The following is a 112,971-nucleotide window of genomic DNA, read 5'->3' as shown; positions in this document are numbered from 1 at the left end:
CTTCATCACCGTCAACATGCCGCCCATCTCGATCGGGCCGAACTGGCCGGTGCCGGTCATCATCGGCAGCGTGTTGTCGGGCGCGGGCATCTCCATGTTGCCCATCGCCATGCCGGTCGAGCCCATCGCCATGCCGTCAGGCGCGAGCTTGCCGACGGCCTTGGCGAGATCCTTGCGCGATACGCCGATGAGATTGCGCACCTCGTGCCCCATCGCATTCATGGTGTGGTGCGACTTGTGGCAGTGGAACGCCCAGTCGCCGGGATTGTCGGCGAGCACGTCGAACACCCTGACGGCGCCGACCGGAACGTCGGTCGTCGTCTCCGGATATTGCGCGCTCTCCGGCACCCAGCCGCCGTCGGTGCAGGTCACCGCGAAGCTGTGGCCGTGCAGATGGATCGGATGGTTGGTCATGCTGAGATTGCCGATGCGCACGCGCACCTTGTCGCCGAGCCGCACCGGCAGCGGATCGATGCCCGGAAACACCCGCGCATTCCAGGTCCACATGTTGAAGTCGGTCATCTCGTTGACCTGCGGCAGATAGGTGCCGGGATCGACGCGATAGGTGCTCATCACGAAGACGAAGTCGCGATCCACGGGCCGGAAACTCTGATCGCGCGGATGCACGACGACCATGCCCATCATGCCCATCGCCATCTGCACCATCTCGTCGGAATGCGGGTGGTACATGAAGGTCCCGCTCTTCTTCATCTCGAACTCGTAGACGAAGGTCTTGCCGGGATTGATGTGCGGCTGGGTCAATCCGCCGACGCCGTCCATGCCGCTCGGGATGATCATGCCGTGCCAGTGCACGGTGGTGTATTCGGGCAGCTTGTTGGTGACGAAGATGCGGACCTTGTCGCCCTCGACCGCCTCGATGGTCGGGCCGGGCGACTGACCGTTGTAGCCCCACAGATTCACCTTCATGCCCTCGGCGAATTCGCGCACCACGGGCTCGGCGACGAGATGGAATTCCTTCCAGTCGCCGTTCATGCGGAACGGCAGCGACCAGCCGTTCAATGTGACCACGGGGCGGTAGTCCGGCCCGCCAATGGGATGCAGCGGCGGCTGCATCACCACCTTGTCCATGGTGGGCGCTTCCGGAATCGACGCGGCCTGGACGCGGCCGCTGACGGCCGACGCGCCGGCAAGGGCTGCGGTGCCCAAAAATCCTCGGCGGGAAAACATGCTGGCCTCCATCTCAGTGGTCGCCGTCGGCAGGCGCTGCCGCGGCGATGGTGGTTGAATTTTCGCCGCCGGACGCAGGCGCGCCGCCGCCATTGACGGCGGTCTGCAGGTCGGACTGGGCGAGGAAGAATTTTTGCTTGGCGTCGATGGCGCCGCGCAACGACGCCAGGCGCTGCCGCGCCTCCGTGAGTAGCGCGAAGATATCGACCTGCATGCTGGAGAAGCGGAGCTGCATCTCCTCGGTGATGATCTTGCGCAACGGGATGATCTCGCGCTGGTAGTGGCTCGCGATGTCGTAGCTGGAGCGATAGACACGATAAGCATCGCGCGCTTCCGAGCGGACATTCACGGCGCGCTCGGTCAGGCGGTTGAAGGCGAGGTTGTAGGTCTCCGCCGCCTGCCGTACCCGCACCTCGCCGCCGTCGAAGATCGGAATCTGGAACTGCACGTCGAAGCCGCGCTCGCGGAACGGCGGGCCCTCGGGGTCCTGGGTGCGGCGGGAGATGCCGGCGAGATCGAGCAGCGTCACGAAGCGCGTTGCCTCGGTGAGGTTCAGCGACTTCGCCAGCGCGGTCAGTTCCAGCCGTGCGATCTGCAGGTCGACGCGATGCGCCACCGCGTCGGCTTCGATTCCAGGCAGGCTCTGCGGCCGGCGCGGCAGCGGCGGCAACTGGTTGGGCAGACGGAAGTCGAGGCCGTCGTCCCACAGCCCCATCAGCCGTGCGAGTTTTTCGCGCGCGCTTGTCGCGCTCTGCCGCGCGGTGGCGAGATCGGCTGTCGTCTCGGCATAGAACACCTGCTCGCGGGCCTGGTCGAGCTTGTTGAGCGAGCCGGTCTCGCCGAGCTTGACGGCAAGCTGTGCGGTCGATTCCGCCGTCGCCTTCGCGTCGGTCAGCAGCGCCACCATCTCGTTGCCGGCGACGGTGCGGACATAGGCGCGGCGCACGTCGGCCGCGAGCCGCAAGGTCGCCAGCGCGGCGCGCAATTGCGCCTGACGGAAGCGGTCGCGGGCGATCTCGGAGCGGAACGGCAGGGTGGCGAGCGCGAGGATGTCGCCGACCACCTGGCGCTCGATCTCGCTCGCGCCATTGCCCGTGATCCGCGAGATCGAGAACACCGGATTGGGCGGCAGGCTCTGCTCCACCAATTCGGTCTCGGCCAGCGCAAGCTCGTTATAGGTGGCCTGCAGCCCCTTGTTGTTGAGCAGCGCGATCTGCACCGCCGCGTCTGCGCCGAGTGTTCGCGCCAGCAACTGGCGAACGCGCGCCTCGACTACAGCGGCTCCCTCGGCCGATCGGACGAAGGCGACGTCCTTGTTGATGGTCCGGCTGGCGAGGTCCGAAACCGTCGTCATGCCAGCGTCCGGCGAGAACGCCATGCAGCCGGAGAGCCCGAATGCTGCGAACACGAGCAGGCCGCGCGCAAGATAATGTGTCATGGCGCACTCCTACCGGTCTTGCTTCGGCTGCGGCGTGACCGCGTCGTTGCGGTCGCGCCATGGCGCCGGCGTCGCGGGCCTGAGGCTGGAGTAGGGCGCAATGGTCGAGCGATAGCCGACGCGCGCCGTCTTCGCCGCGGGATCGGCAGGATCAGCGCCCGCGACCTGCGTGGTCGCCGGCATGCAGCCGGACAGCGCGAGCGCAATCACGGCCAGCAGCGGCCAATTAAATAGAGTATGTCGTCCACGCGCCGCAGATGCGGCGGCGAACTTCGCCCCGGAAAGCGCAAGCATGAGTCATCCTTGATCTGTCGTGAGACCACAGGTGCACGCGCGCGGACGCGCGCCGGACCTGACGTCGTCGAATCAGATCAGGCGATGGGGGGGCGATAGTGCCGGGACGGTGCCGCGCTGTGCAGGCTGGCCACGATCTCGGGCGCGCAGGTCGACATCGGCTGGACCGGTGTGGCGACGCTGGGCAGATCGGCCGGCAGGGCACTGACGCACATCATCGCGCAGCAAGGACCAACTGTTCCCTTGCCGTCATGATGATGCGACGCCGATGTGTCCTGTGCCGCGGTCTGGTGATGCGCGTGCGCGCCGGCGTGGTCGTGCCAGGCGCCGTCATGCGTGTGGCCGGCCTGCATCTGGTGATGCGCCGGCACGAGATCGGCGAGAAGCGCGTCGTCAAGGCACGGCGCCGGGCCAGTGCCCCAGGCCAGTGCCATGGCGGGTGCGAGCACGCAGAACAGATAGGCGAGAGCGATGATCCGCCCCACCCTGATCCGCACCGATCGCGTCAACCGCAACAACATTTCGCCGATATGCTCCTCGCGCGGCAATGTTGCACACGCTGATTGCAAACTAGTGGCAAAACGCGCATCCGCCAAGCTCCTTCTTACCGCAGTGCACCGCGCATGCCCAATATATCGCCACGTTGGTTGACCGTGTGGTGATCCGCGGGTCATGTTCCGCTCCGTGCACGCGCCAATTCATCCCGGACAAACACCAGATTCATTCAGCCCTGATTCCCGTCAGGCCTGGATGCGGCTTGTCATTGCGCTGGTGATCGGCTCGATCGGCGGCGTCGGCATGTGGGCGATCGTCGTGATGATTCCCGCGGTGCAGACCGAGTTCGCCGCCACGCGCGGCGCGGTGTCGCTGGCCTTTACCCTCATGATGTTCGGCTTCGGGCTCGGCGGCGTCATCGCCGGCAAGATCACGGACCGGTTCGGCATCGTGCGGGCCATGGCGATCAGCATCGTCTTCCTCGGCATCGCCAACACGCTGGCCGGGCTGTCGACGCAGCTCTGGCAGTTCATTGCGGCCTATTTCCTGATCGGGCTCGGCACATCCGCGACCTTCGCGCCGCTGATGGCGGAGGCCTCGCACTGGTTCGAGCGCTATCGCGGGCTTGCCGTGACCATTGTCGCCAGCGGCAATTATGTCGCCGGCACGATGTGGCCGCCGATCGTGAACTTCGGCATGCAGTCGATCGGCTGGCGCCACACCCATATCGGCATCGGCATCGTCTGCGTGGTGCTGATGACGGTTCTGGTTCTGGTCCTGCGCGCGCAGATCGGCAATGACACGGTGCACGACCATGCCAAGGCGCCGCCGCCGCGGGTCGATCTCAAGCTCTCGACCAACACGCTGACCGTGCTGCTCTCGATCGCCAGCATCTCCTGCTGCGTCGCCATGGCGATGCCGCAGGTGCATATCGTCGCCTATTGCGGCGACCTCGGCTATGGCGTGGCGCGCGGCGCCGAGATGCTGTCGCTGATGATGGCCTGCGGTATCGTCAGCCGGATCGGTTCGGGTTATCTCGCCGACAAGATCGGCGGCATCCCCACGCTGCTGGTCGGATCGCTGGCGCAAGGGTTTGCACTGGTGTTCTACCTGTTCTTCGACAGCCTCGCCTCGCTCTACATCATCTCGGCGATGTTCGGCCTGTTCCAGGGTGGCATCGTGCCGAGCTACGCAATCATCGTGCGCGAGGCGATGCCGGCTCGCGAGGCCGCAACCCGCGTCGGCATCGTGATCTTCGCCTCTGTGTTCGGCATGTCGTTCGGCGGCTGGGTCTCGGGCGTCATCTTCGACGCCACCGGCTCCTACGGCGCGGCCTTCGCCAACGGCGTGGCGTGGAATGCGCTCAATATCAGCATCGTCGTTCTGCTGCTGATCCGCTCGCGGATGGGCTCGGTCAGAGCCGGGCCGGGTTTTGCGACTTAGACCGCCTGTCCGGCCTTCAGCAGCGTGCAGCCGGTGATCTTGTAGCTGCCGTCGGCCTGCTGCTCGAGCGTGTAGAGCGCCTCCCAGGCTTCGCCATTGGCATCGACGATGTGGACGCGCTGGGCGATCCGGCTGCCTTCGACCTTGCTCTCGCCGAATTCAAAGCTCTTGTGGCGATAGACCGGTGCGTAGCCGTTCTGCACCATCGACATGAAGATCTCAGGCGCGGGAAAGATCTCCTTGATCGCGGGGGCGGCGTAGGAATAGGCGGCGCTCGCATCGTCGCGCACGAAGGCCTGCTCCTGGGCGCGGATGACGCCTTGCGCAGTCGCGATGTCGTCGGCGCGTGCTGAAAGGCCGATGAGAGCGACACTGAGGGCGACGAGCAGGGCGGCAATGCGCATGGCAGGCTCCGCGTTGAGATCCCGGCGGGGCCGATCCTAGCACGCCCCATCGGACATACGGGCGGGCTATCGCTTCCGTTTCACCGCAGGCTTGGCGGGCTTCGCCGCGGGGCGAGCTTTGGGCTTGCCCGCCGGCTGCACCCGCAAACCGTCGACGAACACGTCGAGCATCCGCAGCACGGACGACTGCCAGCCGGGCTGATCGTGCATGTAGCACATGCCGATCAAGGCCCTGAGCAGGTCCTCCGGGCTGATATCGCCGCGCATCTCGCCGGCTGCAACCGCACGCTCGAGCAGCGAGCCGATCGCCTTGGTCAGCCGGTCCATAGAGAAGGCGGCGAGCTCCGACGTGCTCTGGAACGTCAGCGCCAGCGCGGCCGACATGCCTTTCTTGGTGGCCACGAACTCGACCGTGGAATTCAGCCAGCGCCTGAGCGCGTCGACCGGATCCTTCGCGTTCTTCAATTGCTCGGCGAGCTCGCTGAGCTGCTCGACCTCGCGCCGGTACACCGCCTCGAACAGATCCTCGCGCGTCGGGAAGTGCCGGTAGAGCGTGCCGATGCCGACGCCGGCGCGTTTCGCCACGGCCTCCAGGCTCGCCTCGGGCCCGCCGGCGCTGAACACGGCCTTGGCCGCCTCCAGCACGCGCTCGCGATTGCGCACGGCATCGGCGCGAGGCTTTCGGCTATGGTCAGTGTGGTCGTCCATCTCCGCAATGTAGATCACGAATTGGTTAGATTGAACCCTCGCGAGAACCTTTGCAGGGCTGCATCGCGTTGTATGCCCACGGGCTTTTGACGAATTCCAAATATTTCCGGGCGGCCCTTGTTAAGCGGAGGGTGCCTCCGTATCTTGTTCAATGCGCCGGCCCGGATCACGTCAGGGCGGCGCGATATCGACGGCGGCCACGGAGGTGGCGCGCCGAACGATGAGCCATGTCCATATCTGATCGGAGCCTTGTATGAACCACTCCATCAGCCTCACGGTGAACGGTGCACGGCGCGAGTTCGTCCTCGACGATCCCCGCGTCACGCTGCTCGATCTCCTGCGTGAGCGCCTCCATCTCACCGGAACCAAGAAGGGATGCGATCGCGGCCAGTGCGGCGCCTGCACTATTCTCGTCGACGGCAAGCGCATCAATTCGTGCCTTGCGCTCGCCATCAGCCATGACGGCGCCGACATCCTCACCATCGAAGGCGTTGCGCGCGGCGACCAGCTTCATCCGGTGCAGGCGGCGTTCATCGCCCATGACGGTTTCCAGTGCGGTTTCTGCACGCCCGGCCAGATCATGAGCGCGATCGGCATGATGCAGGAAGCCCAGGCCGGCAACGATCCCGAACGCATCCGCGAATGCATGAGCGGCAATCTGTGCCGCTGCGGCGCCTATGCCGGCATCGTCGATGCCGTGCAGGAAGCGCAAGGACGCATGGATGAGACCAACCAGAGGCGCTCCGCATGAAACAGTTCGATTATGTCAGGCCCGCCACGGTCGCGGAGGCGGTTAGCGCCGCCGCGCAGCCGGGCGCCGTCTATCTTGCCGCCGGTACCAATTTGCTCGATCTGATGAAGGGCGGCGTCAGCCGTCCGGATCGCCTGGTCGACGTCACGCATCTTCACGGGCTCGATCAGATCGAGACCCTCGCCGACGGATCGTTGCGCATTGGCGCGCTGGTCAGCAATGCCGATCTCGCGCATGACGCAAACTTCGCCAAGTCCTATCCGGCCGTGGCCGAAGCGCTGCTCTCCGGTGCGTCCGCGCAACTGCGCAACGCCGCGACCGTCGGCGGCAATCTGCTGCAGCGGACGCGCTGCGCGTACTTCTACGACACCGCCAGCCGCTGTAACAAGCGCGAGCCCGGCAGCGGCTGCGATGCCCGCGATGGCGAGAACCGCGGCCATGCCGTGCTCGGCTGGAGCGAGAGCTGCATCGCCACGCACCCCTCCGATTTCTGCGTGCCGCTGGTCGCGCTCGATGCCGTCGTCGAGATCGAGGGCAGGAGCGGCCGCCGCGAGATCGCGCTGGAGGAGCTGCATCGCCTGCCCGGCCAGACGCCCGAGCGTGAATCGGCGCTCGAGCCCGGCGACCTCATCGTCGCCGTGCGCCTGCTGGCCGCAGCGCGTGGCTTTGCGACGCATGCGCGCTACCTCAAGGTCCGCGAGCGCACGTCCTATGCCTTTGCGGTCGTCTCGGCCGCGGCTGCGTTGCGGATCGAGAACGGCAAGATCGCCGAGGCCCGGCTTGCGCTCGGCGGCGTTGCCGCAAAGCCCTGGCGCGCCCGCGCCGCGGAGGACGTTCTCAGGAACGTCGCGCCCACGGCCGACGCATTCCAGGAGGCCGCCTGGCGCGCGCTCACCGACGCAAAACCGTCCGGCGACAACGCCTTCAAGATCGAGCTGGCGCGCCGCATCGTCGTGCGCGCGCTGACCCTTGCCGCTGCCGGCACGCCCGCGCGCATCCCCGCGCTGCCGGCCTCTCCCTTTGCCTCGACGTCTGGAGCCATTCATGCCTGAGCTCAACCTGACCAGCGCGCCCGCCCATCTGCGGCACGGCTCGAACATCGGCCAGCCGCTGACCCGCCGTGACGGCGTTCTCAAGGTCACGGGGCGTGCGACCTATGCCGCCGACAATCATCCGCCCGGCATGCTGTTTGCCGTGATGGCCGTCGCCAGCATCGCGCGCGGCCGCGTGACCTCGCTCGATGTCGCGGCCGCCAAGCGTCATCCAGGCGTGGTGGAGGTCATGACGCCCGACCACAAGCCGAAGCTCGCGATCGATCCGGAGATCAAGACCAATCCGTTCGTGTTCCGGATGGAGGTGCTGCAGAGCCATGAGGTCCGCTATGCCAACCAGCCGATCGCGGTGGTGATTGCCGAGACGCTGGAGGCGGCGACGGAAGGCGCCACGCTGCTGGCGCCGCGATATGACGTGCAAACTGCGCTCGTCGGGCTCGACGCCGGCGAGAGCTACGTGCCGCCGGTCGTCGGCGTCGGCAATCCCACTGAAAACACCCATGGCGATGTCGAGGCGGGCCTCGCCGCGGCCGAGAAGCAGATCGACGCGACCTACGAGACACCGCCGCAATATCACAATGCGATGGAGCCGCACGCCATCGTGGCTCATTGGAACGGTGACAATCTGCAGATCGACATGCCGACCCAGGGCCTGATGCTGTCGCTCGGCCGCATCGCCGAGCTGTTCGGCATTGCGCCCGACAAGATCCACATCCGCAGTCCGTTCCTCGGTGGCGGTTTCGGCTCGAAGGGGCTGATGTCCGGCCCGCCGACCCTCGGCATCATGGCCGCTAAGCTTGTCGGCAAGCCGGTCAAGCTCGTGCTGCGGCGTGAGCAGATGTACGGCCCGGTCGGCCATCGCGCGCCGACGCGTCAGCGGCTGCGCATCGGCACCGACGGCGAGGGGCGCCTGACCGCGCTCGATCATCACGCCAGGACCGTGTCGAGCACGTTCGACGATTTCTACGAGCCTGCGGCCGACGCCTCGCACACGCTCTATGCGGCGCCGGCGATCCGCACCTCGCACGATGCCGTGCGCGTCAACACCGGCACGCCGCTGTTCATGCGCGCGCCGGGCGAGGCGACGGGCTCGATCGCGCTGGAGAGCGCGATCGACGAGATGGCCTGGGCCTGCGGCATCGACCCGCTCGCCTTCCGCCTGAAGAACTATGCCGAGGTCGAGCCGATGACGGGACGACCGTTCTCCTCGAAAGCGCTGCGTGCCTGCTACGATCAGGGCGCAGCGCGTTTCGGCTGGGCGAAACGCTCGCTCCAGCCCCGACAGATGCGCGACGATGCCGGACTTCTGGTCGGCTGGGGGATGGGCACCGCGACGTTCCCCGCGCTGATGTTCCAGGCCGAGGCGCGCGCTGTGCTCCGCCGCGACGGCTCGGGCGCGATGGAGATCGGCGCGCACGACATGGGGCAGGGCGCCTGGACGGCGCTTGCCCAGATCGCGGCCGATGCCGTCGGTCTCGATATCGACCGCGTGGACTTCAAGGCCGGCACATCCGACCTGCCTGATGCCGGCATCGCCGGCGGCTCGGCGCATACGGCGACTGCAGGCGCCGCGATCCACAGTGCCGGCGCGGCCGTGATCGCAAAGCTCGCCGATCTCGCAACCAATGACGAGCGCTCGCCGCTGTTCGGTGCCGGCAATGCGGGCGTGATCGCGCGGGACGGCAGGCTGATCCGTCGCGACGACGAGAGCCGCAGCGAGAGCTATGCCGAGATCCTCGCGCGCGCAGGCGTCGCCGAGGTCGAGGCCCGCGGCACCGGTGCGCCGAACCCGGCGGCGATGGAAGAGTATGCGATGCACGCCCACGGCGCGGTGTTCGCGGAAGTGAAGGTCGATCCCGAGCTCGGCCAGGTCCGCGTCAGCCGCATGGTCGGCGCCTTTGCCGCGGGACGCATCGTCAACCCGCATCTGGTGAAGAGCCAGCTGTTCGGCGGCATGATCTGGGGCATGTCCTTCGCGCTGCACGAGGAGGCCGTCACCGATCGCCGCAGCGGCAGGATCATGAATGCCAATCTCGGCGAGTACCACATTCCGGTGAATGCCGACGTGCCGCCGCTCGACGTGATCACGGTCGAGGAGCACGACCCGCATGTGAATGCGCTCGGCATCAAGGGCGTCGGCGAGATTGGCATCACCGGCAGCGCCGGCGCGGTCGCCAACGCGGTGTGGCATGCGACCGGTGTGCGCGTGCGCCGCTTCCCGATCAAGATCGAGGAGTTGCTGACGCAGCGCTGAGTGGAGCAAGGCGGGGCGAGCTCGTCTCGCTCCGCCGCGTTCTGCTAGTGCAATTTCTTGCGGATCGCCTTCAGCGCCTCGCGCTGTGTCTCGATGTACTCGGCGATGACCTTGCGCAGCTCGCGCGAATGGAGCTTGTCGGCATCGCGCTGCACTTCGTCGAGCGCAGCCTCGGCATTGGCGAGCGTGATCTTCATCTGCGGGCCCTGTTAAGAAGCGGCGCCGGAATGTCTCTCGGCTACGGCTCGCATCATATAGAGGACCGGCGCGCGGAAATTGAGATGCCTCAAGCTCCGTAAGACACCGGGGCACTCCGTAGGATCCCGGATGAGGCGAATTACCGCGTCAGAATGTCGGCGGCGTGCATGCCGAGATCACCTCGCAAGCCTTGCCGCCGACACAGCGGAAACGATGCGGACGGCGGCTCTCGAAATAATAGGCGTCGCCGGGATTGAGGATGCGGCGCTCGTCCTCGACGGTAACTTCGAGCTTGCCGGAGATCACGATACCGCCTTCCTCGCCGTCATGGACGAGATGCACGCGCCCGGTGTCGCTGCCTGGCTCGTAACGCTCTTTCAGGATCTGCAGGCTGCGTCCGAACAGATTGTCGCCGATCTGCCGATAGGAGATCGGTTTCTTGCCGACCTCGGTCAGTTCCTCCGCGCGGTAGAAGATCTTGCGCCTGGACTCCGGCTCCAGCGCGAAGAACTCGGCGAGCCCCATCGGGATGCCGTCGAGGATGCGCTTGAGCGCGCCGACCGACGGGTTCATCTGGTTGGATTCGATCAACGAGATCGTCGAATTGGTGACGCCGGCGCGTTTTGCCAGCTCGCGCTGCGACAGCTTGTGACGCGCCCGGATGAATCGCAGCCGTCCACCGATGTCGACGCTCATAGCCTGGGGTCCCGTGTTGCAGGTGTTGCGGATCGCGCAAATATGGACCGGCTGCCCTAGCGAAATCAATGGCTTGCAGGTCACCAGAAAAGGACTTGTTGCGGTTTCCAAGCCGTGGCTCTGCTAGCGGGTCAGCAAAGGAGCGCGGCCGTGACCCTTCATCAGATTCCGAACACTATCAAGACCGACTCGTTCTGGATGCCGTTCACGGCCAATCGGCAGTTCAAGAAGGCGCCGCGCCTGTTCTCCTCGGCCGAGGGCATGCACTACACCACCGTCGACGGCCGCAAGGTGATCGACGGCTCCGCCGGCCTCTGGTGCGTCAATGCCGGCCACGGCCGCAAGCAGATCGCTGCCGCGGTCGAACGCCAGCTCATGACGCTGGACTTCGCACCGACCTTCCAGATGGGTCATCCGCTGGCCTTCGACTTCGCCGAGCGCCTTGCCGAGATCGCGCCGAAAGGCCTCGATCGCATCTTCTTCACCAACTCCGGCTCTGAATCGGTCGACACCGCGCTGAAGATCGCCCTCGCCTATCATCGCGCCAACGGCCAGTCGAGCCGCACCCGCCTGATCGGCCGCGAGCGCGGCTATCACGGCGTCGGCTTCGGCGGCACCTCGGTCGGCGGCATGGTCGCCAACCGCCGCGCCTTTGCGACCCTGCTGCCGGGCGTCGACCACATCCGCCACACCCACGATCTCTCCCGCAACGCCTTTGCCAAGGACCAGCCCGAGCATGGCGCCGAGCTCGCCGACGATCTCGAGCGTCTGGTCGGCCTGCACGGCGCCGAGACCATCGCCGCCGTCATCGTCGAGCCGGTGCCGGGTTCGACCGCGGTGCTGCCGCCGCCGAAGGGCTATCTGCAGCGCCTGCGCGAGATCTGCGACAAGCACGGCATCCTGCTGATCTTCGACGAGGTCATCACCGGCTTCGGCCGTCTCGGCACGCCGTTCGCCGCCAACTTCTTCGGCGTCACGCCGGACCTGATGACGACGGCCAAGGGCATCACCAACGGCACCATCCCCTGCGGCGCGGTGTTCGCGAGCCGCAAGGTGCATGACGGCATGATGGTCGGCCCGGAGAACGCGATGGAGCTGTTCCACGGCTACACTTACTCGGCGCATCCGACCGCCTGCGCCGCGGGCATCGCGACGCTCGACATCTACAAGGACGAGGGCCTGCTGACGCGCGGTGCGTCGATGGCCGAATACTGGCGCGATGCGCTGCATCAGCTCAAGGGCCTGCCGAACGTCGTCGATATCCGCAATTGCGGCCTGATGGGCGCGGTCGAGCTGGCGCCGCGCGACGGCATCGTCGGCGCGCGCGGCTACGACGTGATGGTCGACTGCTTCAACACCGGCCTTTACCTGCGCATGAGCGGCGACAGCTTCGCGATGTCGCCTCCGCTCATCGTCGAGAAGAGCCATATCGACCAGATGGTCTCGATCCTCGGCGACGCCATCAAGAAGGTGGCCTGATAATTGCTCTCGCCGTTGCGAGTTGTTTCCTTGCAGCGGCGAGCGTGATGCCGCGGGAGTTTGACCAAGCGTGAAAGTTCTGATCCTCGGCAGCGGTGTCATCGGTGTCACCTCTGCCTACTACCTCGCACGTGCCGGCCATGAGGTGACGGTCGTCGACCGTCAGCCCGAACCGGCGCTTGAGACCTCCTTTGCCAATGCCGGCGAAGTGTCGCCCGGCTATTCCTCGCCCTGGGCCGGTCCCGGCGTGCCGGTGAAGGCGGTCAAGTGGCTGTTGATGAAGCACGGCCCGCTGGTGATCCGGCCGAAGCTCGATCCCGTCATGTGGGTCTGGCTGCTCAAGATGCTGCGCAACTGCACCAGCGAGCGCTACGCGGTCAACAAGAGCCGGATGATCCCGATCGCGGAATACAGCCGCGATTGCCTGCGTGATCTGCGCCGCGACATCGGCATTCAATATGACGAGCGCTCGCAGGGCACGCTGCAGCTGTTCCGCTACCAGTCCCAGCTCGACGGCACCGGCGAAGACATCGCCGTGCTCAAGCAATATGGCGTGCCCTTCGAGGTGCTGAGCCGCGAGGGCTGCATTGCGGTCGAGCCGGCGCTAGCAGGCGTGAAGGAGAAGTTCGCCGGCGGGCTTCGCTTGCCGCAGGACGAGACCGGCGACTGCCACATGTTCACGCAGGCGCTGGCCAAGCATGCCCAGGCGCTCGGTGTGCGCTTCATGTTCAACACCGGCATCGACCGCATCGTCACCGACGGCGCGCGCGTCAGTGGTGTCGTGACCAGCGCCGGCACGTTGCAGGCGGACGCCTACGTGCTCGCGCTCGGAAGCTGGTCGTCGCGTCTCGCCGCGCCGCTCGACATCTCGCTGCCGGTCTATCCGGTGAAGGGCTATTCGATCACGGTGCCGATCAAGGACGCCTCCGGCGCGCCGGAATCGACCGTGATGGACGAGAGCTACAAGGTCGCGATCACCCGCCTCGGCAATCGCATCCGCGTCGGTGGCACCGCCGAGATCTCCGGCTATTCGAGCAAGCTGTACGATGCCCGCCGCGCCACGCTGGATCACTCGCTGACCGATCTCTTCCCGCGCGGCGGCGATCTCTCCAAGGCGACGTTCTGGAGCGGCCTGCGCCCGATGACGCCGGACGGCCCGCCCGTGATCGGCCCGACGCAATACGCCAACCTCCACCTCAACACCGGCCACGGCACGCTCGGCTGGACCATGTCCTGCGGTTCGGGCCGCGTGCTCGCCGACATGCTGTCCGGCAAGAAGCCGGACATTGATGTCAGTGCGCTGTCGGTGGATAGGTATAACTATCGGTTTGGGTAAGACTCTATCCCCTCGTCATTGCGAGGAGCGGAGCGACGAAGCAATCCAGACTTTTTCCGCAGCGGGATTCTGGATTGCTTCGCTGCGCTCGCAATGACCATGTAGAGGCAGAGCGCCCGTATCAATCAACCGTCACCCTGAGGCGGCCGCGTAGCGGCCCTCGAAGGGCGACGGCCCGGCTCTATCGGGGCCGTGCATCCTTCGAGGCTCGCTGCGCGAGCACTTCAGGATGACGAGGCTGGGAGTGTGCGCGTGGACGGAAAGTGCCTACGCCCCCGTCACGCAGTTCACCCACAGCACCACGGCCTTCGCATCGTTCGCCGGATTTGAAAACCGGTGCGGCCGTCGGCTCGCAAATCTAAAGCTGTCGCCGGTCTTCAGCGACCATGTCTCGCTGTCCACCGTCAGCATCATCTCGCCTTCGAGCACGAGGCCGGCTTCCTCGCCGTCATGGGTGTAGAGCTCGTCGCCGGTGGAGCCGCCGGGCTCCAGATGCACCAGGAACAGATTGAGCTTGTTGTCGGTGCCGGCCGGGCTGAGCAGTTGCTTCGACACGCCGGTGCGCCAGAGTTTCAGTTCGGGCCGCTGCAGCCCGCGCGTCACGACCTGGTCCGAGGCGCCGTCGGCGCTCGGGCTCGCGCCGAACAGCGCCGCGATGCCGACGCCGAGCACGTCGGCGAGCGTTGCCAGCACGCGCAGCGACGGTGACGACAGGCCGCGCTCGATCTGGCTGAGGAAGCCGATCGAAAGGTCCGTGCGCGAAGCGACCGTCTCTAGCGAGAATTGCCTGACGCGCCGGAGGTCCCTGATGCGGCGGCCGACCGCGACGTCCATTGCTGGCTCCGTCGGCTTCACGGTAGCCTTCTTGCCGTTCCTGTTACCGCTCTTGTTGCCGTTCTCGGCCTTCCTGACCGGCTTTGCGGCGGCCGGTTTGCGTATTCTTTTGCCACCGCTCACGTCAAACCGCTTCCTTCATGTGCATGAAAACCGCTTGCATCGGCCGCGAAAGTGTGACCAAATTTTCATATTGGTGAAAATAGGCCGAAACGGCTTGGCCCGCAACGTCTGATCACGACTTTGCCCGAGCGCCGCCATCGGCCAAGCCCAAAGGGGGATGCGATGAAGCGTTTTGGTCTGGCCGCGGTCGCGGCACTCGCAATTGCAGCAATGGCGCCGGCGTCGGCGCAGCAGGTGCTGAAGGTCGGCTCGACGCCGACGGGCATTCCCTTCACCTTCCTCGACACCAAGACCAACAGCATCCAGGGCATCATGGTCGACCTCGTCACTGAAGTCGGCAAGGATGCCGGCTTCAACGTGCAGATCGAGCCGATGCAGTTCTCGGCGCTGATCCCCTCGCTGACCTCGAGCAAGATCGACATCATCGCCGCCGCGATGTTCATCACCGCGCCGCGCAAGGAGGTCGTCGATTTCTCCGATCCCATCTACACTTATGGCGAAGGTCTCGTCGTGCCGAAGAGCGACACCAAGGCCTATGCCACGCAGGACGATCTGAAGGGTGAGACCGTGGGCGCGCAAGTCGGCACCGCCTTCGTCGACGCGCTGAAGAAGACCGGCCTGTTCGCCGACGTGAAGGCCTACGACACCATTCCCGACATCCTGCGCGACGTGAACACCGGCCGCCTCAAGGCCGGCTACGCCGACTATCCGATCCTGGCCTACAATCTGAAGCAGGGCGGCTTCCCAGAGGTTCGCCTCGTGGACGGCTACAAGCCCGTGACCGTGGGCTCGGTCGGCATCGGCGTGCGCAAGGGCGAGACGGCGCTGCTCGGCAAGATCAATGCGTCGCTCGCCAAGCTGAAGGCCAACGGCACCATCGACAAGATCCTCGATAAATGGGGCCTGAAGGCCCAGGGCTGATAACGGTTCGTCGCAGGCTGTCCGATGAAAGGCTTCTGGCACGACGCCGTCGAGTTCTTCCCGATCCTGATGAACGGCGTCGCGCTGACGATCGTCGTCACGATCGGCTCGCTGCTGCTCTCGACGGTGCTCGGCCTGATCTGGGCGATGATGCGGGTCTCCGGCATCAAGGCGCTGTCGATGCTCAGCGCCAGCCTGATCAACGTCATCCGCGGCATCCCGATCATCGTGCTGCTGTTCTACCTCTACTTCGTGATGCCTGATCTCGGCGTCACGCTGTCGGCCCTGCAGGCCGCGATCCTCGGGCTCGGCATCGCCTATTCGGCCTATCAGGCCGAAAACTTCCGCGCTGGCATCGAGGCCATCGACAAGGGGCAGATCGAGGCCGCGCAGTCGATCGGCATGGGCTGGTGGCTCACCATGCGGCGGGTGGTGCTGCCGCAGGCGGTGCGCATCGTGCTGCCGCCCTACGGCAACGTCATGATCATGATGCTGAAGGATTCCTCGCAAGCCTCTACCATCACGGTCGCGGAGCTTGCCCTGCAGGGCAAGCTGATCGCGTCCTCGACCTTCAAGAACACCAGCGTGTTCACGCTGGTGGCGCTGATGTATCTCACCATGAGCATCCCGCTGATCCTGCTGGTCCGTCATTTCGAGAAGCGGGCCGGCAAGAAATGATCGAGCTCACCGACGTCCACAAGAGTTTTGGCCAGAACGAGGTGCTCAAGGGCATCTCGGCGTCCGTCCAGAAGGGCGAAGTGGTCTGCATCATCGGGCCGTCGGGCTCGGGCAAGTCGACCATCCTGCGCTGCATCAACGGGCTCGAGAGCTATGATCGCGGCGAGATCAGCGTCGAGGGCCTGAAGGTCGACCGCGACGCGCCGTCGATCGTGAACATCCGCACCCAGGTCTCGATGGTGTTCCAGCGCTTCAATCTATTCCCGCACCGGACGGTGCTGGAGAACGTGGTCGAAGGTCCGCTGTTCGTGAAGAAGGAGCCGCGTGCCCAGGTGCTGGAACGCGGCCGCGCGCTGCTCGCCCAGGTCGGGCTCGCCGAGAAGGCCGATGCGCATCCGCCGCAGCTCTCCGGCGGCCAGCAGCAGCGCGTCGCGATCGCGCGGGCGCTGGCGATGCAGCCCAAGGCGATCCTGTTCGACGAGCCGACCTCGGCGCTCGATCCCGAGCTCGTCGGCGACGTGCTCGGCGTGATGCGCAAGCTCGCCGACGACGGCATGACCATGGTCGTCGTCACCCACGAGATGGGCTTTGCCCGCGACGTCGCCGATCGCGTGCTGTTCATCGACGGCGGCGTGATCGTCGAGCAGGGGCCGGCCAAGGCGCTGCTCAACCAACCCCAGCATCCGCGCACGCAGGATTTCCTGCGCCGCGTGCTGCATCCGCTCTGACCGGATCTTGCAATGACGCGCCTGCCGCTGCCGCCTTCGCTCTATGCCGACACCGCCGTCGCGCCGGTGGCGACGCCACCGCTTGATACCGACAAGACTGTCTCCGTCGCGATCGTCGGCGGCGGCTATACTGGGCTCTCCACCGCATTGCATCTGGCCGAGCAGGGCGTCGAGGCGCTGGTGCTGGAGGCGCAGGAGCCGGGCTGGGGCGCGTCCGGCAACAATGGCGGCCACACCAATCCCGGGCTGAAGCACGACCCTGACCAGATCGAGGCGGATTTCGGCCCCGAGCTCGGTCGCCGCATGATCGAATTCTCCTACGGCACCACGAACTTCACCCACGATCTGATCCGCCGCTACCAGATCCCCTGCGAAGCGCGGCAGGGCGGCACGCTCCGCGCGGCCTATAACGAGGCCAGCGCCGCCGCGATCGAAAAGACGGCGCAGCAATGCATCCGCCGCGGCATGCCGGTGTCGTACCTCAACCGTGAGCAGCTGCGCGAGATGACCGGCACCGGCCGCTACATCGGCGCCATGTTCGATACGCGTGGCGGCGATCTGCATCCCCTGAGCTACGCCCGTGGTCTCGCGCGCGCCGCGATCTCGGCCGGCGCGAAAGTCCATGGCGAGACGCCGGCGCTGTCATTGCGCCGCGACGGCGGCCGCTGGCGCATCGAGACGCCGCGTGCGGTCGTCCACGCAGACAAGGTGCTGCTCGCCACCAACGGCTTTACCGACGATCTCTGGCCCGCGCTTCGCAGAACCATCGTCCCGGTGTTCTCCTCGATCGCCGCCACTGCGCCGCTGTCGGACGAGATCGCGCGTTCGATCATGCCGACGCGGCCGGTGCTCTACGAGAGCGGCCATATCACCGTCTATTACCGCATCGACCAGCAGAACCGCCTCTTGATGGGCGGCCGCGGCCCGATGCGCTGGATCAACTCGCCGAACGACGTCGCCTATCTCATGCGTTATGCGGAGAGGCTTTGGCCCCAGCTCAAGGGCGTGTCGTGGACCCATGGCTGGAACAGCCGCCTCGCCATCACCAAGGACCACTATCCGCATGTGCACGAGCCCGCGGAGAGCGTCCTGATCTCGCTCGGCTGCAACGGCCGCGGCGTTGCGCTTTCGACTGCGATGGGCGCGCAGCTCGCGCGCCGGCTGATCGGCGGCGCCAAGGCCGAAATCGACATGCCGATCACGGGCATCAACCCGATCCCGATGCACGCGTTCTGGCCGGTCGGCGTCACGACGGCCGTGATCGCGGGCCGCGTGCGCGACCGGCTGGGCATTTAAAAAGGCGCCGCCTTGTGATGGGCGGCGCCTCGTCAAGATGGCTGCTTCGCGTCAGCAGCGGCCTTGTTTCCACAGGCCGGGCGGGCACCCGTGACCACGCCAGCCGACCTTGCGTCCATGATGCCATCCCGGCGGGGTGCCGTGGCGATGGCCGTGGTATCCGCCGTGATGGCCATGACCACCACCATGGCCGTGACCATGGCCGCCTTTGGCGAGGGCCACGCCGGGCATCGTCAGGCCGGCGGCGACGATCACCGTTGCGGCGAGCGCGAGCTTCTTCATCGAAAATCCTCTCTTGTTAGGCACGCATCTGTCCGTTCGACGAACCGACATCGATTGCGGTGTCGCGCGCAAATAAGGAGGAGTCGTGGCGCTCAGGATTCGGCCACTGCATCGGCCCAGGGCTGGAAGATCTCGACCGCGCCGGAATTTATGTCGCCCTCGCGCATCACCACGCTCGGGCACGCGAATTTCTGCGGCAGCGCCTGCACGCGGCTTTCCTCATAGTCGAAGCGCGCGCCCAGCGTCTTGCGCACCCCCTCGGGTAGACGAGCATCGCCGATCACCACCGCGCCTTCGCTGGCATCGATGCGCGGCTGATGGATCGCAGTATCGAGGTCCATGCCGTAATCCATCGCGAACGACACCAGTTGCATAACCGACGGTAGGATGCGGCGGCCTCCGGAGGCGCCGACGGCGAGGCGCTTGCCGTCCTTCGTCTCCGCGATGACGGGCGTGTAGTTGCAGAGGCAGCGCTTGCCGGGCGCGAGCGAATTGGTGGTTCCCGGCGTCGGATCGAACCACATGATGCCGTTGTTCATGGCGATGCCGGTATGCGGCGTCACATATTTCGAGCCGAACGACGACAGCAGCGTCTGCGTCACCGCCGCGATGTTGCCGTGGCGGTCGACCACGGAGAAATGCGTGGTGCAGGCCGGCGCCAGATATTCGGCGCCGAGCGAGCGCTTGCCGTCGGCATCGCCCATGTCCTTGAGCCGCTCGCGGAAGGCCGCTTGCAGGGCGAGCGCATATTCGACATAGGCGGCCGCATCCGGCGCGCTCCCCGGCTTCCATGCCTGCTGCAACAGGCGCAGCGCGTGCGCCATGGTGGGCCCGGCCGTGAGCTCGGGCGTCGCATAGACCTTGCCGTCGCGATAGGGGATCGCCAGCGGCTCGCGCGAATGTGCGCGGAACGCGGCGAGGTCCTCGACCGACAGCGAGCCGCCATCGGCCTTGACGTCGGAGGCGATGCTCCTGGCGAGATCACCCTGGTAGAAATCGCGCGGTCCGGCCTCGGCGAGATGCGACAGCGTCGCCTTCAGCGTGTCCTGCGGCAGCCGCGTCTCGGCCTTGACGCCCCAGGGCGCGCTGGGCGGCAGCCCGTCCTTCAGGAACGCCGCGGCACTCGCGGGATAGCGCCTGAGATCGGCGGCCGAGCCCGAGATCGTCACCGTGGTCCACCAATCGACCAGCAGGCCTTCGCCGGCGAGCGCGACGGCCGGCGCGACCAGATCCTTCCACGGCATTTTGGCGTAGCGGCGATGCGCCTCCTCCATCCCGGCGACGACACCGGGCACGGCGATCGAGCCGGGGCCGTGAATGTTGCGATCGCCCTTCACCCGCGGCCAGGGGAAGAGATCGGAGGCGGCGCCTTCGCCGCTGAGCGGATAATCGGCGACGCGCAGGCTTTGCGGCGCACACATCCCGTAGTCGATCACCTCGGTGCGATTTTCCTTGGCGCGGTAGAGCACCATCGCTCCGCCGCCGCCGATGCCGCTGTTCCAGGGCTCCAGCACGTTCAGCGCCATGGTGGTTGCGACGATCGCGTCCACGCAGTCGCCGCCCGCCGCCAGCACTTGCGCGCCCACCTCGGCCGCCCGCCGCGATTGCGAGGCGACGATGCCGCCCTTGGACGTAACGGCGGGTTTGCGGACGGTTTGGTTGAGGCTGAACTGATGAGGCATGATGTCGCTTGATGTTCTGTGTGGATGTCTGTGTTGGCTGCGCTGCGCGCCGGCGCAATTGGCGGGGAGCGTGAAGAATGGCACATTGCCGCCAACGAGAACAAAGGGAGGCGCGACATGGCAGGTGTGAAACAGGCGCGGGATGGGGCGGTCGGAATCCTGACGCTCGATGAGCCCGCAAGCCTGAACGCGATGACGCCGGACCTGCTCGGCGCGCTCGCCGGCGGCATCGCCGGGATGACCGCCGACGAGAGCGTCCGCGCGCTGATCCTGACGGGCGAGGGGCGTGGATTTTGCTCAGGACAGAATTTGAAGGCGTCCGAGGCGCTCGGCGAGGACATCGCCGCCGGCGTGATGCGGTTTTACTGGCCGGCCTTCAGGGCGCTCCGCGAATGCCGTGTGCCCGTGGTCGTCGCCGTCAACGGGGTGGCGGCCGGCGGCGGCTTCAGCCTGGCGATGGCCGGCGACATGATTGTCGCAGCGCGCTCGGCGAGCTTCATCCAGGTGTTCAGCCGCATCGCGCTGGTGCCCGATCTCGGCTCGACCTGGTTGCTGCCGCGCCTGGTCGGCCGGCAGCGCGCGCTCGAGCTGATGCTGCTCAACGAGCCGCTGACGGCCGAGCACGCCCAGGAGATCGGCCTGGTGCGGCAGGTCGTCGACGATGCCAGGCTGATGGACGAGGCCCTGGTGCTGGCGCGCCGTCTGGCCGAGGGCCCGACGCGCGCTTTGGTCGCAACCCGCCTGCTGGTCGAGGAGAGCGAGCACGCGACCTATGAGGCCCAGTTCCGCCGCGAGATCGAGCTTCAGGCCACGATCCGGAAAAGCTCAGACGCCGTCGAAGGCCGCACCGCCTTCGTCGAGAAGCGCAAGGCGAGGTTTACGGGGAGGTGAGGTGGGGTCCGCTCCGCGACGTCATGGCCGGGCACAGCCGTCCGAAGGACGGCGTCGCTTCCGCTCGCCTATGTCCCGGCCATCCACGTTCTTCTTGGTGCCAAAAACGTGGATGCCCGGGACAAGCCCGGGCATGACGAACGAGAGACCGCTAGCGGAATTTCTAAGAGGCGCCGCTCAGAGCGAGCGGTCGAGCCGGCTGGCCTGATATTTGGCGCGCCATTTCGGGCCGGGCCCGCGCATGTAGTGCAGCTCGGGGCGGTAGGGGTTGCCGGCGACCCGCACCAGCGTCTGCCATTTGCTGGCAACGAAGGTCAGGGGCTGGCGGAACAGGCTGAGCGAAGCAAGCAGCATGACATCGACCTCAGTGGGGCTTGCCGAGCATGGCGGTGAAGGGGAGATCGAAGATCTCCTCGCCGTCGTCATCGCTGACATGGATCACCCAGTCGCGCCAATCTTCGGCACCGGGCGTATGGATCATCGAGTGCATGATCTGGGTGGCGCGGTCGCGTGCCTCGGTCAGATTGGCGACAGCGGCGCCGTAGCGGTCGATCAGCGTGCCCTCGGGGTTCGAGCAGTGAAAATAGACCTGGACCATTAGCGCCTCCTGTAGAAAGCGATTGGGACGGCAAACCGATACCACCCCAAGCATTCGCGAAACATTCGGGTCGAGCCCGGTAAGGGAATCTACGGAGATTGGTCGCCTCCAAAGTCGTTACAGGTTTAATCACAGGCAGGTGATGACTGGACGGCGCTGCGGCGCCGTGGAACAAGCGTCGCCGGAAGTTCGGGGGGCCACCGTGAACCAGTTCACATTCCGGAGCGAACGCCGAAATCTGCACGTGCTTGCAGCCTTCCTGATCGGCGCGCTGCTCAGCCCCGCCCCGTCATCGTCCGAGCCGGTCAGGAAGAGCGGCTACGCGATCGGCGCCGAGACCTGCGGCAGCGGCGATCTCGCTTTCCCCAGGATCCAGATCGACATGAAGGCGGGGTTCTGTGCCGGCCTCGTCGCCAGCGAAGAGGATCGCCTCAAGTTTCCGCGTTCGATCGTCCAGGTGCCAGGCCGCGACCTGTTCGTGGTGGCAGACATGGGCGGCTGGGGCCACACCGACGGACGGCTGCTGCTGCTCGATCCGCGCGCGCCGCAGGGACAGCGATTCAAGGAGCTGCTGACGGGACTCGAATACCCGTTCGGCCTGGTCATCGGCCCTGACAAGAAGCTCTATGCCTCGACCGCCGAAGCGATCTTCCGGTTCGATCCGCTCGCGGACAATCCGCGGGGCACGGTCGAGACCATCATCCGTCACATGCCGGGCCGCAGGATCACGTTGCCTGACGGCACCAGGCTCGACGAGAGCGCGCATCCGCTGAAGCAATTCGTGTTCGACAAGTCCGGGCGCCTGTTCGTCAATGTCGGCTCGCACAGCGACGACTGCATCACGCCGGCGCCGATCACGAAACCCTGCGCCGCGGCCGAAGGTGCCTCCGCGCTGGCATCGATCTGGCTGTTCACGCCGCCGGCGAGCGGTGTATTCCCGACGTTGACGCCGAAAGACCCCGATCCGCCGCACACCGTCTACGCGCGCGGCTTGCGCAATTCGCTGGCGCTGGCGCTGCATCCGATGTTTCCGGATACCGGCTACGCCTTCCTGCAAGGCGAGAACGGCCGCGACCTGCCTGACATCTTCAAGCCGAACGAGGAGATCAACGCGATCGAGCAGGGCCGGCATTATGGCTGGCCCTATTGCTACGACCTGTCGACGCCGAGCTCCGAATTCAGGCTCGTGCTGCAATCGGGCGCGTACAAGTCGTTCTGCTCGGCCAGTGCGCTCTACAAGCCGCCGCTGTCGCTGATGCCGCCGCACGGCGCGCCGCTCGCGATGCTCTATTATCACGGCGCCAAATTCCCGGAGCTGGACGGCAAGCTGCTGGTCGGCCTGCACGGCTATCGCCCGACCGGCAGCCGCGTCCTCGTCTACGACGTCGACGACCACGGTTTTCCCAAGCCCAGCCCCCCGCCGGTGCAATATCACGTCAGCTGCGCCGCCGATCCGACCCACAGCTTCCAGACCGACGCCGGCGAGGTCGCCGCAGCGCCGTTCGAGGAGCTGATCGCCGGCTGGCACCGCGTCAACGGCGCGCGGCCGCTCGGAGCCCCCGTCGGCATGACCGTCGCGGAGGACGGCGCGATCTGGCTGGTCGAGGACAAGAACCAGACCGTGATCCGGATCGATCGCGCCGCGGGCGAAGCGCCTCGGCCGCTGCCCTGCGACACGCGCAGCCAGGCCTTGATCGATCAGCTCGCGGCCTTCGTGGCCAGGGATGCGCAGAACAGCGTTCGCCTCACAACCTTGCGCAAAGGGCTCGTCGAGAAGCATTGCGTCGGCTGCCATTCGGATTTCGGACTGAACGCCGGGCAATCGGACGCGGAGAAGGACAGGGCGGTGCTGCGATTCATGCTGTCGCAGGACGGCTGGATCTATCCCGGTGATCCCGACGCCGGCAGGCTGCGCACGCGCCTGCGCGGTCTCGGTGCCGAGAAGCTGATGCCGCCGGGCGGCGAGAGCCTGCCGAAGACCGAGCCCGGCTACACGCGCCTGCTCGACACCGCGGACCTGCTCGTCGCCAAAATGGTCCCGGGCACGCGGATGCGGATCAAGCCCGGCCCGCCGCAACGCAAGTTTTTCGGCAAAACCAACAAGGAATGCGGCGAAATACCGGCCGGAAAGGTCGTCGTCGTGACACAAAGGAGCGCTGTAGACAAACCCGGCTTCAGCCGATTCTTCCGGCCGGCCGATCCCTATTTGAATGGCGAGTGCACCGACGACGATGGCTATTACATCCGGCAGGAATTTCTGGTGCCTGTGCAGTAGCATCCTGCTTGTCGCGACGCCGCTAGCCGCTGCCGACACAAAGCTGTTCGACAGCGTGCAGGTGACGCCCGCCAGCGAGTACACGTTCGGCATCGAAGGGCCGGCCGCCGATCTCGACGGCAATCTGTTCGTCGTCAATCTCGGCAAGCCCGGCACCATCGGCAGATTGCCCGCGGGCGGTGTGGCCTCGGAGCTGTTCACGACGCTCCCCGAAGGCAGCGTCGGCAACGCGATCCGCTTCGATCGCAGCGGCACCATGTTCGTCGCCGACTACAAGAAGCACAACATCTTCGCGATCCCGAAGGGCGCCAGCGAAGCCGCCGTCTGGTTTCACTCCGACGAGATGAACCAGCCCAACGACATCACCGTCGCCCGCGACGGCACCATCTATGCGAGCGATCCAAACTGGAAGGGGCGCGAGGGCCACATCTGGCGCATCGCGAAGGCCGCCGACGGAACGGTGCAGGGCCAGGTGATGTCGGCGCCGCGTGCGATGGGCACCACCAACGGCATCGATCTTAGCCCTGACGGCAAGACGCTCTATGTCGGGGAATCCTCCAGCGGCCAGATCTGGTCCTATGCGATCAACGGCAACGAGCTCACTGCGGCAAAGATGGTCAAGGCGTTTCAGCCCGACACCGTCGACGGCCTGCGCACCGACGTCGCCGGCCGTCTCTATGTCGCGCGCATTCTCAAGGGCACGATCGCGCTGATGAAGCCCAATGGCGCGGTCGAGCGCGAAATCACGCTCAAGGCGAAGGAGCCGACCAATCTCGCCTTCGGCGGCAGCGACGGCAAGACCGTCTTCGTCACCCAGCGCCAGGGCGGCTTCATCGAATCCTTCCGCACCGACCAGCCGGGCCGCGAGCACTGCCTCCAGCGCGGGCGCTGCTAGGGCATGATCCGGAAAAGTGTGCAGCGGTTTTCCGAAAAGATCATGCCCAACTAAAAGAGCATCGCGGGCGGTCTGCTTCTGGCGCAGGACGGTGCGGCGGAGGCGGCATTCTTCTTGCTTGCATCTGGCCGCCGCAGCGATCAAGACTCTGTGGCACCGCCAAAGCGTTTTCGAGCGAAGTGGGTACCGGTTCGCGTGAAGAAAACGCGTCCAGAGAGCACGCGACCACGGAGTGTTGAGTGAAAGCCGTCCATACCGAACTGCACCGCAGCCACGATCCGCAATTCTTCCTGGTTCGCGGCGTCGTCAAGCGCACCACCGAACAGCCCGAGCGCGCCGACCGCCTGCTCAAGGGATTGAAGGACGGCAAGCATCAGCTGGTCGAGCCGACCGCATTCGGGCAGGGGCCGCGGGCGCGCATTCACAGCCCGGAATATCTGACGTTCCTGAGCGAAGCCTGGGACGCCTGGACCGCGCTCGGCGATTCCGGTCCGGAGATGATCGGCAACATCCACCCCGTGCGGCACGCCGCGACCTATCCGACCCACATCGTCGGCAAGCTCGGCTGGCACACCGCCGACACGGCGGCGCCGATCGGCCCGGGCACCTGGGCCGCGGCCTGTGCGGCAACCGATGTCGCGACCACGGCGGCGCAGATGGTGATGGACGGTGAAGACGCGGTCTACGCGCTCTGCCGTCCACCCGGCCATCACGCCTATCGCGACATGGCCGGCGGCTTCTGCTTCCTCAACAACAGCGCGATCGCGGCGGCGCATCTGCGGCTCAAGCACGAGCGCGTCGTGATCCTCGACGTCGACGTCCATCACGGCAACGGCACGCAAGGGATCTTCTACGCGCGGCCCGACGTCTACACGGTGTCGATCCATGCCGACCCCATCGCGTACTATCCCTATGTGTGGGGCTATGCGCATGAGCGCGGCGAAGGTCCGGGCCTCGGCACCAATCTCAACATCCCCCTGCCGATCGGCACCGGCGATGACGGCTACATGCAGGCGATGGAGCTCGCGCGCAAGGCCATCGAGTCGTTCGCGCCCGGCGCGCTTGTCATCGCGCTCGGCCTCGATGCGTCCGAGCATGATCCGCTCAAGGGACTGTCAGTCACCACGCCCGGTTTCCGCCGCATCGGCCAGGCCATCGCGAAGATGGGCCTGCCGACCGTGTTCGTGCAGGAGGGCGGCTATCTCTCCGATATCCTGGGCGCGAATTTGACCTCGGTGCTGGCGGGGTTTGAAGAGGCAAGGTGAGGTGTTCTTAACCTCTCCCCGCTTGCGGGGAGAGGTCGGAATTTGCGGAGGCAAATTCCGGGTGAGGGGGTACAGGTCCCACGGTTATCTCACGCGTGGAGAGATGCCCCTCACCCCAACCCTCTCAGTGCGAGCGAAGCTCGTCGCGACCCCGTAAGAACGGGGAGAGGGAGCAGAGGCACCTTCAAAACATCCCGCTCGCCGCGAGCGCCTTGCAAACGTGTTGCATCTCGGACTCGTCCGCGACCATGTCCAGCATGATCGTGGTCAGCCCCTTCGCCGCAAACGCCTTCAGCTTCGCGCCGATCTCCTCGTAGCTGCCCACGAGGTAGGGGCAGTCGGCCTGGAAGGTCAGGAACGGCAGCAGCCAGTAGCCGTTGTCCAGGAGTTCGCCGCTCTGCCCCTCATAGAGACGCCGCTTCCACACGGAGTCGCTGTTCTCCACGGTGAGCGCGAGCAGCTCGCGATCGTCGGGGCTGTCGCGAAAGCGCGCCTTGGCCGCCTCCCGCGCATCGTCACTTTTCTCGCGGGCGAAAATTCCAAAGTTCATGCCGGGTGCGTCGAGCCCGCGATCGAGATCGGGCGGCAGCATCTGCATCTTGATGCAGCCGGTCTCCCGGGCCACGCGCTGCGCGGCCTCGGACTGGCCGGCGATCAGGAATTCCGGCATCAGCTCGGCCGGCAGACGCGGGCGAAGTTGCAGATTGCCGGCGCGGTAGAACCGGCCCTCGACCGTCACCGGCCGCGGGCTCGATAGCAATTGGCGCATCAGCGCGACGTACTCGCCGAGCCGGACATAACGGTCGGCATGGCTCTGCTCGTCGCCGAGGCCCTGCAGGTCGCTGACCGCGGTCCCCGTGATCATGTTGAGATAGACCTTGCGGCCGTAGAGCTGCGCGAATGACGAGACGAATTTCGCGGCCGTGAACGGGTGCATGTAGACCGGGTTGACCGCGATCAGCGGCGAGGATCGGGTCGTCCCCGCCATGATGTGCTGGGCCATGGCCCAAGGCTCGACGAACACGTCGTTGCCTTCGAACAGCAGAATGCCTTCGAAGCCGTTGCGGTCGGCAAACTCGGCCACCCGCATCAGCTCGGCGACATATTTCCTGGGATCGCGGTTGCGCGAGATTGCGGGAAAGACGCGCAGCCGCGGGGGCGTCATTCAGCCGCTTCCTGGAGCGGCCAGTCATTGCGGGAGATGGGGAGGCCGCCGTCGGCACGGGAGCCGTCGGCGATCGCGAGGCGGTGCGACGGGGAGGGCGAGCACAGCGAGAAGCGCCAGCCTTCCGGATCGTCGGCGATGTCGGGCTTGAAGCTGATCTCGATGGCCTCGCGCGACACCTGCATCGCGAAGGCATCGAGCGGCAGATTGAGCCCAAAGCCCCTCGCCTTCAGATAGGCCTCCTTGAGCGTCCAGTAGTCGAAGAAGCGGTCGATCGCGGCGGGCTCCGGCAGGCCGCGCAAGGTTTCGACCTCCTCCGGCGCAAAGAAGCGATGCGCGGTCGACAGCGGTGCGACGCGCCGCGACACGGTTTCGACATCGACCCCGACGGTCTCATGCCGCGAGACGACGCAGGCAACGCAGCCATCGGCATGCGAGAGGCTGAAATGCAGAGGGGTCGAGGTCTTGGGCGCTGCAACAAACGGACGCCCGTAGCGGCCGGCCCCAAAGGACCAGTCCGAGGGCGCGACGTTGGGCGCAACCTTCGACAGCGCGAGCCGCAGCATGGCATGCGCAAAAATATATTGTCGCCGATGCCGCTCGAACATGAAGCGGTCCGCGCGGATCCGTTCGTCGACCGAGAGCAGGCGCCGGCACGCATCGGCCGCGCCCGGCGCATCAATGGTCTCGATCAGTCCGACAAACAATTCAATCGTGTCGTCTGCCATCAATTGGGCCTTTGGCGTCAGGCAGAGGCCAAATCCCCGGCCCTGACGGAAGAATCAACTGAGCAAGAATCAACCAGTGGACCGTTGCTAACGGTCCACCCGGGCAATTTCTTGTCGATTTGCAGGCCGGTTTACAGACGCAAGCTTGTGCGAGACCCCAACTCGACGAGCGAGCGGCCAAATTCGAACCGGAGGCCGAAAATAAGCCTGAAGATTCCTGCGGCGTCTCCGCCGACTAGTCTTACTTTTTCTTCTTGGCCTTCTTCGACCCGCCCAGCATCGAAAGGCTGGCGTCGACGTCCTTCATTGCGGACTGGAGCTTCTTCTTCTCGTTGGTCAGCAGCTTCTGCAGGGCCTTACGGTCCTTGTCGCTCAACGAGGTACCCTTGGTAAACTTGATGAAACCCATAATGCACTCCCCCGGTTGAAAATAATCGTCCAAATCAAAACGCGAGAATAATCTTGCGCGCTGGCGCCAAATAATCAAGATGCAACTTGCTCATTCACAGCTTTGACGAGTGAACTCCTATTCGCTTGTCCTGGACGGCCGGTCATGCCGCCTTGCGAGCGAGCAGCTGGCCCAGCGGCGTGTTGGGCTGGGTGACGGCGGCGCCGAGCAGCGCGGCAAGATCCTCCATCCATCCGCCGACCGTATCGCCGCCGAGCAGCTCGCGCTTGTAATTGCATGAACCGGTGATTCCGTCCGGGCGCTCCTTGAGCATCAGCGACAGCCAGGTCTGGTCGATCGGCAGCACCGGCTGGCCCTCGCGCGCGACGTTTCCGATCGATTGCACCGCAATGTCCGGCAAATCGAGCGGCTGGCGCAGCGGATTTTGCAGTGTGAAATAGACCTGGAGCAGCGCGGCCGGATCGATCCCCTCCTGCTCGAGACGGTCGGCCAGCATGTTGAACGGCAGCTCCTGCCGCGCATGCGCATCGAGCACGCTCTGGCGCACGCGGGCGAGGGCCTGCGCGAACGACAGATCCGGCGTGATCGTCGTGCGGACGATTACCGTGTTCTCGAACGGGCCGATGATTCGGTCGGTGTCCGGCTGGGCGCGATTGGCCATGGCGGTGGCGACCGAAATGTCGGTGCGGCCGGTCTGCGCCAGCAGCAGCGCCTTCAACGCGGTGAGGAGGCACATGAACAGAGTGCCGTTGTGCTGACCGGCGAATGTCGTGAGTCGCGCGATCAGATCGGGCTCGAACCTCAGCGGATGGTGCCCCGTGGATGCGCCGGGGGACGCCTCGCCCTCGAAGATCGGAACGGCGCCGCGCAGATTCTCCGTCCATTCGGCGGCCTGGCGACGGGCGGCGTCGGTGCCGCACCACCAGCGCTGCCAGCGTGCGACGTCGGAGAAGGCCGGCGGCGGCTTCGGCAGCGGCGCCGCAGCGCGCCCGGCCAGCGCCGCATAGCGGCTCGACAATTCCTCGAACAGCACGCCGATCGACCAGCCGTCGGCCACGGCGTGATGCAGCGTCAGCAGCAGCACATGTTCCTCGGCATGCAGCCGCAGCAGCCGCGCCCGCAGCAGCGGCGGCCGCGCGGTGTCGAACGGAGCATAGGTTTCCTGCTCGATCAGGAGCTCGATCTTCCTGAGCTCGAGCGCCTTGCGCCGCTTGTTGTTGTGCAGCCGTCCGTCGCCAATGGCCTCGACGGTGAGGACGGGACCGAGTTCGCTCGGGGTGGCGATGCGGCTGACGGGCTCGTCGCCGTTCCAGCCGAACCCGGTCCGCAGCGATTCGTGACGGCGCACGATGTCGCCGAACGCTTGCGCGAGGATGGCCGGATCGAGCGCGCCATCGAGCCGGAAGGCGAAGGGCAGGTTGAACAGCGGCAGGCCCGGCAGGTTCTGCTCGATGCGAATCATCTGGTCCTGCGCGACCGAGAGCGTCGGCGGTCCGTTTGCGACCAGCCGCGACAGGCTCGCGGCGGGCACGGGTGCCTTCGCGGCCGTGGCCTCGTCGACCCAGCGCGCGAGCTCCTCGACCGTCGGCGCCTCGAAGATGGTCTTGATCGGCAGCGACACGCCGAGCGCCCGGGCGATGCGCGCCATCACCCGGCCCGCCAGCAGCGAGTGGCCGCCGAGATCGAAGAAATTGTCGGTGATGCCGATGCTCTCGACCTTCAGCAGGTCGATCCAGATGTCGGAGAGCACCTTTTCGGTGAAACGCCGCGCCGGCACGGCCGCATCCGGGCCGGAACTTTCCTGTTGTGCGGGCGCCAGCAACGCGGACCGGTCGATCTTGCCATGGGCGTTGAGCGGAACCTGATCCAGGAACAGGAAGGCGGAGGGGATGGCATGGCCGGGCAGCCGGCTCTTCAGGAAGTCGCGCAATTCGCTGGCGCTGATCCGGCTGCCGGGCTTGGCGACGATATGGGCGATCAGCCTGACATCGCCGCCGGATTCGCGGCGCGGCTCGACGATGCCGGCGCGCACGCCCGGATGGCCGGCGAGCGCATTCTCGATCTCCTTGAGCTCGATGCGGTAGCCGCGGATCTTGACCTGATGGTCGGCGCGGCCGAGGCATTCGATCGTGCCGTCCGTGCGGCGGCGGGCGAGATCGCCGGTGCGGTACAGCCGGGAGCCTGCCTGACGCGAGAACGGATCGGGCAGGAAGCGCTGCCGACTTTGCGCGGGATCGTTGACGTAGAAGCGGCCGACGCCGGCGCCGCCGATGCAGAGCTCGCCGGTCACGCCGGCCGGCTGCGGCTGGAGATTTGCGTCGAGCACATAGAGCTGCGTGTTCGGCAGCGGCGCGCCGACCGGAACGTTGCCGGTCGCGCTTCCCGGCGCCTTGGTCAGGCGATGCAGCGACACGTCGTCGGAACATTCCGACGCACCATAGGCATTGATCAGCGGCACTTTCGGGCAGCGCGCGAACCAGGCCCGGCAGAGATCGACCGGCAGCGGCTCACCGGTCGAGATCAGCAGCCGCAGCTTTGCGAAGGCGCGCCGGATCGGCGCCTCGTCCATCCGGTCGAGGATCACGCGCAGCAGCGACGGCACGATCTCCAGCACGGTGATGTCTTCGCGCTCGATCTCACGGGCAAGCAGGATCGGGTCCTGGACGATCGCGTTGGCGCAGACATGCACGCGCGCGCCCACCATCGGCCCGGCGAGGAACTGCCAGACCGAGATGACAAAACTCTGCGGCGCGGTCTGCGCGACCACGTCCTTCGCCGACAGTTTCAGCTCGGAAATCAGGGAGGCCAGATGGTTCGACAATCCGCGCTGTTCGATCATGACGCCCTTCGGCGCGCCGGAGGAGCCGGACGTGTAGATGAGATAGGCAAGGCTCGCGGCCGTGCGCCGCGCGGCACGGGCGGGCCTCGCCGCCGTCGGCGCGGCCGTGTCGTCGAGCTCGGCGACCAGGATACGCCCGACCAGCGGTTCGAGCAGCGAGCCGACCATGGATGACTGCGCGCGCCCGGTCAGCAGCATGCTTGCGCAGCTCGATCCGAGGATGGTTGCGAGCCGCGCCGGCGGTTGCTCGGGATCGAGATTGAGGAAGGCCGCGCCCACGCGCTGCACCGCGATCATCGCGGCGAGCAGGTCGGGGCCACGCTCCGCGAGCAAGGCGACCACGGTCTCGGGCCCCGCGCCTTCGCGGGCCAGCCAGCGCGCGATCGCCTGGCTGCGGCGCGCCAGCTCGCGATAGCTCATGGAGATGCGGCCGTCCGACACCGCAATTGCGTTCGGCGTCTTCTTGGCGTGGCGATCGAAGCGTTCGCTCAGATTGCCGCGGGCGGTGAAGTTGGCCGGCACGCCCCGGCCTTCCGCCAGCAATTGCCGGCGCTCGGCCTCGGTCAGCAGCGGCAGACGCGAGATGCGCTGCTCCGGATTGGCGATGACCGCCTTCAGCAGCGTCCTGTACTGCGCGGCCATGCTTTCGATCGTCACCGCGTCGAACAGATCGGTGGCGTATTCGAAGAAGCCGGTGAAGCATCCCTCGGCCTCGACCAGTTCGAGCGTGATGTCGAAGCGCGCCACCTTGGGATCGACCTCCAGCCGCCGCGTCGACAGGCCGGGGAAGCGCGCCGCCTCGATCGAGGCGTTCTGCAGGATGAACATGATCCGGAACAGCGGATTGCCGTCCGTCCTTCGCGCGATCTGCAGCGCGCGCAGCACCTCCTCGATCGCAAGGTCCTGGTTGCGGTAGGCATCGAGCGTGACCTGGCGCACCCGCCGCAACATCTCGCCAAAGCCGGGGTCGCCGCCAAAGTCGTTGCGCAGGATCAGGGTGTTGGCGAACAGCCCGATCAGGCGCTCGCTCTCGATCTGGTTGCGGTTGGCGATCAGCGATCCAGTCGCGACGTCCTCGTGCGAGGTGTGACGGAACAGCAGGCACTGGAAGGCGGCGAGCAGCGTCATGAACGGCGTGACGCCCTGCTCTTGGCTCAGCGCGCGGATATCGCCCGAGAGGGTTTTGGAGAACTCGAAATAGTGACGGGCGCCGAGGCCGGTCCAGACCTCGGGCCTCGGCCGGTCCGTCCGCAGCGGCAGCGTGGTGACCCCGTCGAGCTGGGCCTTCCAGAAGTCGAGCTGCTCCCTGGCCGCCGGCGTCTGCGCCCAGCTCTGTTGCCAGAGCGCGAAGTCGCGATACTGGAAGGTGGGCGAGGGCAGCGCCGCCACGCTGGTCTTGCGGGCGGCGGCGTAATGCGCGGCCAGCTCTTCCCAGAACAGCCGCTGCGACCAGCCGTCGGTGACGAGGTGATGGATGTTGACCACCAGCGCGTGGTTGGTCTTGTCGAACGACAGCAGCGTGACCTTCAGCGGCGCCTCGCGCGCGAGGTCGAACTCGTATTGCGCGAGCTTGAGCGCCTCCCGCCTGACGACGGCGGCCTGCTTGCTCGCGGGGCAGGGCTTGAGCTTGACCCGCTCGAACCGCGGCGGAGCTGGCAGCACGCGCTGCGCCGGTTCGCCCTGCCGTTCGACGAAGACCGAACGCAAGGCCTCGTGGCGTGCGCAGATCGCGGTGAGGCCCGCGGACAGCGCGGCGACGTCGACCGCGCCCTTGAGCACGGCGACCTCGACGACATTGTAATTGTAGCGCGTCGGGTCGAGCCGCGAGAGCACGTACATCCGCTGCTGCTGGAACGACAGCGGCGCGTCCGCTGCCGCAGCATTGGCCTGGCGCCAGGCCGGCAGTGCTTCGCGACGCGTTGCTGCGGTCTCCAGTCGGGCCGCAAGCGCGGTGACCGTGGCGCAATCGAAGATGTCCTCGAACGAGAAGTCGACGTTGAAGCGTTCGCGCAGGCGAGAGCGCATCTGCGTCACCGCCAGCGAATCCGCGCCGAGCGCGAACACGTCCTGATCGACGCCGACCTGCGGCAGCTCGAGGAGGCCGGCCCAAATGTCCGCAAGCTGGGTCTCCAGCGTATTGCGCGGAAGCTGCGCGTCATGGCTGTCGCCCGGCGCTGCGATCAGATCTGCCAGCGCGTTGCGCTTGACCTTGCCGCTGGCGCCCTTCGGAAGCGCCGCGACACTGCGGATCAGGCTCGGCACCTTGTAGGCCGCGAGACGTTTGCGCGCGAACTGGCGCAGCTGGTCCGAACTCGCCTCCGAATTCGGCCGCAGCACCACGACGGCAGCGACGTTCTCGCCGAGCTTTTGGTGCGGGACGGCGAACACGCCGGCCTCCAGCACCGCCGGATGGCTCAACAGGACGTCTTCCACCTCCAGCGGCGAGACCTTCTGGCCGCCGCGGTTGATGACGTCCTTGATGCGGCCGACGATGAACAGGTAACCGTCGGAATCGAGATAGCCGAGATCGCCGGTCCTGAACCAGCCATCACGGAAGGCCACCTCAGTCGCCGCATCGTCATTATAGTAGCCACGCGACATGTTGGCGCCGCGCAGCACGATCTCGCCGTGCTGGCCGCTCGCGCGCGCACGGCCGGTCTCGTCCATGATCGCGATCTCGGGTCCCGCGGCGCGCCCCACAGATCCGACCTTGCGCAGCTCGAACGGATTGGCCGCGATCTGCGACGCCGCCTCCGTCATGCCGTAGGTCTCGAGCACGGGGACGCCGAACGTCGCCTCCAGTCCGGCAAGGATCGCGGGCGCCAGCGAGGCCGAGGCGGAGCGGATCACGCGCAAGGACGAGGCCCGGGCGCGGTCCGGATCAGATTCCGCCGCGGTCAGCAGCGCACGATGAATGGTCGGCACTGCCGTGTACCAGGTCGGCTGCAGCTCACGCATCCAGCCGAAGAAGGATGCGGCGTCGAACCCCTCGGTGCAGATCACGCTGGAGCCGGCGGCGAGCGCGGTCAGCAGGCCCGAGATCAAGCCATGGGCGTGAAACAGCGGCAGGACGTTGAGCAGGCGATCATGGGGCGTGAGCGAGAGCACGAGCCCGGCATTCTGGGCGGAGAGGCACACATTGCGATGCGTCAACGGCACCATTTTCGGCCGCGCCGCCGTCCCCGACGTCAGCAGGATGAAGGCATCGTCGTCCTCACGCGAGACGCCGCGCGTGCTCGCCGGCCCGACGGACGGGCCGGTGAACGTGCCGCCGCCGAGATCGTCCTTCGGCCCCGGCACGAAATCGATCACTGCGATATCGAGCATCCTGGCGACGTCGCGGCTGGCGGAGTTCATGTCGGCGCGGGTGACGAGCGCGGTCAGCTTCAATTCGCTGAAATAGCGTTGCAGCTCGTCGGCCGTCAGGTCCGGATTGACGGGCACGCAGGCGCAGCTCGACGCGACCGAGATCAGCGCCAGCGCGCTGTCCGCGCCGCGCGGCAGCGCGACGGCAACCCGGTCGGCGGGCGCAATGCCGAGACCGCGCAGCGTGCGCACCATGTCCCCGATCCGCTCGCCAAGTGCGCCATAGAGGAGGGCCGGCCGGCCAGGGGCGAGAAGGGCGGGCGCCGCAGGCATTCTGCGCGCGTAGAAGTCGAGGAGGGCGCCGATATGGGAAAAGGCCTTCGCTTCGAGGCTCGCGCCGGCCGATCCCGCTGTGGATGCAATGTCCGACAATGCCATTCCCTTTTGATCTGATTGGGCTATTCTTCCCAAGAGTTAGGGAACGCGTCCAGTCTGAGGTGAAGTTCGGGCCCCAAAATCTGTGGTTGAGGCCCTAAAGCCCTTCGACGGAGTGAAGTCGGGCAGAATCACCATGCTGGAGAACGAGCCGGGCACGGAGACGGAAGGCGGGCTGAAGCGCTGGCTCGAAGGCATTGGCCTTGGCCACTACGCCGATCTCTTCGCCCAGCACCGCCTCGATCTCGATGTCATGGGAGACCTGACCGAAGCCGATCTGGTCGAGCTCGGACTGCCGCTCGGCGACCGCAAGCGGCTCCAGCGTGCCATGACCGCCCTGTTTCAGGCTGAAACGGCAGCCGCGCCGGCCACGACGGGGCGCCCGCAACCGCGGACCGAGGTCGGGGCGGAGCGGCGCCAGCTCACCACCATGTTCTGCGACATGGTGGATTCCACCTCGCTCTCCGTGCAGTTCGATCCGGAAGACGTGCGCGACATGATCGCGAGCTTCCGCGAAACCTGCGTCCGCGTGGTCAAGCACTATGAGGGCTTCGCCGCCCGCTTCGTCGGCGACGGCATCCTGGTCTATTTCGGCTATCCGACCGCGCATGAGGACGATGCCGAGCGTGCGGTGCGTGCCGGGCTCGAGATCGTGCGGGTGCTGTCGACCGCGCGCGCGATCGAGCCGCGCGGCGCGCTCAGCCATTCGCCCGCGGTGCGCATCGGGATCGCGACCGGCCTCGTCGTGGTCGGCGACCTCGTCGGGCAGGGCACCGAGGAGCGCGACTCTGCGGTCGGCGAGACCGTCAATCTCGCCGCGCGTCTGCAGGCCCTGGCGCCGCCCAACGGCGTCGTGATCTCCGCCTCGACACAGTCGCTGCTGAAGGGGAAGTTCGACTACCGCAGTCTCGGCGTCCATGCCCTGAAGGGCATCTCGGAGAAGGCGCAGGCCTGGCACGTGGTGCGGGCCTCGCGGGTGGAGACCCGCTTCGCCGCCGCGATGGGCGCGCGGCTGACGCCGCTCGTCAACCGCGAGGAGGAGATCGCGCTGCTGATGGGCCGCTGGCAGCAGGCCAAGGACGGCGACGGCCAGGTCGTGGTCAAGTTCGGCGAGCCCGGCATCGGCAAGTCCCGCATCATCCAGGAGATCTTCGAGCGGATATCGGGCGACCGGCACGGGCAGGTCTCGTTCCAGTGCTCGCCCTATTACACCTCCACCGCATTCTATCCGTTCGCCGAGCAGCTCAAATTCTCGCTCGGGCTCGACCGCGAGGATGCTTCCGCGATGTCGCTGGCGAGCCTGGAGACCGCAATCGCCGCCGCGCATGGCGACATCGAGCAGGTCACGCCGCTGTTTGCCGCGCTGCTGTCGATTCCCACCGGTGACCGCTATCCGCCGCTCGAGCTGTCGCCGCAGCAGCAGAAGGACGCGACCGTGGCGGCGCTGGTCAGCCATTTCCTGGGTCTTGCCCGCGACATGCCGATCGTGATCGCGTTCGAGGATCTGCACTGGATCGACCCGACCTCGCGCGAGGTGATCGACCTCCTTGTCGACCGGGTGCAGAACCGGCCGATCCTCGTCATCATCACCGCGCGTTCCGAATTCCAGCCGAGCTGGAACGCGCATTCGCATATCACCACGCTGGTGCTGAACCGTCTAAGCCGGCAGCTCCGCACGACGCTGGTTGAGCGCGTCGCAGGCCGCGAGCTTCCCAAGGAGGTGGTCGAGGAGATCATCGTCAAGACCGACGGCGTGCCGCTGTTCCTGGAAGAGCTCACCAAGACCGTTCTTGAATCCAACCTCCTGACCGAGCGGCATGGGCGCTACGTGCTCTCCGGCCCGTGGCGGCAGCTCGCGATCCCGGCAACGCTGACGGATTCGCTGATGGCGCGGCTCGACCGGATGGGCCCGTTCAAGCGGATCGCGCAGATCGGCGCCACCATCGGCCGCGAGTTCTCCTACGAGACGCTTCAGACCGTCGCCAATACGCCGGCGGAGCAGATCGTGGCCGCGCTCAACCATCTGGAGGAGGCCGGGCTGATCATGCGCCGCGGTCATCCGCCGGATGCGCTCTACTCGTTCAAGCACGTGATGATCCAGAACGCCGCGCATGCGAGCCTGTTGCACAGCGAGCGTCGCAAGCTGCATGCGCGCATCGCGCAGGTGCTCGCCGAGATGTATCCGGAGAAGACCGATCGCGAGCCGGAGCTATTGGCCCATCACCTCACCGAATCCGGCCAGAGCGAGGGCGCCGCGAGCTTCTGGCTCAAGGCCGGCAAGCAGGCGGCCAGGAGCGGCGCCAACCTGGAGGCGATCGGCCATCTGCGCCGGGGCTTAAGCGTCGTGCAGGCCAATGCGCGGATGCAGGGCGCCGACGAGATGGAGCTTGAGCTGCGCATCGCGCTCGGCAACGCGCTGATCGCGGCCAAGGGCTATGCCGTGCAGGAGGTCGAGGAGAACTACATCCGCGCGCTCGAGCTCGGGCAGCAGCTCGACGATGACGAGAAGGCCTTTGCCGCGACGCGTGGCCTGTGGGTGTGCCACTTCATCCGCGCCGATCTGACCCGCGCGCACGATCTCAGCGTCGAGCTCCTGAAATTCGCCAAGCGCGAGCGGCTCAACGAGCGGTCGCAGCCGGCGCAGCAGACCGGCTATCTGATCGAGGCGCATCGTTCGATCGCGATGACCATGCTCTATCGCGGCCGCTTTGCCGCCTCGCAGCATCACCTGCATCGCTGCATCAATCTCTACAGCCCCGACCTGCATTCCGATCTGATGGAGCGGCACGGCACCGATCCCGGCGTGGTCTCGCTGTCCTATCTCGGCTATCTGCTCTGGTTCCTCGGCCGGCCCGATGCGGCGCGCCAGCACAGCGAGCAGGCGATCGCCAATGCCGAGAAGATCCGCCATCCTTTCACGCTCGCCTTCGCGCTCGTGTTCGGCGCCTATCTCTGCCAGCATTTGCGCGACGTCGAGGGCACGCGCGACCACGCCAACCGCGCCATGATCATCGCGACCGAGCACAACTTCCTGCACTGGAAGCAGCAGGCCACGATCCTGCGCGGCTGGGCGCTGGCCCAGTTAGGGGAGGCCGACGAAGGCCTCAGCCAGATGCGCTTCGGCCTCGACGAATACGAGGCGATGGATTCCTGGCTCGCAGGCTGCTGGTTCCGCTGCCTGCTTGCTGAGGCCTACGCCAAGGTCGGCATGCGCGAGGCCGCCTTGCGCGCACTCGACGGCGCGCTCGCGACCGCGCGGCGGACCGGCGATCATTCCTATCTCGCCGAGGTCTATCGCCTGCAAGGCGAGATCACGCTGTCGGACGGCGACCCGGCGTCGGTGCAGGAGGCCGAGGATCTGTTCGCTCTCTCGCTGGACACCGCGCGCAAGCAAGGCGCGCTGTCGTGGGAGCTTCGTACCGCGGTCAGCCTCGCGCGGCTGTCGCATCAATCGGGCAGGCGTGAGCACGCGCGGCTCCTGCTCGTGCCGATCGTCGGCAGGTTCAGCGAAGGCTTCTACACGCCGGACTTGAAGCAGGCGATGCAACTGGTCAACGAGCTCGATGCGGACGTTCCGGTTCGCGAACAGGCCAGCGCGGTGAAATGAGCGATCTTTCTGCCGCGCGTGCGCGTTACGTCGCGATGATTGCGAAGCGCGAGCGGATTTCCTCACCCCGCCTGCTCGACGCGCTCGCCGCCGTTCCGCGCGAGGATTTTCTGGCGAAGGGCCCCTGGCGCATCAAGAGCGAGGCGGCGCGCAGCTATCGGCTGACGCCGGATGCCGATCCCGTTCATCTCTACGACAATGTGCTGGTCGCGATCGATGCCCGCCGCAAGCTCGACACCGGCCTGCCGAGCCTGTGGGCGCATTTCATCGATGTGCTCGACGTCGAGCGGGGGAACCGCGTCGTGCAGATCGGCGCCGGCCTCGGCTATTTCTCCGCGGTGCTGTCGATGATGGTCGGCCCCAAGGGCAGCGTGCATGCGATCGAATGCGACGAACGGCTTGCGGCTCGCGCAGCGACCTATCTGCGCGGCTATGGCAACGTCACGGTCGTCAACGGCGACGGGTGCAAGGACGTCGGCGAGGCCGCCGACGTGATCATCGTGCATGCCGGCTTTCCGCATCCGCATCCGCTCTGGCTCCGGTCGCTCCGTCCGCGCGGACGCCTGCTGGTGCCGCTGACCCAGCGGGATCGCGAGGGAGCCGCCCTCATGATCATGCGGCGCGGCAGGGGCTTCCAGGCCGAAGCCTTGCAGCAGATCCGGATCTTCCCCGGCCAGGGCCGCGGCGTGACAGCGCTCGACGACCGCGTCGCCGATTGGTGGCAGCGGGCTTCAAGCCTCGCGCCGCTGCGCTTCCGCGGCATCGAGCAAGGCCTGCCGTCGGACGGCTAACGCTTCGTTTCATTTTACCTTGATTCCGTTTGTGAGTTTGCAGCGCGTCCCGCCGCCGCTATGAGTGCGGCCTGATCGCCATGCGAGCGCCCCATGCATTCCGTTGCCCTGCTGACCGCCAGCTACGCCAAGGATATCGAGCGCTTTTCGCTGCTCAGCGAAAGCATCGACACCTGGCTGACGGGATACACGCGGCATTATGTTCTCGTTAACGATGAGGACGTGCCGCTGTTCGAGCGCTTTGCGTCGGACAAGCGCGTCATCGTTCCGGCTTCGCGTTACTTGCCGAAATGGCTGTTCGCGCTGCCGCCGGCGCTCCAGTTCATCAGCAAGCGGCGGGTCTGGCTGTCGCTGCTGTCCTCGCCCGTGCATGGCTGGCACATCCAGCAGATCCTGAAGATCGCCGGCGTCCTCAATGCGCCCGAGCAGCGCGTGTGCATCCTGGACTCGGACAATCTGTTCTTCCGCGAATTCGACGTCGGCCAATATGCCGGCGGCGAGAAGACGCCGCTCTTCGTCACGCCCAGGGGGATCGACGCCGGCCACCCCTTGCATGTGCTGTGGCTGCGCACCGTCGATCAGCTTCTCGGGATCAAGGAGCGCGCGTTCCCGGCCGAGGACTATGTCGGCAATGCGCTGGTGTGGGACAAGGACGCCGCGCGCGCGATGACCGACGCCATCAAATCGGCGACGGGCCTGAACTGGGCGCTGGCACTGTGCCGGAAGAAGAAGTTCTCCGAATATCTGCTGTACGGCAACTTCGTCGCCAATTCGCCGGAATATCTGGCGAGGCATCGGGTCACTGAAGACAGCATCGCCGTCTCGCACTGGGACGACACCCCCCTCGACCGTCCGGCGATCGAAGCACTGATGCATGCGGCCTCGCCCGAGCAGGTCGCGCTCTGCATCCAGTCCTATTCGTCGACCTCGATCGACGACATCCGTGACGTCTTCCGCCTCAGCTCGCGCGATCGCCGCAGCCCGAGCCTGTCCCCGGACCACATGGGGGACGCACCCGCGTTCGAGACGCCGAAGACGCGCTAGACTCAGGCGTCCCTGGTGAACTTGCTGATGACGTCCATGAACGGCTTCGGCTTGAACTCGCCGTCGAGCGGCAAGGGACGGTTCGGCTGCTTGTCCTTGCGGGCGAAGGTGCCGTTGATCCAGCTGTAGCGGTCCGAGAGGCCCCAGGTCAGGATCGAGCGCACCGGTCCGCTGGCCGAGATCGCGGTCAGCAGATCGTCGACCCGCTTGGCGACGACGGCGTCGCGCTCGGCGGGACTGCCCGTCAGCTTCTGATCGTCGACGTCGAGCTCGGTGACGAGAACCTCGAGTCCCCAGGAGCGCAGCTCGGTGACGAACTCGGCAAGGCCATGCGTGTCGATCTCGAGCTCGGCATGCAGATGCGATTGCAGCCCGACGGCATGCAAGGGAATGCCCTGGTCGAGCAGCTCCATGATCAGGTTGCGATAGGCCGCGCGCTTGGCGATGAAGGAGTCCTTCACCGACTCGATGTCGTACTCGTTGATGGCGAGCTTGACGGAGGGATCGGCCGCGGCCGCGGTGCGAAATGCCAGCGGGATCCAGTTTTTTCCGAGATGTTGAGTCCAGAACGTATCGCGCCGGTCGCTGATCCTCTTTGGATTGTCCGGGATCGGCTCGTTGACGACGTCCCACGACGTCAGCTTGTCCTTGTAATAGGACACGACAGTGCCGATGTGATCGAGATAGGCGCGCTCGACCCCCTTGCTATCCTTGATCTGCTTGGTCCAGTCCGGAATGTCGTGATACCAGGCGAGCGTGTGCCCGCGCATCGTCAGATCGTTCGCCCGCGCAAAATCCAGGATCGCATCGGCACGCTCGAAGGCGAAGGTGTGCGCGTCCGGCCGCAGCATCGGCCATTTCAGCTCGAGCACCGGCACCACCTGCGTGCAATAGGTGCCGATGGCTTCGCCGAGCCTGGGATCCGCTTGCAGGTCCCAGAGCGTGGCTGCCGCACCAAAGCCCTGACGGCGCTGAGCGAGTTTCGAGGCCGGGAGGGCCGACGCGGAGGCGCCGGCCGCGAGCGTCGCGGCGCTGCCGAGAAGAAACTGGCGCCGGTCGAGCCGCGTCACGCGTGACGCTGCATCGCAGCTTCCGCGATCTCGTAATAATGCAGCGCGCCCTTCTCGAGTGTCAGGTTCTCGACCACGTAGTCGCGCGGCGCGAAGTCGCCCGCGCTCACATGCGACCAGAATTTGCTCCAGCCGGAGGTGAAGCTGGCCGCATCGGTGAAGGTCATGCCGCAGCGCGCGTCGAAATACGGCACCGAGGACACGCCGCCTTCGTACTGCACCTTGTGCGGAAAATACTTCGGGTCCTGCCACGGCCCGCCGCGGTCCCACGCGAAGACGGGAACGCCGCTCGACAGCGCCTGCTGGCATGCGATGCCCTGGCTTTCGTGCTCGCACAGGAAGATCATGCTGCGGCAGCGCGCCAGCGCCGCCTTGTAATCGGCTTCCTTGTAGTGACCGTAGCGGATCACCTCGACCGTGCGGCCGCTGGCCTCGAGATGCCGACGGATCGGCTCGATCAGATCGGGCTCATATCGTTCGTAGTCCCAGCGGACCTTGTCGTAGAGCAGCACATCGACGCTCTTGCGGTCGGCCGGCGTCGGCGTCCACAAATCGGTGTCGATGCCGACGGGCCAGGCCTCGACATGGGGCCAGTGCGGACGGAACATGTCGGCATACCAGGCGCACGGCACCAGCACGCGTTTCACCTGCAGCTCGTTCAGCCGCTCCGGCGCATCGACCGGGTGGTCATACATGGCGACGCCGAGCAGGAGCGGGTTCTTCCACTTGAACCAGTCGAGCACGAAAGGCCGCCCGATGATGCAGGCGAGTTCCTCCGGGTGCTTCTGGATGTAGCGATAGTCGTTGACGCGATAGCGGATGCCGAGCCGGTCCAGGCCGGCGCACAGATTGAGGAGCACGCGCCGCTGCCCGCTGATGAAGGACTCGCCCTTGACGAGGCGCCGCAGCAGCGGCCGGATGTGGCGGTCACCGGGAAACCAGCGATCGTCCCGCTCTTCGAAGAAGAGGTTGAGGACCATTCTCTCGCGCCTTTGCGTGCCGAAATCCGCGGGAACCAGCGGAGCGTCGGTGCCGCCATGCGGCCGGGAGGTCGGGTGCGCCCGCGTTCGTTCGGCAACGTCCATGTCAGTCACGTCCACGCATCGGAGGGGTCGGGCGACCTTCTGATATTATTGCTTCTTTTCTGTGATCCCGACGGTCGCTTCAAGGACAGGGCAAATTTAACGCTAACGCGCGATAACCGCCGGCACGTTTCATTCGCAATCCGATTTGCAAGGCTATGCGACTATCTTGGCCGGCGCTGGCGGTGAGTTGCGGATGCCGCAGCAAAGGCCAATTGCTTTAACGTTCCGTTAATCATCACGTCGCCGCCGGTCCCGGGCTCGCATGCTGAACCGCCATTTCTCGATCTATCTGGTGGCCTACATCCTGCCTGCGGCGGTGGGCTTCTTCGCGGTCACCGCCTACACGCGGCTGCTCAGCCCGGCGGAGTACGGCGTCTATGTCGTCGGCATCAGCCTTGCCGGCATTCTCGGCGCGATCTTCTTTGCCTGGATCAAGCTGTCGGTGTCGCGCTATCAGGCGATGTCGGCGGAGGTGGACTTCCGCGGCACGGCGATGGTCGCCTTCGGCCTGACGGTTGCGGTGCTCTGCGCCACCACGCCGCTGGTGTTCCTGTTCCGCAGCGATGTCAGCGTCGAGCTGCTGCTCGCCAGCATGTTCGTCGCGATCATGGCCAATGCGGTCGATGTCGGCCAGGAGTTCGAGCGTGCCAAGCTGCGGCCCTATCGCTTCGCGGCGATCTCGATCGTGCGCAGCGTGTCGAGCGTGGGCTTCGGCCTCGCCGGCATCTGGCTCGGCTGGGGCGGCATCGGCCTGCTCGCCGCGTTTGGCCTCGGCTCGCTCGCCGGCATCATTCTCAATCTGGTCGGTGACCGCAGCAGGATCGCGCGCTTCGAGCGCAGCCAGTTCATGCAGCTGGCGCGCTATGGCCTGCCGCTGACGCTGGCCGGCCTCTCGGTCGCGCTGTACTCGAGCTGCGACCGCCTCATCGTCGCGTATCTCCTCGGCAAGGATGCCGCCGGCATCTTCGGCGTCGCCGCCGACCTGCCGCGCCAGTTCATGGTGATGATCGCCTCCAGCGTTGCGGCTGCGACCGTGCCCCTGGTGTTCCGGTCGCTGTCGGAGAAGAACAACGAGGTCACGCGCGAGCGGCTGAGCGAGAGTCTCGAGCTGCTGCTCGTGGTCGTCGCGCCGGTCGCGATCTGGCTGTCGCTCGCAACCGACCAGGTCGCGGGCACGCTCGTCGGCGTCGACTTCCGTGCCGGCGTGTCGGCGCTGTTGCCGACCCTGGTGCTCGCCCGCTTCTTCGGCATCGCCAACCAGTTCTACGTCCAGATCAGTTTCCAGCTTGCCGAGCGGCCCTTCATGCTGGCGGCGCAGTCGTTCCTGACCCTGGTGGTGAGCGTCGCCCTGATGTTCGCGCTGGTGGCGGGCTACGGGCTCTATGGCGCCGCACTCGCAACGCTCGCGACCGAGGCGATCGGCCTCGTCGTCGCAATCACCCTGATGCACCGGGCCCATCCCGTGCCGTTCGACGCGAGCCGGCTCGCCGGCGTCGCCGGTTCCGCCGCGGTGATGGCGGCGGCGATTCTGCTCGTGCGATCGCATGTCGACGGTACCGGCTTCATTGCGTTGACCGTGGTGAGTCTCGCCGGCGGGCTCGCCTATGCGGCAACGGCCTGGCTGCTCAACGTCGCCAATGTCCGCACCCTGTCGCTCCGCTTCCTGAGCCGCTTCAACCGGAAGCCGCTCGGCGCGTAGCTGCCGCCGTCGGGCAGGGGGGCTTCCTGCACCGCTCCGCCACCGGTCCCCGGACATTGTGCCGCAGCGGAAGATCGCCAGCCCAGGGCCAGCCACCGGCCCAGCCGCCCTTCCGCCCGTGCGGGCGGTCGTATATGAGAGATTGGCCGCCGGAACGGGCCGAATCTCGCCACAGACGGAACGTATGGCGGCTGTGATTTCTTAATTTAGAGGTCGCAAGCTGACATTGGACCGGACGCGCGGACTGGCATTTCGACCGAGGATGGCATGAAAAACCTGAAGACAACGGCGCGATCCACCGTGGCGATGCGGCGTTGGGGGCCTCCCGGAATTGTGACATTTGCCGCAATGGTCGCATTCGCGGCACTGGGCCCGGCGAACGCGGCCAAGCAGACGCGGCAGGTGGCCGAACAGGTGGCGCAGCGCGAGGCCGGCGAGCCGATCATGGCGATCGTGTCGATCAAGAGCCAGCAGGTCACCTTCTACGACGCCGAGGGCTGGATCCTGCGCGCGCCGGTCTCGACCGGCACCACCGGGCGCGAGACGCCCGCCGGCGTCTTCGCCATCGTCGAGAAGGACCGGGATCACCGTTCGACCATGTATGACGATGCCTGGATGCCGCACATGCAGCGCATCACCTGGAACGGCATCGCGCTGCATGGCGGCCCGCTGCCCGGCTATGCCGCCTCGCACGGTTGCGTGCGTATGCCGTTCGGCTTTGCCGAGAATTTGTTCGACAAGACCAACATCGGCATGCGCGTGATCATCTCGCCGAACGACGCCGCGCCGGCCGATTTCTCGCATCCTTCGCTGTTCGTGCCGAAGCGGGAGGCCATCGCGGCGGTGCCGAGCCGGGCCGACAAGCTCTCGTACGAAGCCGACGAAGCCACGCGGGCCTCCGACGAGGCCAAGAAGGCGGCGGCTGCGGCCGCGAAGGAGGCGGCCTCGCTTCCGGCCTCGCTGCGCAAGCTGGAACAGCAGAAGACCCGCGCCGATGCCGAGCTCGCCTTCGCCGAAAAGACGCTCGCGAACGCGAAGACCGATCAGGCCCGTGCCAAGGCCGAGGAGCTGAAGCAGAAGGCGGCCGCGAAGGCCGCAGATGCGACGACGCAGCTCGATGCCGCCAAGGCCGCCGCGCAGCCGAAGCGCGACGCCGTCGCCGCGACGAAAGAGGCGGCGAAGGTGGCCGCGACGAAGAAGGCCGACGCGGTGAAGGCCGCGACCGACGCCAAGCTCGCGCTCGAGCCGGTGTCGGTCTATATCAGCCGCGCGACGCAGAAGCTTTACGTGCGGCGGAACACCCACAAGCCGGCGCCGGATGGCGGCGGCGAGGTGTTCGACACCAGCATCGAGGTGCCCGTCACCATCCGAAATCCCGACCAGCCGCTCGGCACGCATATCTTCACGGCGATGGCCAGGAACGACACGGGCCTGCGCTGGAGCGTGGTCACGATCGACAGCGGCGACGACGCCAAGAACGCGCTCGACCGCATCACCATCCCGCAGGACGTCTGGGATCGCATCGGACCGACCGCGCTGCCGCGTTCGTCGATCATCATCTCCGACGAGCCGCTGAGCGCCGAGACCAACTACCGCACTGAGTTCGTCGCGGTGCTGAGCCACCAACCCCAGGGCGGCTTCATCACGCGCAAGCCGACCGCGCCTCCGATGGACGTTGCCAGCGACGACGGCTGGGACAATGGCGGCAACGGCTTCGGCTTCTTCTACCAGCAGCGCGATCCATACGTGCAGCCCGCCAATCCGCGCCGCCAGCGCGGTCAGTACCAGTACTTCCAGTCGACGCAGCCGATGCAGCGGAGCTGGTGGTAGCGCGCGTGCCGGGCTGATGCCCGGCGCTAGCGGCGCGCCTCGATCACGATCGCCTGGATCTTGCCCTCGACCGGTCCGGACCCGTGGCGCGCCCGGATCGCCTCGGCGACGTTATCGGTTGCGGCCTGCAGCCTGCTTGCATCCCGCGCCTCGATCTCGCTGCGCAACGGCGTGCCCTGGCAGAGCGCGATCGCGACGTATTCGGCCGACGGCGCGCGGCTGATCTCGGTTCGCGTTTCGATGCTGATGTCGCGGAAGCCGGCGCGTTCGAGATCGGATCGGATGACGGCCTTGTCGTGATAGCCGTGCGGCGTCCGGATCATGAAACGGGGCGGGTCGTCTGGAAACATCCTGCCGAGCGCTGCCGTTGCCTCGGCCGTGACCTCGTTGTCCTCGATGCGGTCCCAGACGTTGAATACGAACGTGCCGTCCGGCTTGAGGACGCGCCTCATCTCGCCGTAGGCCTTGACGCGGTCCGGAAAGAACATCGCGCCAAACTGGCAGCACACCACGTCGAACTCGGCCTCGCCAAAGGGCAGAGCCATTCCGTCCGCCTGGCGCCAGGTGATGCGGTCATCGTCGGCCTGACGCTGCGCGGCGACCGCCAGCATCGGCTCGTTCAGGTCGGTCGCGACGTAACGAACCCCGCGCGGCAGCACCGCCGCGACCGCGCGCGTCACAGCGCCGGTTCCCGCCGCGATCTCGAGCAGCACGGAAGGCGAGCGGGCCGCAATGCGCCTTGCGAGGTCCTCCGCATAGACGGCGAAGATCATCGGAACCAGATATTCGTCGTAGAGCTTTGGGATCGAGCCGGCGAAAACCTTGTCAGTGCTGGACATGCTTGCCTCGCTGCAGGTTCGGACACGAGGTCGCAAATTAGCATGGTTTCCCGCTCGCGCCAGCGACGGCAAGTCATCCCGACCACCGGCGCTATTGTCGCGAGCCGCCGACCTCGCGGATCGGCCGCGTGCCGTCCCAGCTCAACGCCGCCTGCCGGACCTTCTCGAAGAACGGTCCCTTGGTGCCGCTGATGTCGGAGATCTCGATGATCGTGCCCGGATGCGCCTGCGTATCGAAATAGGCAAAGCGTCCCTTGTCGCCGCCGATCTGGCCCTCGTGGCCGATCCTGTAGCCGAGCCCGATCGCCTTGTCGTAAAGCGACTGATAGTCGTGGCTCCAATACGACATGTGCTGCAGGCCTTCGTGACCGGCGTCCAGGAATTCCCTGTACAGCGACGGCGCGTCGTTGCGCTGCTGGATCAGTTCGATCTGGAGATCGCCGGAATTGGCCAGCGCGATGCTCATCTCGACGGCGGAATCCTCGCCACGATGGCGGAACCAGTCGGTCTTGACCCGGTCCATGTAGTACCAGGGGCCGACGCCCATCACCTCGATCCAGTGCTTCATCGCGGCGTGGATGTCCCGCACCACATATCCGTTCTGGCGCACCGCGCCGAAGATGCGGCTCATGCCCGGGCTCCCATTGTTTGCTTGCTCATTTCACCTCGATGCCGGCGTCCTTGGCAACCTGCTTCCAGGCCGCGATGTCGCGCGCGTTGATGTCGCGCTGCTCCTCGCCCGGGACGAATTGCGGCGTGATGCCGAGCTTCAGCAGCTTCTCCTTGACCTCGGCATCGCCGAGCGCGTCCTTCAGTGCGGCCGACAGCTTTTGCGCGACCGGCGGCGCCAGGCCCGCGGGCGCATACATCGCCCAGGACAGGCTGCGGTCGAACTGCACGCCCTGCTCCTTGTAGCTGGCGACATCGGGCAGGCTCGGCGAGCGCTCGCCGCAGGCGGCCAGCGCCTTGATCGAGCCGTCCTTCACCAGCGGCGTTGCGGTCGCAACGTCCAGCGTCGCGAGCGAGATGTGGCCGCCGAGCAGGTCGCCGGCCAGCTTGGCGATGCCGTTGAACGGCACGTGCTCCATCTTGATGCCGGTCTGCTGCATCAGGATCTCCGCGCAGAACTGCCCGGTCGAGCCGACGCCCCAGCTGCCGTACTGGATCGGCTCGCCCTTCCTGGCGAGCGCGATCAGGCCCTTGATGTCGTTGGCGGCGAAATCCTTGGTCGCCACCAGGATGATCGAGGAGACGCCGACGCGGCCGATGGTCGTGAAGTCCTTGATCGAATCGTAGGGCAGCTTTGGATAGATCGCGGGCGCCAGCACATGCGTGGTCATGCCGCCGACGGTGATGGTGTAGCCGTCATTCGGCGATGTCGCGACCATCTGCGTGCCGAGCGTGCCGGCCGCTCCCGTGTGGTTCTCGATATAGATGCTCTGTCCGAGCGTCTTGCCCATCCTGTCCGCCAGCAGGCGGCCGACCACGTCGCCGCCGCCGCCGGCCGCGTAGGGCAGCAGCATCTTGATCTTGTGCGTGGGATAGGCGGCAGGATCCTCCGCGCGCGACGGCAGCGTGGCCGACAGCAAGGCGAGAAGCGAAAGCGTGACGGTGCGCAGCATCATGTTGGCATTCCCTAATCTTCAAAACGAAATCTGTAGGCGTCGCCGTGCCTGACGACGCGGCCCGCGGTCGGCGCCGGAAAATGGCCGGTCAGCAGATAGCTCGACGTGTCCGCAAGCTCTTCCAGCAGCGCCATGCGCGTCGCGACCGCGGCGGCCGGATCGACATCGGCGGCATTGGACAGCCACGGCGCGGCACACTGGATCGGATGATGGATGACGTCGCCGGACATGACAGCGTGATCGTGGCCGCCATTGAGATGGATCTGCATGTTGCCGGCGGTGTGGCCCGGCGCCGGCGCAAAGCGCAGGGCGGCGTCGCGATCGTCAAACAGGCGATGGTCGGTTTCGATGAATTCGGAGAGGCCCGCCGCGACCACCGGCAGCACGGAATCCTCGAACGAGCCGTGGTTGACCGGGCTCTTCGGCGCGGCATTGTGGGATACCTCGAAATGCCGGTATTCCTCGCGCCCCATCAGGTAGCGCGCGTTGGGAAAGGTCGGCACCCAGCGGCCGTCGAGGAGACGCGTGTTCCAGCCGACGTGATCGACGTGCAGATGCGTGCACATCACGAAGTCGACCTCTTCGGGCGCAACGCCCAGCGCGCGCATGTTTTCCAGATAGGGCTGGTTGAGATCGTTCCACGCCGGCACGCGCGGCCGCTTCTTGTGGTTGCCGCAGCAGGTGTCGACGATGGCGGTCCACCGCGGCGTGCGCACGAGATAGGAGTGATGGCTGAGGATGAAGCGGCCGGTCTCCGGCTCGATATAGCGGTGATCGAGCCAGCTCCGGTTCTCCGCGATCACCGCATCGGTGACGTTGGCGAACAGCCAGGTCTTGTCGAACGAAAGCGAAGGGATCTCGCTGACGAGATCGACCCGCATGCTGCCGATCTTGACCTGCCGCATGCGTCAGTTCTTCAGGAGGTCGCCGAACGGCACCCAGCGTGTGCCGTCGAACCGGATCAGCTGCAGGCTGGTCATCGGTGTATAGCGCTCCGGCGAATTGTTCACCGCGGTGCCGTTGATCAGCATCGGCAGGCGCACGTCCTTCATCGTCGTCGCCTGCTTCATCACGTTGGCGCGGGTGAGGTCGTTGCCGGAGGCTTTGAGCACCGTCACCAGCGTTTGCGCGATGGTGTAGCCATAGACGTTCAGCCAGTCGCTCTTGTTGGCGTCCGGCAGGTACTTGTCCATGAACGCCAGCCATTCCTTGTACCCAGCATCGTCCTTATTCCCAGGGTCGGTTGCGTCCTTCAGGTACTGGCTGGAGATGACGCTGGTGGAATTGTCCTTGCCGGCGGGCTCCAACACGCCGCTGATCGAGGCCGAGACGTTGGAGATGATGGTCACCGGCTTCCAGCCGATCTCGCCGATCTTGCGGATCGCCTGCGCCGCGAATTTCGGTGTCGCCGCCACCAGCACGACGTCGGCGCCCGCGGTCTTCAGCTGCAGGATCTGCGTGTCCACCGTTGGCGCGGAGGTCTCGTAAGCGGCGCGCGCGACGATCGCCTCGCCGCTGCCGAGGCCTTCCTCCAACGCCTTCAGATAGTCCTTGCCGAGATCGTCGTTCTGGTAGAGCACGCCGATCTTCGCATTGGCGTGGCTGGTCTTGATGAACTTGGCATAGGCGATCGCCTCGTCGCGATAGGTCGGCTGCCAACCGACAGTCCACGGGAAGTTCTTCGGATCGTCCCACTTCGCGGCGCCCGAGCCGAGGAAGAGCTGCGGCACCTTGCGGTCGTTGAGATATTTGTGCACGGCGCTGTTGGTCGGCGTGCCGACGCCGCCGAAGATCAGCAGCACCTCGTCGCTCTCGACCAGCTTGCGCGTCTGCTCCACCGTCTTCGGCGGGCTGTAGGCATCGTCCGCGATGATCATCTGGATGCGGCGGCCGTTGACGCCGCCGTCGTCGTTCACCTTGCGGAAATAGGCCTCCGCGGATTTCGCGATCTGCGCAAAGGCGGAGACCGGGCCGCTCAGCGGCGCGGTGGTGCCGATCTTGATGGTCTTGTCGTCGGCACCGGGATCGTATTTCGCGGTTTGGGCGGAGGCGGCGCCGGCTGCGAGCAGCAGGATGCAGGCCGCGCGAAGGCGAAGGCGGGCAAAGCGCGCCATGACGTCGTCTCCCCAAAATTGCTCTCCGCCTCTCTGAGGGCGGAGTTGAAACGCGAGAACAGCGCCCGAAGCAGGCTTGCGGGCAGCGACCGTTGCCGCCAGTCTGGCGAGACGAACGATCGTTCGTACGGTTGACTAGCGAACGATCGTTCGTTAGTCAAGTCGCCATGGCTGTCCACACCTCCAGCGCGGCGGAAGCGGCTGCGCCCACGACGCGCGAGCGCATCCTGACCGAGGCGCTCGATCTGTTCGCGCAGAGCGGCTATGGCGGCGCCTCGATGCGCGAGCTGGCACGCCGCGTCGGCATTCGCGAAAGCAGCCTCTACAACCATTTCTCCGGCAAGGCCGCGATCCTGGAAGCGATCGTGAGCGAGCACGGCCCCGCAAGCTCGGCGAGCCGTCTGGAAGAAGCGCGCTACAAGCAGCTCGCGCGCCAGCCCGCCGCGTTCTGCCGGCAGTTTGCATTGGACCTCGTCGAGCAATGGTCCGATCCGCGCGAGCATCAGTTCCAGAAGGTCATCACCGCCGAGCGTAACCGCGTGCCCGGCATCCGCGCCAAGTTCGCCGACCATTTCTACGCGCGCGAGCAGAGCATGATGACGGATTATTTCCGCGGCTTCGCGCTCGCCGGCCTGATCTCGACGCCGGATCCGCGCGAGACCGCGCGGCTGTTCGCGGCTGGTCTCATCTATATCCGCCTCGAGCATTACGTGATGGGCGCGGCGCCCTCGCCACGGCCGAAGGTGATCGAGGCGATCGACCGCTATCTCGCCTTTTTCCTGTCGCTGATCGCGGCAGGCAACGACACCGACAACAAGAAACGAAAGCCCAAGGGAGAAACGCGTGGCAAGGCTGCCCCTGATTGATCCGGAGACGACGAGCGGCGACATCCGCGCCTCGTTCGACCGCATGCCGGTCAAGCTCAACATCTTCCGCATGATGGCCCATGCCGAGGCCAATATGATCCCGGCGATGCGGCTCGGCAATTCGATCCTGCACAAGCAGAAGCTTTCCGCGGTCAACCGCGAGCTGCTGATCCTGCAGGCCGCGCAGCTCGAGGGCGGCGCCTATGAATGGCGCCAGCACGTGCCGATCGCGCTCGGCGTCGGCTGCACGCAAGGCCAGATCGATGCGGTCGAACGCGCGGACTACGATGCCGCCGCGCTGAACGAGGCCGAGCGTGCCTTGCTGAAGTTCGGCCGCGAGGTCGTCGAGAATGTCCGCGTTCCCGAGGCGACCTTTGCCGCTGCGCGACAACATTTCAGCGAGCAGGAGATGGTCGAATCCATCGTCGCGCTCGGTTTCTACATGATGATGGCGCGCCTCACCGAGGCGACCGAGACCGATCTCGATCCCGCGGCCGGCATGAAGGTCTATGACGGCGGCAAGAAGTCGGGCGGCTGAGATGAGCAACACCGAGAGCAAGCCGGAGCGTTACGTTCGTCCGCCCAGCGCGGAGTCGCTGGGCGAAGCGCCGGGCAGGGGGCGCCTGAAGGGCCGCCGCATCCTGATCGTCGGCGGCGGCCAGCGCGTGTTCGACGTGGCCACCGATCCCATCGGCAACGGCCGCGCCATGAGCATCCTTTGCGCACGCGAAGGTGCGAAGGTTGCGGTGGCCGATCTCAACCACGCCTCCGCGCAGCAGACCGTCAAGCACATCACCGATGACGGCGGTGAGGGCTTTGCGATCACGGCCGATGTCACGTCGGAGGCTGACGTGCAGCGCATGATCGACGAGGCGCATCGCGCCATGGGCGGCCTCGACGGCATGGTGCTGAACATCGGCACTTTTGGAAAGACCGGGCTCGACAATGTCAGCCCCGAAGAGTGGAACAAGATCTACGACGTCAACGTTCGCGGCCCCATGCTGTGCTGCCGCGCTGCAATGCCAAAGTTCGACAATGGCGGCTCGGTCGTCTTCATCTCCTCGATCGCCGCGCTGAAGGCGGGCTCGCAGATGGCGGTCTACGATTCATCCAAGGCCGCGCTCGGCGGCCTGATGCGCAACATCGCCCATCTCGGATCGCGCCGCGGCATCCGCGCCAACCTCGTCTATCCCGGCCTCGTCGACACCCCCAACGGCCGCGAAGCCGGCGCCGGCCGCCCCAACCGCGGCAAGGGCCACGTCCCCTTCGGCCGGCAGGCGACAGCGTGGGAGATCGCCTACGCCGTGCTGTTCTTCCTGTCGGACGAAAGCGTCTACGTCACTGCACAGACCCTCGCGGTCGATAGCGGCCTGAGCGGGATGTAAGCCGAACGTCGTTCGCCAGCTTCGTAGCCCGGATGAAGCGAAAGCGTAATCCGGGACCGCTGCGTCCTCGCGAGAGCCGCCCCGGATTTCGCTTCGCTCCATCCGGGCTACGGACAACGAGGCATGATGCCTCCCCAACGTCGTCCTGGCGAAGGCCAGGACCCATAGCCACCGTCCAACATTGTCGGAAGACGGTGTGGCCATAGCTCGCCCTGTTCACAACCATTCGGGGTAATGGGTCCTGGCTTTCGCCAGGACGACGGCGATTTGTGGCCCTCCGACACGGCTTTACTCCGCGCAGCCACCCCCAGATTCACATTGCACCTTCTAGGCATTCCCTCTAATTATCTTGGACAAATGACCAAATAAAATGGTCGCGTGACAAGGACGGGAAGCGCAGCATGTCGCAGGCGGACGGATTTGGCTTGGCGGGCGTCATCGGCATGCCCGTGGCGCATTCGCGATCGCCGGTCATCCATAATTACTGGCTGAAGGCGCACGGCATCCGCGGTTCCTATGTGCCGCTCGCGGTCAAGCCGGAGCGGCTCGAGGATGCGCTTCATGGGCTGATTGCGCTCGGCTTCCGCGGCTGCAACGTCACCATGCCGCACAAGCAGACGGCGATGCCGCTGCTCGACCGCGTCAACGAAACGGCCAAGCGCATCGGCGCGGTCAACACCATCGTTGTCGAGACGGACGGCTCGCTCTCCGGCTTTAACAACGACGGCAACGGCTTCGTGCAGAGCCTGCGCGACGCCAAGGCCGACTGGCGCGGCGATGCCGGGCCGATCCTGCTGCTGGGGGCAGGGGGCGCCTCGCGCGCGGTGGTGGTCGCGCTGCTCGAAAACGGCGCGCGCGAGATCCGCATCGCCAACCGCACCGCCGAGAAGGCCGAGGCGATCGCCAGGGAATTCGGCTCCGCCGTGAGCACGGTCGCGTGGAACGATCGCGGCGCGGCGCTCGGCGATGTCGCGCTGCTCGTCAACTGCACCGATCGCGGCATGGTCGGCAAGGATGCGCTGGAGATCGACCTGTCGCGCCTGCGGCCGGAAACGCTCGTCGCCGATCTGATCTACACGCCGCTGGAAACGCCCTTCCTCGCCGCGGCCCGCGCGCGCGGCTGCGTGACGGTGAACGGGCTCGGCCTTCTGCTCAATCAGGCCCGGCTCGCCTTCAAGGCCTGGTTCGGCGTCATGCCCGAGGTGACGCCCGAACTGATCAAGGCGATCGAAGCGACGTTCTGACCAACCGGGGAGCTTTGCGCCATGACGCTGCCGGTGTCCCCCAGGATCGACTGCCACATTCACGCCATCGATCCCGTCCGCTTTCCCTATTCCGACGACACGCCGTATCGGCCGAGCGGCCAGGAGATCGCGCCCGCGGCGCAGCTTCTCCGTGTGTTCGACGCCTTCGATGTCCGCCACGCGCTGGTCGTCGCCACCAACACCGGTTACGGCAGCGACAGCCGCATCCTGCTCGACACGCTCGCGCAAGGCGGCGGCCGCTTTCGCGGCGTCGCCGTCGTCGAGAATGACGTCGACATCGGGGAGCTCGAGCGGCTGAAAGCCGCCGGCGTGATCGGCGTTGCCTTCAACGTGCCGTTCCACGGCGCCGCCTATTATCTCGAGGCCGCGCCGCTGCTGGAGAAGCTCAAAAGCCTCGACCTGTTCCTCCAGATCCAGGTCGAGCAGGACCAGTTGCTCGACCTGCTGCCGCTGATCGAGAAATCAGATGTGCGCCTGGTGTTCGACCATTGCGGCCGTCCCTCGGTCGCGCAGGGCTTGCAGGGCAAGGCTTTCCAGGCACTGCTCGCCATCGGCCGCGAGCGCGACGCGCACGTCAAGCTGTCAGGCTATTACAAGTTCTCGCAAGCGCCGCATCCCTATGAGGATACCTGGCCGTTCATCGCAGCGTTGGTCGAGGCCTTCACGCTCGACCGCTGCGTCTGGGGCTCGGACTATCCGTTCCTGCGCGCGCCTGAAAGGCTTGATTACGGGCCGCTGCTCGCGGTGCTGACCAGGCTGTTTCCGGATCCGGGCGATCAGCATCGCCTCTTGTGGCGAACGCCGGCAAAACTGCTCGGCTTCGCGGGATCATAAAAAGAGCAAAGGGGAGGAGAACATCATGAGGCATCTTGCAGGGACGCTCGGCATCGCCGCATCGCTCTGGGCCGGCGCGGCCGGCGCGCAGACCACGGTCTACATCCCCGACGTCATCGAGCTGTCCGGTCCCGGCGCCGTCTCCGGCACCAACTGGCGCGACGGCGTCGCGCTCGCCGTGGACGAGATCAACGCCGGCGGCGGCATCTTGGGCCGCAAGATCCAGACCGAGCATCTGGACACCCAGAGCAATCCCGGCATCTCGCGCGCCCAGGTGCAGAAGGTCCTCGACAAGGATCCCTATGTCGTGCTCGGGCCGATCTATTCCGGCTCGGTCAAGGTCAACATGGCGCTGACGCAAGGCGCCGAGATTCCGCAGATCGTCGGCGCAGAGGCCGCCGACATCACGACGCAAGGCAATCCCTGGGTCTTCCGCACCGCCTTCGGCCAGCAATTCTCGATGCCGAAGATCGCCAACTATCTGCACGACAAGCTCAAGGTGAAGTCGGTGGCCCTGGTCTGGGTCAACAACGATTTCGGCAAGGGCGGCCGCGACAATTTCCTGAAGGAGATGAAGTCGCGCAGCATCGACATTGCGGCCGACATCTCGACCGAGCAGGGCCAGGTCGATTTCGGCTCCGACGTCATCAAGCTCAAGGGCGCCAAGGCGGACGCCGTGTTCGTCTATACCAACGAGGAGGAGAGCGCCCGCTTCCTGATCGAGGCGAAGCGGCAGGGCCTGTCGACGCCGCTGTTCGGCGAGACCACGCTGCTCAGCCAGAAGGTGGTCGAGCTCGCCGGCCCCGCCGCCAACGGCGTGCGCGGCCATGTCGGCCTGTCCGCCGATGCGCCGGTGCCCGCGATCGAAGAATTCACGAAGAAGTTCAGCGAGCGCTACAAGTACCGGCCCGACCACAACGGCATCAAGGGCTACACCGCCGTCTATCTCGTCAAATACGTCACCGAAAAGCTTGGCAAGTTCGACAGCAAGGCCTTTGGCGCCGCGATGAAGGGCCTGACGCTGACCCCCGACAAGGCGCCGGGCATGCTGATGGAAGCGAGCTGGGACCAGAACGGCGACATCGACCGCGCCAGCTTCCTTGCCGAGATCATCGACGGCAAGCAGAAGATCGTCGAGACCCTGCCGAAGCTGAAGGGCGGCAAGGGGGAGTGAGGGGCGAGGGATGCGTAGCCCGCATGAGCGAAGCGACATCCGGGATAGGTGCCCCCGCATGGCGCTGCGCTCATGCGGGCTACGCGCTTTCGCCATGACGGCTTTGCCTTGGTCGCGCAAGCCCCGCTCCATCCTGTGATGGGATCAAACTGCCGGGCAATTTCTGCAGCGTGGACCGACGTCGAGACGACATCGCGCGAGAAAGCCGATGGGAATCAACCGGCCTTCGCTGGCATGGATATTGCTGAATATTTCCGCGCAATGACTCCAGGAATGAATCCGTGACCAGCGTCAGCTACACCGTCCCGCCGAACTGGACCGCAGGCTCCGACAAATCAGGCGCCAGCAAGAACAGGAATCCGAACGATCCGAACATGCTGACGACGGGCGCCTATGGCAGCGCCTTCGAGCTGATGCTCGACAGCCACGCCAACGCCGACGGCACCACGACGGAGACGCTCACCTACAAGAGCTACGACGGCAAGACCAACGGGACGTTCTCCGCGACCGCCGAGACCGGAACCGGCGCCGACCTCAGCAGTGCCTATCAGTCCCTGCTCGCCACGCTCCAGGCCAACGGCGAGATGGACGACAAGACCGCCGCCCGGCTCAACGACGCCATGGGCGAGCTCGACACCAAATCGGCCGGCGGCAGCACCGACGCAACCATCTCCGGCGGCGGCCTGCTGGTGCAGTCCGGCGGCCCGGTCTATTTCAACGGCATCTCGGCCTATCAGAACCAGTTCGTGGATGCGCTCGTCAACGAGCTCAGCACCAGGCTGAACCTCGACGCCAAGGCGTGAGACGATTAATGATGTGCGGGTGATCCACGGGACGCTCGCCACACATGAAGACCACGCTGCTGAAATCCGAAGACTATACCCGCTCGCCCTGGAAGAACGGCGGCGGCATCTTCACCGACATTGCGGGCGCCTGGCGCGCCGACAGCCCGGTGAGGGATTGGAACAGCCTGCTCTGGCGCTTCGCCTCCACGCCGATCGTGACGCCCGGTCCCTTCTCCCACATGCCCGGCATCGACCGCCTGCAGATGGTCGTCGGCGGACGCGGGCTGGTGCTGAAGTCGCCCACGCAGGAGTTCGACGAGCGTGAACCCTTCACGACGGTGCGCTTCACGGGCGAGATGGAGATCGTGACCGCGCTGGAGGCTGGTCCCGTCGAGGTCGTGAACCTGATGGCGCGGCGGGGAGCGGCCGACATCGAGCTTGCGGCGGTGAGGGAACCGGGCGAGCGGTCATTGCCTGCCGGCACGCATTTGCTCTACGCGGCGCGTGGCGACTGCAGCATCCGTCTCGGCGAGGAGGATTTTGCGATTTCGCACGAATCTACGCTGAAGGTCGAGCTGACCGAGGTGTCCAGCCTGGTGCTGGTTTCGGGCCTGGCGGTGTTGGCGTCGATCCGGCTCGTCGGCTAAGTTGCGGCGGCCTTTTGCGAACAATCCGTGCAACTGGCTAGGTTGACGCCGCGGCCCCGGCGCACGATATCTCTTGTCGATGCAGACTGCCGCGAAGGGCCGGATATGACCACGCCAGACCGAAATGCCCCGACGCTGTCCGACGGCGTCGTCGACTGGCTGACCAACGGCACGCGCGACGAGCGCTTCATCGACAACATCTTCGCGCAGATGTGCAACCGGATTCAGCAGGCCGGCATCCCGCTCAAGCGGTCGACGCTTCACATCCTGATCAATCACCCGCAATGGCTGGGCGCCCGCTTCATGTGGTCCGATGGGATGCGGGACGCGCAGATCGCACTGGTCGACTACGACGTTCGCGAGCGGCCCGAATATATCGGCAGCGCCGCCAACGAGATGCAGGACGGTGCGACCGAGGTGCGCGAGAACCTCGAACGGGATCCTTCGCTCGGCCGCAAGCATGCTCTCTATGACGAGATGCGCGAAAAGGGCCTGACCGACTATGTCGCCTGGCCGCTGTATCACACGCTCGGCAAGCGCCATTTCATCACCTTCGCCACCGACCGTCCCGGCGGCTTCGACGACGTGCACATCAAGGCCTTGAAGAACGTGCTGCCGGTGCTGGCGCTGGTCAGCGAGATCCGGATCAAGAACCGCCTGGCACGAACGCTGCTGGAGACCTATGTCGGCGCCCATGCCGGCGAGCTGATCCTGGCCGGGGCCACCCGGCGCGGCACCGGCACCACGGTGCGCGCGGCGATCATGATCTGCGACTTGCGGGATTTCACCAAGATCTCCGACAACTGGCCGCGCGACGACGTCATCGACCTGCTCAACGATTATTTCGACGCGATGTCGGAGCCGATCGCGAGGCACGGCGGCGAGATCCTGAAGTTCATCGGCGACGGCCTGCTCGCGATCTTCCCGCTGAGCAAGCCCGATGCCTGCATCAATCTGCTGCACGCCGTGACCGAGGCGCGGCAGGCCATGGCCGGGCTGAACGAACGCAACAACGGCAGCGGCCGCGCGCCGCTGAACTACGGCATCGGCGTCCATGTCGGCGACGTCATGTACGGCAATATCGGCTCGTCGAGCCGGCTCGATTTCACCGTGATCGGCCCCGCCGTCAACATGGCCTCGCGCCTCGAGGCCCTCACCAAGCAGATCGGGCGCAACGTGGTGCTGTCGCGCGACTTCGCCGAGCTGGTCCAGCCGAAATTCGAGCTGGAGCGTGTCGGCAAATACGAGGTCCGCGGCTTTAGCGACCCGATCGAGCTGTTCGCGCTTCCCAGCTGACACGCGCGCGAATCGGCGCGGCCGTCGTCGCTCGATCTCCGTCCCGCCTTTGGTTCCATTTCCATCGAACGATGCTCCGGCGCGTGCGGCGTTGCGCGCCGCTTGCGCAAACGCACGTCTACCGCCGCGCGCGCCGTGCACGCAGCCGCGCTTCGTGCGGTTGGGCAATTGAGGGCGCCTTGTCGAAAGAGATCGCCGCGCGGGACTCGTATGGTGATGTCATCGGCGGGCACGTACCACGAGCTGCCGCTTCATCGGGACGCAAGACTCGCTCCCCGGTGCAACAGGCGAGGTGATCGGCGACGTCGGGCGTGACGGCAGAAGGAGGCCTCAATGCCAACTTGTTCCGCAAATCTCAATGGTCGAACCGGGCGGTGCGCGGTCTGCGACGGCAGGTTCGGTCTCGTTCGGTACTACGCGTGGCGCAAGCCGCTTTGCTCGAAGAAGTGCGTCGAGCGGTTCACGATGCGCCGCCGGGATGACCGCGACTGGGTAGGCCGCTTCCCGGTCGCTTTCGAAAACCCTTCAGACCATTGTGTGAGGATGCCATGACGCTGCAGATCTCTGGACGAAGCAAACAATATATGGAAACTGCGCAGAGCCTGCTCCGCGCTGCCCGCGGCATGACCGACGAGGTGGTTGCGACGCGGCTGAAGATGCTGGCCGATGATTATCAGCGGCGCGCCGAAAAGGCTTCCAGCGCCGATGCCGCCCGGTCGGTGGCACGCTCGGCCGCCAAAGCCGAATACGACTGGTCGCAGGAGCTCGTGTGAGATGATCAGGATCATCGCCGTGCTCTGCCGTCTCGCCTCTCCGACGGACTGCCACGAGCAGATCGTCACGACCTCGGACTTTGCGGACGTGACGATGCAGTCCTGCCTGATGGGTGCGCCGCAGCTCGCCGAATGGATGGCGCAGCATCCGGGCGAACGTCTGGCTGCATGGCGCTGCACGATCGGCAGTCGGGTGGACGGCAGGGGCGCTTGAGGCGCGGAGAACACGGCCGCGATTCGCGAACCACCGTTGCCAACGCAGGAATGTCCGATTACGTTTTGGCCCCGGGTCCGCCCAAAACGTTCCTGCGATCGGCCGCACGTTCATGCCAAAGTATCTTCGTATCGGAGTCCATCAGTCGAACGTCTCCGGGTACACGTCGAAGGCGTGGTGCGTCAGGCGCACCGGCTCGACGATCTTCCTGAAATGGGGCGCGGTCGAGGTGGAAGGCGCCGGCAAGGGGCGCAAGGTCTACTGGACGCGCCTGCCGCAGGAGAAGACCATCCGCTGCCGCACCGCGCAGCGCGCCCAGGACTATGCCAAGGCCGCCATCGCGAAGCGACGCAACCACCGCTATGAACCGCTGACCGGGGCCATCGCGAACCGGCGCCGGAGCGCCAGCAATGGCGCCGAGCCCAAACAGGCGCTCGCCACCATCCTGATCGTCGACATCGTCGGTTCCACCGCAAAGGCCGCCAAGCTCGGCGACGCCCGCTGGACCAAGGTGATGGGCCACTATTACGCGGCCGTCCGCAAGGAGCTGAAGAGCTCACGCGGCAAGGAGGTCGTGACCACCGGCGACGGCGTGCTCGCGACCTTCCGGGCGCCCGCTGCCGGCATCACTTGCGCCACCGCGATCCAGAAGGCCGTGCGCACGCTCGGCCTCGAAATCCGCGTCGGCCTGCATGCCGGCGAATACACGCTCAGCGGCGGCGAGATGGTCGGACTCGCCTTCCACATCTGCACCCGCGTCGCCGCCAAGGCGCGCGGCGGCGAGGTCCTGGTGTCGAGCGCGGTCAAGGAGCTGATGAAGGCGCAGCCTGCCATCGGCCTGAAAGATCACGGCATGCACCGGCTCAAGGGCGTGCCGGAGCGGTGGAGGCTCTACCGGGTGGAGGGGTGAGGGGCTCGGCATCCGATGCCGGCCGCAGCTCGCCGGGTGCCGGGGCCGTTCTTGCTGCGACATTGACGCCGCATTTCATGCACTCCGTGCGGACGCTCATCCCGTCCGCCGCGCTGATCATCTTGACCGCGATCGCCCCTGCGGAAGCCGCAAGCAGCCGGGCGCACCTCGCCGATGCGCGCGCGATCGCGGCCCTCGAACTCGCCGGCGAAAAGACGCTCGGTCCGTGCCGGATCGACGGCGAGGCATGGATGGACTACGCGATACCCGCCGACCTCGCGCGAAAATATCTCGGCCGGCCCAAGGGTGCCTCCGCCGCGCCGCCGCCGGCATCGCCACGCGCGGTGCTCGATCCGCGCGGCACGCGCCCCGCGCTATTCTGCAGCAAGGACGAAAGCCGCGTGCGCCGGGACGCGGCGGTCGCCGCATTGCGGCCGGGAGAGCGAACCACACAAATCAGCCTTGCCTACACCTGGCCCGCGCTCGACGCGGCCGGGCGAACCGCGATCGTCATCGTCGAGCACGATGCCGGCACCTGGCAGCGCGATGCCGACGGCTCCACGGTGCGCACATCGGGAGAAATGTTCGGCGCCGCGCATGTCTACAAGAAGCGCGGCCGGCGCTGGAGGCGCGTTGCGACGGAGGAGGTCTATTCGGGGCTCTATTGAGCGAATGCAAGCCGGCCGCCGCGCTCTGCCTCAATTGTCGATCGGCCAGAGGTTGCGCGGCCGATGCCGATATCCCAACTCTTTCCAGTTCATGCTGGCGCCGCCGGGCGAGTCCACGAACAGCACCTTGGCTGCGGATGGCGCATAGGCGGTATAGAAATGGTTCGCCGATTTCACCACGACGATCTTGCGGGATCTCCAGTCGAGGCCCATCGGGGTGAAGAGGTCCCCGAGCGCCTGGATGCGCTTTTCGACCAGCACGATCTCGATTCCGGCGATGTCGATCCGGACCGCCCGTCCCATCGGCGTGTTCAATCCGGAGCCGAAGCAGTTCAGCATGTCCGGCGCCGCCGCGCAGTTCAGCACGCGGGCCTCGACGTCCAGCGGCTGGCCCGATGCCGGCGAATGCTTGCCGCCGATGCGCAAGGGAAGGCGGGCGCCGGCTCCCGCCGAATAGCAGATCGCGAGCGCCAGCGGATCGTAGAACGGTCCGATACAGGCCTCCGTGATGCCGCGCTTCAGCATCGCGGCGAGGACGAAGGTCGAATCGCCGGCCGCCCCTCCACCGGTGTTGTCGGCGACATCGGCGAGCACGATTGGATGGGTCGGGCTGCGCGTTGCCTCGTCGAGCGCCGTCTCGATGTCCAGATACTGCGCAAAACATCGATCGCGTATGCCGAAGAGCTCGTCGCGGAGCTGTGCCGCCAGAGCATCGCCCTGGCTCTTCCGCCCGTCCGTGATGACCAGCATCTTGGTCCCGAGCTCGGAACAGTCGCCCCAGGCAAATCCATGCACGCACGAAATCGAGAGCACGCCGTCGCTGCTTTCGAGCTCCTTCATGCGCAGCACGAATGAGCGCATCGGCTCGCGCAACGTCATGAACTGCGCGATCATGTCGCAGTCCACGATCGACATGACCGGCTTGATCTCCTTGCGCGCCGTGCGCAGGCAGAGATCCACCAGCTCCCTGGCACGATCGAGGATATCGAGATGAGGATATTCCTTGAAGAAGATCAGGATATCGGCGTTCTCGTACTTCTTGCGCGACAGGAAGCCATGCAGGTCGAGCTCCACGCCGATGACCACGTCGGGGCCCACGATCCCGCGGACCTCGGCGATGAGATCGCCCTCGGCGTCCTCGTAGCCGTCGGCGATCATCGCGCCGTGCATGGCGAGCGCAACGACGTCCACCGGCATCGCGGCGCGCAGATCCTCCAGCAGGCGGTCCCGCAGCGTCTCATAGGCCGTCCGGGTCGTCATGCCGTTGGGCTCGGCGAAGCCGCCGCGGCCCTGCACGATGTCCAGCGGCTCGACCTGCGCGCGCTCGCGCAGGGCGCGCAGCACCATGCCGAACAGGTGGTACTCGAACGGCTTGCCGTCGCTCGCGGGCAGCTCGTTGGGCATGAACTGGTCGATCGAGGTCGGAAGCGGCGAGAACGTGTTCGTTTCCGTGCCGAACAGGGCCGTGAATATGCGCATGGTCATCACCGGCGATTCGAGGGAGGCCGAGAATACTGGTCGATCGGGGCGTTGGCAGCCGTCTCCTGCCAACTCCCGCGAACGACGTGCTTTGGACTACGCTTTCGCGCCTGCTTCGGTCTGAAACTCGGCCGCACCGCTGGGGGCGGGACGCAGCGCGACCAGCATCACGACCCCGGCCAGCGCGAACAGCCCGGCGACGAAGTACATCGACATCGCGACGTCGCCGGTGCGGCTGTTGATCTGCGCCATCATGATCGGGCTCACCACGCCTCCCAGCAATGCAAGGCTGTTGATGAAAGCGATCCCGGTGGCCGCGACAGGCTTGGCCAGATATTCGGTGACGACGGTCAGGAACAGCGGCAATGCTGATGCGAGACCGAGCATGGTGACGCAAAGGCCGGCGAGAGAGCCGACGAAATTGCCCTGCGTGAGAATGCAGATCCCGAGTCCCGCCGCCGCGACGAAGGTGCTCAGCGCGTAGTGCCAGCGGCGTTCGCGGGTCCGGTCGGAATGCCGGCCCACGAGGATCATCGCGGCAATGCCGACGGCCTGCGGGGTCGCGGCGAAGACGCCGACCAGAAGCAGGTCCTCGACGCCCCAGCCCTTGATCAGGCTGGGGATCCAGAACACCAGCGCATAGTTCGCCGCGATCAGGAGGAAGTCGGACAGCGCCAGCGTATAGACGCGCCAGTCGCGGAACAGCGCCTTGAGCGCGCTGCCCGACGCCGTCGTGGTCGGCCTGTGATATTCGATCTCCGCCTTGAGGCTCTGCTTCTCCTCGTCCGTCAGCCAGTGTGCGTCCTCGGGGCGATCCTGCAGCCACAGATACGCGGTGATGCCGAGCAGGCTGGCGGGCAGGCCCTGGGTCAGGAACAGCCATTGCCAGCCCGACAGGCCGCCGACGCCGTTCAGATATTTCATGATGGCGCCGGACACGGGCCCGGCGAAGACGCCGGCACCGACCACGGCGGCCATGAGGATCGCGAGCACCTGCCCGCGGCGGGGCTCGGGATACCAATAGGTCAGATAGAGCACGACGCCGGGCAGGAAGCCGGCTTCGAACACGCCGAGCAGGAAACGCATGACGTAGAACTGCATCGGTGTCTTGACGAACATCATGCCGGCCGCGACGAGGCCCCAGATCAGCATGATGCGCAGCAGCGTCTTGCGGGCGCCGATCCTCTGCATCAGCATGTTGCTGGGCACCTCGAACATGACGTAGCCGACGAAGAAGAGCCCGGCTCCGAGCCCGTACACGGCGTCGTCGAACGCCGGCAGCTCCATCATCTGCAGCTTGGCATAGCCGATGTTGACACGGTCGATGTAGGCGACCATGTAGGACACCATGAGCAGGGGAAGCAGTCGCCATCCCACCTTCTTGTACAATGCGTCGTTCGCGGGATGCGTTGCGTGGGAGGCACTTGGAGATTGCTTGGTCATGGCGCGCCCTGTCCTTGATCGGAAGGGCTCGATACTGGGCAGGGGCCTTGGCGCGCGCAATTTTGCAAGTGGTTGACGAATGGTGCAACCTGACGCGACCAATGCGCCAATTGGCAAGAGACGGGGTCGGGGCATCAGATGCACACCAATGCGAACTTTCCTGGCAATCTGAAGTTGCTCTGCAACCACTACCGGTCCATTGCCGAGGTCTGTCGCCGGCTCAAGATCAACCGCGCCCAGTTCAACAAATATCTCAGCGGCCAGACCGCGCCGACCGCCCATAATCTCAAGCGCATCTGCGATTTTTTCGGGATCGACGAGAGCGAGATCGTGCGGCCGCACGACGAGTTCGCCCGGATCATCGGCGTGCGGCCGGGCTCGTCGACCCAGGTCGTCCCGGCCGCGCCGCCGCTCAAGCATGTCGAGGAGCTGCACCGCCGCTCGTCGGACGCCTTGAAGAAATATGTGGGCTACTATTTCGAGTACTACCATTCCATGTCGTCGCCCGGGCGCATCCTGCGGTCGCTGGTGCATCTGCGCGAAGAGGGCGGATATGTCGTCTGCGAGCGGATCGAAAGATTGCACGATCCCAGCGCGCCGACCCAGCACGTGCAGTGCCGTTATCTCGGCACGGCGTTCTACCTGCAGGAGCGCATCTTCGTGCTCGACTACGAATCGCTGACCTCCAACGAGATCACGCAAACGGTCCTGATCCCGAGCTTCAAGAACCGGATCGTCCGCCTCAACGGATTGAAGCTCGGCGTCAGCGCGGCCGATCAGCGCGCGCCCTGCTGCACGCGCGTGGTGTGGGAGTATCTGGGGGCACAGGTCCCCCGCATCAGGTGCTACCGCCAGCTCGGCCTGTTCGCCCCCGATGACGACCAGATCAACGCGGATGTCAGGCGGCGCCTGCAGGACACGAGGTTCGACCAGGGGCTGTTCTTCGTGCCCTGAAGCGCGAGCGACAGCTTGCATCAGATGACCCGGGCAAGTCGCGCCACTGCGGAGCGAGTTGCGAAATTGCACGGCGTTGGAGCGCGCGGCAAAACCGGCTGCGTTCTCAACGGTGCCATCATCATGAACTCGTTCACCTCGCCGAATCCGGATCCTCATTCCGGGGCCTCGAACGTCGCGCTCGCGGGCTATGTCGCCAGACCCCGGATCGGGATCATCACCGGCTCGGGCCCCGAAGCCGGGCTCGATCTCTGGACCAAGGTGCTGCGGGAAAATCGCCGCCGGATGGGTTCGCAATTCCGTCACGACACCGATGCGCCGGCGGTCGACATCATCTCCGATCCCGCGCTTGGCCTGTCCATGGAGCTCGATCACACCGAGCAGGAAGTGTGGACCGCGCTGCGGGCCGATGCCGAGGCGCTCGACGGGCGGGTCGCCGCCTATGCCATCGCGTGCAACACGCTGAACGTGTTCGCCCCGCGCCTCAACGAGCTCGGGCTGACGGCCCGCCTGATCTCGTTCGCGGATGTCTTGGCCGCCCATCTCCGGCGACGCGGCGACACGCGGGTGTGCCTGCTCGGCGCACGCACGGTCGCCGAGCTCGGCGCGTGGTCGCCATACCGGTCCTTGCGCAGCGTGGTCGATTTCGAGCCGCTGGACGAGGACGGACGCATGGCGCTCCACCAGCTCATCTATGACGTCAAGCAATACGGCTCGCATCATCCGGATCTGCGCGAACGGTTTGTCCGCCTGCTCGATCGGGTGCGCTCGGACACCGTGCTGCTGGCCTGCACCGAGCTGCCGCTGATCGCCGACGTCGAGACCAGCAAGCATCTGGTCGACGTGACCCAGCTTGTCGCGGAGGCGCTGGTCGATTGCACCGGGCTTGCGGCAACGCCGGGCGGCGCATGAAGGCGGGCGGCAAGATCGGTGTCGTCGTCACCGGCGGCACGATCGGGATGCAGGCCGGCGATGCCGGCCTGGCACCGGCCGCGGGCCTTGCCGCGCGCCTGCGCGAAACCTTGTGCGCGCACGGAAGGCGTGACGTCGGGCCGTTCATCGAGCTGGCGCCGCTGATCGACAGCGCCAATGCCGGCTCCGAGTTCTGGGTGCGCGTTGCGGCCGCGGTGGTGTCGCTGGTCGAGGAGTCCGATTGCCGCGGCGTCCTCGTTCTCCATGGCACCGATACGATGGCCTATACGGCGGCCGGGCTTGCGTTCCTGCTGCTGGGCTTGCCGGTGCCGGTCGTGCTGACCGGCGCCATGCATCCGATCGGTGTCGCCGGAAGCGATGGCTGGGACAATCTGTCGGGCGCGCTGGACCTCCTGGCAGGCGGCCCGCCGGCGGGGATCACCGTCTACTTCGCGGGCCGGCAGATCCCGGCTGTCCACTGCAGCAAGTGGCGGACCCGGACCACCGACGCATTCACGCGAACCCTGCGGCCGACGAGCGATGGGCCCGCGCCCGCTCAGCCGCCCTGGAGCTATCGCAAGCTGGTCGCACCGGCGCGCGTCGCCGTGCTGCCGCTCCATCCGGGCTTCGAGCCGACGGCGCTCGAGGCGCTGGTGGCTGCCGGCGTGCCCGGCTGCGTGCTCGAATGTTACGGCTCGGGAACGGCGCCGGTCGCGGACCCGCGCTTCATCGCGGCGCTCGAGCTGGCGCGCTCCCGAAACACGGTCGTGGTTGCGACCAGCCAGTGTCCTGAGGGCGCAGTGGCCTTCGGCCATTATGCGACGGATCACCGGCTGAAGACCGCCGGCGTCGTGAGCGGAGGCGGCATGACGCGCGAGGTCGCGCTGGCAAAGCTCGGCATCCTCCTGGGCGCGGGGCTGCCGGCCGCTACCTGCCGGGACTGGATGGGCGTGAGCGTCCTCGGCGAGATCTAGCCTCGGTCGTGTCGAGCTTGCCCCGGCCGCTGTTCAGTCAGGGACGCTGCCGGATATTCGCGCCGGGCGGCGTGCCCGTCATCTGTATCGGTTCACCGGCCGCGCGATCCAGCGGCGGATGCGGCCGCGCGAGGCCCGTCGTGCCGGGCGGCGTGTCGTTGCTGGCCGTGCGCGTGTTGACGTGCTCAATCGTGATCGTGGATGCAGCCACGATGGCGATGGCCAAGGCGATGGCAGACAGAACTAGGGTCGTCCGATCCTGGTCGTCCATGACGAGACCTCCGCGAAACGGCTCCGTAGCGGGGAGATAACGCGGGACGGGTGATTTGGTTCTTGCCGGGGCGCCGGCACCGGGAAAGAACGTGGGCCTTGGCAACGGTCCGTGTTCGCTTCGGCTCCGCTCCAGCTACGCCGGACGCGCTTCGTCCTTCGGCCTGGGAGGGGGCGCTATCTACCGAGCGCAATCCAATCCGCTATTCGCTCGATGCATTCGTCATGGGTGTAGTATGCGGCGTGCACCAACGTCTGATCGGCTTCAATGGTCCGTAAGAGCGCTTGCACGTCAACGCCGGTGACAGTCACTTTTGCGAAAGTTTCAGACACGCTTAGAAGATGTCTGGCGACCCACGCACTTCGATCGTTGAGTGCAATTGCTTGTGCGACGGGAGAAATGTCTTCGTACTTGACTATATCGCCAAGGCGCCGTGGACATTGCTCAACGGCGGGGAGTGGAAACTGATAGCCCTCTAAGCCCATTGCGATCCTGAGTATGAGCTGCCATGCCGCACGGCGCACAGCGTAAGTCCCAACCGCGACAACCGTATTTGCTATTGCGCCGGTAGTCCGACTAATCCAACGAAATGGAAAAAGATAAGCGGCAATAAACCGGTCTCCAAAAAGAAGACTGGATGTGATTGAAAGCACCAGAAACGTGGAAAGCATCGAGAGGAATGGATGCCACTCGCTATTGCCGTTCAATTCATTGCGGTGAGACCATAACATATAGCATGTCAAAACGAGCCAGAGATGGACGGCCGCTGCCCCGATTGCCGGGCCAACACTGATCCTTCCAAGTGGACTGTAGTTCAGTCGATCCGCTGCGGCTCGTTGAATGTAGCTAGATGTGAGCGAAGAGATCAAATATCGAAGAAGCCCATCTTTGGCCGCTAAGGGGTTTTTGGTGACTCTCAAATGATGGAGAACCTGCCACGCTTCGTCTATGCGACTGCTCAGAGCTAGCATTTGGGGCTTAGCGCTAGAGGTTGTATGGGTGGCGCTCGCAGATGACACGCTTGAGTTACGCTTTCTGTTCCAGCGCCACCTGAACATTAATGCAAGTAGGACCACTCCACCGCTAATGGACCAAATCTCCCTGTCGGGGTACCACGGAGTAAAAAGCGTGGCTTGAAGAATTAATGCAGCACCGGTCCATAGCACGACGTCGCTAAGAACTCGCGTCCAGTACTTTCTGAAGTATGTTGACCAGGAATCGCGCAGGACGCGTTTTCGCCAGCGAAGCAAGACACCCGCCAAAATTACTGCAGTGGGAGCGATGACGATGACGGGGTGTTCAGAAACCAGCGCCCATTTTGCCCACACTCCGTACCCCTGCATCGCGATCAACATGATACCAAGGCCGAGAAGTATCTCTCGACGAACTTGATCGTTTTCGAGGACGGGAGACGTCACGTCCATGAACGGAGTTCCAAGAGTGACAAGCCGGCCGGTTGGCGCCTCGCCATCCTCCGTCGCATCTATTTTCGGAAGGGCCTCGATTAGAACATTGCCTCCATGGCTGTGCGCCACGACATGACAAAGCCAGCCTGCCTTCTGCAGCTCATGAACGTAGTCGCCTAGCGCATCCGCGCCCTTAGTGCGAGCCACCCAACTATTCTCGCCAGACCAATGGAAAGCTCTCGTGCCTTCGTCGCAGTGCGCCCAACAGCGCGCAATCGAACCTCTAGCTTGTAGTGCCTTATCCAGTTTTGAGACGAAGCAGCCATCGCTGGAGCCCGACTGATACCAGTGCAATTTGCTGGAAACAGGCGCGGCCCACGTCCCATGGACGATGATCACTGTCTCTCTTGAGGGCGGCGTTTCCATGGTAACGCCCCTGTGCCAAGGCGAGTTGGATTGTCCGAATGGTAATGCACGCTTCGCGCAATCTCAAGTAAACCCGTACTCCAACTCGTTGGCTGAGGAGGGAGCCAAGCGAGAGCAAGCCCCTCAACCTCTTGGTCCGAAGGTAGGCCTGGCAGGACTCGAACCTGCAACCAGACCGTCATGAACGATCGGCGGCCCGCCAACTCCTACTTTGCGCTCGAGAAAGCATCCGCCGCGTAGACGGCCTTGCCGCCCACGACCGTCAGCAGCGACGCCGTGCCGCCGATTTGCTCGACGGGGACGGACATGAAATCCCGGTCGAGGATCGCGAAGTCGGCGAGCTTGCCGGTCTCCAACGTGCCGCGCCGCGTCTCGTCGAAGCAGAACCAGGCGCTTCCCACGGTATAGAGCCGCAAGGCGTCTTCGCGGCTGGGTGTCTCGTCCGGGCCGCGCGTCGGTAGTCCGCCGACGGTCTTGCCGTCGAGCATCCATTGCAGCGCGACGAACGGATTGTAGGATGCGACCCGGTGGGCATCCGTGCCGGCCCCGACATGGACGCCCGCGCGCAACGCCGTGACGATCGGCGGCATGCTGCGCGCGGCTTCGCCGGCCTGCGCCACGATACGGTCGCCGCCGAGATACATGGCGTCCTGCATGGTCCAGCCGATACCGAGGGCCTTCATCCGGGCCAGCGTTTCGGGCGAGGTATTGTCGAGATGGGCGATGGACCAGCGCAGCGGCGCGATCGGCGTCTCCTTGTTGACCTGTTCATAGAGGTCGAGGAGCTGATGGACGGATTTGTCTTCCTGCCAGTGGATGGTGACCGTAAGCCCTTGCTTGGCCGCCCAGCGAACGATCTCGAGGAATTTGTCCTTGGCGGCCGCGTCCGGCGCGTTGTTGTTGTACATGGCGCCGGTGATCCGCTCGCCGATGCCGTTGAAGCGCAGCATGTCGTCGCCGAATCCCATCGGCAGGAACGGCGTGAGGGTCTTGTACTCCTCGAATTCCGCGCCGACATTCTGGGCGAAGAGGCTATAGGCGACCCGCACCGAAAGCGATTTCTCGCGCCAGAGCTTTTGCAGGGCGGCGTAATGGCCGGGATAGATGCTGAAGCCGCCGGGATCCACGATCCCGGTAATTCCGAGGCGATTGAGCTCGGTGAAGAACTGCCTTGTGCCCGCGACATTCTCCTCGAAATTCGGCCTCGGCAGGCGATCGAACAGCGCGGAGATGCTGACAATGGAGCCGTTGAACCAGCCCGTGGTTTCGCCCGATGCGGCGCGCTCGGCCGTGATGCCGGCCGGCAACTGATCCGCGGAAATGCCGAGAGCTTGCTGCGCTTTCGGCGTCATCAGCAGCGCCGAATAGAACAGCTGGATGTAAGCCGGATTGTCGGGAACGGCCGAGATCACCTCAGTCAGGGTTGGCCGCCGCTTCTCCGCAAACTGCAATTCGCTCCAGCCGCCGGCCACGATGATCCAGGACGCCGGGCGCGCTTTTGCCGCCTGGCGCAAGCGTTCCATCGCCTCGCCAATCGTCTTTGCGCCGATCCAGTTGACCTCGGTCGCGTAGGTGAGGCCGGCGCGCACGGCGTGAATATGGGAATCGATCAATCCGGGAATGATGGTGCGCCCGCCTGCGTCGACGCGGCGCGTCGCAGGCCCGATCAGCCCTTCCACGGCATCGTTGCCGCCGACGGCAACGATCTTGCCTTCGCGGACTGCGAGTGCCTGCGCGATCGTCGATGCGGGATCCAGCGTCACGATTTTCGCGTTCGTGACAACGAGGTCGGCCTTTTGTGCGTGAGCCGAGGTCGCCCAGCACGAGATCACCAAGATCGCCAGAAGCTTGCGCATGTTCAGTCCCGGAATGAGAGAGGCAGGGGCAGAGAGGCAGGAGCAGCGCCGCACATCCGCCGCTGGACGCGCTTGCGGACATCGCGCATCGCAACGGGGGCGTGTCGTGATCTTGATCATGTAAAATCAGCGAGTCCACCGGAAAATCCGGTCATTGCCCCAGTCATTGATTTTCGAGCCTGCCTACAGGCTGTGAGCCAGCCGGGCGGATCTGCGGCCGGCGCAGGAACGACTGGCCAATATTCGATTGCGGTAACTGAAAAACAGGAAGAGACTTTGACGGTCGGACCCGACAAGCCCTTACGGCTATCACCGAAGGAGGAGGGAATGACCGCCCAAAATTACGGATGGAAGCCGCCCACTGCCGCGCAGCGTGAGGCGCAAAGGCTTTTCAAGGAAACCGGTGCCCAAGTGGTGATGTCCGAGTATGAACGCACCCAGGCGGCGTTTCATGCGAACCGCGAGAGGCTGAAGGCTGAACGACTTGCGCGCGAGGCCGAAGCGACCGCCCGCAAGCACAAAAATCTGATCACGGCCCACTCTCCGAATGTGCATGGCGGTCTGCGGCACCGCTGATACGAGCATGGCGATCCTCGCCTTGGCTCAGCAATCGCACGCAAGTTCCACTCTCGTGCAGCTCAAGCCGGCCGCAAGGGAGCCAGCCTTACACGGCACGAGCCGTCCTCAGCTTCTAAGGCCTGGAAGGCCAAGCCGGATCGCTGCCGCAGGTTCGCACGCGGCGCTCCCGCCAGCCCTGCCCATCCCAGAAGCGCTGGGTATTCCAGTGGCACGGAGGCATCGCCTCGCCAACGGGGGCATCGACATAGCCCGACCAGTACGGAGCGCCGCGCGGCGGTCCGGGATAAGTGCGCGGATACGGATTGCCGCCGGGTCCGTAATCATCGCGCGGATACGCCGGCGAGCCTGCCAAAACGGCCAAAGTCGCGGCGGCAGCGAGAGCCGATAACGTCTTCCTCATGGTGAACCTCGCAGGTAAGTCAGACTACCATACATGGGGCGATCTGCTCAGATAGCTTTGCGAAGGGCTGTGCTGGCGAATATTTCAGGTCGGAACGCCCATGATCGTGCGAGGCGGCAAAGGTCCGCCTGCACGAGGCTGCAGAAACGGGTTAAGGTTGCAGCCCGATCGAGGGCTAAAAGGCAAGTTCAATGACTGCAATCAAGCTCCTGTCGATTGGACTGATCGCGATCGCCGCGCTCACGTCGTCCGCCGTGGCGCGTGAGCCACGCGTCAAAATCCGCGTGTCGCCTATGAGGCTTCCGGCTGAACCGGGTGGCCGCTGGATGATCTGGGGCGGCATTCCAATATGGTTCGGTCCATCGGTCCGCGGGTGGCCCGGCCATATTTGCGACGAGGGCGACAATGCCCGGATATGCTGAGATGCGGAGGACCTGAGATCAGAAAACTGCGAAAGGGATTTTCGAAAGACTCCCAACGCAGGACGAGCATAGAGGTTCGGCGAGCGATCCGGCTAAACATGGTGGCCGGGCGAACGGTGATCGCACCCCCAAGGAGGGCAAGCATGGAACGCACAAAGAAAACTCTTCCGCTCCTGGCCATTCTTCTCCTCGCCGTGCTGTCGAGCGGCGAGCCTTTCGGACATGTTGCCAAAGCGCAAACCGCGACGACTACGCTCGCAGCTCAAATCCGCAGTCAGGGCTTCGATTGCGACCAGCCGCAGAAGGCAACGCGCGACGCCAAGCTGTCGAAGCCGGATTACGATGTCTGGGTTCTGACGTGCAAGAACGCGACCTACAGGATTGGCCGGTATCCCGACCTGCCGGCAAAGGTCGAAAAGCTGCAATAGGGCCTTCGCTTGCCTCGGCCCCCGATAACGGGCTTCTGCATGGCTACCGGTCCGTCTTCGCTTCCGCTCGGCTCCAGCTACGCCAAGCAGCAGAGCAAGTAAGGCCGCTATCACCGTCGTCTTGCTCGCGGAGAATTTTTTCGCGATGTCCGCTTGACCCCCGTGAGAGGAAAGACTGCGGACATTGCGAAACCGCCGCTATGGGCAATAGGCCACGTCAAGCTGTTATGACGGCGCCACGACCCCCGCGCCCTGCTCTGGAAGCGTGCCGCTCTTCAGGGGGAGCGGCTGATCGCCAAGCAGCACCTTGAGCACCACGTCACGCGCATGGCTTGGATCGAGCGAGTGCTTTGCGATCAGCTCGCTACAGTCGGCGACGATCTGGTCGGCGTCTTGCATGATCTTGAGTTCCTTGTAGCGATCGTGCCGATGCAGACCCATGCTTTCGCCAACCACTTCAAGGATATTCATGATACGGAATGGCCAGTCGCGCTCGTGCGCGCAGAGTTCGCGATGATCGGAATGATATACCGCAACCAGTGCATCGACACCTGCATCGCGCGCCGCCTCAAGTTCCGCAAGCTGCAATTCGCGCTTGTACTTTGGAAGTACGCCAACGTTCACGCTCTGCAAACCTACCGCCGGTTGGTTCAGATCGACGAGTTCGATACCTGGGACGATCTTCAGAATTTCAGCGGCGGCTTCCACGACGCCGGCCACGCCGGGATGTTTGTGCAGCGCGACCCGCATTTCGACCCTGCGCTGAAGGTGCGGCTGTAGCTGCGCCAGCCGGTCACCAAGAAAGCGCATGAACGGGTTCATCTCGAACGGGCGGGAGCCACGCTGTCGCTCCACCGTCGGCAGGATGGTTTCCGAGTACTGGACGTAGCACGTCGGACACCAGGAGATCACCTGACCCGAGTTCGAGTGCGACAGCTTTTCCATGGTGTTCGAGCCCATGCGACCGGCCATCTCGGGGTCGCCAGACCTGAGTTGCGCAATGCCGCAACAATGGCTTGGTCCGCCCATGACCTGGTAACTGACGCCGAGCGCATCCATGATATCGAGGGCAAGCAGGGCAATGTGCGGGGTCTTGAGCACATTGCAGCCGGTGTAAAACACGAAGTCCGGCGCCTTGACGGGCGCGGAAACCGACGCCGATCTTTGACCCAGTCGTTCGAGCACTTCCGTATCGAGCTGCAGGTGCGAAAGCACAGTCACTCCGCGACTGCCGTCGCGGTACCTTTCCACGCCCTGTCGACGTCGTTCGGCAAGCTCATTGTCCGACTTCGCGATGCCAAGCCGCGCCATGGAAAGCAAGAAGCGTGGATTGACGCCGTAGTCGCACGCGCTGATGCATGCCCCGCTCTGCATGCAGGACTGCGCCCATTTGCGCGATGCTTCCGGGCCTTTGCCGGTACGTACCAGTTCGAGGATGCCGCTGATGATGTCTTCGGACTTTGCATCCGAGATGCCGGCCGGTTCAACACTCGGACAAACCTCGACGCACTTCCCGCAGCGCGTGCAGGCGTTGAGCATGTCTTCGACATGTTCGCCCAGAGCTGTCTCGAATGGGACCTCGTTCGTCGGCGGCATGACCAGCTCCGGTCCTGGACTGCTGACAGATCCATAACAACTTTGGAACTTAATCCACAAATAGCAGCGCGTATACCGTTCGCGGCCTTCTTGTGCACGAGTGACGGTTCGGCCACGCTCCGCCCTTCGTTCTCGGCGCGGCTGCGCCACGCGTAGCCCGCAGGGCGAAGCGTGGTGGGCCCGGCAGGACTCGAACCTGCAACCAGACCGTTATGAGCGGCCGGCTCTAACCATTGAGCTACAGGCCCCGCCGCGGGACGGCCCGCGGGAACGCGCGGCCGGTGACGGTGCGCGGTTCGTTTACAGGGATGGAGGCGGGGGTGCAATGCTGGCTCCGGCGGGACGGAAGCCCGGCGCAGCACCGCGGACGATTTTTGAATACCCGAAATCTGCGATTGTGCTCTTATAATCCTGTTTTGCCCGACGGCGCAAACCGGTTTCCGCCGGGCAAATCGCGCCGTTTCCGTAACCCCTTGTAATTGCTGGCCTCGGCTACTGTGCATGGGGTTGTTTTCGAAACTTTTTGTTTGAGAGGGCCTTTCGGCCCCCTCAAACCTTTTGCCGGCGAGCCGGTCCTAGTCGACCGACACCCCCGCGAACTCCACGACCTTCTTCCACTTCTCGGTTTCGTCCGCGACCAGCTTGCCGAACTCGGCGGGCGTCATTGGCCTGGGGATGCCGCCGTTCTCGGTCAGCCGCGCGATCACCTTCGGGTCCTTCAGCGCTTCGCCGACGGCCTTGTTGAGGATCTCGATCACCTCCGGCGGCGTGCCCTTCGGCGCGGAGATGCCGTAGAAGCCGACCGATTCGAAGCCGGGCACGGTCTCGGCGATCGCGGGCACGTCGGGCACGGTCGGCCAGCGCTTCGGCGAGGTCACGCCCAGCGCACGGACATTGCCGCCGCGCGACTGCTCGAGCGCGGAGGGCAAATTGTCGAAGATCAGCTGCACCTTGTTGGAGATGATGTCGGGGAAGGCGATCGCTGAGCCCCGGTAGGGCACGTGGATCATGTCGCACTTGGTCATCGCCTTGAACAGCTCGGCCGACATGTGCACCGAGGTGCCGTTGCCGGACGAGGCATAGGAGATCTTGCCCGGGTTGGCCTTGCAATAGTCGATGAACTCCTGGACCGTCTTCGCCGGAAATGCGTTGGAGACGACCAGCATGTTGGTGAGCTGCATGATGCTCGCCACCGGGGCGGTGTCGCGCAAAAAGTCGAACGGCAGCTTCTTGTAGAGCGAGGTCGAGATCGCGTTGTTGGGCGCGACGAACAGCAGCGTGTAGCCGTCGGGGGCTGCGTTGATCGCGGCCGCGGCCGCGATGTTGCCGCCGGAGCCGGCCTTGTTCTCGACGATGAACTGCTGGCCGAGGCGATCGGAGAGCGCCTGCGCCATGATCCGCGCCACGATGTCGACCGGGCCGCCGGCGGCAAAGCCGATCATCCAGTGCACGGGGCGGTCGGGATAGGCGGCGGAGGCGGGAGGGGAGGCGCTGAAAAGACCTAAGACAACTGCAAGCCCAAAAACACCGTTACGCAAAATTCGCAACATGACGCCTCCCATTGTTCTATTGTCGTTGGGGGCATGCTTTCACAAAAACGCGCTTCTGCCTACATCGTCGCAAGTCGGTGTTGACGCAGGCTCGCCGGGAACGACCATGAGATTCGCATCCACGATCCTTTTCGCAGCAGTGCTGATTTCCAGCCCTGCCGCTGCTCAAACCGGAGGCAAGGCCATTTCGACCACGACACTCAGCCTCGGCACCGCGACGCCCGGCGGCGGCTTCCCGCTCTATGGCAACGCCTTCGCGGAGGTGATGAACGCGGCCGATCCGGCCGCGACCATCGCGCCGCGCAATACCAAAGGCAGCAACGAGAACATTCCGCTGCTCGAGAAGGGCGAGCTCGATCTCGCGCTGGTAGCGGGCGAGCCCGCCTATGAAGCCTTCGCGGGCATCGGCCGCGGGCCCGTGCGGCTGAAGATTCTCACGGCGATCTATTCCAACCCCGGCATGTTCGTGGTGCGCGCGGACAGTCCCTACAGGACGATCGCCGATCTCGTCGGCCAGCCCGTCGCGTTCGGCGCCAAGGGCTCGGGCCTGCCGATCCTGGCGCGCTATGTGCTCGATGGTCTCGGCCTCAAGCAGGACGAGGATTTCAAGGCGATCTATCTCGACCGCGCCGGCGACGGTCCCGCGATGGTCGAGGACGGCCGCGTCGCAGCGCTGTGGGGCGCCGGCATCGGCTGGCCCGGCTTTGCAGCAGTGGCCTCGAGCGCATCAGGCGCGCGCTTCATCGCCCCCAGCGCGGACGAGATCACGCGCATCCGCGCCAAGCATGCGTTCCTGAAGCCGCTGACGGTTCCGGCCGGCAGCTACCCCAAGCAGTCCGAGCCGATCGCCTCGCTCGGCTCGTGGAGCTTCGTCCTCACGCGCGAGGATCTGCCCGACGACGTCGCCTATCGCCTGGCCAAGACGCTGCATGGCGTGGAAGCGACGTTCTGCAAGACACTCGCGCAGGCCTGCGAGACCACCGCGGCGAACACGGTCGCGGCCGCGCCGCGGCCGGAGCTGATCCATCCGGGCGTGATGAAGTATTTTCGCGAGATCGGGGTGGTGAAATAGCGAGTGCTCTTCCTTCCTTCTCCCCTTGTGGGAGAAGGTGGCGCGAAGCGCCGGATGAGGGGTTGTTTCCGCATGTGAGACTGCTCGTGAGGATAGATACCCCTCACCCGTCTCGCCGCTGTGCGGCGAGCCACCCTCTCCCGCAAGGGGAGAGGGGGCACCGACAGCGCGGCTAGCTGTGCGACACCGTCACTTCTTCACCATCGCGCACGCCGGGTCCGGCGGGCCGAACGCCTTGTCGCCCGAGATCGTCGTGAGGATCTTGTAATAGTCCCACGGGTACTTGCTCTCCTCCGGCGTCTTCACCTGCACCAGCCAGAGGTCGTGCACCATCAGATTGTCTTCGCGCAGTTTGCCGTTGCGGGCGAAGAAATCCTCGACCGGCTTCTCGCGCATCTTCGCGGCGACCTTGAGCGGATCGTCGGTACCGGCTTCCTTGATGGCGTTGAGATAGTGGATGACGCTGGAATAGACGCCGGCCTGCCACATCGACGGCATCTTGTTCATCTTGGCGAAGTAGCGCTTCGACCATTCGCGCGTCTTGTCGTCCATGTCCCAGTAGAACGAGGTCGTCAGCAGCAGGCCTTGGGCTGCCTGCAGGCCGAGGCCGTGGATGTCGGTGATCAGCGCCAGCAGCGCCGCCATCTGCTGGCCGCCCTTGAACACGCCGAACTCCGAGCCGGTCTTGATCTCGTTCATGTTGTTGGGGGGACCGGCGGCAATGCCGATGATCTTGGCCTTCGAGGCCTGCGCCTGCAGCACGAAGGAGGAGAGATCGGGCGTTGCCAGCGGCGGCCTCACCGAGCCCAGCACCTTGCCGCCATTGGCGGTGATGACGCTGGAGGCATCGCGTTCGAGCGAGTGGCCGAAGGCGTAGTCGTCGGTGATGAAGAACCAGCTGTCGCCGCCGCGCTTGACCACCGCATCGGCGGTGCCGACCGCGAGCGCGCGGGTGTCGAACACCCACTGCATCGCGTAAGGCGAGCAGAACTTGCCGTGGAAATCCGCGGTGCCCGTGGAGTGGGTGATGAACAGCCGCTTCTTCTCGTTGGCGATGTTCTGCACCGCGAGGCCAACGGCGGAGACCGGCACGTCGACGATGAGATCGACCTGGTCGACGTCGTACCAGCGCCGCGCCAGCGAGGCGCCGATGTCGGCCTTGAGCTGGTGGTCGCCGACGATGATGCTGATCGGCTTGCCGAGCACCTTGCCGCCGAAATCGTCGATCGCCATCTGCGCCGCGGTCACCGAGCCCTGGCCGGTCGGCGCCGAGGCGGGACCGTTCATGTCGGTGAGCACGCCGATCTTGACGACGTCGTCGGACACCTGCGCCATGGCGGCACCCGGTAGCAGGGTCGCCGCCAAGGGCATCGCTGCAATGGCGGCCGCGACCGGCAGTCCAAATCTCGTTGGCTTCACGCTTGTCCTCCCCTGACCCGGCGCGTTGGCCGGTGTTGCCTTCGCCGGGTACGGCCCGGCTGAATTGGTTTCTTTTGCAACTATTTTGGGGCGGGCGTCAATGTCAGGCCGCGAAGCGGACCTGCCCGGCGGGGGAGGGATCGTAGCCGGTCAGCTCCTCGGCGCGCTGGCGCAGCCGCCGTTCGCTCAGGAACCGTATCAACGCCTGCATGGCAGGGCGGAAATAGCTGCGCTGCCGCATTGCGAGATCAAAATTCTCCCAGACCAGCGGCACGAAATCGAGGCCGGCCGAGCGCGCCGCAGCGCGCGTCGCCACCCCGCAATCGGCCTGACCGGCGCGGACCATCTCGGCGAGATCCGGCCCGGTGAGGGCCGGCGTCTCCACCCGGCGCAAATCCCGCACCGTCGCGTCCGCGCGCTTGAGCAGCGCGTCGAGCAGCATCTGCGCGCCTGTGCCTTGTTGTCGCATCGCCATCCGGGCGCCGACCGCGAGCACGTCGGCGAGGCCGCGCAGCCGTTTCGGATTGCCCGGCGGAAGCACGAGGCCCTGCTCGCGGCGCACGAAGGCGACCAGCAGCGCGTCATGCAGGTCCGGAGCGTCCCGCAGCGCCGTCACACTGGCGTCGGCGACAAGGTTGCCGGCGGCATCCAGGCTGTGGAAGTGCACGGCCACCGCCATCACTTCGTCGCGCTGCAGCCGTTCGAGCCCGCGCGCGCTGCCCTCGCTCATCGATCCCAAGCCGGAGCCGGATTCGCGCAGGCTCCAATCCAGCAGTTCGTCCTGGCTGCCGCCCACGACGGGCGGCGGCTCCGTGGTCAGCATGCCCGCGGGACGCGCGAGGCCCGACAGGACCCAGAGGTCGAGCTCATGGCGAGGGAAGAGCCACTTACCGGTCACCTTGCTGCAGGGGATCGCACCGGTGGTGACGAGTTCGTAGAGCTTGCGTTCGCCAAGTCGGAGATAGTCAGCGGCTTCGCTGGTCGTCAGGAATTCCATCCTGCATTCCTATGCAAATTCTTGCTTCTTTTTGGACGTTCGTCGCAGGTGGAATTCTGCATTTCATTTTATGTCCGCCGGAACCATGCCCGATCATCTCGTTGCTTTGCAACACATCCGCGCACGCGATTTCCGCTTTGGTGAACGATCCTCGCGCGCGCGAATGGCGTGGACCTTGCGGCTGTCGCGAACGCGCATGCGATCGGCGGTCTTGCAGTCGCCACGCCGCGTCGTGCGTTGCCGAAATATCCCGGACGGTAGCGCGATGGCGTCACGAGGGCGGCGCAATCGGTCATCATGATCGCGTCATATCGAAGGGAACCAGCTCATGGCCGCTCGCCGCCTGTTCGTTGCATTCGCGCTTCTCTGCGGCCTTGCCTTTGGGCCTGAGGCGTCGTCTGCGGACGATCGCGCGATCGTGCTGGCCACGACGACATCGACGCAGGAGTCCGGCCTGCTCGATCATCTGCTGCCGATCTTCCGCGACAAGACCGGCATCGACGTGAAGGTCATCGCGCGGCGCGCCGACGAGGTGCTCGACGGTGCACGCAAGGGCGAGGCGGACGTCGTGCTGACGCATGCGCGGCCGCAGGAGGAGAAGTTCGTCGCCGACGGCTTTGCCGTGAAGCGCTTCGACGTGATGTACAACGACTATGTGCTGATCGGACCGAAGAGCGATCCGGCCGGCGTGAAGGGCAAGGACATCGCGACCGCGCTCAAGGCGATCGAGGCCAAGGGCGCGCCGTTCGTGACGCGCGGCGATCGCTCCGGCACGCACGCCGCGGAGCTCGCGCTCTGGATCGTCGCCGGCATCGACATCGCGAGCGCCAAGGGCGCCTGGTATCGCGAGGCCAAGCAGGGCATGGACGCGGCGCTCGAGGCCGCGCGCACGGCGAACGCCTACGTGCTCTCGGACCGCGGCAGCTGGATCGCCTTCCGCGATCGCGGCGATCTCGACATCGTCGTCGAAGGCGACAAGCGGCTGCTCAACCAGTACGGCGTGATGCTGATGAACCCCGAGAAGTTTCCGAACGTGAAGAAGGAGCTCGGGCAGACCTTCGTCGACTGGCTGATCTCGCCGGAGGGGCAGGCTGCGATTGCCGGCTACAAGGTCGACGGGCAGCAGCTGTTCTTCCCGAATGCGGACAAGTCGGCCGGCTGACATCCGCGCCTGCAGCGGTTGCCAAACCGGGCGATGCGTGATCCATCATGGCGCATGACCCAGCGCCTGCCGCCATCGCTGACGCCGCTCGACACCGCACTCGCCGCGTTGCTGCGTGGCGTCGATCCCGTTGCGCCGGTTGCGTTGCCGCCGGCGGAAGCGATTGGCTGCGTCGCTGCAGGCTCGCCGCAGGTGGCGGCATATCCGCCTCACGACATCGCTGCCGCGGATGGCTGGGCGCTGCGCGCCAGCGATCTCGTCGGCGCCTCCGCCTATGCGCCGCTCCCTCTTGCAATAGCCCCGGTCTGGGTCGATGCCGGCGATGCGATGCCTGGGGGATGCGACTGTGTGCTCGATGCCGACGCCGTGGAGGCATCGGGGCCGCTGGTGCAGGTGCTTGCCGAGGCCGTGCCGGGGCAGGGTGTCCGGCGCGCCGGAGGCGACATCGCCGCGGGCGCGACAGATCGTGCGGAAGGATATCCGGTCGGTGCGGCCGCCCTGTTGCTCGCGGGCGCCGCAGCGATGGACCGGCTGAGCGTGCGTCGGCCGCGGCTGCGGATCGTCAACGTGCCGGGCGCGACGACGGCGGCGCAAATGATCGCCGGCATCGCGCGTGCAGGGGGACTTGATGTGCAGACGTTCGAGGCGGCCGCGCGCGATGAAGCATCGATCGCCGCCGTGCTCGAGGCGTCCGCTTGCGACCTGCTGGTGATTGTCGGCGGCAGCGGGCTTGGCCGTCAGGATGCGGCGGTGACTGCACTGGCTCGGCGCGGCGAGGTGCTCGCCCATGGTATCGCGCTTCAGCCCGGCCGCACCGCTGCGGTCGGGCGGCTCGGCAAGGTTCCCGCCGTCGCGTTGCCCGGCTCGCCGGATCATGCGCTCGCGGGCTGGCTCGCGCTCGTGCTTCCGCTCATCGACCGTCTGTCGGCACGGCGGCCGCGCCGGCAAATCAGCCTGCCGCTGGCGCGAAAAATTGCGTCCAGCGTCGGTATCGCCGAGATCGTGCTGCTCGCTGAGGAACAGCGCGCCTGGATGCCGCTTGCGGTGGGGGAGTGGCCGTTCCAGGCCATCGCCCGTGCCGATGCATGGCTGATTATTCCCGCCAGCCACGAGGGTTTTGCGGCGGGCGCGCCGGTCGATGCTTATCTGATGTGGGAGTGATATGGGTTCCGGCATGACCATGATCCCAAAACCGCCAGACCGCAGCGCGCTCGAACAGGAGCAGTTCCTCAAGATCCTCTCACGCGAGGATGCGCTGGCGCGCTTTGAGGCTGCATTGTTCCCGCGCGCGATCCCGAGCGAGCTACGCAAGCTCGGCGATGCGCTCGGCACGGCGCTGGCGGAAGATGTCACCGCGCCGATCGATGTGCCGCCGTTCGACCGCTCCAATGTCGACGGCTTTGCCGTCCGCTCGGCGGACCTCGCCGCTGCGGGTGAGGGCGCGCCGGTTCGGCTGGTGTTGAATGACGAGACCATCCACTGCGGCACCGCGCCGAGGATGCAGGTCGCCGGCGGCACAGCCACGCCGATCGCGACCGGCGGCCCGGTGCCGCGCGGCGCCGATGCCGTCGTCATGGTCGAGCACACCCAGCCGGCCGGCCTAGATGCGATCGACGTCCGACGCGCCGTCTCGCCCGGACAGTTCGTGTCCTATGCCGGCTCCGACATCGCGCGCGGCGAGGCGCTGCTGCGCGCCGGCACGATCATCGGCTCGCGCGAGATCGGCATGCTGGCGGCCTGCGGCATCGCCGAGGTGACGGTCGCGCGAAAGCCGCGGGTTGCCGTGATCTCGACCGGTGACGAACTGGTGCAGCCCGGCGAAAGCCTCGCGCCCGCGGAGATCTACGACACCAACGGCGCGATCGTCGCGGCCGCGATCGACGAGAATGGCGGCGAGGCGATCTTTCTCGGCGCTATTCCCGACGATGAGGCCAGGCTCGAAGCCGCCATGCGCAGCGCGCTGGCTGACGCCGACATGCTGGTGCTCTCCGGCGGCACCTCGAAAGGCGCGGGTGATCTGTCTCACCGCATCATCGGCCGGCTCGGCCAGCCCGGCATCATCGCCCATGGCGTTGCGCTCAAGCCCGGCAAGCCGCTGTGTCTTGCAGTCTGCGACGGCAAGCCGGTGGTGATCCTGCCGGGCTTTCCGACCTCGGCGATGTTCACCTTCCACGACATGATCGTGCCGGTGCTGCGCCGGATGGCCGGCATGCCGCCGCGCTCCGACGCCAAGGTGACCGCAACCGTGCCGGTGCGCATCGCCTCCGAACTTGGCCGCACCGAATTCGTCATGGTCTCGCTGGTCGAGGGCAGCAATGGCCTGATCGCCTATCCCTCCGGCAAAGGCTCCGGTGCGATCACCTCGTTCGCGCAGGCCGACGGCTTCCTGCGCATCGACGCGCTCGCCGACCAGATGCCGGCGGGCACCGAGACCGAGGTGACGCTGTTCACGCCGCATGTGCGGGTGCCCGATCTCGTCATCGTCGGCAGCCATTGCACCGGCCTCGACCTCGTCACGGCGCAGCTTGCGCATGCCGGCCTGATGGTGCGCTCGATCGCGGTCGGCAGCCTCGGCGGACTCGCGGCGGCCAAGCGCGGCGAATGCGATCTCGCGCCGATCCATCTGTTCGACGACAAGAGCGAAACCTACAACACGCCCTATCTCGTCGAAGGCCTCGAGCTCGTCCCCGGTTGGCGGCGGATGCAGGGCATCGTCTTCCGCAAGGGCGACACGCGTTTCGAGGGCCTGAGCGCGAAGGATGCGGTCGCCGCCGCACTCGCCGATGCCGCCTGCATCATGGTCAACCGCAACCAGGGCGCCGGCACGCGCATCCTGATCGACCGGCTGCTGGGCGGAGTGCGCCCGGAAGGCTACTGGAACCAGCCGCGCTCGCACAACGCCGTCGCCGCTGCCGTCGCACAGCACCGCGCCGATTGGGGCATGACCATTGCGCCGGTCGCCCATGCAACCGGACTCGGTTTCATTCCGCTCGCCGAGGAGCATTATGATTTCGCGCTGGTGACGGCGCGCAAGAACCGTCCGGCGGTGCAGGCGTTTCTCGATGCGCTCGGCTCGGACGCGGCGCGCGCGGCGCTGCAGCGAGCAGGCTTCCGGCCTGCCTAGAGTAGACGACGACGCGGCGCTCAAGCCGCGCGACAGGGTGGGGGACGCGATGGCAAGGCCGCTTTCGGTTGCGATCGTCGGTGCCGGCATGGGCGGGCTTGCGACCGCCGCGGCGCTGAGACGCGTGGGCGTCGACGTCACGGTCTACGAGCAAGCCTCCAAGTTCGCCCGCATCGGCGCCGGGATCCAGATCGGCTGCAACGCCATGAAGGTGCTGCGCGCGCTCGGGCTGGAGGCGCGGATGCGCGAGCACGCGTTCTACCCGCGCTCCTGGAACAATCGCGACTGGGAGAGCGGCGACATCAAGTTCGACATGATTTTCGGCGAGAGCGCGGAAGAGAAGTTCGGCGCGCCCTACCTGCTCGCCCATCGCGGCGATCTGCACGCGGCGCTGGCGAGCGTCGTTCCTGCCGATGTCGTGAAGCTGAATCACAAGCTGGTTGGTCTCGACGAGACCGGCGATGGCGTCCGGCTGACATTCGCCGACGGCACCAGCGCCGTTGCCGATGCGGTGGTCGGCGCGGATGGCGTGCATTCGACGGTGCGCGACATCCTGTTCGACACCGCGCCGGCGAGGTTCACCGGCCGCATCGCCTATCGCACCACTTATCCGGCCGCCCTGCTCGGCGGGGAGGAGATCGACGACTGCACCAAATGGTGGGGCGAGGACCGCCACATCGTGATCTATTACGTCAAGCCGGATCGCAGCGAGGTCTATCTCGTCACCAGCCAGCCCGAGCCGGACTTCCGCGTCGAGTCATGGTCGGCGAAGGGTGACGTGCGCGACCTCCGTGCGTCGTTCGAAGGTTTCCATCCTCAGGTCGGAAAAGTGCTCGCGGCATGTCCCGACGTGCACAAATGGGCGATCATGGATCGCGAGGCGCTCGATCGCTGGGCGGTCGGCAAGGTGACGCTGCTCGGCGATGCCTGCCATCCCATGACGCCCTACATGGCGCAGGGTGCGGCTATGGCGATCGAGGATGCCGCCGTGCTGTCGCGCTGCCTCGACGGTGCTGACCGCGATGGCGTCGCGGATGCATTCCGCCGTTTCGAGGCGACACGGAAAGGGCGGACCACGCGGGTGCAGGAGACCTCGCGCGCCAATATCTGGCTGAAGGAGCGGACCGATACGAGCTGGGTCTACGGCTACGACGCCTGGTCGGTGCCGCTGGCGGCCTGATCGCGCAGGCGTTCGCGTTCTTCCGCCTCGGCGAGCGCACGCTGCGCGGCAGGCGGCAGCGGCTTCGGGTCCTCTGGCACCTCGACGATCTTGTCGCTTCCGGTGGCCTGCCGGCTCAGCCGTTTCGTGTTGTCGATCGCGGCCGACATCTCGACCACGAAATCGACGACTGCGAAGACGGCGTTCAGGAGAGAGTCGGCCATGGTTCGTCCGCGGCAATGTCCCTCTCATTGGTCGTGGCCTGCCCGGATACGGTTCGATGCCGCGTGAACCGCAAAGTCTGCCGCCGCGACCAAGGCCTGTGAGCCAGGCCATGACCGTGTCGATACCCCTCAATTTTCGCAAGATCGCCGCGCTGGTCGCAGGCGCCGGGACGCTGTTCTGGCTCTACACCTTCTATTTCATCGCCCATGTCCCGCCCGGCGACGGCACCGGCTTTCAGTGGCTCGCGGTATTCCCGCTCGGCATGGTCTTCGGATTGTTCTTCCTGCCGGCCTGGCTGCTGGTGGCCATCGGGCGCCTGCCGCGTTTCACCACGGCCGTCGGGCTGTGCGGCCTGATCGCCTTCGCGATCATCTGGATGCAGCTCCTCAACGAGTTTCCAAAATCGTAAGGCGAGATCACGCCGCGTCGTCGAGCGCCGCGAGCCGTTCCGCCTCGGCGATGTCCTCGACCGTGTTGGCGTTGAAAAACGGATCGAGCGGCTCGGTCGGCCAGGTCACCGTCGCGAGCGGATAGCGTGCGGTCCACCGGTCGATCTTGCGGAGGTCCTCGACCACGAGCGCATGGCGCAGCTCATCGCGCAGGGCGACGCGCCACAGGCCGATCACCGGATGGGATTGGTCGCCGGATGCAGCAACCGCGAGCTGCGCGTTCTCCCGTGCCCGTGCCTCATGCAGGCGCGCGACGAGATCGCGCGGCAGGAACGGGCAATCGCCGGCGGCGCTGAGCACCCATTCGATCTCAGGCCGGTTCGCCGCGGTCCAGTCGAGCGCGGCCAAAATGCCGGCGAGCGGGCCGGGAAAGTTGGGGACATCGTCTGCGATGACCTGCAGGTCGAACGCGGCGAAGCGTGTGGGATCGCCATTCGCATTGAGGATCAGTCCGCTGCATTGGGGAGTGAGCCGCGCGATCACGCGCTCGAGGATGGTACGACCGCCGATGGTGCGCATCGGCTTGTCGCCACCGCCCATGCGACGTGCGAGGCCGCCGGCGAGCAGCACGCCCTGCGTCGCGGGAATCTCAGTCGTCACCACCTTCACCCTTGCGCTTGTGCCTTGCCGACTCTTCTTCGACATAGGCGAGGTTCTGGTCGTAGACGATCCGTTCCTCGCCGGCGAGCACGATGAAGCGCTTGCCGCGGGTCCGGCCGACCAGGGTCAGGCCGACCTGCCTTGCGAGATCGACGCCCCAGGCGGTGAAGCCGGAGCGGGACACCAGGATCGGAATGCCCATGCGAACGGTCTTGATCACCATCTCCGAGGTGAGGCGTCCCGTGGTGTAGAGGATTTTGTCCGAGGCATCGACGCCGTGGCGGTACATCCAGCCCGCGATCTTGTCGACCGCGTTGTGGCGGCCGACGTCCTCGGTGTAGCAGAGCGGCTCGCCCTCCCTACACAGCACGCAGCCATGGATCGCGCCGGCCTCGAGATACAGCGAGGGCATGGTGTTGATGGTCTGCGTCATCTGGTAGAGCCAGGAGGTGCGCAGCTCGGCCTTCGGTAGCGCGACGCTCTCGACCGCTTCCAGCAGATCGCCGAAGGCGGTGCCCTGCGCGCAGCCCGAAGTCTGCGTGCGCTTCTTCAGCTTGGCTTCGAAATTGGTGTGGTGCTCGGTGCGCACGACGACCACCTGAAGGTCGTCGTCGTATTCGACCTCGGTGACCACGTCACTATATTTCAGCATGTTCTGGTTCAGCAGGTAGCCGAGCGCCAGATATTCGGGGTAATCGCCGATCGTCATCATGGTGACGATCTCCTGGGCGTTCAGGTAGAGCGTCAACGGCCGCTCCATCGGCACCTTGATCTCGACCCGGGCGCCGGTCTGGTCGGTCCCGGTCACGCTCTGGGTCAGGCGCGGGTCGTCCGGATTGGGGACGATCAGGGGCACCGGGGCTTTGTCGATCTTCATCATGGCGGCGACGTTAGCATGACATTCGGGTCAAGCCGATATAAGCATGCTGGGGAATAGGCAAAATGCCTCCGCTCGTCATTGCGAGCGCAGCGAAGCAATCCGGAATCTTTCCGCGGAGACCGTCTGGATTGCTTCGCTACGCTCGCAATGACGGGGAGAGGCCGGAGGTTCCATCGGCTAGGGAGCCGTTGGCGGAGATCGAACGGTTATGAAAGTCATCGGCCTTGCAGGCTGGAGCGGTGCGGGCAAGACCACGCTGTTGACGCGGCTGATCCCGCATTTCAACGCGCAGGGCCTGCGTGTCTCCGTCATCAAGCACGCGCATCACCAGTTCGACGTCGACGTGCCCGGCAAGGATTCCTGGCGCCATCGCGAGGCCGGCGCGGCCGAGGTGCTGGTGGCCTCGTCGAACCGATGGGCCTTGATGCATGAACTGCGCGGCGCCGCGGAGCCGCGGCTGCCGGAACTATTGAGCAAGCTCTCGGCGGTCGATCTCGTCGTGGTCGAGGGCTTCAAGCGCGAGCCGCATCGCAAGATCGAGGTGCATCGCGCGGCCAACGGCAAGCCGCTGCTGTTTCCGGACGATCCCGGAATTGCCGGGATTGCGACCGATATCGCGATTGACACGCGCCTGCCGACTGTCCATCTCGATGATATCGAGGCTGCCGCGGCGCTGATGCTGCGTGCGGCGATGCCGGTCGAGGAAGCGGTGGCAAAGAGCGCCGCGATGCGCTGACGAGGCACCATGGCGCAACTGTCGGACGATTGTTTTGCCTTCGGGGGACCGATGATGTCGGTCGACGAGGCCGTTGGCCTGATCACCACGCGCGTCAATGCGATTGCCGATCTCGAAACGGTGAGCTTAGTCGATGCGGACGGCCGCGTGCTGGCGCACGATATTGCCGCGCCGCTGCCGCTGCCGCCCTTCACGAACTCCGCCGTCGACGGCTACGCCGTGCGCAACGCGGATATTCCGCAAACCGCAGAGCAGGCGTTCCCGCTCGACGGCCGTATCCAGGCCGGCGGTCTTGTGCAGGCCCCGATCAGGCCCGGCCACACCGCGCGCATCTTCACGGGCGCGCCGATGCCCCCCGATGCCGAGACCGTCTTCATGCAGGAGGATGTCCGCATCGATGAGTCCGGCCGCATCGTGCTGCCGCCGGGACTGAAGCCGGGCTCCAATGTCCGCCCCGCAGGCGAGGACATTCCGCAGGGGCAGGTGGCGCTGCGCGCCGGCCAGCGCTTGCGGCCGCAGCATGTCGCGCTGGCGGCGGCGTTTGGTCTGACGCATCTCGACGTGGTCAGGCGAATTCGCGTCGCGGTGTTCTCGACCGGCGACGAGCTGGCTTCGCCGGGCGGGTCGCGCGCGGCCTCGCAGCTGTTCGATTCCAACCGTTTCATGCTGATGGCGATGCTTCGCCGGCTCGGCTGCGAGGTCAGCGACCTCGGCATCCTGCGCGACGAACGCTCCTCGCTGGCGAATGGCCTGAAGCAGGTCGCGGGCGCGCACGATCTGATTCTCACCACCGGCGGCGTCTCGACCGGCGAAGAGGATCACGTCAAGGCGGCGGTCGAGAGCATCGGCTCGCTCGTGCTGTGGCGAATGGCGATCAAGCCCGGACGGCCCGTGGCGATGGGCATCATCGACGGCACGCCGCTGATCGGATTGCCCGGCAATCCGGTCGCGAGCTTCGTCACCTTCGTCCACGTGGTGCGGCCGACCGTGCTGGCGCTCGCCGGCGGTCTGCCGGAACCGCTGCTGCCGATCCCGGTTCGCGCGGCATTCACCTACAAGAAGAAGATCGGCCGCCGCGAATATGTGCGTGCCTCGCTGCGGCGCAGGGAGGACGGCGCGCTGGAGGCCGTCAAGTTCCCGCGCGAAGGAGCAGGCTTGTTGTCGTCACTGGTCGAGACCGACGGCCTCATCGAGCTCGGTGAGGATATCACGCGCGTCGAGCCGGGGCAGGGCGTAGGTTTCCTGCCCTATGCCGGTCTGCTCTAGGGCGGTTGCGTTGACGCCGCCACATCGCCCCGCCATGTTGCGCCCATGACCAGAACGACGCTCGATCTCACCGGGCTGAAATGCCCGCTGCCTGCCCTGAAGACCCGCAAGGCGCTGAAGCCGCTGCAGCCGGGCGATCAACTCGAAGTGCACTGCACCGACCCGCTGTCGGTGATTGACATTCCGAACCTGATCCGCGAGACGGGCGACACGGTGGAGATCACGGAGCGCAACGAGACGCGCATCGTGTTCTTGATAGAAAAAGCCGATGTATCGATAGAGAAAACGAATGGTGCGCTGCCGTCGTAGTGCGCGGTCACTCTGCTGATACCTACCTTTTGTCTATCGACATCAAGCATGGCTTCTGCCCCAATTGACTTTCTCCGTGCAGGCGCGGAGGTTGAGTCTTGTCTGCGATACGCGGATCAATGGGCCACACATCAGAAGCCTGCACGATGTATCGGCATAGATCCCCGCTTCAGGGGTTAACGACTCGGACGCGCGTGACGATCCTGGCGCGTGTCGGATGATTGTGCGGAGCAGCAGGGACAACAGCTGCACCACACCGGGCTGAGGAACAGGATAGTCGCGGCAGGCCGCTCAGAAGGGCGGCTGCAGGGGAGGAGTGTATGTCTACTATCGAGAGCGCTGGAACGATTTCGGGCGCCGGCGCGGGCTTTCTGGATCGCGAGCGGACCATCGCGACCGCAGGCTTCAATCGCTGGCTGGTGCCGCCGGCGGCGCTGTGCATCCATCTCTGCATCGGCATGGCCTACGGCTTCTCGGTGTTCTGGCTGCCGCTGTCGCGCGCGATCGGATTGACCGCGCCGAAGACCTGCGGCGACATCTCGCTGTTCCAGGAGCTGTTCACGACCAGCTGCGACTGGAAGGTCGCCAGCATGGGCTGGATGTACACGCTGTTCTTCGTGCTGCTCGGCATCGCGGCTGCGGTGTGGGGCGGCTGGCTGGAGCGGGTGGGTCCGCGCAAGGCTGGCTTCGTCTCCGCGCTTTGCTGGTGCGGCGGCCTCTTCCTCGGTGCGATCGGTGTCTACACCCATCAGCTCTGGCTGTTGTGGCTGGGCTCCGGCGTGATCGGCGGCATCGGCCTCGGTCTCGGCTACATCTCGCCGGTGTCGACGCTGGTGAAGTGGTTTCCGGACCGCCGCGGCATGGCGACCGGCATGGCCATCATGGGTTTCGGCGGCGGCGCCATGATCGGTGCGCCGCTTGCCAATATTCTGATGAACGGCGGCAAGTTCTTTAGCTTCTTTGGCGGACAGTTCGAGCTTGGTTTCGCGGGCTTCAAGTCAGCCAATGACGTCGGCGTCTGGCAAACCTTCCTCGCCATGGGCGTGATCTATTTCGTGTTCATGATGATCGGTGCGTTCCGCTATCGCCTGCCGCCGCCCGGCTGGCAGCCCGAGGGCTGGACCCCACCGTCCAAGGCCAACGCGATGATCTCGAAGAACAACGTCCATCTCAACGACGCGCACAAGACGCCGCAGTTCTGGCTGATCTGGTGGGTGCTGTGCCTGAACGTGTCGGCCGGCATCGGTGTGATCGGCATGGCCTCGCCCATGCTCCAGGAGATTTTTGCCGGCAAGCTGATCGGCCTGCCTGACGTCGGCTTCAACGCGCTCGATGCCGGGCAGAAGGCGCAGATCGCAGCGATCGCTGCGGGCTTCGCCGGATTGCTGTCGCTGTTCAACATCGGCGGCCGCTTCTTCTGGGCATCGCTGTCGGACAAGATCGGCCGCAAGAACACGTACTACACGTTCTTCATCCTCGGCATCGTGCTCTATGCGCTGGCGCCGACCTTTGCGGCGATGGGCTCGAAGTTTCTCTTCGTGCTCGGCTTCGGCATCATCCTGTCGATGTATGGCGGCGGCTTCGCCACCGTGCCGGCCTATCTCGCCGACATGTTCGGCACGCAGTTCGTCGGCGCCATCCACGGCCGGCTGCTGACGGCGTGGTCGACCGCGGGCATCATCGGCCCTGTCGTGGTGAACTACATCCGCGAGTTCCAGCTCGCGGCGGGCGTGCCGCGCGACCAGCTCTACAACACCACCATGTACATTCTCTGCGCGATGCTGATCGCGGGCCTGATCTGCAACTACCTGATCAAGCCGGTCGATGCGAAGTGGCACATGAAGGACGCGGACGTTGCCAAGCTGCAGGCTGCCAGCGCCAGCGCGGCTGCCGCGGGGCCGCACGGCTCCTACGGCATCGGCTTTGGCGGGCTTGATGCCAAGGCGGCGCTGTTCTGGGCCTTCGTCGGCGTTCCCCTGCTCTGGGGTGTCTGGAAGACGCTGGAGAGCGCGGTCAAGATTTTCTGACCGCCGTCGAGACAGCTGCGGGATGCCCATCGGCGTCCCGCGGCGTTCGCCTTTTAGACATCACCTGGAATGGGACTTAGGGGGACCTCCATGCTTCGCACCCGTATCTGCCTCGCAGCCATGCTGCTGGCAGCAAGCGTTCACACCGCGTCCGCACAAACCGCAACCGCGCCCGCCGCACCGGCTGCCACGTCCGAAGCCAAGCCGGGCAAGATCAAGCTCACGATGCAGAAGCTGAAGGACATGAAGGCCAAGTGGGCGGCCAACAAGCCCAAGCTCAAGGCCTGCCGCGGCGAGGTGAAGACCAAGGGTCTGGCCGGCGACGACCGCTGGTTCTTCATCGAAGAGTGCATGAACAAGAGCTGAGGTCGGGTTCCGCGGGCAGTTTGAGGTAAGGGGCATGGGGCTCGTTGGCCGCATGCCCCTTAAATCCTTATCCGGACGGATGAATTCTCTTGGCATCTGGTATGCCAAGAGCTAGAGTTGGACTTGTTCTAAAGAAGGTTTACGAGACCCATCGATGAGCCACGACGTGCACCAGGTCCGCTCGTTCGAACATCCGGGCGAGGGACGGAAGCGAGCCAAGTCCACCCCCAAGGGGCGGCAGGTCGATCCGACTGCCGCGCATGAGATCGAGCAGTTGCTCGGCGACCGGCCGCGGCGGCGCGATCTCCTGATCGAATATCTGCACCTGATCCAGGACAAATATCACCAGATCTCGGCCGCGCACCTTGCCGCGCTCGCCGACGAGATGAAGCTCGCCTTCGCCGAAGTGTTCGAGACCGCGACCTTCTACGCGCATTTCGACGTGGTGAAGGAAGGCGAGGCGAACATCCCGCCGCTGACGATCCGCGTCTGCGATTCGCTGACCTGCGCGATGCTCGGCGGCGAAAAGCTGCTCGAGGATCTGCAGAGCGCGTCCGGTCCCGGCATCCGCGTCGTGCGTGCGCCCTGCGTCGGCCGCTGCGATACTGCGCCCGCCGCAGAGGTCGGCCACAACTTCGTGGACCATGCCACGGTCGCCAATGTCATGGCGGCGGCGAAGGCAGGCGACACCCACGCGCATCTGCCTAAATACGTCGACTACGACGCCTATGTCGCGGGCGGCGGCTACAAGCTGCTCAATCGGCTGCGCTCCGGGGAGTTGTCGAAGGACGATCTCCTTAAGTCGCTCGACGATGCCTCGCTGCGCGGTCTCGGCGGCGCCGGGTTCCCGACCGGGCGCAAATGGCGCGCGGTGCTGGGCGAACCCGGTCCGCGCCTGATGGCGATCAACGGCGACGAAGGCGAGCCCGGCACGTTCAAGGACCGCGTCTATCTCGAAAGCGATCCGCACCGCTTCATCGAGGGCATGCTGATCGGCGCGCATGTGGTGCAGGCCTCCGACGTCTACATCTACCTGCGCGACGAATATCCGGCCTCGCGCGAGATTTTGGAGCGCGAGATCGCGAAGCTTCCCGCGGGCGGCCCGACGCTGCACATGCGCCGCGGCGCCGGCGCCTACATCTGCGGCGAGGAATCCTCGTTGCTGGAAAGCATCGAGGGCAAGCGCGGCCTGCCCCGGCACAAGCCGCCTTATCCGTTCCAGGTCGGCCTGTTCGGACTGCCGACGCTGATCAACAACATCGAGACGCTGTGGTGGGTGCGCGACATCGTCGAGAAGGGCGCCGACTGGTGGAAGGGCCATGGCCGCCATGAGCGTCACGGCCTGCGCAGCTTCTCGGTCTCCGGCCGCGTGAAGAATCCCGGCATGAAGCTGGCTCCCGCCGGCATCACCGTGCGCGAGCTGATCGACGAATATTGTGGCGGCATGGCCGATGGCCACCAGTTCTACGCGTATCTTCCGGGTGGCGCCTCCGGCGGCATCCTGCCGGCATCGATGGATGACATCCCGCTCGATTTCGGCACGCTGGAGAAATACGGCTGCTTCATCGGCTCGGCGGCGATCGTGATCCTGTCGCAGAAGGACAGCGTGCGCGCGGCGGCACTGAACCTGATGAAGTTCTTCGAGGACGAAAGCTGCGGCCAGTGCACGCCGTGCCGCGTCGGAACCCAGAAGGCGGCGCAGCTGATGCAGAAGCCGGTCTGGAACCGGGCATTGCTGGAAGAATTGAGCCAGGCGATGCGCGATGCCTCGATCTGCGGTCTCGGACAGGCGGCATCGAATCCGCTGTCCTCCGTGATCAAATATTTCCCTGACGAGTTCAAGGAAGCGGCCGAATGACGAAGATTACGTTCGAGCTCGACGGCAAGCAGGTCGAGGCCAATCCCGGCGAGACGATCTGGCAGGTCGCGAAGCGCCAGGGCCGCGAGATTCCGCATCTGTGCTATTCGCCGGCGCCCGACTATCGGCCCGACGGCAATTGCCGCGCCTGCATGGTCGAGATCGAGGGCGAGCGCGTGCTGGCGGCGTCCTGCAAGCGTACGCCGTCGGTCGGCATGAAGGTGAAGAGCGAATCCGCGCGCGCGACGGCGGCGCAGAAGATGGTGATGGAGCTGCTCGTCGCCGACCAGCCTGCGCGCGAGACGAGCCACGATCCGGATTCGAAATTCTGGCACTGGGCCGAGACGACGGGCGTCACCGAAAGCCGCTTCCCCGCCGCCGAGCGCTGGGAGACCGACGCCAGCCATCCGGCGATGCGCGTCAATCTCGATGCCTGCATCCAGTGCGGCCTGTGCGTGCGCGCCTGCCGCGAAGTGCAGGTCAACGACGTCATCGGCATGGCCTATCGCAGCCATGGCTCGAAGATCGTGTTCGACTTCGACGATCCCATGGGCGAGTCCACTTGCGTCGCCTGCGGCGAATGCGTGCAGGCCTGTCCGACCGGCGCACTGATGCCGGCCGTGATGCTGGACGAGAACCAGACCCGCGTCACCTATGCCGACAAGAAGGTGGATTCGCTCTGCCCGTTCTGCGGCGTCGGCTGCCAGGTGACCTACGAGGTCAAGGACGAGAAGGTGATCTATGCGGAAGGCCGCGACGGCCCCGCCAACCACAATCGCCTCTGCGTCAAGGGCCGCTTCGGCTTCGACTACATCCACCATCCGCACCGCCTGACAAAACCGCTGGTGCGGCTGCCGAATGCGAAGAAGGATTCCAACGACCAGGTCGATCCCGCCAATCCCTTCACCCATTTCCGTGAAGCGAGCTGGGAAGAGGCGCTCGACATCGCCGCCAAGGGCCTCGTCAAGATCCGCGACGAGAAGGGCGTGAAGGCGCTCGCGGGCTTCGGTTCGGCCAAGGGCTCGAACGAAGAGGCTTATCTGTTCCAGAAGCTGGTGCGTACCGGCTTCGGTTCGAACAACGTCGACCATTGCACCCGCCTGTGCCACGCCTCGTCGGTGGCGGCGCTGTTCGAGGGCCTGAGCTCGGGCGCGGTGTCGGCACCGTTCTCGGCGGCGATGGACGCCGAGGTCATCATCGTGATCGGCGCCAACCCGACCGTGAACCATCCGGTCGCCGCGACCTTCATCAAGAACGCGGTCAAGCAGAACGGCGCCAAGCTGTTCGTCATGGATCCGCGCCGGCAGTCGCTGTCGCGCCATGCGACCAAGCATCTGCAGTTCAAGCCCGGCTCCGACGTCGCGATGCTGAATGCGATGATCAACACGATCATCACCGAAGGCCTGACCGACGATCAGTACATCGCCGGCTACACCGAGGGGTTCGAGGACCTCAAGGAGAAGATCAAGGAGTTCACGCCGGAGAAGATGGAAGCGATCTGCGGCATCCCGGCGCAGACGCTGCGCGAGGTTGCTCGCACCTATGCGCGCGCAAAATCGTCGATCATCTTCTGGGGCATGGGCATCAGCCAGCACGTCCACGGCACCGACAATGCGCGCTGCCTGATCGCGCTGGCGCTCATCACCGGCCAGGTCGGCCGTCCCGGTACCGGCCTGCATCCGCTGCGCGGCCAGAACAACGTGCAGGGTGCCTCCGACGCCGGCCTGATCCCGATGTTCCTGCCGGACTACCAGCCGGTCGGCCGCGACGACATGCGCGGCGCCTTCGAGAAGCTGTGGCAGCAGGAGCTCGATCCCGTCCGCGGCCTGACCGTGGTCGAGATCATGAACGCGATCCATGCCGGCGAGATCACGGGCATGTATATCGAGGGCGAAAACCCTGCGATGTCCGACCCGGACCTGCAGCACGCGCGCCAGGCGCTGGCCATGCTCGATCATCTCGTGGTGCAGGATCTCTTCGTCACCGAGACCGCGTTCCACGCCGACGTCATCCTGCCGGCCTCGGCCTTCGCCGAGAAGGACGGCTCCTTCACCAATACCGATCGCCGCGTGCAGCTCGCGCGCCAGGTGATCAAGCCGCCGGGCGATGCGCGGCAGGATCTCTGGATCATCCAGGAGATCGGCAAGCGCATGGGCCTGCCGTGGAATTATGCCGGCCCCGGCGAGGTCTTCACCGAGATGGCGGAGCTGATGCCGTCGCTGAAGAACATCACCTGGGAACGGTTGGTGCGCGAAGGCGCGGTGACCTATCCGGTCGACGATCCGAACAAGCCCGGCAACGAGATCATCTTCACCACGGGCTTCCCGACCGCGAGCGGCCGCGGCAAGATCGTGCCGGCCAAGGTCATCCCGCCGGACGAGCTGCCGGACGCCGAATACCCGATGGTGCTGTCGACCGGCCGCGTGCTGGAGCACTGGCACACGGGGTCGATGACCCGCCGCGCACAGGTGCTCGACCAGATCGAGCCGGAGGCGGTCGCCTTCATGTCGCCGAAGGACATGCGCAAGAAGAAGCTCGCGCCGGGCGACTTCATTCGCCTCGAGACCCGCCGCGGTGCCGTCGAGGTCAAGGTCCGTTCCGACCGCGACGTACCCGAGAACATGGTGTTCATGCCGTTCTGCTACGCGGAGGCGGCGGCTAATCTGCTCACCAATCCCGCGCTCGATCCGTTCGGCAAGATCCCGGAGTTCAAGTTCTGCGCGGCCAGGGCCGAGCGGGCGGAAATGCGGGACGCGGCGGAGTAGGCAAGGCCGCGTCGTCACCGCGCACGGGGCTCGTCAAAGCAACCACTGTCATGCCCCGGCTTGACCGGGGCATCCAGTACGCCGCGGCGGAATCTGCAAGAGCGAGTTCGCCAACGAGGCCCTCTGGAATACTGGATCGTCCGGTCTAGCCGGGCGATGACACTGATTGTGTGGTGTCAGCGTGCCCCGCGGTGGTAAACGTGGCCCATGTCCAAAGCCACCCCAGCCACACGCGCGCTTGACGCCGCTCACGTTGCCTTCACCGTTCACACCTACGATTACGATCCCGACGCCGAGAGCATCGGGCTGCAGGCGGCGGCTGCGCTCGGCGAAGACCCGGCGCGCGTGTTGAAGACGCTGATGGCGCTGGTGGACGGCAAACCGGTCTGTGTGATCGTGCCGTCCGACCAGGAAGTCTCCATGAAGAAGCTCGCCGCCGCCGCGGGCGGCAAGTCGGCGCAGATGATGAAGCCGCCCGAGGCCGAGCGGGTCACCGGCTTCAAGGTCGGCGGCATCAGCCCGTTCGGGCAGCGCAAGCCTGTCCGCACCGTGATCGAACAGAGCGCGCTTGCGCATGACCTGGTCTATCTCAACGGCGGCCAGCGCGGTTTGCAGGTGCGGCTCAAGCCCACCGACGTGCGGGATGTCCTGAAGGCGGTCGTTGCGGATGTGCTGGCGTGAAGCCGATGGAGCGGGATCGTGAGGTGGTCGCAGCTCCTGTGGCTGCAGGCCCTGCTCTGGATCTGCCTTCCGGCCGAGGCGCATCAGATCAACCTCGTGACGGCGCGGCTCGCGCTGACCGGCGACCGCATGGTGAGCGTCGAGCTCGGCTTGAAGGGCAGCGATGTCGATCGTCTGGTCGGCACGAAGACCTATGATGTGAGGCAGGATGCGGTCGATCCGGCCGCGGTGGACGCGGCGCGGGTGGCCATCCTTGCCTATCTTGCCACGCACCTCGCCGTGACAGCCGGCGGCACGGCATGCGCGCCGGGTGATGCCGCCATCCTGCCCGACGGTGACGGCATCATCTATCGAAACAGCTTCGCCTGCGCGAACCTTGCCGGCGACATCGTCTATCATTCCACCGTGCTGACCGAACGGGACAAGACCGCGCGCCAGGTGGTGCTGATTGCGCAAGGTCAGTCCGAGACGCAGGCCTTGCTCGATGCCGGCACGACGGCAGTCACGCTCTCAACGGCACCGCCGCCGCTGCTCTCGACCATGCAGCGCTATCTCCTCACCGGCATCGAGCACATCTTTCTTGGCTACGATCACATCGCCTTTCTGATCGCGGTCGTCTTGTGGGCGCGCCGGCTCGTTCCCGTCATCAAGATCGTGACTGCCTTCACCGTCGCTCACTCGCTGACATTGTCGCTGGCGGCGCTGAATGTCCTGGCCGTCCCGAGCCGCATCGTGGAGCCCGCGATCGCGGCCTCGATCGTGTTCGTGGCGGCCGAGAACTTCTTTTCGCGCGACGTCGACAGGCGCTGGCGCGTGGCGTTTCTGTTTGGCTTGATCCACGGCTTCGGCTTCGCCGGCGCGCTGCGCGAGATCGGCCTGCCGCCGGACGCGATCGTCCCGGCGCTGGCGGCCTTCAACGTCGGCGTCGAGATCGGGCAGATCGCGATCGTCGCGATTGCGATGCCTGTGCTCGGCCTGCTGGACCGATTGATTGCGCGCGGCCGCAACGAGCCGGCGAGAGCGGCAGGGATCGTCTACACGATGTCCGCGGCCATCGGGCTGCTCGGCAGCTACTGGCTGCTGACGCGCATGTTCGAGGTGTGATCGGACAGGTCGCCTATTGCTTCTGCAGCAATTTCAGCCGGCAGCGCAGCGCCTCGCGGATATGCGCGCGCGCGAGCTGCTCGGCCTTGTCGCCGTCGCGCGCGGCGATGGCCTCGATGATCGCCTGGTGCTCGCCGTGGCTGGTCGCGGGCCGCCCTGTCACGCTGAAGGTGGTCGGGCCGAGGAGGGCGATCCAGTCCTGCAACTCCCGTGAAGCGTTGTCGAGATAGCGGTTGCGTGCCGCGCGGCAGATCGCCTCGTGAAAGCTGCGGTTGAGCTTCGCCATCTCGGCGGCGTCGGTCGCGGACGCCTCGACAAAGGCGTGCTCGATGTCCCTGAGTGCGTCGATCTCCGTGACTGAAGCGTGTTCGGCGGCAAGGCGCGCGGCGGCGCCCTCCATGATCTCGCGCATGGCGTAGAGCTCCAGCACCTCGGATATGTCGAGATTGCGCACGATCAGGCCGCGGCCGCCGGCGGGCTCGACGAAGCCGCGCGCCGCCAGGCGCCCCAGCGCCTCGCGAACCGGTGTGCGGCTGACCTTCAGCCGCTGCGCGACCTCCTCCTCGCGCAGGCGGTCGCCGGCGCGGTAGCTGCCGGCCTGCAGCGCCTCGCACAGCGAGCGGAACACGGCTTCGCCGAGCGCCACGCCGGCGCCGCGTGCGATCGATCCGCCTGTCTTTGCCGGACGTCTGGCCATGTTCCCTCGACGTGCATCCTGCCCATGCAGAGATGCCGCTTGCGCCGTATTTGTATATCTTTGTATACAAAGGTGCGCAATGGCGGACCGCATTGACCGGGGCCGCCGGCGGGCAGAATGTCTCTAACTTCGCCGCATCGGACAGAGGGCATGAGCAGCAAATACGACGTGCTGGTGATCGGCGGCGGCAACGCGGCGCTGTGCGCGGCGATCAGCGCCCGACGTGCCGGCGCGTCCGTCCTCGTGCTCGAAGGCGCGCCGAAATTCTACCGCGGCGGCAACACCCGCCATACCCGCAACATGCGCTGCGCCCATGACGCCGCCACCGAGATACTCACCGGTCCCTACACCGAGGAGGAATTTTGGGAGGATCTGCTGCGCGTGACCGGCGGGCAGACCGACGAGGTGCTCGCCCGTCACATGATCCGGGAGTCCAAGGATATCCTGAACTGGATCGTGGAGCAGGGGGTGCGCTGGCAGCCGTCGCTCGGCGGCACCTTGAGCCTTGGTCGCACCAACTCTTTCTTCCTCGGCGGCGGTCGGGCGATGTTGAACGCGCTCTACCTCACCGCCGAACGGCTCGGTGTCGACGTCGAATACGATGCTGAAGTGACCGACCTCGTGATCGAGGACGGCATGTTCCTGGCCGCGCGCCTCAAGCGGCCGATCAGGGGCGAGACCGAGATCCGCGCGACGTCGCTGGTCGCCGCGGCCGGCGGGTTCGAGGCCAACATCGAATGGCTGAAGCAATATTGGGGCGAGGCCGCCGACAATTTCCTGATCCGCGGCACGCCCTATAATCGCGGCTCCATCCTGAAGATGCTGCTCGACAAGGGCGTGCAGGAAGTCGGCGATCCCACCCAGTGCCATGCGGTCGCCATCGACGCGCGCGCGCCGAAATTCGACGGCGGCATCATCACGCGCCACGACTCCGTCGTGTTCGGCATCGTCGTCAACAAGCACGCGCAGCGCTTCTATGACGAGGGCGAGGATATCTGGCCGAAGCGTTACGCGATCTGGGGCCGCCTCGTCGCGGGGCAGCCCGATCAGATCGCCTACATCATCTTCGATTCCACCGTCGTGACGAGCTTCATGCCGACGCTGTTCCCGCCGATTGCCGGGCAGACCATTGCCGAGCTCGCTGGCAAGCTCGAGCTCGATCCGGTTGCGCTGGAGAAGACCATCACCGAATTCAACGCGGCGGTGCAGCCCGGCACGTTCGACCACACCATTCTGGACGACTGCCGCACCGAAGGTATCACGCCGCAAAAGACGCACTGGGCGCGCAAGATCGAGACGCCGCCCTATCTTGCCTATCCCGTCCGGCCCGGCATCACCTTCACCTATCTCGGCACGCGCGTGAACAAGGACGCGCGCATGCTGATGGCCGACGGCAAGCCGGCCGCCAACATGTTCGCGGCCGGCGAGATCATGGCCGGTAACGTGCTGGGCAAGGGCTATGCGGCCGGCATGGGCATGACCATCGGCAGCGTGTTCGGGCGCATCGCGGGGCGTGAAGCGGCGCGGCACGCGAAGAACTAGGGATCAAGAAGAAAGACAATGGGAGAAACCATGTCACGCATTGCCATAGTTTCGATCGCGGCGCTGCTGATGGTCGGCCAAGCCCGCGCCGGCGAGCCGATCACCCTGCGCGACATGGGGTCGTTCCACGTCGGCGGGCGCCTCGTCGAGATCTCCGGAAAGCCGGTGAAGGAAGTCGTGTTCACGCCCGGCGGCGTGCCGGCCAAGGTCGATCCCAACGGCACCTATCAGGTCGAGCAGATGTATGTGCAATATTTCCTGCCGGCGAACGAGAAGGGGGCCTATCCGCTGCTGATGTGGCACGGCGGCGGGCTGACCGGCGTCACCTACGAGACCACGCCCGACGGGCGCGAAGGCTGGCTGAACTATTTTCTGCGCAAGGGATGGGCGGTCTACAATTCCGACGCGGTGGAGCGCGGGCGCGCAGGCTGGGCGCAATACCCTGATATCTTCAAGAGCGAGCCGGTTTTCCTGACCACGTCCAATCCGTTCGAGCGCTTCCGCATCGGCGACGGACCAAACTCCTACGATCCGGATCCCGCCAAGCGAAAGCTGCTGCCGGGCAACCAGTTTCCGGTCGAGGGCTACGAGAACTTCGTCAAGCAGAACGTCCCGCGCTGGACCACGACGGATGATGCGACCATCGCCGCCTATATCGCCGAGATCGATCGCGTCGGCCCCTCGGTGCTGCTGTTCCACAGCCAGGCCGGCAGCTTCGGCTTCAAGGTGGCGCAAGCCCGGCCCGACAAGGTCAAGGCGCTGATCGCGATCGAGCCGGCCGGCCTCGGCGACCCCGCCAAGGCGGATGTGCTGAAGAACATCCCGACCCTCATCATCTATGGCGACTATATCGAGAAGGACTCGCGCTGGCCCAAGATCCGCGCCAACGGCATCGCCTTTGCGGACGCCATCAAGGCGGCCGGGGGCAGCGTCGACGTCGTCGACCTCCCGCAGGCCGGCATCAAGGGCAATTCGCACATGGTGATGATGGACAAGAACAACATCGAGGTCGCGGGCCTGATCCAGAAATGGCTCGAGGCCAAGGGCCTGACGAAGTAGAGCCATGCACGGAACCAGAATTTTGGACGAAGCCGACCGTCTGATGACGGTCTGCAATTCCTGCCGCTACTGCGAGGGTCTTTGCGCGGTATTTCCCGCCATGGAGATGCGCCGCGCCTTCTCCGATGGCGATCTCAACTACCTCGCCAATCTCTGCCATTCCTGCGGCGCCTGCTATGTCGACTGCCAGTTCTCGCCGCCGCACGAGTTCAACGTCAACGTTCCCCAGACGCTCGCTGTCGCGCGCGCCGAGTCCTATGCGGCCTATGCCTGGCCGCAGGCGCTCTCCGGCGCCTTCGCGCGCAACGGGCTCGTTATCAGTGTCGTTGCCGCGCTGAGCATGGCGGCTTTCATCTTCGGCTTCGCCGCGCTGAACGACCGCAGCGTGCTGTTCGGCGTCCACACCGGGCCCGGCGCCTTCTACAAGCTGATGCCGCATAAGGCGATGGCCGCGTTGTTCAGCGTTGCCTTCCTCTACGCTATTCTCGCGCTGGTCATGAGCGTGCGCGCGTTCTGGCGCGACATCAGCCCGCCGATCGGTGGCCGCGCCGAGGGCGGCTCGATCTTCCAGGCGATCCGCGACGCCGGCGAGTTGCGCTATCTCCATGGCGGCGGCGTCGGCTGCTACAACGAGGACGACAAGCCGACCGGCCGGCGCAAGCAGTATCACCATCTGACGTTCTACGGCTTCCTGCTCTGCTTCGCCGCGACGTCCGTGGGCACGCTGTATCATTATCTCCTTGGCCGCGAGGCGCCCTATCCGTGGTGGGACCTGCCCGTCGTGCTGGGCACGCTCGGCGGTGTCGGCCTGATCGTCGGACCGGTCGGCCTGTTCATGGCCAAGATGCGGCGCGATCCGGCGCTGCTCGACGAGAACCGCTACGGCATGGACGTCGGCTTCATCGCCATGCTGTTCCTGACCGGCCTCACCGGCATGCTGCTTCTGATCCTGCGTGAGACTGCCGCGATGGGACCGCTGCTGGCGCTTCATCTCGGCGCGGTGTTCGCGCTGTTCATCACCATGCCCTATGGCAAGTTCGTCCACGGCATCTATCGCTTCGTGGCCCTGGTTCGCTACGCGCAGGAGCGGCGCAGCGAAGCCGGCTCTTGAGGGGTATGCCGGGCTGACGTATCTCTTGGGCCGTTCGCGCGATGCGCGAATCGGTCGAGGAGCCGTGCCTCATGTACATGTTTCTGCCGTTCCTGCTGGCGCTCGCGGGCTGTGCGTCCGTCTGGCATGCGCGCCCGGGACTGAGCTATGTGATGTGGGGCGCAACGGTCGTTGTGACAGTCGCATGGTTCTTCCACCACGCGACCGATCCCCTGAAGTTCTCGTTCTGACGGTGTCGAGATGAACTCTGCACAGATGGGCGAGGAACGATCCGCCGGCGCGATCCTGAACATGCTTGGGTTGCTCGGGATCTCCTTGATCCTGACGGTCGCATTCACCTACCAGCTTGCGCTTGGCGAGCTGCCCTGTCCGCTTTGCCTGTTGCAGCGGGCCGGGTTCATCGCAATAGGCATGGGTTTCCTGTTCAACATGCGCCTCGGCGAGCGTCCCTCGCACTATGCGATGATCCTCATTGCCAGCCTCGTCACCGGCTTCATCGCGATGCGGCAGGTGTCGCTGCACCTTGCGCCCGGCGATCCCGGATACGGCTCGGCACTCTTCGGGCTGCATTTCTACACCTGGGCGCTGATCGCGGCGGTCGCAATCATCTGCTATGTCGCGCTGGCCTTTGTCCTGAAGGATGCGATCGGCAAGCGAGAGGGGGATGCGCCTTTGACCGGGCTCGCTTCCAACGCGGTCTTTGCGATTTTCGCGCTGCTGGTCGCCGCAAATTTCCTGTCGACCGTGCTGGAATGCGGCGCAGGGCAGTGCGATGACAATCCGGTCCGCTATCTCCTGCTCAGGTGACGGAGGCGGCGCGGAAGCGGCCGTCGCGCAGGAAGGCGATGGTCTGTTCGATCGCGGCGGGGTGACGTGGAAGCCCGGTGTGTGACGCCTTCACGATGACATGGTCGGTCATGCCGGGCAGCATCGCGCTTCGCACCGAGACCCGCCCGTCATTCGGTTTCGGCAGAACCAGGAGGCCGGCAACGGGATCGATGAAGCGGTTTCCTGCGATCACGCCGACCGGATAGTCGATCGCGGGAAGGACATTCGGCGCGGCCGCGGGTGTGGTGGTGAGCTCGAGGCCGGCCGGCCCGTAGAATGCGCGGTAGGGTGAAAATCCCTGCAGCAGGTCGGCGACCTCGCTGCCGCTGTTCGGCGTGCCCAGCATCACGACACGGCCGAGCCGCGCCGGCCGGTGTCTTGCGATATAGGCGCGCGCGACGAGGCCGCCCATCGAATGCGCGACGAAATGCAGCGGCGCGTCCCGCTCGGCGAGACGGGCGATCGCCGGATGGATGTCGTCCGCGATGTCCGCGATCGGTTCGCGCCGGCTGGGATAGTCGATGTTGAGCGTCGTGAAGCCGCTTCCCTGAAGCGCCCGTTCCAGCTTGGCCAGGGATGCCGAGGTGCGCGCGATGCCGTGAAGCAGAACAACTCCGGGGCATCGCGCGTCGCCTGATTGAGGCGCCTCGTTCATCTCCCTTACGCGACCTCGCGCTCCGGCGAGGACGCCTGCTCGCGGGCCATCGTCGTTGCCGTGACGTAGTCGGTCTTGCCGGTGCCGAGCAGCGGCACCTTGTCGACCACGAGGATCGTCGCGGGGACGGTCAGCTCGGAGGCGCCGATCGTCTTGGCCTGGGCCTGCATCGCGCTGCGTTCGGCGGCCTTTTCCGTCGTCAGCAGCACGATGCGCTCGCCCTTGCGCTGGTCGGGGATCGACACGGCGACCGAGCCGGCCTGCGGCCACAGCGCCGTCGCGATGGCTTCGACCGCCGACAGCGAGACCATTTCGCCCGCGATCTTCGCAAAGCGCTTGGCGCGGCCCTTGATCGTGATGAAGCCGGCGGCGTCGATCGCCACGATGTCGCCGGTGTCATGCCAGCCTTCGGGAAGCTTTTCGAGCACGCCGGGATTTTCGGCCCGCAAGTATCCGAGCATCACGTTCGGCCCGCGCACGGAGAGGCGTCCGCCTTCCTCGATGCCGGGGACCGGGTCGAGGCGGCTTTCCATCAGCGGCGACAGGCGGCCGACGGTGCCGGGGCGGTTGGCCATCGGCGTGTTCATCGCCAGCACCGGCGCCGTCTCGGTAACGCCATAGCCTTCGAGGATACGGATGCCATAACGCTCCATGAAGACCTGGCGCGTGCGATCCTTGACCGCCTCGGCGCCTGCGATCACGAGGCGCAGGGTGCGGAAGTCGTAGGCGTGCGCCGAGCGGGCGTAGCCGGTGAGGAACGTGTCGGTGCCGAACAGGATGGTTGCGCCGGTCTGGTAGATCAGCTCCGGCACGATCCGGTAGTGCAGCGGCGACGGATACATGTAGATCGGAATGCCCGCGAGCATCGGCATCATCATTCCGCCCGTCAGGCCGAACGAGTGGAACACCGGCAGCACGTTGAACACCTTGTCGTTGGCGTTGGCATCGACCCGCGCCAGCGCCTGCGCGGCGTTGGCGAGGATGTTGCGATGGGACAGCACCACGCCCTTCGGCGTGCCTTCCGAGCCCGACGTGAACAGCACGACGGCGGGATCGTTGGCCTGGCGGGCGACGCGCGGCGCGGTGCCGGCGAGCAGGCCCTTGATCTTGTCGCCGGTGCCGATCGAGGCGCGGACATCCTCGAGGTAAACGACGCGCGCCTCGGCGGAGATCGCGGCCATCAGCTTGTCGAGCTTGCCCTTCTCGATGAAGGCTTTCGAGGTCAGTACGGTCTTGACCTGCGCGGCCTTCATGGCGGCGAGGACGTTGACCGGACCCGCGGAGAAGTTGAGCATCGCCGGAACGCGGCCGATGCTTTGCAGCGCCATGAAGACCACGGCAACGCCTGCGGAGTTCGGCAGCAGTACGCCGACATTCTCGCCGACGGCGGTGCCGGCCTCCAACTTGCGGCTCAACACCTGAGCGCCGAGGATCAGCTTGCGATAGGTCAGCTTGGTACCGAGTGCGTCCTCGATGATCACCTTGCCGGTGTCGCGGTCGCGATAGGCGTGCCCGAGCGCCTCGAACAGGGTGTGGTCGAGCATGGCGTTCTTGACCATCGCATCGATCATCACGTCCTGGAGCGCGGCGCCGGCCGCATTGCGGCGAGCCTTGCCCTTCAGCGCGGCATCGACCGGCAGCTTGACCGGCGGCAGGATCGTCACCGTCACGCGCGGGAACCACGAGCGCTTGATCTGGCTAGAGTTGAGATAGCTGAGATGCGAGCGCTGCGCGCCTTCGATGCGCACCGGCACGACCACGGCGTCCGCCTTGTCCGCGATCATCGCGGTGCCGTCATAGACCTTCATCAGCGAGCCGGACACGGTGATACGGCCTTCCGGGAAGATGACGACGGGCTCGCCCGCGGCAACGAGCTTGATCAGGTCGCGCGCGGCCAGCGGCTTGGTCGGGTCCATGGTGTAGTGCTTCACCACGCGCAGGAACGGCTTGGCCCACCAGGCCTTGGCGATGCCGGTATCGACCGCGAAGCTCGCATCGATCGGCAGCACGGCGTGCAGCAGTGGGCCGTCGATCAGGCTGACATGGTTGGGCGCGATCAGCATGCGGGTGCCCGGAGGCGGCAGGTTCTCGAGGCCACGAACCTCGGTGCGGAACAGCGCGCGGAACAAGAGGCCGCCGGCATCGCGCACGCCTTCCTTGCCCCATTTGGTCAGCACGAACCAGACTGCGCCGAAGCTGGCGACGCCGAGGCCGAAGAAGATCCAGCCGACGTGCAATCCGCCAGCCTGCAGCAGCGCGACGAACAGCGAGCCGGCCACCATGAAGCCGGCCTGCAGCACGTTGCCGGCGGCGATGATGCGGGCACGCTCGTTCGGAGCCGACCAGGCCTGGACGGCAGCAAAGGACGGGACGACGAACAGGCCGCCGCCGAATGCGAAGGCGACGAAGTCGGCCAGCATGCGCAGCCCGGAGAACGAGGTCGCGAAATCGATCGCGGCGATGTCCTGGCCCTTGGTGGTCACACCGATGGCCCAGGCGAGATCGAGGCCGGAGAACCCCATGATGATGGCGCCGATCGGCACCAGCGCGAGGTTCGGACGAACATGGCTCAGGCTGGCGGCGAACAGCGAGCCAATGGCGATGCCGATCGCGAACACCGCAAGACACAGCGTCACCACGCCCTCGGTGCCGCCGACCACCTCCTTGATCAGCGCCGGCAGCAGCGACAGCACGATGGCGCCGACCAGCCAGAACCAGGAGACGATCACGGTGCCGTCCCACAGCCGGTGGTCGGCATGCAGTGTCTTCAGCAGGCCGACCGTCGAGGTCCAAGGATTGGCGTTGACGGGAAGATCAGGCGCGGACGGTGTGGTCGCGGGAATGCGGGAGGCGAAGGCCCATGACAGCAGCGCCAGCACGACCACGGCCGATGCAACCCAGCCCATATGCGCGGAGCCTGCGACGAACTGGCCGCCGGCGACGGTGCCGAGCAGGATCGCCATGAAGGTCGCGCCTTCGACCAGCGCGTTGCCGGTCGCGAGCTCGCCGAGCTCGAGCTGGTCGGGCAGCATGGCGTATTTCACCGGGCCGAACAGCGCAGCGATGGTGCCGAACAGCGCGAGCGCTGCAAACAGCAGCGGCACCGAATGCAGGAAGAAACCGGCGGCGGCAAAGCCCGCGGCAAAGATCTCGGCGAATTTCAGCCGCCGTGCGACGACGGATTTGACATATTTGTCGGCGAGCTGTCCGCCGAGCCCGGACAGGATGAAGTAGGGGAAGATGAAGACGGCGCCTGCGACCGTTACCAGCGCATCGCCGTGGCCGGTTACGGCGCTGTAAAGCAGGATGATGACGAGTGCGTTCTTGAGCACGTTGTCATTGAGCGCCGAGAAGAATTGCGCCCAGAACAGCGGCGCAAAGCGGCGTGACGACATCAATTCCCTGATCATGACAAGTCCTGTCTTGGAAAGGCAGCCTGAGATTGTTTCGGTGGCGGTGAAAGCGTCACGACCGGAAGGGCATGGGACGAACGATTGCAGAGTGACGATGGTCGTCGGTCTGCTCTGTCCCCCTGGTCCCTCTGATCCTGTTGGTCTCCGAACGGTCTGGTTAGGTTCGCAAATTTCCCGTTGCGGCCAGGTCAGCTTTGGCCGGAAGGGCCGGGCCGACCCGGATATGCGACGGGCCGTGAGCAAAAACTGAACCGCATCGGTAAGGCCTGCGGCATCGGCTGCGAATGTCGGGACATGGTAAGTCCTTCATTGCACCCTTGTCGTGCATTCGAGCCGCTTCGCTTATCTCAGGTGAGATGGGCGAGGTGGCGAAAGGGCGAGAGGCGGCCGAGCAGGCTGAACCTGCGGCCATCGCGGCGCGCACGGGCGCGATTTGCCCGCCACATCCGGAAGGTCGCGCGGCGTTCGGTGAGCACGCCGGCAATGTCGCAGGCATTGGCGATACGGTCGATCGGGGCCATCGCGAACCTGAGCAGGGCCCGGCCGAGGCCGGTCACGAGAGCCGCGGCGTCATCGATGAAGGTCGAAGCGATATCAACAGCGAGGGTTTGCATTTTGCAGGTCTCCAGGTTAAATTGAACAATGTTCACATGAGTAGCCTGAAAATGAACAATGTTCAAGAAGAATCGCCGCGGGACCAGAAAAAAAATCGGCGCCGGTTCCAGATCCTGGAGATCGCGCGCGGCATTATCGCTACTAAGGGCTTGAGATCGCTCAAGGTTCGGGATGTTGCCGTGGCCGCCGGATGCTCGGTCGGCAGCGTCTATAACGAGTTCGGCGACTTCGACGGGGTCATCCTGACCGTTAACCGGGAGACCGTTCAGGCGCTCACGGTCCGGCTGCGCGGGGTGCCGGCGGAGGATCCCATTCGTCAGCTCTATGGGCTTGCCGAGACCTATCTCGAATTCTTTGCGGAGCACGCCAATCTGCTGCGCTCGCTGTTCGAGCACCGGATGGAGGACGATCGCCCCTATCCGGATGACATCCTTCAGATGGTGATGGACGCCTTCGCGCTGATGCACGCGCCCCTGGAGCGGGTGCTACCGGCTGCGGACGACGTGAAGGTCGCGCTGCTGTCGCGCACCCTGTTCTCCGCGGTGCACGGCATCATCTCGCTCGGCCTCGAAGAGCGCATGGTGGCCGTGCCGCCCCAGATGCTGCGCCAGCAGGTCGAGCAATTCATCGACGTGCATCTTGCCGGCCTCGGAATTCAGCCGGCGAGGTGAGGGCGATCAGCCTTGCGCCGCGATGGCTTCGCGCGGCCGCGCGGCGACGACGATGACGTCGGGCCGCATGTTGTCGACCTGAACGCGGTTGCGTCCCTTCTCCTTGGCGCGATAGCAGGCGGCGTCCGCGCGCCGCATCGCGTCCTCGAGCGAGGTGCCGCGGTCGGCGATGCAGGTGACGCCGATGCTGGCGGTCACCGCGAAGCAGCGATCGTCCCAGACGAAGTTGAACAGCTCGAACGCCCGCCGCAGCCGTTCGGCGACGTCGACGGCGTTCGACGGCGAGCACTGCGGCAGGATCAGGCCGAATTCGTCGCCGCCGAGCCGGGCCACCAGATCATGCGGCCGCCGGTCCTGCTGCAGCAGGCGCGAGACCTGGCAGAGCAGGCGGTCGCCGGCGAGATGACCGCAGCTGTCGTTGACGTTCTTGAACTGGTCGAGGTCGAGCAGGATCAGTCCCAGCGGACCCGCCGCGACATTGTCCAGCTCGGCCTGCAGGCGCGCCTCGAAGGCGCGGCGGTTGGCAAGCCCCGTCAGCCAGTCGTGCGATGCCTGCCAGGCGAGGCGCTCCTTCTCGGCATGCAGGGCGTCTTCGAACGCCTGCCGCTGCAGAACCAATCGCCTTGTGTGCCAGATCAGGAGCAGGATCAACGTCACGGCCGTGGCGATGTTGATGCAGGTGAGCGTCACCTTGATGGCGCGCGAGCCCTCGCCAAGCACGGTGGAGAAGCGCTTGGCGTGCACCGTGAATTGAGCGTTGAGCTCCGAGAGCCGCGACGACAAATGCTGCAGGCGCCCGATGTCCTGAATGGGGCCGTTTGCCAGCTCGGACCGGATGACCTCGCCGAACACGCTCAGCTCCAGCAGCATGGGATCGGTGGCGGCCCATTCGCGGATCGCTTCCTGCAGGAAGCTGACGCCGCTGAAATAGCGAAACAGCCAGATCAATCCCGGGACGTCATCGGGGTGGTTGCCGCCTTGCAGGAAGCCGACGCGGGCTGCCTCGACGTCGACCGGATCGCGCTCGAGCGCCCAGCGGGCGAACTCGTCCCCGATGGGAACGGCGAGCGAGGTCTGATAGTGCGCGAACTGGCTCGGCTCGCCCGAATGCAGATAGAGATTGAGGAAATAGACGGCGTTCTTCTGCGAGCGCGACCACAGCGCTTCGCCCGCGACATAGGCGCGGACCGATGACATCACCTCGAGGCTGAATCCCGCAATCGTCGCCTGGAGCACCACGACCATCACGAAAGGCGACACGAGCTTGATGACGTGAAGGAAGCTGCGTCCCTTCATCGACGACGGTGTTTTGCGAAACACTCTGCGTTCCCCAAATCGATCAACGACCCCAGCGGAGCGTTGCGCCTGCAACGCCAAGTAGAGCGGAAGGTTGCTTAACTCGACCTGAAAAATGCGGGGGACCGCCTCGCAGGGTGAAGGCGTCGTGAAGTGGATGGTCGCAGATCGCTTCAAATACTGACGAAGCGGAACTGGCGCGGCATCGGCGCGCCGATGCCGCGGATTCGTCGTGTGCGATTTACCCGATCGAGAGGATTGCTAGACGAGCACCGGCTTGCGCACGCGGCCGGCATCGCCGAACACGCGCAGATAACGCTCGATCTCCGAGGGCAGGCCGGTCGCCTTCTCCGGATTGTCGGAGAGCTTGACCGCGGGGTGGCCGTCAACCGAGGACACTTTGCAGACCAGCGAGATTGGATCGAGATTGAACGAGCCGTCCGGCGTGCAGCCGACGAAATCGTTGGTCAGGTTGGTGCCCCAGCCGAACGAGAGCCGCACCCGGCCGCTGAAATGATGGTAGGTCTCCTCGATCGATCCGACATCCATCGCGTCGGAGAAGACCAGCAGCTTGTCCCTGGGATTGCGGCCCTTCTTCTCCCACCATGCGACGATCTCCTCGCCGGCCTGGATCGGCGGCGCGCTGTCGGGACGGAAGCCGGTCCAGTCGGCGACCCAGTCCGGCGCATCGCGCAGGAAGGCCTTGGTGCCGAAAGCATCGGGCAATGCGATCAGCAGGTTGCCGCCGTAGGTCTGGCGCCACTGGTCGAGAATGCGATAGGGCGCCCAGCGCAATTCCTCGTCGTCCTTGGCGAGCGCAGCCGCGACCATCGGCAGCTCGTGCGCGTTGGTGCCGATGGCTTCGAGATCGTTGTCCATCGCGAGCAGCACGTTCGAGGTGCCGATGAAGGACGGGCCCAGGCCTTCCTTTACCGCCTCGACGCACCAGCGCTGCCAGAGGAAGCCGTGGCGGCGGCGGGTGCCGAAATCGGAGAGCCGCAAATTCTCCAGCTTGCGCAGCCGCTCGACCTTGGTCCACAGCTTGGCCTTGGCGCGGGCGTAGAGCACGTCGAGCTCGAAGCGGCCGCGGCCTTTCATCGCCGCGCGCGAGCGCAGCTCGTTGAGGATCGCGAGTGCCGGGATCTCCCACATCGAAGTGTGGGTCCACGGTCCGTGGAAGTGCAGCTCGTACTGGCCTTCGACCTTGCGCAGCTCGTATTCGGGAAGGCGGAATTCGGAGAGCCAGCGGATGAAGTCCGCCGAGAACATGTGGGTCTTGCCGTAGAACGTGTTACCGGCGAGCCAGATCAGCTCTTTCTTGCTGAAGCGGATGGTGCGGGCATGGTCGAGCTGGGCGCGCAGCTCGCCCTCGTCGATGATCTCGGCGAGCCGCACATGGCGCGAGCGGTTGATGACCGAGAAGGTCACCTTCTGACCCGGGTAATCCTCCCGAATCATCTGCAACATCAATAGCTTGTAGAAGTCGGTATCCAGCAGGCTGCGGATGATGGGATCCAGCCGCCAGCTGTGATTGTAGGTCCGGCTCGCAATATCGGTCACTGTCATGGCCGAATTCTAGCGTGGCCGCCGCCGCGCAACCAGTGGGTTTCACGAAGGGCAGGTTTCCGCGCGGCATAGGCAGGGGTTCAGGCGCCCGCCGCCGTCGTCGCGACGATCTCGAGCTGGCTCCTGATCCAGCGATGCGCCGGGTCTTTCTGGAAGCGTTGGTGCCAGACCATGAACATCGGCAGCTCGGCCAGCGTCCGCGTGCGCGACGCCAGTGGAATGCGCGTCTGCGCGAAACCGCCCATCACGCCGGATGCGAGCAGGCTCGGCATGCTTGCCAGCATCTGCGAGCCGCGCAGGAAAGACGGTACGCCCGAGAAGCTCGGCACGGAGATGGCGATGTCGCGATGGAAGCCGTTGGCCGCAAGGCGGCGGTCGAAGTCGAGCCGCTCGTTGTCGGTATAGACGACGGTGATGTGGCGTGCCGCCAGATAGGCGCCGCGGCCGGCAGGCGCCGCGCGCGCCTTCGGATCGTAGTAGCAGACGTAGTGATCGCTGAGGAGGCGCTTCTGCACGATGTCTACGCCGGCGGGTGGCAGCGGCGTGATCATGAGATCGCAGCGGTTCTCGCGCAGCATCGCGGGCGAGGGCGATTGCGAAGGGATCACGCGCAGGTTCAGGCCCTTCACCTGTCCGGCGACATGGCCGAAGAAGCGCGGCAGCAGCAGGTCGCGCTGGAAATCGTTGGCGGCGATCGTCAGCGAGAGCTGCGCCTGCGCCGGCACGAAGCTGACGCCGCCGGCGAAGCTGCGCATCTCGTCGATCAGGGCGCGCGCCTTCGCTGCCAGCGCCTGGGCGTGCGCCGTGGCGACGATGCCGCGTCCGGACTTTGCGAACAGCGGATCGCCCGCGATCCGCCGCAGCTTGTTCAGTCCATGGCTGACCGCGGATTGCGTCAGGCCGAGCCGCGTGGCCGCCGCCGTCACCGAGCCTTCCTCCAGCACGGCCAGGAACAGTTCGAGGGCGTGGCCGTCGAGGGCCAAATGATCGATTTCCTTCATGCAATTCATTATAAC

101 protein-coding genes and 1 tRNA gene (1 of these 102 cut by a window edge) are annotated in these 112,971 nt (G+C 65.6%); 59 read left to right on the top strand and 43 right to left on the bottom strand.

Going from position 1 to position 112,971, the window contains the following annotated elements:
- From A7X65_RS31135 to A7X65_RS31120, 4 genes are all read right to left on the bottom strand, one after another.
- Positions 1–1,188, bottom strand: the 5' portion of a protein-coding gene (locus A7X65_RS31135) for a copper oxidase (RefSeq protein ID WP_063692641.1). The gene continues 150 nt to the left of window position 1, outside the view; the window shows 1,188 of its 1,338 coding nt (coding positions 1–1,188); it begins with the start codon at positions 1,186–1,188; the stop codon falls past the left edge of the window.
- A 13-nt stretch (positions 1,189–1,201) separates the two neighbouring features.
- The gene (locus A7X65_RS31130) at positions 1,202–2,626 is read right to left on the bottom strand and encodes a TolC family protein (protein WP_063692459.1); all 1,425 of its coding nucleotides are present in this window, start codon (positions 2,624–2,626) and stop codon (positions 1,202–1,204) included.
- Between the two features lie 9 nt (positions 2,627–2,635).
- Positions 2,636–2,920: a hypothetical protein gene (locus A7X65_RS31125; RefSeq protein ID WP_063692457.1), complete on the bottom strand. Its 285-nt coding sequence runs from the start codon at positions 2,918–2,920 to the stop codon at positions 2,636–2,638.
- Between the two features lie 77 nt (positions 2,921–2,997).
- On the bottom strand, positions 2,998–3,441 hold the full coding sequence (locus tag A7X65_RS31120; protein WP_063692639.1) for a hypothetical protein: 444 nt from the start codon (positions 3,439–3,441) through the stop codon (positions 2,998–3,000).
- A gap of 151 nt (positions 3,442–3,592) precedes the next feature.
- Here A7X65_RS31120 and A7X65_RS31115 point away from each other — a divergent pair, with 151 nt between their 5' ends.
- Positions 3,593–4,858 carry an MFS transporter gene (locus A7X65_RS31115; RefSeq protein ID WP_063692455.1) on the top strand — a complete coding sequence of 422 codons (1,266 nt, stop codon included), beginning with the start codon at positions 3,593–3,595 and terminating at the stop codon, positions 4,856–4,858.
- Here the strand turns inward: A7X65_RS31115 and A7X65_RS31110 are convergent.
- Positions 4,855–5,262, bottom strand: a complete 408-nt coding sequence (locus A7X65_RS31110; protein ID WP_063692453.1) for a DUF4864 domain-containing protein — start codon at positions 5,260–5,262, stop codon at positions 4,855–4,857. The genes A7X65_RS31115 and A7X65_RS31110 overlap by 4 nt on opposite strands.
- Before the next feature lie 66 nt (positions 5,263–5,328).
- Positions 5,329–5,970, bottom strand: a complete 642-nt coding sequence (locus A7X65_RS31105) for a TetR/AcrR family transcriptional regulator (protein ID WP_208608631.1) — start codon at positions 5,968–5,970, stop codon at positions 5,329–5,331.
- A gap of 253 nt (positions 5,971–6,223) precedes the next feature.
- Between A7X65_RS31105 and A7X65_RS31100 the strand changes: the two genes are divergently transcribed.
- Genes A7X65_RS31100 through A7X65_RS31090 form a run of 3 tightly spaced genes read left to right on the top strand, consistent with a single transcriptional unit; the run spans position 6,224 to position 10,027 of the window.
- Positions 6,224–6,721 carry a (2Fe-2S)-binding protein gene (locus tag A7X65_RS31100; protein ID WP_063692450.1) on the top strand — a complete coding sequence of 166 codons (498 nt, stop codon included), beginning with the start codon at positions 6,224–6,226 and terminating at the stop codon, positions 6,719–6,721.
- Complete coding sequence (locus A7X65_RS31095; RefSeq protein WP_063692449.1) at positions 6,718–7,773, top strand: FAD binding domain-containing protein; 1,056 nt, start codon at positions 6,718–6,720, stop codon at positions 7,771–7,773. The genes A7X65_RS31100 and A7X65_RS31095 overlap by 4 nt, the downstream gene beginning before the upstream one ends.
- Complete coding sequence (locus A7X65_RS31090) at positions 7,766–10,027, top strand: xanthine dehydrogenase family protein molybdopterin-binding subunit (protein WP_063692447.1); 2,262 nt, start codon at positions 7,766–7,768, stop codon at positions 10,025–10,027. Before A7X65_RS31095 ends, A7X65_RS31090 begins: the two co-directional genes overlap by 8 nt.
- 44 nt (positions 10,028–10,071) lie before the next feature.
- Here A7X65_RS31090 and A7X65_RS42885 read toward each other — a convergent pair whose 3' ends face one another.
- Positions 10,072–10,224, bottom strand: a complete 153-nt coding sequence (locus A7X65_RS42885) for a hypothetical protein (RefSeq protein WP_167358309.1) — start codon at positions 10,222–10,224, stop codon at positions 10,072–10,074.
- A 148-nt stretch (positions 10,225–10,372) separates the two neighbouring features.
- Positions 10,373–10,921 (bottom strand): cupin domain-containing protein, encoded by a 549-nt coding sequence (locus A7X65_RS31085; protein ID WP_027562566.1) that lies wholly within the window; start codon positions 10,919–10,921, stop codon positions 10,373–10,375.
- Positions 10,922–11,071: 150 nt separating this feature from the next.
- On the opposite strand from A7X65_RS31085, the gene aptA reads away from it, so the two are divergent.
- Both aptA and A7X65_RS31075 read left to right on the top strand, forming a co-directional pair.
- Entirely contained in the window at positions 11,072–12,400 is a 1,329-nt protein-coding gene (gene aptA, locus A7X65_RS31080) for an omega-aminotransferase AptA (protein WP_063692445.1), read from the top strand.
- Positions 12,401–12,470: 70 nt separating this feature from the next.
- Positions 12,471–13,736: a D-amino acid dehydrogenase gene (locus A7X65_RS31075; protein ID WP_063692443.1), complete on the top strand. Its 1,266-nt coding sequence runs from the start codon at positions 12,471–12,473 to the stop codon at positions 13,734–13,736.
- A 267-nt stretch (positions 13,737–14,003) separates the two neighbouring features.
- Here A7X65_RS31075 and A7X65_RS31070 read toward each other — a convergent pair whose 3' ends face one another.
- Entirely contained in the window at positions 14,004–14,693 is a 690-nt protein-coding gene (locus tag A7X65_RS31070; protein WP_063692442.1) for a helix-turn-helix domain-containing protein, read from the bottom strand.
- Positions 14,694–14,855: 162 nt separating this feature from the next.
- On the opposite strand from A7X65_RS31070, the gene A7X65_RS31065 reads away from it, so the two are divergent.
- From A7X65_RS31065 to A7X65_RS31050, 4 genes are read left to right on the top strand one after another with little or no spacing between them, the layout of a single operon-like run.
- Entirely contained in the window at positions 14,856–15,614 is a 759-nt protein-coding gene (locus A7X65_RS31065) for an ABC transporter substrate-binding protein (RefSeq protein ID WP_063692440.1), read from the top strand.
- A gap of 24 nt (positions 15,615–15,638) precedes the next feature.
- Complete coding sequence (locus tag A7X65_RS31060; protein ID WP_063692439.1) at positions 15,639–16,292, top strand: amino acid ABC transporter permease; 654 nt, start codon at positions 15,639–15,641, stop codon at positions 16,290–16,292.
- Positions 16,289–17,020 carry an amino acid ABC transporter ATP-binding protein gene (locus A7X65_RS31055; protein WP_063692437.1) on the top strand — a complete coding sequence of 244 codons (732 nt, stop codon included), beginning with the start codon at positions 16,289–16,291 and terminating at the stop codon, positions 17,018–17,020. Before A7X65_RS31060 ends, A7X65_RS31055 begins: the two co-directional genes overlap by 4 nt.
- Positions 17,021–17,032: 12 nt before the next feature.
- Positions 17,033–18,316 carry an NAD(P)/FAD-dependent oxidoreductase gene (locus tag A7X65_RS31050; RefSeq protein WP_063692435.1) on the top strand — a complete coding sequence of 428 codons (1,284 nt, stop codon included), beginning with the start codon at positions 17,033–17,035 and terminating at the stop codon, positions 18,314–18,316.
- A gap of 51 nt (positions 18,317–18,367) precedes the next feature.
- On the opposite strand, the gene A7X65_RS41010 is transcribed toward A7X65_RS31050, so the two are convergent.
- Positions 18,368–18,622: a hypothetical protein gene (locus tag A7X65_RS41010; protein ID WP_167358291.1), complete on the bottom strand. Its 255-nt coding sequence runs from the start codon at positions 18,620–18,622 to the stop codon at positions 18,368–18,370.
- A 68-nt stretch (positions 18,623–18,690) separates the two neighbouring features.
- A complete protein-coding gene (locus A7X65_RS31045) occupies positions 18,691–20,280 on the bottom strand; it encodes a gamma-glutamyltransferase family protein (RefSeq protein WP_063692433.1) in 1,590 nt (529 codons plus the stop codon).
- 117 nt (positions 20,281–20,397) lie between these two features.
- Here A7X65_RS31045 and A7X65_RS31040 point away from each other — a divergent pair, with 117 nt between their 5' ends.
- On the top strand, positions 20,398–21,171 hold the full coding sequence (locus A7X65_RS31040) for an enoyl-CoA hydratase-related protein (RefSeq protein ID WP_063692638.1): 774 nt from the start codon (positions 20,398–20,400) through the stop codon (positions 21,169–21,171).
- 177 nt (positions 21,172–21,348) lie between these two features.
- On the opposite strand, the gene A7X65_RS42880 is transcribed toward A7X65_RS31040, so the two are convergent.
- Both A7X65_RS42880 and A7X65_RS31035 read right to left on the bottom strand, forming a co-directional pair.
- The gene (locus A7X65_RS42880; protein WP_167358308.1) at positions 21,349–21,525 is read right to left on the bottom strand and encodes a hypothetical protein; all 177 of its coding nucleotides are present in this window, start codon (positions 21,523–21,525) and stop codon (positions 21,349–21,351) included.
- Between the two features lie 10 nt (positions 21,526–21,535).
- Complete coding sequence (locus A7X65_RS31035; protein ID WP_063692431.1) at positions 21,536–21,769, bottom strand: DUF6894 family protein; 234 nt, start codon at positions 21,767–21,769, stop codon at positions 21,536–21,538.
- A 202-nt stretch (positions 21,770–21,971) separates the two neighbouring features.
- Here A7X65_RS31035 and A7X65_RS31030 point away from each other — a divergent pair, with 202 nt between their 5' ends.
- The 3 genes from A7X65_RS31030 to A7X65_RS31020 all read left to right on the top strand — a co-directional run bounded on the left by A7X65_RS31030 (position 21,972) and on the right by A7X65_RS31020 (position 26,204).
- Positions 21,972–24,044: a PQQ-dependent sugar dehydrogenase gene (locus tag A7X65_RS31030; RefSeq protein ID WP_063692429.1), complete on the top strand. Its 2,073-nt coding sequence runs from the start codon at positions 21,972–21,974 to the stop codon at positions 24,042–24,044.
- Complete coding sequence (locus A7X65_RS31025) at positions 24,001–24,939, top strand: SMP-30/gluconolactonase/LRE family protein (RefSeq protein WP_063692427.1); 939 nt, start codon at positions 24,001–24,003, stop codon at positions 24,937–24,939. The genes A7X65_RS31030 and A7X65_RS31025 overlap by 44 nt, the downstream gene beginning before the upstream one ends.
- A 239-nt stretch (positions 24,940–25,178) precedes the next feature.
- On the top strand, positions 25,179–26,204 hold the full coding sequence (locus A7X65_RS31020; protein WP_063692425.1) for a histone deacetylase family protein: 1,026 nt from the start codon (positions 25,179–25,181) through the stop codon (positions 26,202–26,204).
- A gap of 184 nt (positions 26,205–26,388) precedes the next feature.
- Here the strand turns inward: A7X65_RS31020 and A7X65_RS31015 are convergent, their stop codons facing one another.
- From A7X65_RS31015 to A7X65_RS31005, 4 genes are all read right to left on the bottom strand, one after another.
- Positions 26,389–27,369, bottom strand: coding sequence for an LLM class flavin-dependent oxidoreductase (locus tag A7X65_RS31015; protein ID WP_063692423.1), 981 nt, complete (start codon positions 27,367–27,369; stop codon positions 26,389–26,391).
- Entirely contained in the window at positions 27,366–28,097 is a 732-nt protein-coding gene (locus tag A7X65_RS31010) for a 4'-phosphopantetheinyl transferase family protein (RefSeq protein WP_063692422.1), read from the bottom strand. The genes A7X65_RS31015 and A7X65_RS31010 overlap by 4 nt, the downstream gene beginning before the upstream one ends.
- 241 nt (positions 28,098–28,338) lie before the next feature.
- Entirely contained in the window at positions 28,339–28,506 is a 168-nt protein-coding gene (locus tag A7X65_RS42875; protein WP_167358307.1) for a hypothetical protein, read from the bottom strand.
- Positions 28,507–28,648: 142 nt separating this feature from the next.
- Entirely contained in the window at positions 28,649–35,089 is a 6,441-nt protein-coding gene (locus A7X65_RS31005; RefSeq protein WP_063692420.1) for a non-ribosomal peptide synthetase, read from the bottom strand.
- Between the two features lie 133 nt (positions 35,090–35,222).
- Here A7X65_RS31005 and A7X65_RS31000 point away from each other — a divergent pair, with 133 nt between their 5' ends.
- The 3 genes from A7X65_RS31000 (at position 35,223) to A7X65_RS30990 (ending at position 40,528) form a co-directional block, all read left to right on the top strand.
- A complete protein-coding gene (locus tag A7X65_RS31000) occupies positions 35,223–38,693 on the top strand; it encodes an ATP-binding protein (protein ID WP_063692418.1) in 3,471 nt (1,156 codons plus the stop codon).
- Positions 38,690–39,484 (top strand): protein-L-isoaspartate O-methyltransferase family protein, encoded by a 795-nt coding sequence (locus tag A7X65_RS30995; RefSeq protein WP_063692416.1) that lies wholly within the window; start codon positions 38,690–38,692, stop codon positions 39,482–39,484. Before A7X65_RS31000 ends, A7X65_RS30995 begins: the two co-directional genes overlap by 4 nt.
- A gap of 93 nt (positions 39,485–39,577) precedes the next feature.
- The gene (locus A7X65_RS30990) at positions 39,578–40,528 is read left to right on the top strand and encodes a DUF6492 family protein (RefSeq protein WP_063692415.1); all 951 of its coding nucleotides are present in this window, start codon (positions 39,578–39,580) and stop codon (positions 40,526–40,528) included.
- A gap of 2 nt (positions 40,529–40,530) precedes the next feature.
- On the opposite strand, the gene A7X65_RS30985 is transcribed toward A7X65_RS30990, so the two are convergent.
- Together A7X65_RS30985 and A7X65_RS30980 are read right to left on the bottom strand one after the other, a co-directional pair.
- A complete protein-coding gene (locus A7X65_RS30985; RefSeq protein WP_063692413.1) occupies positions 40,531–41,598 on the bottom strand; it encodes an endo-1,4-beta-xylanase in 1,068 nt (355 codons plus the stop codon).
- Positions 41,595–42,683 carry a glycosyltransferase gene (locus A7X65_RS30980; protein WP_063692412.1) on the bottom strand — a complete coding sequence of 363 codons (1,089 nt, stop codon included), beginning with the start codon at positions 42,681–42,683 and terminating at the stop codon, positions 41,595–41,597. Before A7X65_RS30980 ends, A7X65_RS30985 begins: the two co-directional genes overlap by 4 nt.
- A gap of 262 nt (positions 42,684–42,945) precedes the next feature.
- Here A7X65_RS30980 and A7X65_RS30975 point away from each other — a divergent pair, with 262 nt between their 5' ends.
- Both A7X65_RS30975 and A7X65_RS30970 read left to right on the top strand, forming a co-directional pair.
- Entirely contained in the window at positions 42,946–44,382 is a 1,437-nt protein-coding gene (locus A7X65_RS30975) for a lipopolysaccharide biosynthesis protein (protein ID WP_063692410.1), read from the top strand.
- 267 nt (positions 44,383–44,649) lie between these two features.
- Positions 44,650–46,212: a L,D-transpeptidase gene (locus A7X65_RS30970; RefSeq protein ID WP_063692408.1), complete on the top strand. Its 1,563-nt coding sequence runs from the start codon at positions 44,650–44,652 to the stop codon at positions 46,210–46,212.
- Positions 46,213–46,238: 26 nt separating this feature from the next.
- Here A7X65_RS30970 and A7X65_RS30965 read toward each other — a convergent pair whose 3' ends face one another.
- The 5 genes from A7X65_RS30965 to A7X65_RS30945 all read right to left on the bottom strand — a co-directional run bounded on the left by A7X65_RS30965 (position 46,239) and on the right by A7X65_RS30945 (position 50,790).
- Positions 46,239–47,051: a class I SAM-dependent methyltransferase gene (locus A7X65_RS30965; protein WP_063692407.1), complete on the bottom strand. Its 813-nt coding sequence runs from the start codon at positions 47,049–47,051 to the stop codon at positions 46,239–46,241.
- A 91-nt stretch (positions 47,052–47,142) separates the two neighbouring features.
- Positions 47,143–47,682, bottom strand: a complete 540-nt coding sequence (locus A7X65_RS30960; protein ID WP_063692405.1) for a VOC family protein — start codon at positions 47,680–47,682, stop codon at positions 47,143–47,145.
- Between the two features lie 25 nt (positions 47,683–47,707).
- Positions 47,708–48,676, bottom strand: coding sequence for a Bug family tripartite tricarboxylate transporter substrate binding protein (locus tag A7X65_RS30955; protein WP_063692403.1), 969 nt, complete (start codon positions 48,674–48,676; stop codon positions 47,708–47,710).
- A gap of 11 nt (positions 48,677–48,687) precedes the next feature.
- Entirely contained in the window at positions 48,688–49,581 is an 894-nt protein-coding gene (locus tag A7X65_RS30950; RefSeq protein ID WP_063692401.1) for an MBL fold metallo-hydrolase, read from the bottom strand.
- A 3-nt stretch (positions 49,582–49,584) separates the two neighbouring features.
- Complete coding sequence (locus tag A7X65_RS30945; protein ID WP_063692399.1) at positions 49,585–50,790, bottom strand: ABC transporter substrate-binding protein; 1,206 nt, start codon at positions 50,788–50,790, stop codon at positions 49,585–49,587.
- A gap of 167 nt (positions 50,791–50,957) precedes the next feature.
- Here A7X65_RS30945 and A7X65_RS30940 point away from each other — a divergent pair, with 167 nt between their 5' ends.
- The 13 genes from A7X65_RS30940 to A7X65_RS30880 all read left to right on the top strand — a co-directional run bounded on the left by A7X65_RS30940 (position 50,958) and on the right by A7X65_RS30880 (position 61,607).
- The gene (locus A7X65_RS30940; RefSeq protein ID WP_063692398.1) at positions 50,958–51,656 is read left to right on the top strand and encodes a TetR/AcrR family transcriptional regulator; all 699 of its coding nucleotides are present in this window, start codon (positions 50,958–50,960) and stop codon (positions 51,654–51,656) included.
- On the top strand, positions 51,634–52,194 hold the full coding sequence (locus A7X65_RS30935) for a carboxymuconolactone decarboxylase family protein (protein ID WP_063692397.1): 561 nt from the start codon (positions 51,634–51,636) through the stop codon (positions 52,192–52,194). Before A7X65_RS30940 ends, A7X65_RS30935 begins: the two co-directional genes overlap by 23 nt.
- Position 52,195: 1 nt before the next feature.
- On the top strand, positions 52,196–53,041 hold the full coding sequence (locus tag A7X65_RS30930) for an SDR family NAD(P)-dependent oxidoreductase (protein WP_063692396.1): 846 nt from the start codon (positions 52,196–52,198) through the stop codon (positions 53,039–53,041).
- Between the two features lie 401 nt (positions 53,042–53,442).
- A complete protein-coding gene (locus A7X65_RS30925; RefSeq protein WP_063692395.1) occupies positions 53,443–54,285 on the top strand; it encodes a shikimate dehydrogenase in 843 nt (280 codons plus the stop codon).
- 21 nt (positions 54,286–54,306) lie between these two features.
- Positions 54,307–55,140, top strand: coding sequence for an amidohydrolase family protein (locus tag A7X65_RS30920; protein ID WP_063692393.1), 834 nt, complete (start codon positions 54,307–54,309; stop codon positions 55,138–55,140).
- Positions 55,141–55,165: 25 nt separating this feature from the next.
- Positions 55,166–56,314: an ABC transporter substrate-binding protein gene (locus tag A7X65_RS30915; protein WP_063692391.1), complete on the top strand. Its 1,149-nt coding sequence runs from the start codon at positions 55,166–55,168 to the stop codon at positions 56,312–56,314.
- A 281-nt stretch (positions 56,315–56,595) separates the two neighbouring features.
- Positions 56,596–57,117, top strand: coding sequence for a hypothetical protein (locus A7X65_RS30910; RefSeq protein WP_063692389.1), 522 nt, complete (start codon positions 56,596–56,598; stop codon positions 57,115–57,117).
- A gap of 44 nt (positions 57,118–57,161) precedes the next feature.
- Positions 57,162–57,746 (top strand): HutD/Ves family protein, encoded by a 585-nt coding sequence (locus A7X65_RS30905; protein ID WP_063692387.1) that lies wholly within the window; start codon positions 57,162–57,164, stop codon positions 57,744–57,746.
- A 105-nt stretch (positions 57,747–57,851) separates the two neighbouring features.
- The gene (locus A7X65_RS30900) at positions 57,852–59,042 is read left to right on the top strand and encodes an adenylate/guanylate cyclase domain-containing protein (RefSeq protein WP_063692385.1); all 1,191 of its coding nucleotides are present in this window, start codon (positions 57,852–57,854) and stop codon (positions 59,040–59,042) included.
- Between the two features lie 548 nt (positions 59,043–59,590).
- Positions 59,591–59,815, top strand: coding sequence for a hypothetical protein (locus A7X65_RS30895; protein ID WP_245323954.1), 225 nt, complete (start codon positions 59,591–59,593; stop codon positions 59,813–59,815).
- A gap of 1 nt (position 59,816) precedes the next feature.
- Entirely contained in the window at positions 59,817–60,029 is a 213-nt protein-coding gene (locus tag A7X65_RS30890; protein WP_063692381.1) for a hypothetical protein, read from the top strand.
- Between the two features lie 112 nt (positions 60,030–60,141).
- Positions 60,142–60,939 carry an adenylate/guanylate cyclase domain-containing protein gene (locus tag A7X65_RS30885; protein WP_063692380.1) on the top strand — a complete coding sequence of 266 codons (798 nt, stop codon included), beginning with the start codon at positions 60,142–60,144 and terminating at the stop codon, positions 60,937–60,939.
- On the top strand, positions 60,936–61,607 hold the full coding sequence (locus A7X65_RS30880) for a hypothetical protein (protein WP_156528238.1): 672 nt from the start codon (positions 60,936–60,938) through the stop codon (positions 61,605–61,607). The genes A7X65_RS30885 and A7X65_RS30880 overlap by 4 nt, the downstream gene beginning before the upstream one ends.
- A 30-nt stretch (positions 61,608–61,637) precedes the next feature.
- Here the strand turns inward: A7X65_RS30880 and A7X65_RS30875 are convergent, their stop codons facing one another.
- Complete coding sequence (locus tag A7X65_RS30875) at positions 61,638–63,086, bottom strand: M81 family metallopeptidase (protein ID WP_063692636.1); 1,449 nt, start codon at positions 63,084–63,086, stop codon at positions 61,638–61,640.
- Between the two features lie 96 nt (positions 63,087–63,182).
- Positions 63,183–64,529, bottom strand: a complete 1,347-nt coding sequence (locus tag A7X65_RS30870; protein WP_063692376.1) for an MFS transporter — start codon at positions 64,527–64,529, stop codon at positions 63,183–63,185.
- A 138-nt stretch (positions 64,530–64,667) separates the two neighbouring features.
- Here A7X65_RS30870 and A7X65_RS30865 point away from each other — a divergent pair, with 138 nt between their 5' ends.
- The 3 genes from A7X65_RS30865 to A7X65_RS30855 all read left to right on the top strand — a co-directional run bounded on the left by A7X65_RS30865 (position 64,668) and on the right by A7X65_RS30855 (position 67,369).
- On the top strand, positions 64,668–65,483 hold the full coding sequence (locus A7X65_RS30865) for a helix-turn-helix domain-containing protein (RefSeq protein ID WP_063692374.1): 816 nt from the start codon (positions 64,668–64,670) through the stop codon (positions 65,481–65,483).
- Between the two features lie 123 nt (positions 65,484–65,606).
- The gene (locus A7X65_RS30860; protein ID WP_082885124.1) at positions 65,607–66,395 is read left to right on the top strand and encodes an aspartate/glutamate racemase family protein; all 789 of its coding nucleotides are present in this window, start codon (positions 65,607–65,609) and stop codon (positions 66,393–66,395) included.
- Entirely contained in the window at positions 66,392–67,369 is a 978-nt protein-coding gene (locus A7X65_RS30855; protein ID WP_063692372.1) for an asparaginase domain-containing protein, read from the top strand. Before A7X65_RS30860 ends, A7X65_RS30855 begins: the two co-directional genes overlap by 4 nt.
- Before the next feature lie 37 nt (positions 67,370–67,406).
- On the opposite strand, the gene A7X65_RS30850 is transcribed toward A7X65_RS30855, so the two are convergent.
- The 3 genes from A7X65_RS30850 to A7X65_RS30845 form a co-directional block, all read right to left on the bottom strand.
- Entirely contained in the window at positions 67,407–67,640 is a 234-nt protein-coding gene (locus tag A7X65_RS30850) for a hypothetical protein (RefSeq protein WP_145668969.1), read from the bottom strand.
- A gap of 176 nt (positions 67,641–67,816) precedes the next feature.
- Positions 67,817–69,472, bottom strand: a complete 1,656-nt coding sequence (locus A7X65_RS42160; protein ID WP_156528237.1) for a lipase family protein — start codon at positions 69,470–69,472, stop codon at positions 67,817–67,819.
- Between the two features lie 206 nt (positions 69,473–69,678).
- Positions 69,679–71,328, bottom strand: coding sequence for an amidohydrolase (locus tag A7X65_RS30845; RefSeq protein WP_063692368.1), 1,650 nt, complete (start codon positions 71,326–71,328; stop codon positions 69,679–69,681).
- 327 nt (positions 71,329–71,655) lie between these two features.
- On the opposite strand from A7X65_RS30845, the gene A7X65_RS30840 reads away from it, so the two are divergent.
- The 3 genes from A7X65_RS30840 (at position 71,656) to A7X65_RS30835 (ending at position 73,157) form a co-directional block, all read left to right on the top strand.
- On the top strand, positions 71,656–71,904 hold the full coding sequence (locus A7X65_RS30840) for a hypothetical protein (RefSeq protein ID WP_063692366.1): 249 nt from the start codon (positions 71,656–71,658) through the stop codon (positions 71,902–71,904).
- 594 nt (positions 71,905–72,498) lie between these two features.
- Positions 72,499–72,729: a hypothetical protein gene (locus tag A7X65_RS42155; RefSeq protein ID WP_145668946.1), complete on the top strand. Its 231-nt coding sequence runs from the start codon at positions 72,499–72,501 to the stop codon at positions 72,727–72,729.
- Between the two features lie 143 nt (positions 72,730–72,872).
- Positions 72,873–73,157: a hypothetical protein gene (locus A7X65_RS30835; RefSeq protein WP_063692364.1), complete on the top strand. Its 285-nt coding sequence runs from the start codon at positions 72,873–72,875 to the stop codon at positions 73,155–73,157.
- A gap of 225 nt (positions 73,158–73,382) precedes the next feature.
- Here the strand turns inward: A7X65_RS30835 and A7X65_RS30830 are convergent, their stop codons facing one another.
- From A7X65_RS30830 to A7X65_RS30820, 3 genes are all read right to left on the bottom strand, one after another.
- A complete protein-coding gene (locus tag A7X65_RS30830; RefSeq protein ID WP_063692362.1) occupies positions 73,383–74,753 on the bottom strand; it encodes a heterodisulfide reductase-related iron-sulfur binding cluster in 1,371 nt (456 codons plus the stop codon).
- 172 nt (positions 74,754–74,925) lie between these two features.
- Positions 74,926–75,001: transfer RNA gene (locus A7X65_RS30825), tRNA-Ile, on the bottom strand.
- A gap of 327 nt (positions 75,002–75,328) precedes the next feature.
- Positions 75,329–76,303: a Bug family tripartite tricarboxylate transporter substrate binding protein gene (locus A7X65_RS30820; protein WP_063692361.1), complete on the bottom strand. Its 975-nt coding sequence runs from the start codon at positions 76,301–76,303 to the stop codon at positions 75,329–75,331.
- A 106-nt stretch (positions 76,304–76,409) separates the two neighbouring features.
- Between A7X65_RS30820 and A7X65_RS30815 the strand changes: the two genes are divergently transcribed.
- Positions 76,410–77,375: a TAXI family TRAP transporter solute-binding subunit gene (locus A7X65_RS30815; RefSeq protein WP_063692359.1), complete on the top strand. Its 966-nt coding sequence runs from the start codon at positions 76,410–76,412 to the stop codon at positions 77,373–77,375.
- Positions 77,376–77,564: 189 nt separating this feature from the next.
- On the opposite strand, the gene A7X65_RS30810 is transcribed toward A7X65_RS30815, so the two are convergent.
- Both A7X65_RS30810 and A7X65_RS30805 read right to left on the bottom strand, forming a co-directional pair.
- On the bottom strand, positions 77,565–78,794 hold the full coding sequence (locus A7X65_RS30810; protein WP_063692357.1) for an ABC transporter substrate-binding protein: 1,230 nt from the start codon (positions 78,792–78,794) through the stop codon (positions 77,565–77,567).
- A 103-nt stretch (positions 78,795–78,897) separates the two neighbouring features.
- A complete protein-coding gene (locus tag A7X65_RS30805) occupies positions 78,898–79,791 on the bottom strand; it encodes a substrate-binding domain-containing protein (RefSeq protein ID WP_063692355.1) in 894 nt (297 codons plus the stop codon).
- A 328-nt stretch (positions 79,792–80,119) separates the two neighbouring features.
- Between A7X65_RS30805 and A7X65_RS30800 the strand changes: the two genes are divergently transcribed.
- The 4 genes from A7X65_RS30800 to A7X65_RS30785 are packed head-to-tail and all read left to right on the top strand — an operon-like array spanning position 80,120 to position 85,257.
- A complete protein-coding gene (locus tag A7X65_RS30800; protein WP_063692353.1) occupies positions 80,120–80,953 on the top strand; it encodes an ABC transporter substrate-binding protein in 834 nt (277 codons plus the stop codon).
- Positions 80,954–81,007: 54 nt separating this feature from the next.
- Positions 81,008–82,114, top strand: a complete 1,107-nt coding sequence (locus A7X65_RS30795) for a molybdopterin-binding protein (RefSeq protein ID WP_063692351.1) — start codon at positions 81,008–81,010, stop codon at positions 82,112–82,114.
- 13 nt (positions 82,115–82,127) lie between these two features.
- On the top strand, positions 82,128–84,077 hold the full coding sequence (locus A7X65_RS30790) for a molybdopterin biosynthesis protein (protein ID WP_063692632.1): 1,950 nt from the start codon (positions 82,128–82,130) through the stop codon (positions 84,075–84,077).
- Between the two features lie 49 nt (positions 84,078–84,126).
- Positions 84,127–85,257, top strand: coding sequence for an FAD-dependent monooxygenase (locus A7X65_RS30785; protein ID WP_063692630.1), 1,131 nt, complete (start codon positions 84,127–84,129; stop codon positions 85,255–85,257).
- Here the strand turns inward: A7X65_RS30785 and A7X65_RS30780 are convergent.
- Positions 85,224–85,460: a hypothetical protein gene (locus A7X65_RS30780; RefSeq protein WP_063692349.1), complete on the bottom strand. Its 237-nt coding sequence runs from the start codon at positions 85,458–85,460 to the stop codon at positions 85,224–85,226. The genes A7X65_RS30785 and A7X65_RS30780 overlap by 34 nt on opposite strands.
- 110 nt (positions 85,461–85,570) lie before the next feature.
- Between A7X65_RS30780 and A7X65_RS30775 the strand changes: the two genes are divergently transcribed.
- The gene (locus A7X65_RS30775; RefSeq protein WP_063692347.1) at positions 85,571–85,870 is read left to right on the top strand and encodes a hypothetical protein; all 300 of its coding nucleotides are present in this window, start codon (positions 85,571–85,573) and stop codon (positions 85,868–85,870) included.
- A gap of 7 nt (positions 85,871–85,877) precedes the next feature.
- Here the strand turns inward: A7X65_RS30775 and mobA are convergent, their stop codons facing one another.
- The gene (mobA, locus tag A7X65_RS30770) at positions 85,878–86,555 is read right to left on the bottom strand and encodes a molybdenum cofactor guanylyltransferase MobA (protein WP_186467807.1); all 678 of its coding nucleotides are present in this window, start codon (positions 86,553–86,555) and stop codon (positions 85,878–85,880) included.
- Positions 86,500–87,390, bottom strand: a complete 891-nt coding sequence (gene fdhD, locus A7X65_RS30765; RefSeq protein ID WP_063692346.1) for a formate dehydrogenase accessory sulfurtransferase FdhD — start codon at positions 87,388–87,390, stop codon at positions 86,500–86,502. The genes mobA and fdhD overlap by 56 nt, the downstream gene beginning before the upstream one ends.
- A 208-nt stretch (positions 87,391–87,598) precedes the next feature.
- Here fdhD and mobB point away from each other — a divergent pair, with 208 nt between their 5' ends.
- The 9 genes from mobB (at position 87,599) to A7X65_RS30720 (ending at position 98,502) form a co-directional block, all read left to right on the top strand.
- The gene (mobB, locus tag A7X65_RS30760) at positions 87,599–88,126 is read left to right on the top strand and encodes a molybdopterin-guanine dinucleotide biosynthesis protein B (protein WP_063692344.1); all 528 of its coding nucleotides are present in this window, start codon (positions 87,599–87,601) and stop codon (positions 88,124–88,126) included.
- A 9-nt stretch (positions 88,127–88,135) separates the two neighbouring features.
- Positions 88,136–89,392, top strand: a complete 1,257-nt coding sequence (locus A7X65_RS30755; RefSeq protein WP_063692342.1) for a molybdopterin molybdotransferase MoeA — start codon at positions 88,136–88,138, stop codon at positions 89,390–89,392.
- 45 nt (positions 89,393–89,437) lie between these two features.
- Complete coding sequence (locus A7X65_RS30750; protein ID WP_063692341.1) at positions 89,438–89,701, top strand: sulfurtransferase TusA family protein; 264 nt, start codon at positions 89,438–89,440, stop codon at positions 89,699–89,701.
- A 320-nt stretch (positions 89,702–90,021) separates the two neighbouring features.
- Entirely contained in the window at positions 90,022–91,728 is a 1,707-nt protein-coding gene (locus A7X65_RS30745) for an OFA family MFS transporter (protein WP_063692339.1), read from the top strand.
- A 90-nt stretch (positions 91,729–91,818) separates the two neighbouring features.
- Positions 91,819–92,094: a hypothetical protein gene (locus A7X65_RS30740; protein ID WP_063692337.1), complete on the top strand. Its 276-nt coding sequence runs from the start codon at positions 91,819–91,821 to the stop codon at positions 92,092–92,094.
- 154 nt (positions 92,095–92,248) lie between these two features.
- A complete protein-coding gene (locus A7X65_RS30735) occupies positions 92,249–93,952 on the top strand; it encodes an NADH-ubiquinone oxidoreductase-F iron-sulfur binding region domain-containing protein (protein ID WP_063692335.1) in 1,704 nt (567 codons plus the stop codon).
- The gene (fdhF, locus tag A7X65_RS30730; RefSeq protein WP_063692333.1) at positions 93,949–96,717 is read left to right on the top strand and encodes a formate dehydrogenase subunit alpha; all 2,769 of its coding nucleotides are present in this window, start codon (positions 93,949–93,951) and stop codon (positions 96,715–96,717) included. Before A7X65_RS30735 ends, fdhF begins: the two co-directional genes overlap by 4 nt.
- 207 nt (positions 96,718–96,924) lie before the next feature.
- The gene (gene ybaK, locus A7X65_RS30725; RefSeq protein WP_063692332.1) at positions 96,925–97,398 is read left to right on the top strand and encodes a Cys-tRNA(Pro) deacylase; all 474 of its coding nucleotides are present in this window, start codon (positions 96,925–96,927) and stop codon (positions 97,396–97,398) included.
- Between the two features lie 18 nt (positions 97,399–97,416).
- Positions 97,417–98,502: a HupE/UreJ family protein gene (locus tag A7X65_RS30720; RefSeq protein WP_063692331.1), complete on the top strand. Its 1,086-nt coding sequence runs from the start codon at positions 97,417–97,419 to the stop codon at positions 98,500–98,502.
- 13 nt (positions 98,503–98,515) lie between these two features.
- On the opposite strand, the gene A7X65_RS30715 is transcribed toward A7X65_RS30720, so the two are convergent.
- Positions 98,516–99,199, bottom strand: coding sequence for a GntR family transcriptional regulator (locus tag A7X65_RS30715; RefSeq protein WP_063692330.1), 684 nt, complete (start codon positions 99,197–99,199; stop codon positions 98,516–98,518).
- 150 nt (positions 99,200–99,349) lie between these two features.
- On the opposite strand from A7X65_RS30715, the gene tcuA reads away from it, so the two are divergent.
- The 5 genes from tcuA to A7X65_RS30690 all read left to right on the top strand — a co-directional run bounded on the left by tcuA (position 99,350) and on the right by A7X65_RS30690 (position 103,718).
- Positions 99,350–100,741, top strand: coding sequence for an FAD-dependent tricarballylate dehydrogenase TcuA (gene tcuA / locus A7X65_RS30710; protein ID WP_063692329.1), 1,392 nt, complete (start codon positions 99,350–99,352; stop codon positions 100,739–100,741).
- Positions 100,742–100,771: 30 nt separating this feature from the next.
- On the top strand, positions 100,772–101,800 hold the full coding sequence (locus A7X65_RS30705; protein WP_063692327.1) for an alpha/beta hydrolase: 1,029 nt from the start codon (positions 100,772–100,774) through the stop codon (positions 101,798–101,800).
- A 4-nt stretch (positions 101,801–101,804) separates the two neighbouring features.
- The gene (tcuB, locus tag A7X65_RS30700; protein WP_063692326.1) at positions 101,805–102,911 is read left to right on the top strand and encodes a tricarballylate utilization 4Fe-4S protein TcuB; all 1,107 of its coding nucleotides are present in this window, start codon (positions 101,805–101,807) and stop codon (positions 102,909–102,911) included.
- Positions 102,912–102,982: 71 nt separating this feature from the next.
- Positions 102,983–103,141 (top strand): DUF5993 family protein, encoded by a 159-nt coding sequence (locus A7X65_RS42865; protein ID WP_167358306.1) that lies wholly within the window; start codon positions 102,983–102,985, stop codon positions 103,139–103,141.
- A gap of 10 nt (positions 103,142–103,151) precedes the next feature.
- Positions 103,152–103,718, top strand: coding sequence for a disulfide bond formation protein B (locus A7X65_RS30690; protein ID WP_063692322.1), 567 nt, complete (start codon positions 103,152–103,154; stop codon positions 103,716–103,718).
- Here the strand turns inward: A7X65_RS30690 and A7X65_RS30685 are convergent.
- Positions 103,711–104,394: an alpha/beta fold hydrolase gene (locus A7X65_RS30685; protein ID WP_063692320.1), complete on the bottom strand. Its 684-nt coding sequence runs from the start codon at positions 104,392–104,394 to the stop codon at positions 103,711–103,713. The genes A7X65_RS30690 and A7X65_RS30685 overlap by 8 nt on opposite strands.
- A gap of 5 nt (positions 104,395–104,399) precedes the next feature.
- Positions 104,400–107,804, bottom strand: a complete 3,405-nt coding sequence (locus A7X65_RS30680) for an acyl-[ACP]--phospholipid O-acyltransferase (protein ID WP_063692318.1) — start codon at positions 107,802–107,804, stop codon at positions 104,400–104,402.
- 668 nt (positions 107,805–108,472) lie between these two features.
- Here A7X65_RS30680 and A7X65_RS42855 point away from each other — a divergent pair.
- Complete coding sequence (locus A7X65_RS42855) at positions 108,473–109,093, top strand: TetR/AcrR family transcriptional regulator (protein ID WP_082885115.1); 621 nt, start codon at positions 108,473–108,475, stop codon at positions 109,091–109,093.
- A 6-nt stretch (positions 109,094–109,099) separates the two neighbouring features.
- Here the strand turns inward: A7X65_RS42855 and A7X65_RS30665 are convergent, their stop codons facing one another.
- The 3 genes from A7X65_RS30665 to A7X65_RS30655 all read right to left on the bottom strand — a co-directional run bounded on the left by A7X65_RS30665 (position 109,100) and on the right by A7X65_RS30655 (position 112,965).
- The gene (locus A7X65_RS30665) at positions 109,100–110,413 is read right to left on the bottom strand and encodes a GGDEF domain-containing protein (protein ID WP_063692314.1); all 1,314 of its coding nucleotides are present in this window, start codon (positions 110,411–110,413) and stop codon (positions 109,100–109,102) included.
- Between the two features lie 237 nt (positions 110,414–110,650).
- Positions 110,651–111,955, bottom strand: coding sequence for a nicotinate phosphoribosyltransferase (pncB, locus tag A7X65_RS30660; protein WP_063692312.1), 1,305 nt, complete (start codon positions 111,953–111,955; stop codon positions 110,651–110,653).
- A gap of 80 nt (positions 111,956–112,035) precedes the next feature.
- On the bottom strand, positions 112,036–112,965 hold the full coding sequence (locus tag A7X65_RS30655; protein ID WP_063692311.1) for a LysR family transcriptional regulator: 930 nt from the start codon (positions 112,963–112,965) through the stop codon (positions 112,036–112,038).
- Positions 112,966–112,971 lie beyond the last annotated feature (6 nt).

This window comes from Bradyrhizobium stylosanthis (assembly GCF_001641335.1).
GTDB classification, from domain to species: Bacteria; Pseudomonadota; Alphaproteobacteria; order Rhizobiales; family Xanthobacteraceae; genus Bradyrhizobium; species Bradyrhizobium stylosanthis.
This window is presented reverse-complemented; position numbering and strand designations above follow the sequence as displayed.

Excerpts from the sequence above, each read along its gene's own strand:
- A7X65_RS31130 (WP_063692459.1), bottom strand. The coding sequence starts at position 2,626 with ATGACACATTATCTTGCGCGCGGCCTGCTCGTGTTCGCAGCATTCGGG.
- A7X65_RS31125 (WP_063692457.1), bottom strand. The coding sequence starts at position 2,920 with ATGCTTGCGCTTTCCGGGGCGAAGTTCGCCGCCGCATCTGCGGCGCGT.
- A7X65_RS31120 (WP_063692639.1), bottom strand. The coding sequence starts at position 3,441 with ATGTTGTTGCGGTTGACGCGATCGGTGCGGATCAGGGTGGGGCGGATC.
- A7X65_RS31115 (WP_063692455.1), top strand. The coding sequence starts at position 3,593 with ATGTTCCGCTCCGTGCACGCGCCAATTCATCCCGGACAAACACCAGAT.
- A7X65_RS31110 (WP_063692453.1), bottom strand. The coding sequence starts at position 5,262 with ATGCGCATTGCCGCCCTGCTCGTCGCCCTCAGTGTCGCTCTCATCGGC.
- A7X65_RS31105 (WP_208608631.1), bottom strand. The coding sequence starts at position 5,970 with ATGGACGACCACACTGACCATAGCCGAAAGCCTCGCGCCGATGCCGTG.
- A7X65_RS31100 (WP_063692450.1), top strand. The coding sequence starts at position 6,224 with ATGAACCACTCCATCAGCCTCACGGTGAACGGTGCACGGCGCGAGTTC.
- A7X65_RS31095 (WP_063692449.1), top strand. The coding sequence starts at position 6,718 with ATGAAACAGTTCGATTATGTCAGGCCCGCCACGGTCGCGGAGGCGGTT.
- A7X65_RS31090 (WP_063692447.1), top strand. The coding sequence starts at position 7,766 with ATGCCTGAGCTCAACCTGACCAGCGCGCCCGCCCATCTGCGGCACGGC.
- A7X65_RS42885 (WP_167358309.1), bottom strand. The coding sequence starts at position 10,224 with ATGAAGATCACGCTCGCCAATGCCGAGGCTGCGCTCGACGAAGTGCAG.
- A7X65_RS31085 (WP_027562566.1), bottom strand. The coding sequence starts at position 10,921 with ATGAGCGTCGACATCGGTGGACGGCTGCGATTCATCCGGGCGCGTCAC.
- A7X65_RS31065 (WP_063692440.1), top strand. The coding sequence starts at position 14,856 with ATGAAGCGTTTTGGTCTGGCCGCGGTCGCGGCACTCGCAATTGCAGCA.
- A7X65_RS31060 (WP_063692439.1), top strand. The coding sequence starts at position 15,639 with ATGAAAGGCTTCTGGCACGACGCCGTCGAGTTCTTCCCGATCCTGATG.
- A7X65_RS31055 (WP_063692437.1), top strand. The coding sequence starts at position 16,289 with ATGATCGAGCTCACCGACGTCCACAAGAGTTTTGGCCAGAACGAGGTG.
- A7X65_RS31050 (WP_063692435.1), top strand. The coding sequence starts at position 17,033 with ATGACGCGCCTGCCGCTGCCGCCTTCGCTCTATGCCGACACCGCCGTC.
- A7X65_RS31045 (WP_063692433.1), bottom strand. The coding sequence starts at position 20,280 with ATGCCTCATCAGTTCAGCCTCAACCAAACCGTCCGCAAACCCGCCGTT.
- A7X65_RS31040 (WP_063692638.1), top strand. The coding sequence starts at position 20,398 with ATGGCAGGTGTGAAACAGGCGCGGGATGGGGCGGTCGGAATCCTGACG.
- A7X65_RS42880 (WP_167358308.1), bottom strand. The coding sequence starts at position 21,525 with ATGCTGCTTGCTTCGCTCAGCCTGTTCCGCCAGCCCCTGACCTTCGTT.
- A7X65_RS31035 (WP_063692431.1), bottom strand. The coding sequence starts at position 21,769 with ATGGTCCAGGTCTATTTTCACTGCTCGAACCCCGAGGGCACGCTGATC.
- A7X65_RS31025 (WP_063692427.1), top strand. The coding sequence starts at position 24,001 with ATGGCTATTACATCCGGCAGGAATTTCTGGTGCCTGTGCAGTAGCATC.
- A7X65_RS31015 (WP_063692423.1), bottom strand. The coding sequence starts at position 27,369 with ATGACGCCCCCGCGGCTGCGCGTCTTTCCCGCAATCTCGCGCAACCGC.
- A7X65_RS31010 (WP_063692422.1), bottom strand. The coding sequence starts at position 28,097 with ATGGCAGACGACACGATTGAATTGTTTGTCGGACTGATCGAGACCATT.
- A7X65_RS42875 (WP_167358307.1), bottom strand. The coding sequence starts at position 28,506 with ATGGGTTTCATCAAGTTTACCAAGGGTACCTCGTTGAGCGACAAGGAC.
- A7X65_RS31005 (WP_063692420.1), bottom strand. The coding sequence starts at position 35,089 with ATGGCATTGTCGGACATTGCATCCACAGCGGGATCGGCCGGCGCGAGC.
- A7X65_RS31000 (WP_063692418.1), top strand. The coding sequence starts at position 35,223 with ATGCTGGAGAACGAGCCGGGCACGGAGACGGAAGGCGGGCTGAAGCGC.
- A7X65_RS30995 (WP_063692416.1), top strand. The coding sequence starts at position 38,690 with ATGAGCGATCTTTCTGCCGCGCGTGCGCGTTACGTCGCGATGATTGCG.
- A7X65_RS30990 (WP_063692415.1), top strand. The coding sequence starts at position 39,578 with ATGCATTCCGTTGCCCTGCTGACCGCCAGCTACGCCAAGGATATCGAG.
- A7X65_RS30980 (WP_063692412.1), bottom strand. The coding sequence starts at position 42,683 with ATGGACGTTGCCGAACGAACGCGGGCGCACCCGACCTCCCGGCCGCAT.
- A7X65_RS30975 (WP_063692410.1), top strand. The coding sequence starts at position 42,946 with ATGCTGAACCGCCATTTCTCGATCTATCTGGTGGCCTACATCCTGCCT.
- A7X65_RS30970 (WP_063692408.1), top strand. The coding sequence starts at position 44,650 with ATGAAAAACCTGAAGACAACGGCGCGATCCACCGTGGCGATGCGGCGT.
- A7X65_RS30965 (WP_063692407.1), bottom strand. The coding sequence starts at position 47,051 with ATGTCCAGCACTGACAAGGTTTTCGCCGGCTCGATCCCAAAGCTCTAC.
- A7X65_RS30960 (WP_063692405.1), bottom strand. The coding sequence starts at position 47,682 with ATGAGCCGCATCTTCGGCGCGGTGCGCCAGAACGGATATGTGGTGCGG.
- A7X65_RS30955 (WP_063692403.1), bottom strand. The coding sequence starts at position 48,676 with ATGATGCTGCGCACCGTCACGCTTTCGCTTCTCGCCTTGCTGTCGGCC.
- A7X65_RS30950 (WP_063692401.1), bottom strand. The coding sequence starts at position 49,581 with ATGCGGCAGGTCAAGATCGGCAGCATGCGGGTCGATCTCGTCAGCGAG.
- A7X65_RS30945 (WP_063692399.1), bottom strand. The coding sequence starts at position 50,790 with ATGGCGCGCTTTGCCCGCCTTCGCCTTCGCGCGGCCTGCATCCTGCTG.
- A7X65_RS30940 (WP_063692398.1), top strand. The coding sequence starts at position 50,958 with ATGGCTGTCCACACCTCCAGCGCGGCGGAAGCGGCTGCGCCCACGACG.
- A7X65_RS30930 (WP_063692396.1), top strand. The coding sequence starts at position 52,196 with ATGAGCAACACCGAGAGCAAGCCGGAGCGTTACGTTCGTCCGCCCAGC.
- A7X65_RS30925 (WP_063692395.1), top strand. The coding sequence starts at position 53,443 with ATGTCGCAGGCGGACGGATTTGGCTTGGCGGGCGTCATCGGCATGCCC.
- A7X65_RS30920 (WP_063692393.1), top strand. The coding sequence starts at position 54,307 with ATGACGCTGCCGGTGTCCCCCAGGATCGACTGCCACATTCACGCCATC.
- A7X65_RS30915 (WP_063692391.1), top strand. The coding sequence starts at position 55,166 with ATGAGGCATCTTGCAGGGACGCTCGGCATCGCCGCATCGCTCTGGGCC.
- A7X65_RS30905 (WP_063692387.1), top strand. The coding sequence starts at position 57,162 with ATGAAGACCACGCTGCTGAAATCCGAAGACTATACCCGCTCGCCCTGG.
- A7X65_RS30900 (WP_063692385.1), top strand. The coding sequence starts at position 57,852 with ATGACCACGCCAGACCGAAATGCCCCGACGCTGTCCGACGGCGTCGTC.
- A7X65_RS30895 (WP_245323954.1), top strand. The coding sequence starts at position 59,591 with ATGACGCTGCAGATCTCTGGACGAAGCAAACAATATATGGAAACTGCG.
- A7X65_RS30890 (WP_063692381.1), top strand. The coding sequence starts at position 59,817 with ATGATCAGGATCATCGCCGTGCTCTGCCGTCTCGCCTCTCCGACGGAC.
- A7X65_RS30885 (WP_063692380.1), top strand. The coding sequence starts at position 60,142 with ATGCCAAAGTATCTTCGTATCGGAGTCCATCAGTCGAACGTCTCCGGG.
- A7X65_RS30875 (WP_063692636.1), bottom strand. The coding sequence starts at position 63,086 with ATGCGCATATTCACGGCCCTGTTCGGCACGGAAACGAACACGTTCTCG.
- A7X65_RS30870 (WP_063692376.1), bottom strand. The coding sequence starts at position 64,529 with ATGACCAAGCAATCTCCAAGTGCCTCCCACGCAACGCATCCCGCGAAC.
- A7X65_RS30865 (WP_063692374.1), top strand. The coding sequence starts at position 64,668 with ATGCACACCAATGCGAACTTTCCTGGCAATCTGAAGTTGCTCTGCAAC.
- A7X65_RS30860 (WP_082885124.1), top strand. The coding sequence starts at position 65,607 with ATGAACTCGTTCACCTCGCCGAATCCGGATCCTCATTCCGGGGCCTCG.
- A7X65_RS30855 (WP_063692372.1), top strand. The coding sequence starts at position 66,392 with ATGAAGGCGGGCGGCAAGATCGGTGTCGTCGTCACCGGCGGCACGATC.
- A7X65_RS30850 (WP_145668969.1), bottom strand. The coding sequence starts at position 67,640 with ATGGACGACCAGGATCGGACGACCCTAGTTCTGTCTGCCATCGCCTTG.
- A7X65_RS42160 (WP_156528237.1), bottom strand. The coding sequence starts at position 69,472 with ATGGAAACGCCGCCCTCAAGAGAGACAGTGATCATCGTCCATGGGACG.
- A7X65_RS30845 (WP_063692368.1), bottom strand. The coding sequence starts at position 71,328 with ATGCGCAAGCTTCTGGCGATCTTGGTGATCTCGTGCTGGGCGACCTCG.
- A7X65_RS30840 (WP_063692366.1), top strand. The coding sequence starts at position 71,656 with ATGACCGCCCAAAATTACGGATGGAAGCCGCCCACTGCCGCGCAGCGT.
- A7X65_RS42155 (WP_145668946.1), top strand. The coding sequence starts at position 72,499 with ATGACTGCAATCAAGCTCCTGTCGATTGGACTGATCGCGATCGCCGCG.
- A7X65_RS30835 (WP_063692364.1), top strand. The coding sequence starts at position 72,873 with ATGGAACGCACAAAGAAAACTCTTCCGCTCCTGGCCATTCTTCTCCTC.
- A7X65_RS30830 (WP_063692362.1), bottom strand. The coding sequence starts at position 74,753 with ATGCCGCCGACGAACGAGGTCCCATTCGAGACAGCTCTGGGCGAACAT.
- A7X65_RS30820 (WP_063692361.1), bottom strand. The coding sequence starts at position 76,303 with ATGTTGCGAATTTTGCGTAACGGTGTTTTTGGGCTTGCAGTTGTCTTA.
- A7X65_RS30815 (WP_063692359.1), top strand. The coding sequence starts at position 76,410 with ATGAGATTCGCATCCACGATCCTTTTCGCAGCAGTGCTGATTTCCAGC.
- A7X65_RS30805 (WP_063692355.1), bottom strand. The coding sequence starts at position 79,791 with ATGGAATTCCTGACGACCAGCGAAGCCGCTGACTATCTCCGACTTGGC.
- A7X65_RS30800 (WP_063692353.1), top strand. The coding sequence starts at position 80,120 with ATGGCCGCTCGCCGCCTGTTCGTTGCATTCGCGCTTCTCTGCGGCCTT.
- A7X65_RS30795 (WP_063692351.1), top strand. The coding sequence starts at position 81,008 with ATGACCCAGCGCCTGCCGCCATCGCTGACGCCGCTCGACACCGCACTC.
- A7X65_RS30790 (WP_063692632.1), top strand. The coding sequence starts at position 82,128 with ATGACCATGATCCCAAAACCGCCAGACCGCAGCGCGCTCGAACAGGAG.
- A7X65_RS30785 (WP_063692630.1), top strand. The coding sequence starts at position 84,127 with ATGGCAAGGCCGCTTTCGGTTGCGATCGTCGGTGCCGGCATGGGCGGG.
- A7X65_RS30780 (WP_063692349.1), bottom strand. The coding sequence starts at position 85,460 with ATGGCCGACTCTCTCCTGAACGCCGTCTTCGCAGTCGTCGATTTCGTG.
- A7X65_RS30775 (WP_063692347.1), top strand. The coding sequence starts at position 85,571 with ATGACCGTGTCGATACCCCTCAATTTTCGCAAGATCGCCGCGCTGGTC.
- mobA (WP_186467807.1), bottom strand. The coding sequence starts at position 86,555 with ATGTCGAAGAAGAGTCGGCAAGGCACAAGCGCAAGGGTGAAGGTGGTG.
- fdhD (WP_063692346.1), bottom strand. The coding sequence starts at position 87,390 with ATGATGAAGATCGACAAAGCCCCGGTGCCCCTGATCGTCCCCAATCCG.
- mobB (WP_063692344.1), top strand. The coding sequence starts at position 87,599 with ATGAAAGTCATCGGCCTTGCAGGCTGGAGCGGTGCGGGCAAGACCACG.
- A7X65_RS30755 (WP_063692342.1), top strand. The coding sequence starts at position 88,136 with ATGGCGCAACTGTCGGACGATTGTTTTGCCTTCGGGGGACCGATGATG.
- A7X65_RS30750 (WP_063692341.1), top strand. The coding sequence starts at position 89,438 with ATGACCAGAACGACGCTCGATCTCACCGGGCTGAAATGCCCGCTGCCT.
- A7X65_RS30745 (WP_063692339.1), top strand. The coding sequence starts at position 90,022 with ATGTCTACTATCGAGAGCGCTGGAACGATTTCGGGCGCCGGCGCGGGC.
- A7X65_RS30740 (WP_063692337.1), top strand. The coding sequence starts at position 91,819 with ATGCTTCGCACCCGTATCTGCCTCGCAGCCATGCTGCTGGCAGCAAGC.
- A7X65_RS30735 (WP_063692335.1), top strand. The coding sequence starts at position 92,249 with ATGAGCCACGACGTGCACCAGGTCCGCTCGTTCGAACATCCGGGCGAG.
- fdhF (WP_063692333.1), top strand. The coding sequence starts at position 93,949 with ATGACGAAGATTACGTTCGAGCTCGACGGCAAGCAGGTCGAGGCCAAT.
- ybaK (WP_063692332.1), top strand. The coding sequence starts at position 96,925 with ATGTCCAAAGCCACCCCAGCCACACGCGCGCTTGACGCCGCTCACGTT.
- A7X65_RS30715 (WP_063692330.1), bottom strand. The coding sequence starts at position 99,199 with ATGGCCAGACGTCCGGCAAAGACAGGCGGATCGATCGCACGCGGCGCC.
- tcuA (WP_063692329.1), top strand. The coding sequence starts at position 99,350 with ATGAGCAGCAAATACGACGTGCTGGTGATCGGCGGCGGCAACGCGGCG.
- A7X65_RS30705 (WP_063692327.1), top strand. The coding sequence starts at position 100,772 with ATGTCACGCATTGCCATAGTTTCGATCGCGGCGCTGCTGATGGTCGGC.
- tcuB (WP_063692326.1), top strand. The coding sequence starts at position 101,805 with ATGCACGGAACCAGAATTTTGGACGAAGCCGACCGTCTGATGACGGTC.
- A7X65_RS42865 (WP_167358306.1), top strand. The coding sequence starts at position 102,983 with ATGTACATGTTTCTGCCGTTCCTGCTGGCGCTCGCGGGCTGTGCGTCC.
- A7X65_RS30690 (WP_063692322.1), top strand. The coding sequence starts at position 103,152 with ATGAACTCTGCACAGATGGGCGAGGAACGATCCGCCGGCGCGATCCTG.
- A7X65_RS30685 (WP_063692320.1), bottom strand. The coding sequence starts at position 104,394 with ATGAACGAGGCGCCTCAATCAGGCGACGCGCGATGCCCCGGAGTTGTT.
- A7X65_RS30680 (WP_063692318.1), bottom strand. The coding sequence starts at position 107,804 with ATGATCAGGGAATTGATGTCGTCACGCCGCTTTGCGCCGCTGTTCTGG.
- A7X65_RS42855 (WP_082885115.1), top strand. The coding sequence starts at position 108,473 with ATGAACAATGTTCAAGAAGAATCGCCGCGGGACCAGAAAAAAAATCGG.
- pncB (WP_063692312.1), bottom strand. The coding sequence starts at position 111,955 with ATGACAGTGACCGATATTGCGAGCCGGACCTACAATCACAGCTGGCGG.
- A7X65_RS30655 (WP_063692311.1), bottom strand. The coding sequence starts at position 112,965 with ATGAATTGCATGAAGGAAATCGATCATTTGGCCCTCGACGGCCACGCC.